The organism is Brevundimonas variabilis (assembly GCF_014199945.1).
In the GTDB taxonomy this organism is placed as follows: Bacteria; Pseudomonadota; Alphaproteobacteria; order Caulobacterales; family Caulobacteraceae; genus Brevundimonas; species Brevundimonas variabilis.
The window spans coordinates 335771-448406 of the sequence record NZ_JACHOR010000004.1; the positions used below are offsets into that span (position 1 = coordinate 335771).

The following is a 112636-nucleotide window of genomic DNA, read 5'->3' on the forward strand; positions in this document are numbered from 1 at the left end:
GGCTGGAAGGCCGTGATCAGGCCAGGAGAGGCCGCATTCATGAAGGCGCGAACCCCTCGACCGTGCCTGTCCATGGCCGAACGGAACCGCCTGACGTCATCATGCAAGGGCTGGAGATTCACCAGCCTGACCTCGCCTACGCAGGCGGCGCGGGTGAACTCCTGCGCACCCATGATCCCCGCCAGCTTCTCGCGAAACTCCGGAAGGGGGGCGAGGTCGAGTGCCGGCTTGCGCGGGCTGTGGCCGCCAAATCCGGAGAGCCGCTCGATGATGTAGGTCGAGTAGCCGACCTTGCCCAGTTCGCCATCGCTGATGATCGAGACCCCGGACTCGATCTGCTTCTGGACAGCCAGATCGACTGCGCCCTGCACAGCCGTGTCGAAGGCCTCCGCATCGTAGGGATCGCCATGATCCCGCGCGAGGAGCAGCGGCGTGAGTTCGGGGCCCCGCGGCAAGCTGCCGACGTGGGTGGTGGCGATGGTCACGGCCATTCTTCGCTCCAGTAGAGGCGCATGGGGTTGTCGATCAGAAGCTTCTGCTGAAGCCCGGGCGTGGGGGCGATACGCGGGATCATGTCGACCAGGGCCCCGTCATCCGGGATGCGCTGTTCCATGTTCGGATGTGGCCAGTCGGTGCCCCACAGGCAGCGGTCGGGATAATCCTCCACGAGGGGGCGCACTGCCTGAACGAAGTCGTCCCAGCCCGGCGAGGCGGACAGGCGGTCAGGGCAGGTCGCCTTGAAGTGGATGTCGGGTCGGCTGTCGAGCAGGGCGCGAAAGGCGCGCATATCGGAACCGTCCGGACCCTGGGTCACGTCGGGACGACCCATGTGATCGATGATGACAGGGACAGGCAGGGCCGCGATGAAGGGTCTGAGGTCTTCGAGGTCGTCCGCCTCGAAATACATGACCACGTGCCAGCCCTCTGGAAGACGACCCGCCACTTCCAGAAAGCGATCCTTTGGCGCGTCGTCGACCAGTCGTTTCAGGAAGTTGAACCGGATGCCCCGCATGCCTCCGAGATGCAGGGCCTCAAGCTCGTCGTTCGAGATCGACGGATCCACGACAGCGACACCCCGGGCACTGCCGTTGGAAGCCGCGATGGCATTCAGGGTCGCGCTGTTGTCCGTGCCGTGACAGCTCGCCTGGACGATCACGCTGCGGTTCAGACCCAGCCGGTCGCGGAGGGCGAAGAGGGCGTCGGGTCCTGCGTCCTGCGGTATGTATTTGGCCTTGGCACTGAAAGGGAACCGCTCTGCGGGCCCAAAGACGTGACAGTGCGCATCCACCGCACCCTCGGGGGGGCGGTAGGTCGGGACGGTGGGATCGAGTGTCCAGCTGCGCACGCGGTTCTGTGCATCTGTGCTCATGCGAATACCCGTCCGTCCATCAGCTTGCGGGCCGTGCGCAGCAGGGCAGACGTCATGACGTTGCCTGCCTCGTCGGTCTCCAGAACGCAGGTCATTTCGCCGGTCGGATGTTCGACCGAGATCGTCTTGCCACGTCCTTCAGGAACATCCGCCACTTCGGCAGCGGGGGACCCTTCAAGGAGACACGCCGTCGCGACGCTGACCGCGCCGAGGACACCCACCGTCGCGTGCGCCCGTTTCGGAATGAAGCTTCTCACCGTCACAGCTCCGCCATGCCTTGGCGGGGCGACAAGCATCATCTTGGGGACAGAGCTGTCAGCAACGTCGCCCAGCATCATCATCGGCCCTGCCTGGAGCCGGATAGCTTCGATCCGTGCCTTCAGCGCGAAATCGGCGTCGAGGGTTTCGCGATCCTCGTATCCGGTCGCGCCCACCGCATCGGCACGGAGAACGACACAGGGCATGCCATTGTCGATCAGGGTGCAGGCGACACCGTCGATGACGTCGACGGCCCGTCCCGTCGGCAGAAGGGCTCCGCACGACGACCCGGCCGTGTCCCGGAATTCCAGTGGAACAGGCGCAGCCGTCCCGGGCACGCCATCGATCCTTGCCGAACCTTCGTAGCTCGCAGCCCCGTTCGGTGTGGCAACGGTTGCAACCGCCGTCTGTCCGGTATTGACCATGAAGATGGAGACCGGGGTCCTGTCCCCCTTCGCCGCAACCAGACCGCGTTCGATCGCGAAAGGCCCGACGCCGGCCAGCATATTCCCGCAGTTCTGTGCGTCCGTGACGATCGCCTCGTCGACGAAGACCTGCAGGAACAGATAGTCGACATCGACCCCGTCCCTTTGTGAAGCGCTGACCACGGCGACCTTGGATGTCAGCGGATCCGCCCCGCCCATGCCGTCGATCTGTCGGGGGTCGGGCGAACCCATCACCTTCAGAAGGAAACCGTCGCGTTCGGACGTGTCCGTCGGCAGGTCGTCAGCCAGAAAGAAGGCTCCCTTGGAGGTGCCGCCACGCATCCACATGCAGCGGACGCCTTCACTCATAGCGCAGACCCAGGGCTTCCAGTTTTCCGCGCATGTCGTAGATGTCGAGCCCCAGTTCGCCAGCCGCGAGACGATCCCGCTTCGAGGTTTCATTCGCCTCGCGGGTCATCCCCTTTTGCAGAACGTCAGCCGCATCGGCGCGTCGAACGACACAGACTCCGTCGTCATCGGCCACGATCACGTCGCCGGCCTCGATCGCTGCGCCCGCGCATACGATGGGCACGTTCACATCCCCCAGCGTTGCCTTGATCGTCCCCTGCGAGAACACCGCCCGCGACCAGACCGGAAAGCCCATCTCGGTCAGGTCGCGCACATCGCGAACGCCAGCGTCGATCACCAGCCCCCGACACCCACGCGCCATGGCCGAGGTGGCCAGCAGGTCGCCGAAATAGCCATCCTCGCAAGGCGATGTGGGAGCCAGAACAAGGATGTCGCCCGGCGACAACTGTTCGATCGCGACATGCAGCATCCAGTTGTCACCCGGAGGCGAGGAAATCGTAACCGCCGATCCTGCAATCCGCGCTCCCGGGTAGATCGGGCGCAGACGCGAGCCAAGAAGGCCCGTTCGCCCCTGTGACTCATGCACTGTGGCCGTGCCAAGCCGGGCCAGGCCGTCAATGACGTCGCTGTCTGCACGCTGAATGCTGCGAACCACTCGACCGGCCATCGGCAACTCCTGAAACCCGAATCCGTGTTGGCTCACCGCCGGGAAAGCTTCAAATCAGCTTTGCCCGGAGGCGATAAGATTTTACGATAGGTCACCATGAACGTGTCCCCCTTCGACCTGAATCTCAGGCATCTGCGCGCCCTGTCCGTCGTGATTGCACGCGGCAACATGAGTCGGGCGGCAGAGACCGTGGGGCTTTCCCAGCCTGCCTTGACGCAGGGCCTCGCAAAGCTCGAGCGCACCCTGGGTACGAAGCTGCTGGTACGTCATCCGGACGGGGTGCGGGCGACCGACGCGGGACAAGCCCTGGCGGAACGGACGGATCGGGCCTTTTCGCATCTTGCCGAGGCGGCGCGACAGGCCGGGCGAAGCGGCTTTGCGCGCCCGGAAAGCATCGTGACGGCGACCCAGTTGCGCGCCTTTCTGGCCCTGACGGATGCGGGCAGCTTTGTTGCGGCAGCGCGTGCCACGGGTTTGTCGCAACCCAGCCTGCACGCCGCCGTGCGCGATCTCGAGAAGATCTGCGCCGTGCCGATCCTGGAGCGGCAGGGCCGGGGCGTCGTCCTGACGAAGGCGGGAAACCGGTTGGCTCGCGGGGTACGGCTGGCCCGATCCGAGATTGCCGCCGGGCTTGTCGAGATCTTGCCGGGTGGGGGTGGCGATGCCAACCGGATCACGATCGGGGCCATGCCCCTGTCACGCGCTGTCCTTCTGCCAAGCGCGGTGTCCGCCATGGTCGCGGCCGAGCCCGGCTTTGTCGTCGACATCGTCGACGGAGCCTGGCGCGAGCTTGTCGATCCGCTCAGGGACGGCATCCTCGACGTCATGGTCGGCGCCCTGCGCGAAGACACGCATCCGGACCTGGTGCAAAAGCCCCTGCTTGAGGATCGCCTGATGGTTGTCGGGCGCCGGGGACATCCGCTTTCATCCGCCGTTGCCTTCGACGCCGCGGCGCTTGCGACCTATCCTTGGGTGATCGGACGCCCCGGTTCTCCATTGCGACTGTTGTGGCAGGCCCTGTTTGCGGACGGACCCATGCCGGCATCCCCCGTCGAGTGCGGATCGGTCACGGCCATCCGGGGCATATTGCGAGGCAGCGACCTTCTGACCCTTCTGTCGTACGATCAGGTGCGACTGGAAATCGAAGCGGGCGTGCTGGCGCCGATCGGGCTTCCGCTGACGGAAACGCGGCGGACGATCGGGATAACGACGCGGCGAGACTGGCGGCCCACGCCATCCCAATCCAGATTCCTGGCCCTGATTGACGAAGCAGCCACGACGTCGATTCGGGAAATTGAATAGGGTCTGGTCGATAATGATTTGCCGGAGGCTGGACCCGACGCGATAGCTTCCCCGTCATGAATACCCCTGTTTCCGTCATCGGTTTCGGCGAAGCGGCATCGGCCATGGTCGAAGGCTGGCCAGAGGCTGGCCGTAGGGTCCTCGCCTATGATCGCAAGACCGACCATGCGGGTACGCGCAAAGCCAAACAGGCTGACTTCGCCCGACTGAGTGTCGTCGGCTGTGACACCATGGCCGAAGCGGTCGCCGGGGCGAACATCATCCTCTGTCTCGTGACAGCGGACCAGGCGACGGCTGCGGCCCGTGAAGGCGCGATGAGCCTGTCCCCCGGCGCGCTCTGGCTGGATCTCAACAGCGTGGCCCCGGAGACCAAGCGCGTTGCTGCCCGCGTCATCGAGGCGGTCGGTGGTCGCTACGTCGATGTCGCCGTGCTGTCCCCGGTGCACCCGAAAAGGCGTGCCGCGCCTCTGCTCGTCAGCGGTCCACATGCCGAAGACGGTGTGCGGCATCTGACGGGGCTCGGCTTTTCCAATGTCTCGGAACTGAAGGGACCGGTCGGCGCGGCTGCTTCCGTGAAGATGATCCGGTCTGTCATGATCAAGGGGATTGAGGCCCTGTCGGCTGAATGCGCGATCGCTGCGCACAAGGCCGATGTCCTCGACGCCGTTGTGTCTTCGCTTGATGCGAGCTGGCCGGGGGCGGACTGGGGCGCGCGGCTCGACTACAACCTTGACCGCATGATGGTCCACGGCCTGCGCCGGGCCGCAGAAATGCAGGAATCGGAAGCCACACTGGAGTCGTTCGACGTGCGCGCCGCGATGACGCGGGCCACCGTCGAACTTCAACAGGCGATCGGGGCCCTGGGCATCAGCACCCCCCCCGAGGGGCTGGTGGCGAAGCTGAATGCCTTGACCGAGCATGCGAGAGGGGCCGCGGCATGAGTCTCGTTATCGACTGTCATGGTCATTACACCACCGCGCCGCCCCAGCATGATGCCTGGCGGGATGCCCAGAAGGCCGCGTTCAAAGCGGGCGAGGCGGCAACGCCCTATCCAGAAATCTCCGACGATGAGATTCGCGAGACGATCGAGCTAAACCAGCTGAGACTGCTTAAGGAACGCGGGGCCGACCTGACGATCTTCAGCCCGCGTGCCTCGACGATGGCGCACCATGTCGGAGATGAAGACGTCTCCGTCGCCTGGACGAGGGTGTCGAACGATCTGGTTGCCCGTGTGTGCCACCTCTATCCGGAAACCTTCGCCGGGGTCTGTATGCTCCCCCAGAGCCCGGAGGCTGACCTGGGCGGTTCGATTGCCGAGCTTCGTCGCTGCGTGAATGAACTCGGGTTCGTCGGCTGCAACCTGAACCCTGACCCGGGCGGGGGTCACTTCACCGCTCCGCCGCTGACCGACCGGTTCTGGTATCCCCTCTATGAGGCGATGGTCGAGCTGGATGTGCCCGCCATGATCCATGTGTCGGGGTCGTGCAATCCGGGCCTGCACGCCACCGGGGCCTACTATATCGCCGCCGATACCATCGCCTTCATGCAACTGATCCAGGGCGATCTGTTCAGGGATTTCCCGACCCTCAGGCTGATCATCCCGCATGGGGGTGGTGCCGTTCCGTACCACTGGGGGCGCTATCGGGGGCTGGCCGACATGCTGAAACAGCCGCCGCTCGAACAGCATCTGATGGACAATGTCTTCTTCGACACCTGCGTCTACCACCAGCCCGGCGTCGATCTTCTGACCCAGGTGATCGAGACACCGAACATCCTGTTCGGGTCCGAGATGGTCGGCGCGGTCCGCGGCATTGATCCCCGGACCGGTCAGTATTTCGACGACACCAAACGCTACATCGACAATGCCCCGATCACGGATGCCCAGCGCCATGCCATCTTCGAAGGCAATGCGCGGCGCGTGTTTCCCCGCCTCGACGCCAAGCTGAAGGAAAGAGGACTATGACTGCGCCTCGCGATATTCATGCCTATCTCGCCGAGATGGATGACATCCCGGGAACCCGTGTGTTCACGGCCGCCCGCGCCCGTCAGGGTTATCACCTGAACCAGTTCGCCATGAGCCTGATGAAGGCGGCGAACCGTGAAGCCTTCAAGGCTGACGAGCGTGCCTATCTCGATGCCTGGCCGATGACCGAGGATCAGAAGCAGGCGGTTCTTGATCGTGACTTCAATCGCTGCCTGTCGCTTGGCGGCAACATCTACTTTCTCGCCAAGCTCTTCTCGACCGACGGCAAGAGCTTTGCCCAGGCGGTGTCGACCATGACCGACATGAGTTTCGAAGACTACACGGCGATGATGATTGCCGGAGGTCGTTCCCCCGTCGGACAGCGCTCGATCAAGGAGAAATACTGATGGCCCGCATCACTGCAGGCGTGGCCTGCAGCCACATTCCGGCGCTCGGGGTTGCCGTCGATTTCGACAAGACCGGAGAGGACTACTGGGCACCCGCCTTTGCGGGTTTCGACTGGACCCGGAAGTGGGAGGAGCAGGAGAAACCCGACGTCGTCATCCTGGTCTACAACGACCATGCGACGGCGTTCGACATGAAATTCATTCCGACCTTTGCCATCGGGTGTGCCGAAAGCTTCACGCCCGCCGACGAAGGCTGGGGACCGCGCCAGGTGCCGGTCGTCGAGGGCCATCCTGATCTCGCCTGGCACATCGCCCAGAGTGCCATCCTCGACGAGTTCGACATGACCATCATCAACGAGATGGAGGTCGATCACGGCCTGACGGTCCCGCTGTCGATGATGTTCGGCAAGGTCGACAAATGGCCGTGCCGGGTCATCCCGTTGGCCGTGAACGTGGTCACCTATCCGCCGCCTTCGGGCAACCGCTGCTGGTCGCTGGGCGAGGCCATCCGGCGTGCCGTCGAGAGCTATCCCGAGGATCTCAATGTCCAGGTCTGGGGGACGGGCGGCATGAGCCATCAGTTGCAGGGCCCGCGCGCCGGTCTGATCAACCGCGAATGGGACAACCGGTTTCTCGACCAGCTTTCGGGTTCGACCGATGCGCTGCGCTACATCCCTCATATCGAGTATCTGCGCGAGACCGGCTCCGAAGGAATCGAGATGGTCATGTGGCTGATCATGCGCGGTGCCATGGGGCAGACGACCGAGCAGTTGCACCGCCACTATCATGTGCCGGCATCGAACACGGCGGTCGGCCACATCGTGCTACGTCCGGTTCCCGACGCCGAAGCCTCAGGCGAAGGTGTGGGAGCCGCAGCATGAAGATCGCTCTCGCCGGCGCAGGGGCTTTCGGTGAAAAGCACCTGGATGGCCTCAAACTGATCGACGGCGTCGAGGTGGTCAGCCTGATCGGCCGGACCCTGGACGCGACCGCGGCCGTTGCTGAAAGATATGGCATCGGTCACGTCACAACCGATCTGGCCGAAAGCCTGGCCATGCCCGAGGTCGATGCTGTCATACTGTGCACGCCGACCCAGATGCATGCGGCCCAGGCCCTCGCGTGCATGGAGGCGGGCAAACATGTCCAGATCGAGATCCCGCTCGCCGACAGTCTTGCCGATGCCGAGGCCGTCTTCGACAAGCAGCGCGAGACCGGGCTGGTCTGCATGGTCGGTCATACCCGGCGCTTCAATCCCAGCCATCAGTACATCCACAACAAGGTCAGGGCCGGAGAGCTGAACATCCAGCAGATGGACGTCCAGACCTATTTCTTTCGCCGAAAGAACATGAACGCCAAGGGCCAGCCCCGCAGCTGGACCGACCACCTGCTGTGGCACCACGCGGCGCATACGGTCGATCTGTTCGCTTATCAGTGCGGTCCGATCGTGAAGGCCAATGCCATCGAGGGGCCGCACCACCCCGAGCTTGGAATCGCGATGGACATGTCGATTCAGCTGAAGGCCGACAGTGGCGCGATCTGCACCCTGTCCCTTTCTTTCAATAACGACGGTCCTCTGGGGACCTACTTCCGCTATATCGGCGACAACGGAACCTGGAACGCTCGCTACGACGATCTGTTCACGGGCAAGGAAGAGCCGGTCGATGTGTCGGGCATCGATGTGTCCATGAACGGCATCGAGCTGCAGGATCGCGAGTTTTTGGCGGCCATCCGCGAGGGGCGCGAGCCCAACAGCTCCGTCGCTCAGGTGCTGGCCTGCTACCGGGTCCTGGATCAGCTCGAGAAACAACTGGCCGCATGAGCCGGCGCCGAACGCAGATTGCGATCGTCGGGGGCGGTCCCGCCGGCCTGCTGCTGGGGCATCTTTTGCGACTAGAGGGTATCGACGTCGTCATCGTCGAACGGGCCAGCGCCGACTATGTGCTTGGACGCATTCGGGCCGGCGTCCTGGAGGCGACCCTTACGGACCTTCTGCACAGGTTGGGCATAGACCAGCGGCTGAAGGCCGAGGGGCTGCCGCACGACGGATTCTACCTCGCTGATGGGGAGAAGCTGATCCACATCCATGTGGGCGAACTGACCGGCAAGACGGTCACTGTCTATGGTCAGACCGAGGTCACCCGCGATCTGATGGACGCAGCAGAGGATCGCGGTCTGGAGATTGTCTACGAGGCCGGTGATGTCGCGCTCCACGACATCGAGACCGAGGCACCGTATCTGACCTATTCAAAAGACGGCGTGGAGCATCGACTGGATGCGCGGTTCATCTGCGGTTGCGACGGGTTTCACGGCCCTTCGAGGAAGGCCATCCCGGAGTCTGCGGGCCGGACGTACGAGAAGGTCTATCCGTTCGGCTGGCTGGGCATTCTCGCGGATGTCCCGCCCTGCCATCACGAACTGATCTATGCGAACCATCCGAACGGTTTCGCGCTGGCGTCGATGCGATCGGCGTCCCGCAGCCGCTACTACATCCAGGTGCCGGTCGATGAAGACATCAACCAGTGGCCCGACGATCGCCTGTGGGACGAGCTGGCACTGCGCCTCGGGCCGGAGGCTGCCCGCCATCTGACGCGGGGCACAGCCATCGAGAAATCCATCGCGCCGCTGCGGTCGTTCGTGTTCGAGCCGATGCGATACGGGTCGCTGTTTCTGGCTGGAGACTCGGCCCATATCGTCCCGCCGACGGGGGCCAAGGGGCTGAATCTGGCGGCCTCTGACGTGACCTATCTGTCCGATGCCCTGATCCGCTATTTCAGGTCAGGGGATGGCACCGGGATCGGCGGCTATTCGGACAGAGCCCTGGCGCGGGTCTGGAAGTCGGAGCGGTTCAGCTGGCAACTGACAACGCTGATGCACCGCTTTCCGGCGACCAGTCCGTTTGACCGGCGCATGCAGCAAGCGGAACTGGACTATATCGCCGGGTCAAGGTCTGCCCAGGCGGCGATCGCCGAGAACTATGTGGGACTGCCGCTGTAGGGATGCTCTTTCCGGTCGGCGGATAATCGATCAATCCTCGATCCAGGCGTAGACCAGGGTTTCGCGAAACGCGAACCGGTTCAGGTGTTCGACCACAACGCCCTGCATGCGTTTGAGGCCCGCGGCATCCGATGCCGAGAGCATCAGGGTCAGGCCGGTTTCGTCAGCCGTGATGGTCAGGGTCCCCCCTGGCAAGGGGACATCGGCGCGGTTTTCGTCGTAGGTCAGCTCCGGGAACCGGTGGCTCCAGTGCTTGGCCACTTGCGTCATGTATTTCCGGCCATGAGCCGTCGCGACGCGGGCAGTGCTGGCAGGCATGGCTTTCTCCGAAGCGGTAGTCAGGCAGCGACGACGCGTTGATCGATCGGGCCGAACAGCGGTGATCCGTCGGGCAGGGTCGCCTCCATCCTCACGGTATCCTGGAACTTCATGTAGCTGGTACGCGGCGCGCCTTCATCCAGCATTTCGATGCCCCGGCGCTCGGCGATGCAGGACGATCCGACCGTGCGGTAGTCATCGTTGGACACGGTTCCCGAGCCGATGATCGTTCCGGCGCACAGGGACCGCGTGGAGGCGGCATGCGCGATCAGGTCATGAAAGCCGAAGCCCATCGCTCCGCCTAGCGGCGCGCCGAACGGTTTTCCATTCCAGTGCACGATCAAGGGCAAGTGCACGCGCCCGTCCTGCCAGAACTCGCCGAGGGCATCGGGTGTTACCGCGAAGGGGGCGATGGAACAGGCGGGCTTGGCCTGAACCCAGCCAAAGCCGGTCTTCATCTCGACAGGGGCAAGGGTGCGGAGCGACCAGTCATTGATCTGCACGACCAGCTTGATGTGGCCCATCGCTTCGTCCGGCGTGACGCCCATGGGCACGAAGTCGGTCACGACGCCAAACTCGCCTTCGAAGTCGATCCCGTCTTCTTCGCGGAGCACGGGCACGTCTGCGGTGCCGGACAGGAACTGGTGTGACAGGCCCTGATACATGAGGGGGCGACCCGCTGGCGGGGGCGCCGTGCCGAACAACCGCTCCATCAATTCGCCATGACTGCGATAGGCAGACCCATCCAGCCACTGCCAGGCCCGAGGCAGGGGGGCCAGGATCGAGCCTGCGGGCAGGGGGGGCCCCTCTCCCATGTCCAGCAGCCTGGCCACACGTCGAAGTTCCGGCTCGGCCTCGGACCATCGATCGAGCGCAGATTGCAGCGTCGGCCAGTCTTGCCCGGCCGGCAAAGCGCGTTCTGCATCCGGGGACACGACAACCAGACGTCCGTCTGTGCTGCCGTCATCCAGAGTGGCCAGCTTCATGCCTCAGTCCTCGAAGATGGCGACAGCGCGGGTCCAGCCAGCAGAGCCACCCCGGACCTTGTGCGGGAAGCAGGAGACGGTGAAACCCGTGGGTGGCAGGGTGTCCAGGTTCGCCAGCTTTTCCATGTGGCAGTAGCCGATATCGCGACCGGCCTTGTGTCCCTCCCAGATCAGGGAGTTGTCGCCGGTCTCTGCCACGCGCCTTGCCGTGTGGGAGAAGGGCGCGTCCCAGGACCAGGCGTCGGTACCCGTGACGCGTACGCCGCGCTCCAGCAGATAGAGCGTCGCCTCGCGTCCCATGCCGATACCGGAACCGAGGAAGGCCGGCGTGCCGAGGGCGGCACCGGCAGCGGTGTTGACGAGGACAATCTCCAGCGGGCTCAGCGTGTGGCCGATGCGGGCCAATTCGGCCTCGACCTCGGCACCCGTGACGACATGGCCGTCGGGCAGGTGGCGGAAGTCCAGCTTGACGCCCGGCTGAAAGCACCACTCAAGCGGCACCTCATCGATGGTGATGGCCCGCTCACCCCCGTTCATCGTCGGGTGATAGTGCCACGGCGCATCCATATGGGTGCCGTTGTGGGTGGTCAGGGTCATGGTTTCGGATGCGGCAAAGCCGAGACCGCCGGCGAACTGTTCGGCCGTCACACCCGGAAAGAAGGTCTGTGCCTCCGCCACCGTTTCGGCATGGGTCTGATAGGTGATCTTGGGCCGCATGAAGGGCGGGTCAACGACCGTCTCGTTGTCGAGATGGATCGAAAGGTCGACGAAGCGACGCGCCATGCTCAGCCGCCTGTCCTGCCGCCGAGCGTGTCGGCGAACCAGTCCGCGATATAGTCGCGGCCGAAGGACATGTTGTCGGCTCCGACATGTTCCACCCCGCCCTCGCGGTCGGTGAATATCTTCAACTCGCGACGCGGACTGTTGGTCAGCTGATCGAAGCTCTGGTGCGCATACTCGAGTCCGATCTGTCGATCGCGCTCGCCGTGCGTGACGAGGAAGGGAACCTTGATGCGCTCCATGCTGCCGTTCAGGTGCATGTCGGCAGTCTTTGTGTGGAAGTCGTCCATGTCGGTGGCACCGAACACCCACATGACGTGGCTCCAGTAATGGGGGACTGGGTTCTCGCCCTCGCGGCGCAGACGTTTCTGCTGAACCTCGGCCCAGTTGTGGTTGGCACCCCAGACGGCACCCGCAGCGAAGCGCGGCTCATAGGCGACCGCGCGGGGGGCGTAGTGGCCACCCAGCGAAATGCCGGTCATCCCGATGCGGGCCGGATCGACGTCGTCCTGCGTCAGGAGCCATTCCAGCGCAGGGGTGGCCCAGCGTTCGGAATAGGGCGTCGCCGGCAGGTTCTTCAGGCGCAGCGCCTCGCCTGTGCCCGGCTGATCGACCAGAAGGGCCGAGATGCCGCGTCGGGCCAGATGCTGATGCAGGCGGCTCCAGTATAGCAGCTCCTTCGAGCTATCGAGGCCGTTGCAGTAGATCACGACCGGCCGCGGTCCCTCGCCGGGCGCGCGGTGGTAGAGGGCGGGAAAGGTGGAGCCTTCGTACGGAATTTCGACCCGCTCGATGCCGGTATTGCCCAGAACCATCGCCCTCTTGAACGCGTCCTGGGCCTTCGCGAATGTTTCGACGCGACCCGGGTTGCCGTGGCCCTGCATCCGTTCGGCCGAAAGCAGGTAGAGCGCCGCGCGCTCCAGCTTGGTGCCGGCGGAGAAGGCCCGGCCCCGCGCTTCATCTTCATCGGCGAGGCTGATCAGGGTATCGGCCTTCTTCACCCACTCCTCGGAGAACCGCAGGGTGCCCGCGTCCTCCCCGTTGGCCGCTGCCTCCAGCAGCGGTTTGCACATGTCGACGATCTCGCCGATCTGGCCGCCGCTCTCGACGGCAATCGCGACCGACAGGTTCCAGACGTAGTTGGGAAAGTATTCAAACAGGGCCATTGCGATCAGATCCCCACGGGCTGGAACAGGGCCGAGTCCGGTTCCGGATGCGGCATCGTCTGGGGTCCGCCCGAGCCGACGCCCCACTGGTCCATGGTCTCGGCGCTCGGGATATGGGTCTGTGCCACCCAGGTGTCGTCGTCGACCTGTTCCAGTTCGGACGTGTATTCGACCGTGAACCCGCCGGGACTCACGAAATAGCTGAAGGTATTGTTGCCGGCAGTGTGTCGGCCGGGACCCCATCGCAGGTCGATGGCGTTTTCCTTCAGACGCCGGATGCCGCGCATCATGTCGTCGATGCTGAGCACGTCATAGGCGACGTGGTTCAGGCAGGGCGGCCCGGGCAGGAAGGCCAGCCGGTGGTGCCACTCGTTGCAGCGCAGGAAGCACATGAAATCGCCAAGCCAGTCGCTGACCTTGAAGCCCAGCACATCGCAGAAGAAGGCGACGGCGTCCTTGTGCTTGGGCGAATGCAGGACGATGTGGCTGATCTTGACCGGGATGCCTTCCCAGCGGGTCAGTTCGCGGGCCTCGCCGACAGCAACATCGCTGGACACCTCGAACGGCAGACCATCGGGACTGAAGAAGCGGAAGCCATAGCCGCCGCCCAGGGTTTCCAGTTCGCGCGGGGCGAAGACAATCCTGCAGCCCGACGCCACTACCTGGTCGTGCAGGCCGTCGACGTCAGCGCGGGTGTCGGCAGCGAACGCGATGATGTCGATCTGTTTCCGCTCGGACGGGCGCAAACGCACGACGTACAGCTCGTCATCACCCTGGGCGGCAAAATGGATCATGCCGTCCTTTTCGCCTACTTCGCGCAGGCCCCAGGTCTCGGCGTAGAATTTGCGTTCGGCGGCCAGGTCGGTCACGCCGTAGCCGACGTAGCGGATGTCAGACACTCTGTGCATGGGTAATCCTCGGGTTCAGATCGGTGCGGCGACGACGCGGAACATGTCCTGGGTGGCCACGGCCTGTTCGACGGGCGGGCCCTTGCCAAGCTGGCTGTGACAAATCGCGAGCGATGACTCGACGATGTATCTGCAGCGTTCGTGGCGTCGGTTGCGGAAGGCGACGAAGGCAGTCTCTATGTCGTCAGCCCGGGCCAGTTCTTCGGCCAGGACGATGGCGTCCTCGATCGCCATCCCGGCACCCTGGCCGAGGTGCGGCGTGGTCGCATGAACCGCGTCGCCCAGCAGCACGACCCGACCCCTGTGCCAGTCACCCTCCAGGAAGATCCATTCCAGCGGCTTGTAGACCACGTCATCGTCGCTTGTGATCTGGTCAACCAGCGTCCGGATCGCCGGCGATGGGGTGTCGGCCAGTTTGGCGCGCAGGGAAGCGGCCAGGGTGTCGCGTTCGTACCTGGGATTTTCCGGCTCGGGCGTGGTGACGTACATGTACATCAGACTGTCGGACAGGGGGACCAGGCCGATGCCGGTTTTGCCCTCGTAGGCCTGAAGGCCCGTAACGTCCGGCGTCCGTGCAAAATTGTATCGCCAGACCGACTGGCCTGTGAAGGCCGGACCGGCCGCCTCCGGGAATATCTGCTGACGGGTCTGGGAATAGAGGCCGTCGGCACCGATCACGATGTCATAGCGGCCGGTCGTCCCGTCGCTGAACCGGGCCGTAACGCCGTCCCCGTCGTCGTCCAGTTCGGCGGTGACGCCAAGCCGGATGTCGGCACCGGCCTGTTTGGCACGGTCTCCGAGGACCTTGTGCAGCGCCGGGCGGCCGATGCCCACATTGGAGGGGTAGCCCTGGACAAGCTTTGGGGTCGGGATATGGGCGAGCTTCTGGCCGGTTGGCAGATAGACCTCGACATGGTCGAACCCGAAGCCGGCCCCGATGTAGTCATCGATCAGTCCCAGCTGGGTCATGGTGCGAATGACATTGCCCTGCTGGATGATGCCGACGCCGTAGACCGACCAGGTGGGATCCCGCTCGATGATGTCCGCGCGAAAGCCCTGCTGCGCCAGGGCGATGGCAGACGTCAGCCCGCCGATTCCTCCGCCGATGATCAGGATCCTGAGATTGGGTGAAAGGCTCATGCCGCGGCCTCGAGTTGGCGTGTGTTTTTGCAGTGCGGGCGAGTCATGCCGGATCGCCGCTGGTCGCATTCAGGGTCGTGGTGGCCCTGTGGGCTCGTATCGCCGCGATCAGGCCGATCGCAGCGCAGACCAGGGCTGCGACGCCACAGGCGACAACGGCCTGGCCGACGCTTCCCAGGGCCTTGGACCCCACGGTCAGCAGGATCGGGCTGAAGAACTGGCCGATGAAGAAGGTGCCCGTCCAGATGCCAATTCCGCGTCCTCGCGCTTCTGGCGGAAGAGACGCCATGACCCAGGCCAGCAGCGTGGGCAGGATGATGCCGCAGCCGAGCTGGTTGATCAGCACGCCCGTCATGGTCAGCTCATAGGTCCCGCTGATGCCCATGATGACCAGGCCGACTCCGGCCAGCAGGAAGGCACCTCCAAGAATGAGCCCTGTTCCCATGCCTGACAGGCGGCGAAAGATCAGCGACCCGAGGGGCACGCCCAGCGATCCGAATGCAGCAGAGCCGCCAATGACCGCCGGATTGGTGATCCCCTGCTGGCCCAGGACGACGCTGAGCTGGATCGGCACGATGTAAAACACCACGCCACCGAAAAAGGTCACGGCACAGATCAAAGCCAGCAGCCGGACAGGGAAGGGCGTGCTTTTGGCCGCCCCCTCTTCTCCGTGCATCGTGCGAGGCGCGGGCTCCCAGGTCAGCAGAACCGTGGCCAGGGCGAGCCCCCAGGCCGACAGATAAACGATGAACGGTGCCCGCCAGTCGATTGACCCCAGCAGTCCGCCCAGCAGGAGCAGTCCGGTTGCGGCAATGGAGCAGATGCCGACCTGCCAGGCCACCCAGGTGTCGCGGCGCTTGCCGTCGAAATAGTCGCCCATCAGGGTGGTTGATGTCGTCATGATGACGGCTTCGGTCAGACCCACACCGATCCGACTGGCCAGAATGGCGTAGATATCATCCAGAAAAAGCGGCGCGGCCCCCAGCGGCGCATACAGGAGCATGGCGGCAATCAGCATCTTGCGACGGCCGACCCGATCCGCAAGCCAGCCTGCAAAAGGCGAGAACAGGGCAATGCAGACCGCCGGGACGGTCAGGATCACAGGGCCGAGGAACGCGATGCCAGGCACGTCTGCATAGGCCGCCATGAGTTGCGGCAGGATCGGTGCTATGACGAGCACGCCCATGACCGACAGCGTCGCTGCCAGGATCAGCACAATGCCCTGTGGTGATCCGGCGCGCCTCGCCGCAGCCTCTGAATTGCCCATGATGCCTCCCCGTCGTCGCCTATGCTGGAGCTCGACCGGACAAGGCTAGGAGTCAGATCGGCTGTCTGACAAATCGATTGATTGGATCGAATGTATCGATCATCACGATGGGTGGCGGCTAGATCATGTCGGCCACGCTGGCGTGCAACATGTCGGCCAGCCAGCGGATACCACCGTCGGATTGACGCGCACGATGATACTGGATGGTCTCCTGCAGGACCGGCATATCGAAGGGCGGGTCGAACAGGCGGATCGGGAGAAGCTTCGCCTGCATTCGGGCCAGGCGCTCATGCGTGATGGCGATACGCTGGGTGCCGACAATCATCCGGGGGACGTGCATGAAGGCAGGAGCGACCAGTTCGATCCTGCGGTCTGGGACATGGGTGTCAAGCCAGGTCTCCGCCATCGAACTCGCCCGGACGCGCCCGAAGCGCACCACGACGTGACCCATGCTGCGGAACCGTTCGGCATCCATCCGCCCATCGGCGAGTAGCGTGTTTTCCGACCAGGCAACGACGACGTGGCCCTCGTTGTACAAGGGCTCGTGCGGATGGCCCCTGGCAAGAAACAGCGTCGGCGTCACGAGCACGTCGATTTCGCCCGCTTCCAGCAAGCCTGTCTGGTCGTCCCCGGGGGCCACAACGTCAAGCACGACCCGCGGAGCGGCCTCTGCCACACGAGGGATCAGGCGGCTGATCAGCACCTCCGTGATATAGTCCGAACAGCCGATGCGGAACACGCGGCGGGACGTCAACTGATCGAAAGCCTGACCAGGACTGACCGTGGCGTCAATCTGCAGCATCAGGTTGCGGAGCGGTTCGACCAACCGTTCGGCGAACGGGGTGGGCATCATCTGGCGTCCGACCGGGATCAGCAGGTCATCGCAGAAATGCTCGCGCAACCGCGCCAGCGCACCGCTGGTCGCGGACTGACTGAGAAACAGGCGTCGCGCCGCACTGGAGACGCTGCGTTCCTCCAGCATCACGTCCAGCGCGACCAGGAGATTCAGATCCAGACCCTTGAACCGCATTGCTGGCCTATCCATCGGCTGGACCGATGGTTTCGATCCATCAAATCCATTTTACAGCTTGATTAAACCGTGTTCGGCTCCGCCACAACCGGTCCAGCAAGGAGCCGGGCTCACACTTAGGGACATGTGCCTTCACGTTCGTGGCGAACCGATCGACCCAGACAGGTCGGGTGCCACAGGTCGTGACGGTCGAGGGAGGGACAACCGAATGCGCTACACCTTGATGACGTCCGTTGCTGCGATGACGCTGGCGCTTGCAACCGCGGTTGCTGCCCAGGAGGCGGCCACGCCGGCCCAACCGACACAGGACGACGCCGTCGGCCTTGAAGACATCATCGTGACCGCCCAGCGTCGCAGCGAAAGCCTGCAGCGCGCAGCTGTCCCGGTCTCCGCCGTCGCGGGTGAGGATCTCGAGAATGCGGGCATTACGGAGACCTCCAATCTCGGCAGGCTCGTTCCGTCACTCGTGGTGCAGCCCACCGGGGGAACCACCAGCTTCTTTCTGCGTGGCGTCGGCACCAACTCCCAGAATTCATTCTCGGAAAACGCGATCGCTTTCTCGTTCAACGGTGTTTACGTCGGCCGCCCTACGGCCCCGGCCGGCGTCTTCTACGACCTGCAGCGTGTCGAGGTCGTGAAAGGACCTCAGGGCACCCTGTACGGCCGTAACGCCACGGGCGGTGCCATCAACGTCCTGCCAAACACGCCGGAGCTGGGGGTCTACAGCGGCCAGGGCCTCTTCGAGCTTGGCAACTACTCTGCGAAAAAGGCGTCGCTTGCGGTCAATCTGCCGATCAGTGACACCGTCGCCCTCCGCCTTGCAGGCCAGGTCGTGGATCGCGACGGTTATATCTCCGATGGATATGATGACGATCGGGGGGAGGCCGTGCGCGCGTCATTGCTGTTCGAGCCGTCAGACCGCTGGTCGATGACGCTGGTCGCAGACTACTACAATCAGCATGGCAAAGGGTCGGGAGCGGTCTTGCTGCCCAATGCGAGGTTCGCGACACCCCCACTGGAAGACCGCGTGTCCATTTCGGACGCACCGGCGAGGGCGGCTATTCGCACTTTCGCTTCCACACTCTTCGCCCCGCCCTTCTGCGGCGGACCCGGCAATTTCATCAACAGCGGCTGTATTTCGGAAGCCCAGGGCGACGGCTTCCTGGACAACAAGTTCTACGGTGTGAGCGGGACCCTGACCGGCGATCTTGGCTTCGGTGTCCTGACGGTCATCCCGTCCTGGCGGAAGTCCGACGTCGATTTCCGGAGCTATCTGCCGGGATTTGCCGCGGACGTGGTCGATCTCGCCGAGCAGACCTCGCTCGAGGTGCGTCTGGCATCCAACGAGGATGGGCGACTTCGCTATGTCGTTGGCGGGTTCTATTTCGGCGAGGAACAGACCGCAGAAAACTTCTTCCGTCAGGGCAATATATCGACGACGCGGTTTACCCCGCAGCTGGAGACCGAAAGCCTCGCCGCATTTGGCCAGCTGACTTTCGATGTGACTGACCGGTTCAGGTTTGTGGCTGGGGGACGCTATACACGCGAAGACAAGGAACAACTGACGTCTATTGCGTCGGGAGGATTACCTGGCCCGATTGAGCCCCCTCTGAGCGCACCGTTCTCCGGCAGCCTCAGCTTTGAAAAATTCACCTGGAAAGGCGGGCTGGAGTTTGATGCTGGCCCGGCATCCCTGGTCTACGCGAACATCTCGACCGGCTTCAAATCGGGGGGCTTCTTCGTCGCAGCGCCACCGAACAACACGTTCGAGCCTGAGACACTGACTGCCTACACGGTTGGCTCGAAGAACCGATTCCTCGACAACAGGTTGCAGCTCAACGTCGAAGCTTTCTACTGGGACTACCAGGATCAGCAGATCACGTTTGTCGGCGGCGTGCGCACCGGCAACGGCCTGTTCGCCCAGGGATCGACCACTGTCAACGCGGGTAAATCGACGATCTATGGCGCAGAGTTCGAGGCGCGTTTCGCACCCACCCCGAACGATCTGTTCAACCTCAATGTCCAGTACCTTGATGGCGAATACGATAGCCTGATCACAGCGAATTTCTCGCCCACGGGCGCTCCCGTGATCACCGGCTGTACGACTGTCGGGAGTCGGGCAGCGAATCCCGGCGTGAACGGAGCACGCTTCTACGACATCGATTGTTCCGGCAAGCCGACCGTCAACTCCCCCAACTGGGCGATCAACGTGGGCTATGAACGCACGTTTGAACTTTCAAACGATCTCGAGGTGGTCGCAGGCGTCCGGGGCAATATCGAAAGCAGTCGGTTCATGAACTCGAACTTCCGTCCGGAGGAGACGCAGGACGGGTTCGCCATGGCCGATGCCTTTGTCACTGTGAACACTCCGAAGGGTTGGAGCGTGACCGGATTCATCAACAACATCACCGACGAAGTGGTGCTCTCGCGCGCCGGCACACGGCCGATCCTCGATTTTTCCGTCGGAACCCTGCGTCCACCCCGCACCTTCGGTGTCAGAGTGGGGTACGAGTTCTGATGAAGTCGGGCCTGCTTTGCGCAACGATGGTCGGGATCCTTCTGGCAAGCCCCGCTGTCGCGCAGAGTCTGCCGCCCGCTGAGGGTGTGTTCATCACTCTGGGAACGATGGGGGGGCCTGTTGCCAGCCCCGATCGTTCCCAACCCTCCAACGCCATAGTTCACGGCGGGCTCGTCTATCTGGTCGATGTCGGGGACGGTTCGGTTCAGCAATTGGCTCGCGCCGGCCTGCAGCTGCGCCAGGTCAAGGCCGTGTTCCTGAGCCATCTTCACGCCGACCATACGGGCGGGCTGGCCGCACTTCTCAGTCTGCGCAACCAGACCAGTCTGACGGAGCGGCTGACGATCTACGGCCCGCCGGGGACGCAGGATCTTGTCAACGGAATCGTCGCGTCGATGCAGCCAGCCGCTCGGGCGGGTTATGGCATCCCCGGGCAATCCTGGCAGACCCCTGCCGAAAGCGTGACGGTGACTGAACTCGAAGATGGTGATCGGGCGGAGGTCGGTGCCATGGTCGTGACCGCCGCCCAGAACACCCACTATGATTTTGCGCCGGGTAGCGAGGAGGATCGCCTCTACAAGTCGCTTTCGCTGCGCTTTGATCTGCCGGGCCGATCCATCGTCTACACGGGTGACACAGGTCCCAGTTCCGCAGTGGAAGCCCTCGCAAGCGGTGCCGATCTGCTTGTCAGCGAGATGATTGACCTGCCGAGCACGATGGCGACGGTCGCACGCAATTCACCGGACATGTTGCCGGACGCGAAAGGTCGGCTCGAGCAACACCTCTCCACCCATCACCTGACTCCGGAAGCGGTCGGTCAACTGGCTGCCGGTGCGGGCGTGAAGGCTGTGGTGGTCACGCATTTCGCCGGCGGAACGCCGAATGCCCAGGCCAACCAGGGCTATGTCGCGCAGATTCACTCTCGCTTCAGCGGCACGGTGACCCTCGCCAACGACCTGGACAGGTTTTGATCCTTTCGGGAGGCAGGGTTCGGAACATTTGCCGTCAACCGCCTCCTCACCTTTCGGAAATGGACCGATGACCCACGAGAGCTTTCGCCGCATCGTGACGGCACACGACGTTCGGGGACGGTCGATCGTTCGCAGCGATGAAGCGCTTCTGCCCGTTCCGATCGACAGCGGTGATGCTGCGTTCCGTCTGGTCTGGGCCACGCCGGCTGTGCCCGCCGACCTGAATGCAGAAACCGACGGCGAACTGGCGGCAGGCAAGACGCTGAAGGGCGGATCGGTGATCCGGATCGTGGACATGCTGCCCGGACGCGCGTCGCCGATGCACCGGAGCTGGTCGATCGACTATGGCATCGTGATGTCTGGCCAGCTGGAACTGGAGCTGGACGGAGGCGAGGTTGTCGGCCTGAACCCCGGCGATATCGTAGTCCAGCGCGCGACCAATCACCTGTGGCGCAATCCGTCAGCAGATACAGTCTGCCGTATCGTGTTCGTCCTGATCGAGGCCCTGCCGATCGAGGTCGAGGGCCGCGTGCTCCCCGAAATTCATCCGTGAACCGGACAGATCCTACGGTTCTCGTGACCGGTGCCGGTGGCTTCATCGGGAGCCATCTGGTGCGGCGCCTTCTGACGGAGCCGAAGCTGAGGGCCGCGCGGTTTGTCCTGTGCGACCTGTCGCTCCACTCGCCACCGGATGACCCGCGTGTGCGGGTGGTCGAGGGAGATTTCGCCGAAGAAGCCATCCTCGGGCGCCTGGTGGAAGACGCGCCTGATCTGGTCTTTCACCTGGGGGGAGTTCTGGGTGGCGCAGCGGAGGCAAACCCGGACCTGGCGCGCCGTATCAACATTGATGCGACCCTCTCCTTGTTTGATGCCCTCCGTGCACCCGAAAAGCCCCCGAGAGTCATATTCGCCAGTTCGATCGCCGTTTTCGGCCCCTCGGACGCAAGGCGGATCGAGGATGCAAGCGAAACCCGCCCGACGCTCGTGTATGGGGCGCAGAAGCGCATGATGGAGATCGCGCTGGATCAGATGAGCGCACGAGGCTGGATCGACGGCATAGCGCTGCGCCTGCCGGGGGTGGTCGCCCGGCCCGGCGCCGACGCGCGGCTGAAGTCCGTCTTTCTGAACTCAGTATTCCACGCCGTCGCGCAGGGTCAGGACTTGATCCTGCCGGTCCCCCGAGACGGGACGACCTGGCTGCTCTCGGTCCAGGCCTGTGTTGATGCTCTGATTCATGCTGCGAATTTGCCCGTCGCGACGTTGCGGGACAGCGATCGCCGCGTTTTCACCCTGCCGGCCCAGCGCATACGCTTTGGCGACCTCGTTGATGGCCTGTGCAGGAGGTTTCCGGACAGCAAGGCGTCCATCGATTTCCGACCGGATGCCGACATCACGGCGCAGTTTGGTCGCCAGCCCGAGCTTTCGACGCAGAGTGCCGATGCTCTGGGGTTTCGTCATGACGGAGACTTGGCAACCCTTATCGAGCGCGCGATGGACCAGGCCTAGACCGTCTGCTGGATCTGTCGGCGATGGTTGATCGGTTCGTGCTGACGGCCAGCCGACAAAAGAAACGGGCGCGGCCGGGGCTTGCGTGCGTGAAACAACACCAGACCGGAACATCTGGATGTCAGAGATAGGCGCCGCGTTGCCACGGCACGAACTCTGCGTCGCCCATGCCGAGGGCTTCGGATGCCGAAGGTTCGCCCGAGGCAAGGGATAGCAGGCGCTGGAAAATGCTGTCGCCGACCGCGCGGAAGTCGCGACCGCCCAGGGAGGCGAGGAGGTCCGAGCCGCCATGGAGGCGCGTCGCCTCGATGTGGACGACGTCGCCCTCGCGCTGGCTTACAGCGGGTGAAACGGTCGGCCGTGAACAGGTTTGGTCCGCGATCGCCGACGGGCAGCGAGGCCAACAGGCGCGCTCGCGAGGACGTTCGGACTAGCGGTCCGCGTCCGGATCATTGGCTTTGCATCAGAGTAAGCAAAGCAGCCCTCATCTGCGACGCTGTCCAAAGTCCGCTTCTTGGAACGAGCTGAATGTCCGCATCTGGCGCGAAGCGGACGTTGGATATTTGGCTCGCATGACGGTCTCTCGGCGCCACCGGCCCTCTCTGTTTGCGCGCTCAATCAGGATTGCCACTGCCCTGCTTCTTTGGGGCGAAAACCCACAAGTTACCCAGCCGGTTACCCCGGCTAAAATCTCCAGCTCGAACAAGGGCGGGAAGGGTTGCGGAAACTTTTGAATTTTATGACGAAACGATGGTGGGCGATGTTGGGTTCGAACCAACGACCCGCTGATTAAGAGAACCCGTTCTTCGGTTTTCCGGACCCCGCCGATTGCACGCTAGAGCACGATCAAGCAATTGAAGTAATGGACATTTTATATCCCCTAGCGCAGATTTGGCGTGTTCTTCGCATTTCGAGAAACAGACTCTTCGAGCCGGAGTTCACCGTCCTAATCACCGTCCTAATGGGGGATTTCGGCACCGTCCTAACGCCGAAAACGTCAGCAAAATGCCCGATCAGCGCCTCGCTCTAACGGACAAAATTCTCATCGGCATGCCCTTCGCCAGAAGCGGGCAGATCGTGGTCCGCGACACCGAACAACCCGGCTTCGCGGCGCGGATCGGCGCCTCGACCAAGACCTTCATCATCCAGGCTGATCTGCGCCGCGACGACGGCACGCGCTCAACCATCAAGATGAAGGTCTGCGAGGTCGGCGAGTTGAACACGCGCGCCGCACGCGCGAAGGCGAGGGGACTCCTGCTGCTCATTGCCGCTGGCGAGGATCCGCGTCCCAAGAAGAAGGTGGAGATTCTGGCCGCGGCCAAGGCCGCCGAGAAGGCCGAGGACGAGGCTGCGCGCGCCGCGCCGTTGGGCGTCCCGACGCTGCGGGAAGCCTGGTCGCGGTTCAGGGTCTCCCACCTCGAACGGAAACAGCGCAGCCCCGCCACGATCCGGGGGTACACCGATCATATGGAGCGTTTGTTCGCGGACTGGCTCGACCGGCCGCTCTCCGAGCTCGGTGACGAGCCTCGCCTCCTGGCGGATCGTCACGACCTGATCAGCGCGAACAACGGGCCCGCCATCGCCAACGGCGCCATGCGCACCTTCCGCGCCGTCTACAATCACGCCCGCAAGACGTGCCGTGCGCTTCCGTCGGAGAACCCGGCGGCCGCCGTCGACTGGAACCCGGAGAAGCGCAGGGACACCGCTATGGGGGTCACAGACCTGCCGGGCTGGTTCGACCAGCTTGCCAGGATCACGAACCCGATCCGCCGCGAGTTCCATTTGATGACCCTGCTGTCGGGGTCCCGGCCGGAGGTGCTCAAGAACGTCCGCGTCACCGATCTGGATCTGAAACACCGGATCATGCACATGTCCAAGCCCAAGGGCGGGGAGATGAAAGCCTTCGACATCCCCCTGTCCCGGGCGATGATGGAGTCGATTTTCCGGCTGCGCCGGATCGGCCCAATCATCTATCCGGACAGCGGCCGGGTGTGGCTGTTCCCCAGCGACGCGCCGTGCGGCCACATGACCGAGCACAAGGAAGATCGGTCGGTGTTGAGCCACTGGGGAAACGATCTGCGGCAGACCTACCGCACGCTCGCCCAGGCCGCCGAGGTCTGCGAGGTCGATATGCATCTGCTGATGAACCACGCCCTCCCGGGCGTGAACTCGGGCTACATCACGCGATCCAAGCTGATGCGGGATCATCTGCGCGCCCAGCAGGAGCGATTGTCAGTCTTCTTCATCGGCGCCGCGGTAAAACGCGGGCGTCCGTCCAGTGACGAACTGAGCCGGTGGCTCAACAGCACCAGTCGCACTTTGCTGGACGATCTGATGGCGGAAGATCCGGATGCAGTTCGGCTGAAGGCCGGACCTCGGGCAGCGATCCGCAAGCTTGAGGTTCAGGCGGCGCGCCTGGCCGTGCATGCCCTGCCGTCGGTTTTGATCGATGCGCCGTCCCGGCGAAGCCGGACCTCAACCACCCGCCCGTAACCGAGGCGCGCTCAAACAAGGCGACGGGCGGTCGACTTAGAGCACCGTCCTCAGTGACGGATCGATGGATTTGCGCCAGTCCGCGCCGACGCCGGCGGCGTCGGCGAACTCCGGCCACCGCTCGACCGCGTCGCGGACCTCCTGGACGATCGCCCGGGCGCGGCGCGCATTGATCGACGCGGTGCGGGCGCTGGAGTCGAAATCGTCGAAGGTGAAGCCGTCGCGCTTTCCGTTCATCGACATCTGATGCCGCGCCGTCCACAGGCCGGTCGGATTGTAGCTCCAGGTGATGTCGTAGGCCGGTGACAGCGACCAGGCGCCGGATCGGTCCATCAGGAAGGCGATGTTCTTGACGTGGTCGTCCTGATTGCGGGCGATGATGTTGAAGGCCATGCGCCGGTACTGTTCCTCGATCGCCGCCATGGGCAGGCCCAGTTGGCGGATGACCAGGAATGCCTGTTCGTAGGCATAGGCGTTCGGGTCGCAGAAATCGTAGTGGGCCACCGCCGCCAGCGACTGCATGTGCAGCTTGCCGCCGCCGGGCAGGCGGTCGAACCGCTTGGTCATGAAGTGACGCCGGCCGCCCTCTTCGAGCAGGCGGCATTCGGCCATCTGAACCCCGGCCGCGGCGGCCATCCGCGCATAGGCGTACTCCACCGCGCCATAGCCTTCCGGATCGGCCAGTTCGCGATCCTTGTTGTTCTTCACCCCGTCGAACTTGAGCAGCCAGTAGTCGAAGCCGTCCCCGGCCTCGACCTGGCCCGACCGCACCTCGTTGGTGGCGGCGTTCCAGGCGATGACCGCCTTGGCGCGGGCGCCGCCGGCCGAGGTGCCGACCCGAAGGATCTCGCGCAAGGCGTCGGCCTTCTTGCTGTCGGCGAACGATGTCTGAAGGTCGTTGCGGTGGCTGAGCACCTCCGAAGCCAGCGCGACCAGGGCGTCGATCTGGATCTTGGCTGCCTTGCGGGGCCGGGGGCCGACCGCCGGCGCGAACTCCAGCGCGCCCATGCCGCGCGGCCCGGTGTAGCAGAGGCGTTCGACGGCGTTGAAACTCTCCGGCGTGCGGCCCTGCGTCGCCAGCCAGGCGTTGATGAGGGTGTTGCCGTACTTGTCGGGGAGGGAATCCGCCAGCATCCCCGGCAGACCATGGAAGCTCTCGCGGTTCAGGCCCGGAAAGCTGAAGACCTGCGGGCCGAGTGGCATCATCAGCGGCGCCACCTGGATGCCGCTTGTGGCGAAGGCCGGGTCGTAGGCAAAGGTCGCGACCTCCGCGCCGTCCTCCAGTGAGACAGCGCCGATCCGGCGGCCCCAAAGGCGGACCTCGGCGAGGGTCGTCACGTTTCGTCTCCCCAAGTCCAAGGCGCGCCGCTGCCGGCGCCGCTATCGGCGTCCGGCCGCGCGCGTTGACGGGTCTTGCCTTGTCGTTCCAGCAGGTCGATCGGATTGGGGGGCGTTTCAGCAACCAGGCGGTCAAGCCCTTCGAGCTTGTCGAGCGCGCGCAGGCAGCGGATGAGATTGGCGACCTGGACAGATCCGCCATCTTCCAGCCGCTCGATCGTCCGTTTGGAGACGCCTGCGGCCAGGGCGAACTGCGCCTGCGTCATCGCCTTCGCCAGCCGGGCTTCGGCCATGCGACGGCCAAACTCCTCGAGAACCGCATCGTCTGTGGTAAGGTTCGTGATCTTCATAATTCGCCACCTTCGGCGAGATATATGGGGTATCAGGATTTAAGTCGTCAATAATGGCGATTTAAAGGGCGATATTCACATATCGCATAAATCGCCACTTATGGCGAGATATCTCGATACTTCTCCCTATGTCGCCAGAAGTGACGACTTGCGGCTAATCATGCGACCGCGAGGTATTTGCGTGCAAGCGCGTCAGTTTGCGACCGCCAGCCTCATCGTCACACGGTGGCCGACGATCAGTCGGGGCGGGGCCGAAACAACGCGCGTCCCTCGTTGACGCGATCCATCACGCCGCCGCCCAGGCGCAGGTCGAGCATCAGCATCAGGTCCGTCACATCGGCATACTGGATCGCGGCGCCGCGCCGCAGATTGGCGGCGGTCTGGCTCGGCTGGCCATGCAGCGCAACCGCCCAGCGTTCGGAGACGGCGGCGCTGGAATTGGCCGAGCGCCAGGTCGGGGTCAGGCGGACGAACCGAAAGCCTTTGAGCCGGGCGACGCGACGGTTCATCGCGTGGCTCAGAACCTGGTCGCGGAGCGCGTGATCGGGGAAGGCGGCGCACCACGCCTGCCGGTACCGGGTGCAGGTCACATCGACCCAAAGCTGCAGGGGCTGATGCAGGATCTCGCTGCCGGCTAGGGCCCAGACCGGAAGGCGCGGGTCGGGCGCCTCCGGCCGACGCGCGCGACCAGCAACGCCCTGCGCTGGCCGCCGACGGCCTGCAGAACGTCGCCGACATAGGTCGTGACCGCCGTCTCGTCGACAGCAGCGATCGGCACATGCAGGCAGGCCGCCAGGCCGTAGCGGTACAGGGCGATCTCGTCGATCATGGGCCCGGGTATACCGGCAAGACCGCTCGATCCCTTATCCCCAGTTGATACGGGGCAGAACATCTGCGGAGAAGGCCCTGATGGCCTCGGCCGAAGGCGATCCCTGCGGAGAGGGCAAGGGCGTGGGCCCGCTATCCAGAGGCGCGAGACGATCGGCCAGAGATGTAAGCGTGCGCATGCGGTCCCGGGCGGCGTCCAGGGTTTCCCCTTGCGACATCCGTCCATAGCGGCCGACAACCTCACGCCATGCGAAGGCCCAGTCTCCCGGCTTCCGCCCGAGGAAATAGTGGTAGGTTTGCCGCGGCGCGATCGCGACGGCCAATCGTCCGTGGTAGGCGGTGATCGAGGGGGCGACCTTCTCCGCTGCGGCCGCCGCCGTCCTGAGCCGTTCGAGATCCGGGATATGCTGGCGGTTGGGGCCGGCGTCGCTGCAGAGCCTCATATCCTCCAGCGTCAGCCCCAGCGCCCTGGGCGCGGCGCCCGCTTCCTGGGACCTGAGCCAACCCAGAAGAGAGGCACAACAATCACAGATGAAGCGACTTTCGTGAGCCACGACAACGGCGTCGGCCTGGCATGAAGTCGGGCACGGTCCATACAGATAGGTGGTGTGAGGCCGGATATCGCCGGACCAACGGCGGCCCGACTTCCTGGACCGTCGCAGAATGTCGGCGCGATCTCTGTCGCACGCGGCGCAGCGCCAATCCGGACCAGCCAACACCCAGTTCGCCGGATACTGTCCGCCGTCATGCGCCGCCACCTCCTGCGGGGTCGGTCGGGGTCCGGCCTTGTCGGTCCTGGGGCGCGAGGCGCCGACGCCGTCCCGGGCGATCGAGCGGTTGACGAGTGCGTCGCGCGCGACACCGATCGCGTCATAGGCGCCGTCTGCCCGCATCAGCGCCTGATGCGCCATGGCATCATAGCTGAAGGGCCAGCCCGGGACGCCACGTGTTCGTTCCCGGGTGATCGCACCCTGATGGATATGCTCCAGCAGGTGATCGGCCAAAGCGATCCGCTGTTGGAAGTCCGACCGTTCCGTCTCCCAGATCTCCTGCGCCTGGTCGGCGTCGACGTCGTGCTTCCTATTGGGATGAGGCTTGATGAAGGAGGCGATCTCGCCGAGGCGGAAACTGAAATAGGCATCGATCCGGGATGATCGCGACTTGGCCTCGGCGTCCGCCGTGTTGCACTCCTCGCAGACCAAAGTGCGCTGAAACCGTTCGATCATCACCGAGCCGGAGTGTTCGAGCTCATAGGTCCCTGGGGGAATTCCGCGAGGCCATTCCTTGCCGTAACGCGCCTGGAGGCGGTGGGCCATGTATTCGTGGATATGGTCATGGTGCTCGTGCAGATGCGCCATCAACACCCCGTTCGTGTTCATCCGCACCAGTTCGACCTTGGCGCGTAGGCAGCAGGGGCAAGCCCACCATTGGGGAACGCCGGCCCAGTTCTGGTCGAGGTCCAGCCCGGTGGCGCCGTGCGCCTTGATCAGCGCGTGGGTTTGACGCGACCAGCGACCGTCGAGTTCGGGAAACAGCGCTTCAAGCTCCTCGTCCGTCGCGGACGCGACATCCGGGATATTCAGATCGAAGGTCTGCCAGTTCATGTCGCGATCCCGGAGCAGGCGAATCGCCGCTCACGCCCAGTTCGATTCAACGCCGACGCTACGACATAAACGGTCGCGTCGAAGACAGCTCCGCCGCCCAGGTCGACAGAGCTAAGGGCTCCGCCCTCGCGCGGGTCAGGGTGAAGCGGCTTCGCCGCCGGACCGACCGGTCTCCCCGACCTTCCGCGCCGGCGATCGTCATCATGATCATCATCAGGGTCAGGCTTGTGCAGGTCGGGCGATCCCCCTCCGGACGGTCCGCCCTGGCCCTTGCTACCCCGGTCTCGCCGACGGGCAGGGTTTCAGGCGCGCAGTTCGCGTGCCTGCAACCCACGCACAAAGGAGGTAGACATGACTGCTCAGTCCACCGAAACCGTCGCGACCGAGGCGACCACCCCCGCGCACGGCGCGGAAATCACCGTGCCGCTCAATCGGCTCAAGGCTTCGCCGAAGAATGCGAGGAAGACGCCCCACAGCCCGGCGACCATCGAGGCCTTCGCGGCCTCGATCAGGGCCAAGGGGGTGTTGCAGCCGCCCGTGGTCGAGGTCGAGCGGGACGGGGAGGGTGTTCCGACCGGGAACTACCTCGTCACCATCGGCGAGGGGCGCCGTCAGGGGCTTCGGCTGCTGGCCAAGCGCAAGGCGATCAAGCGCACCCATCCTGTGCGCGTGATCGTGGACTCCGAGAACGACGCCCATGAGATCAGCCTCGACGAGAACATGACACGCGAGGCCATGCATCCCGCCGATCAGTTCGAGGCCTTCCAGCGGCTGGCCGTCGAGAAGGGCTATGGCCCCGAGGAGATCGGCGTCCGGTTCGGGGTGACCGCCCATGTCGTGCGTCAGCGCCTTCGGCTCGGGTCAGCGGCTCCGGAGCTGATGGCGGCTTACCGGGCCGGGACGCTGACGCTGGACCAGTTGACCGCCTTCTGCGTCAGCGATGATCAGGACCGGCAGCGGCAGGTGCTGGAGCAGGTCGGCCCCCATACCCCGGCCTACGCTATCCGCCGCGCCATGACCGAGGCCAAGGTGAGCGTCGGCGACCGGCGCGTCCGCTTCGTAGGCGTCGAGGCCTATGAGGCCGAAGGCGGGGGAATCCTCCGGGATTTGTTCACCGAGGACGGCGGCGGCTGGCTGGAGGACGTGGTCCTGCTGGACCGGCTGGTCAGCGAGAAGCTGGCCGGGCTGGCCGACGAGGCGCGCGAGCGGGAGGGCTGGAAGTGGGCGGAGCCCGCCCTGGACTATCCGGACGTCTCGGCCTTTGGGCGGGTCTATCCGGTGGCCGTCGAACGGTCGGAGGCGGACACCGCCGAGATCACGGCTCTGTCGGAGGAGTATGACCGGATCGTCTCCGAGGCGGGCGCGGAGGGGCTGTCGCCCGAAGCGGATGCGCGGCTGGAGGAGATCGACAAGGCCTTGCAGGCCTTCGGCCCTGACTTCGACTACGCCGCCGAAGCCAAGGCGCGAGCTGGCGTCATGGTGATGCTCGGCCACGACGGACTGGCCCGTTTCGAGCGCGGACTGGTTCGCGCCGAGGACGCGGTGGTGCCGCCGCCGGAGGTGGAGGCGGTCGAGGACAACGGTGGCGATGCCGACGCCGAGAGAGGTGGCCGCGCGTCGCAGCCGGAAGAGGTCGGGAGCGCCCTGTCCGACCGGCTGGTCATCGACCTCACGGCCCACAAGACCATGGGCCTGCGCGACGCGGTACAGGCCGATGTGGGCGCGGCACTGGCGACCGTGGTTCACGCCTTGACGCTGCAGGTCTTCTATCCGGGATATGGCCTCGGGACGCCGCTTCAGCTTCGACTGTCCGTCAGCGGTCTGGAGCGGCTGGCGCCGGGGGTGGATGACGGCCCTGCCGGTCGGCGGGTTCGCGACCGGTGCGAGGCTTGGGGCGCGCGACTGCCCGAGCGGGCCGAGGACCTGTGGGGTGTGGTGTTCGGGTTGGCGCCATCGGACCAGTTGGACCTAATGGCCTGCTGCGCCGGGGTCGGCCTCTACGCCGTGCGAGACCCCCACGACCGGCGACCCGGCGCCTTGGCGCATGCGGAGACGCTGGCGACGGTGGTCGGCCTCGATATGACCGGGACGTGGTCGGCGACGGCGGCCAGCTACTTCACGCGCGTTCCGAAGACGCGGGTGCTGGAGGCGGTGACGGAGGCCGTCAATGCGGAGGAGGCGGGCCGGATCGCCGGGTTCAGGAAGAGCGACATGGCTGAGGCGGCGGAACGGCTGGTGGAGGGTAAGGGGTGGCTGCCCGTTCCGCTGCGGACGGTGTCGGATGCGGCGGAGCCGGAGGACCAAGTCGCTGACGCGCCCAGCGACGACGCCTATTCGTTCGCGGCTGAATAGCCGCCGCTGAAACCGGGAAAACTTGCCGCGCGCCCTTTTGGGGCGCGCGGCTTTTTGCTGAGCAGTCGCTTCAACTCATCAGCGCCACGCGGCAGAGCAGCCAGAAGCGGGTCACTGTAAGACGGCGGCTAGCGGATCGCTTTGAGCCTTTGATGGGAAACGGGGGTCCACTCGGACCGTCCATTTTCGCCGTCCGTCACTGGCCAAATATAGACTTCGCTCAAGCTCCAACTTGGCTTCTGTACGAAATGGAAGAAGGCGCTGAGATCGGACTGGTGGCCCAGTCCGGTGCGGCCGAACTGGGCATACAGCATGACGGCGCCGGCGCTCAGCGCGGATATCACGTTCTTCAATGTGGCCTGTGAGAAGGCCGCCTCCCGGTCATGCTTGACCGCATTGTACGCCTCGTACCAGGGTAATTCCCGGCTCGGGGAGCCGGTGAGTCCCCATGCCTCGAACGGGCTGACAGGTTCGAGGTCTGGATAGGTCGGAAACCGCACTTCGTAATCGCGCAGCTTCAGAATGTCGGCGAGCACGACATAGTCTGCGGTCGTCAGACGGCTTTTCGTTGCCCCATTGGCGACGAGAATGCCGCGCCATTGAGCCTCGACCTCTGTACAGGCGAGGATCAGAAGATTGCGGATGTCATGGCCGTAGGCGTCAAGGTTGGCGCCTTTCGGCTGAACCGTCTGACAAATGCGCTCCAGTTGGCGAAGTAAGGTTCGGGCCTGGGTTCGAGCATCGGCCGTGAGGGCCGGGTTCAGTTCTCCAGATCGGTTCCACAGTCCCATGTCCGGCCGGGCGCGCATCAGAGGGCGCGCAATGCGAGGGTGGTATTCGCCCGGCGGCAGACAGGTTTCATGGAAGGGATTGGCGCCGTCCGGCTCGAACCAGGGCGTGTTCCTGCGGATCGCCGTCCAGACATCTTCACCCGGATCGGCCTGGAAGTAGCCAAATCCGGACTGTTCTGCGTTTGAGATTGTTCGGTTGATCGCGCGATGGGCGTCGATCTCCCACAGCTCTTCCATGGTGTCCGGCGAGGGTTGGCGAAGGTAGAAGGTCATCGCCTCGGTCTAGCGCTATGGGCCCAAGCCGTCACGGCTCGCGTAAGCTCCGCCCATCGCGCCGCGGACGATTGTTCGCTTGCTGTCCCTTTCAGCTTCGGCGAGAATCCGGACATGAAGAAAAACCTCGATCATCTGCCACCGCGCAAACAGGCCGAACTCCGTCAGGTGGTCGAGACCGTGCGCGCCGCGTTCGAGGAGGCGATCTCGACCCGCCGCGCCGCGCGGCTCAAGGACGGCAAGATCCTCAAGGTCATCCTCTACGGAAGCTATGCGCGCGGCGACTGGGTGCATGACCCGGTCGGGCGCTACTTCTCGGATTTCGACCTTTTGATCGTCGTCGATCATGAGGACCTGACCGACGGCGAATTCTGGTACGAGGCCGAAAACCGGACCATGCCCATCGGGCCTGACATCCGCACGCCCGTCAGCCTCATCGTCCATTCGCTCGACGACGTGAACGAGCAACTGGATCGCGGTCGCTACTTCTTCGCCGACATCGTGCGTGAGGGCGTGCTGCTCCATGACACGCCGGGCGCCAAGCTGCACAAGCCTACGGACTTCAAGGCGGTCGTGGCGCTGGAGGAGGCCGAGCGGCACTATACGAAGTGGATGACGACGGCGGCCGGGGCACAGTCGGGGGCTAAGTTCTACATCGAAGCGGGCAACCAAAACTGGGCCGCGTTTCTACTGCATCAAGCTGCAGAGCACCTGTACCACTGCGTTCTGCTGGTCGCGACGCTCTACAGCAGCAAGGCCCACAACCTCGCTTTCCTTCGCAAGAAGGCCGAGGCCATCGACCCCCGTCTCGCGGAGGCCTGGCCTGGCGAGACCAAGTTCGAACGCCGCTGTTTCGAGCTCCTGCGCGAGGCCTATGTGAAGGCGCGCTACTCCGAACACTACAAGATCAGCGCCGAGGAACTGGCTTGGCTGACCGAACGGGTTGATGTGCTGCGGGGGCTGACCGTGACGGTCTGTCAGGAACGCCTTGGCCAGCTGCGGGACGAAGCTGACGGCGCCGATGATCAGCCATAGCGCTTAGACGAGATGTCCGGTCAGACAGAGCTTCCCCGGTACAGCGGCGCGGCCACGATCATTCGCTACGCTGTTTACGTGCATCGCGGGATCATCCCCGCCGAGGATTGGCGTGAAACCTTCGACGGCGGGTCGGTCCTCGTCACCTCGTCTCCGGAACGCGCGATCGCGGAGGGGCTGCCGCCAGCGGCGCATCGGCCGCCCATCGGATCGATTCTCGGCGGTCCGCCTCCGCCAGCCTGGAGCGCCGACGGCGCGGTTGAACGATTGAGGGCGCGGCGTCGTTCGGGCGGCGCCGTCTGTATCCGTCTTGAGCGTGCCTGCAGCCATGTCGAAATGACGCTGGGCTGGCGCGACGCGGTCGGCCTGGGCTTCCCGATCGGGGCGACCGAGGCCGAAGTGGCCGATCTGGTTTCCGAAGAGACCCGGGTGCTCACCGCACTTTCGCTGAGCATCCCCGCTAACCAATCCCCCGAGTTCGGCCTGTTCGATCGCACCACCCTTGTGCGCATTCCGACGGACGACCGGCCTGTGAGCGTCGTGACAATCACGCCGCCGACGGCCAGCGCCTGGGCCGCGGGACGCGAAGACACGGTCGATCGCGATCGTTTCCGAGGCGTGCTCGCGGCTGAAACGCTGTCCGACCTGGGTCTCCTTCATTCCGCCTTTGATCACACGGTGAGCCCGCTGCCCGGCTTCCTGGCCGCGTGGGCGGCCATCGAACGGGTCATCAACGGCGCCTTCCAGGCCAACCTTGCAAGGATCGAACGCGGAGCGCCGGGCATAATCCATCCTCTGATCGCCAAGGTTCTCGAGCGGCGGACGGCGGAAGACTACCGACCCAGCATCACCGACAACTTTCTGCTGACCTGTTTCGGCTGGGGCTCAGACGATCTGGAGGCCGACGCGCGGACCTTCAAGCAGGTCAATCGCCTCAGACAGGGCATCTACCATCGCGGCGATCTGGCGGACCTCCACCGCGCGCGTGATGAGGCATCGACCCTGCTGCGCCGCCTTCTGACCCTTCAGATGACCACCTCGACCTCGCCTGAGGAATCCTGAAAGGCGTTTCGACTGTCCCGCCGGCGGCTCGTCTGGGTGACCTGATCGAGGATGGCGCCTGCGCCATGCCGACCACGGAGCGGGAGCGGATATCGCCCCCTGCCACGGCCGCCGGATCATGCTTCTGCGGCCCCAGGCGGGCACGGCCTGGCTCGATCTTCAGCGTCCCGAGTCTTATGCAGGGTCGGCTCTGCCCACACAGCGCCTCGACGTCGAGACTTTCTTCCCGATCACGGCCTGAGCCTGAACGACCGAGGGGGTGAGCGACCGGTCGTGTGCCGCCGGCGGTGTTGGAGGCGGCGGCCACCGTCTCGCATCCTTTTCGCGCCAGCCGGCGCGGCCTCTCGATGAGGCGGATCTGACCGAAGCCCGGTCGGCTGGCGCAACCGCTTTCGCGACTTTCATCCCCGGCCTGACGGCCTTCCTCGCGAAACAAGAAAGTCTCTCATCGCGGTCCTTCGCTTCGCTGTGGGGGCTCGCTTCGCTCTCCCTGCGCGCCGCTCGAACTTCGGTCTGCCGATCGCCATCGAGGCCGCGGCAGGCGTGGCCCGAAGCAAAGGAGAGACTGACATGGCCACCATCGGCACCTTCACCACTCAAGGCGACGGCTACACCGGTTCGATCAAGACCCTCACCCTCAACGTCAAGGCGGCGGTCCTGCGGCCCAACGAGAAGAGCGACGACAAGGCCCCCGACTTCCGGATGTTCGCCGGCCAGACGGAGTTCGGCGCCGCCTGGAAGAAGACGAGCCAGCAGAACCGCGACTACCTCTCGGTCAAGCTCGACGATCCCAGCTTCCCGGCGCCGATCTACGCATCCCTGGTGGAGGTTGAGGGCGGACACAGCCTGATCTGGTCCCGCTGACCCAAGAGCCGCGGCGGCGCGGAGATCGCGCCGCCGCTCCTTCTTCCCACAATCCGTTTCGAGGAGGCCGCCATGAAGCGTCCCGCCGCTCCCGCACGCCCGGACATCCACGCCCGGATCACCCAACAGATCGTCAGTCAGCTTGAGGCCGGGGTTCGGCCCTGGACCCAACCCTGGAAGACCAAGACCTCCGTCAGCCGCCCGCTGCGCCATGACGGCACGCCCTACAATGGCATCAATGTCGTCCTGCTCTGGGGCGAGGCGGCCGACCGCGGATACACACGGTCGACCTGGTTGACCTTCCGCCAGGCGCTGGCCCTCGGCGCCCACGTCCGCAAGGGTGAGCGCGGAGCAACGGTCGTCTACGCCAACCAGATCGTCCGCGACGAGACCGACGACACGGGAGCGGATGTCCAGCAGCGCATCCCCTTCCTGAAGGCCTACACGGTTTTCAACGTCGACCAGATCGAAGGCCTGCCCGATCGCTACGACGAGCCCGAGACGGTCGGGATCAATCCGGATGAGCGGATCGCCCGCATCGACGCCTTCTTCGAGCACTGCGGCGCCGAGGTTCGCCACGGCGGAGGCAGCGCCTACTACGCGCCGGGTTCGGACCATGTGCAGATGCCGCCGTTCGAATGCTTCGAGACGGCGGACGCCTACTACAGCACTCTCGGTCACGAGATGACCCACTGGACCCGGCACCCGACCCGTCTTGATCGGGACTTCGGCCGCCAACGCTTCGGGGATGCTGGCTATGCGCGCGAGGAACTCGTCGCCGAACTGGGCGCGGCCTTCCTTTGCGCCGACCTTGGGTTGGCGCTTGAACCTCGGGAGGACCACGCGGCCTATATGGGGTCGTGGCTCAAGGTGCTTCGCGACGACAAGCGGTTCATCGTTTCGGCCGCGGCCCACGCCCAGAGAGCGGTCGCCTGGCTGCAGGCCCTACAGCCTCCGCCCTGAGGGCCTCGGTCAGCATGGCGTCGTTGAGCGGCATGCCTTAGGAGAGCGCCGTCTCGCCCTGGGTGTTTACGTCCGGCGGCGCGGTCAGGGCCTTCGTCAGGGCGTCGATCGCCCCAACGACGCTCTCGAGCATGACGCGGCCCTGGACCGTCGCGGGCGTCGCCGCCTCGATGGAAAGACGCTCCAGCGCCGAACTCACGTCTGAGCCGAGGTGCGCGTCGGCCAGACGAAGGTCGTAGAGGCCGAACAGCGGACCCATAAGCGCTCTAGCCTGCGGTTCGCCGACACGGCCCGCGGCGAGGCCTTCGAGCGCTTTCAGAGCTTTGACATCGCCCAGAACCTGGCCCCGTGAGACGGCGGCATTGCGAACGGCGGTCACGTCCACCCGCTCGATGAACATCCGCGTGAGATCCTTGGCCAGCGCCAGGAGGCCGTCCGGTTCGGCAGCCCGGAACCGATGCGATCGCGTCAGGAGGGTTTCGACCGATGCATGTGGTCGCAGGAGAGGCGGCCCGAAGGCTTCCCGGAACGTATCGTCGAGGGACCGTATGACGGCGGGCAGGGCGTGTTCGGGGGCGATGGTGTCGGCGGGGTCCACCATCATTTGCACTTGGAAGAGTTCCGCCGAGACGGGGCCATCGACGGCGACGCTGTGGGCGGCCCAGATGCGTCGCTCCCAAGTCTGGAGGCGACCGACGTCCTTGGCGAAGACATTGATCAGCCCCTTGGCGTTGATGCCGAAATGCAGCGGGGCCTCGGCAGCGCCGAGCACGCCCGTCTCGGCGCTGGCCCAGCGCAGCCTGCTGCCGCGGTGGCGCAGCAGATGGCTGGCCAGACTCGGCTCGAAATACAGCCAGTCGATACCTCGCTGCAGCCGGTCAGGCGGCACGCGGTCGCCTCGCGGGCCGGACGCGAAAGCGATGGGATTGGGTCAGGATCGCCGCGGACGCGCGGGCTGAAGTCTCCGGGCTCGAACCATTCGGTCCGCCAGAGGGCGCCTGCGATCCGGAACCCCTCGCCGGGCACACCTAGGTTGCGCTGAGTCGCGATCCGGCCTTCGTGCGTGTCGCGGCCCTTCTCCAGAGCGAAGCCTTCTTCAGGCCAGGAGAAGGTCGGGGCCGACGGCGTCACCACGATCCGCTCATGGTAGCTGGAGAGGTAGAGTGTCATGCTACGGGCTGCGAGGTAGTCGGCCAGAAACTCGGCCCGGATTTCAAGGCGAACCGGACGGTCATCCTCTCTGATCAGGCGGATGACCTCGACCCATCCTTCTTCCGGCCGGAACCAGGTGTCTCCGTCTCGGGACAGACGGAGAGCCAGCACCACGTCCGAATGAAGGTGCCAGACCCCGTCGGCCGCGCCCTCCAGGTCCTGGTCGATGACCAAGTTAATCCCGAGCGGCTCCTCGAACCGGTTGTCCAGGTAGATGTCGGCTGGATGATAGCCGTCGGTCCAGACGTGAGCCCTGTGCGGCTGCAGGTTGAGATCGCTCCAATCCAGACGGCCGGCATTCTCGCTTTGACCTGCATAGACAGCCAGCGTGGCCACGCCCGTAAAAACGCTCGCGGAGATCAGATCCGCCGGCGTGTCGAGATCGACGTCGCTGTTCTCACGCAAGGGGATCCAGGTCCGACTCGCGCTGGCCGGGACATCGGCCATCTCGAAATAGGTCTGGTTCAGCATGTCAATTCTCCGCCCCTCGCGCCTGCGTCGTCTCGAACGCCGTGATGGCCTTTGTCTGCTCGGTAATTAGAGCCTGAAAGGCTTCGAACGCAGCGTAGCAATGGCTGCACTCCACATCGAGCAGGTCCGCGACCTTGTTCAGATCGAGGGCAGGCGTGCCGCCGATCCCGTACTCGACCCTGCCGGTTTCGGCGTCGGTGCGCCGCGTGACCGTATTGCTCAGTCCCAGGAGGAGGCGGGGCGAAAAGCGATGATTGTAGGCGTTGCGGAAGTCGTGCGTCTGGACCTTGAACCGGCTGCCTGCGATCGGTTCGACCTTGAGCTTGAACCGCCGGTAGGTCCTCCAGCCTTTGCCGAACGGTTCGACATCGTTGAAATATAGGTTCTTCGTCGGAAACTCGTCTTTCCAGTTCCTCAGGTCCTTGGACATGTTCGCTTGGTGGGACAGGTTGGCGGCCGCAACCGCAAACCTGGATTTGATCGCGTAGGGCGCGGACAACGCCGCGATGCCGAGGATGCCGATGAACTCGTGCGCGACCTCCATCTTGGCGTCGTCGCCCATGGGCTCGACGACCGCGGCCCAGGCGCGCAATCGGCTCACGTGGTGGGTAAGGTCATTGATGATGTTCGCCAGATCCGTGGCGTAGTCATCAAGCATGCTGGAGTAGACCATCCACATGCCGCTGATAGGGTTGGGCAGCGTCCACCAGCGATAGGGCATGAAGCGCTTTTCGACATCTGAAGCGTCCAGCGCGGAACGGTAGTCGGCATAGACCGCAGCGAGACGGGCGGACCTCTCGAGGCTAAAATCGTCGGCCATCAAGACCTCCCGTTCTGGCGCTGTCGTCAATCCACAGTGCCACCATTTAGCCGTGGCCAAGCGGCGGCTGACCAGCGCGCGTCACGAGACTGGAGGCGATCGTTCGATCTTCACAATGCATCGTCAGTCGACGACGCGCCGCCCTGGCTGGGGCGCCCTTCAGGGCGGCGGGCGAGCGGCCGGCTTCGGTCGCCGAGGGGAGGGCGGTCAGCACCGAAGGTCTACGGGGCGAAGGGGGTGACGGTCTAGGGCAGGATAGGCTTTGCGCCGGCATTGTCAGACACATCACCTCGCTCATGGACCGCCTCACCGTACGCCTCCCGACCGATCTGATCCGACGCTTCGACGCCGCAGCGGCCGAGCGGGGCGGTCGGTCGCGTTTCCTGCGTCGACTCATTGAGCGCGCCGCACAGGCCGCCCTTCCAGAGCTCGCCGCCCCGTCCGTGACCCGGCTCGATTCGAAATTGTCTCTCCGTCTGGCCCCCGACGACATGGCGCTGCTGGAGCTCGAGGCGGCTCGCACGGGCCTGTCCCGGACCCAATGGACGGTCGCCTTGATCCGACGGCGGCTTCATGAGCGGCCGCAGCTATCGCCGTCCGAAGCCATCGCCTTCATAGGCATCCAGCGCGAGTTGCGACGCATCGGTGTCAACGTGAACCAGATCGCCAGGGCGCTGAACACCGCCGTTCTCGAGGGCAAGGTGCTCGATCTGGAAGTCGCCCAACTCGGCGATTTCGCAGTCGAGATCCGCGCTCATCTCGGCGGGGTCCACGACGCCTTCAAGGGCAACCTCCACTATTGGTCGGACCGCTGATGGCGGACTTCGTCCAGGTTCGTGGGTTCGAGGAAGCGGTGCGTCCGCCCGTCCAACAAAGGCGCGCGCGCCTGACCGATCCGCCAGGGCAGATCGCACAGTCCCGCCCCGACATGACCCCCCGCGCGCGGCTCGATCGGATCGCCCGACGCGTGCCGGAGGTGATGGTCAAAATCACTGGGCGGACCCGCGACGGCGGTCACCTCCAAAACCATCTCGCCTATATCGGGCGGAACGGAAAACTTCCGCTCGAGGGGCCGGACGGCGAGCGGATTCAGTCCCGAGCCGATGTCGGTAGGCTCGTTGGAGATTGGATGGCGGAGGTCGCGGCGGATCCACGTCGTCGCAAGGACAGCGCGGTCAGCCTGTCCATTGTGCTCAGCATGCCACCTGGCACGGACCCGTTCCGCATGCACGATGCGTCGCGGGCCTTCGCCAGCCAGATGTTCGGCGACAGCCATCCCTATGTCTTCGCCTTCCACACCGATGAGCGGCATCCCCATGTCCATCTGACGGTTCAGACCCTTGGCGACGACGGACGCAAGCTCAACCCGCGCAAGGCCGATCTCGAGCAGTGGCGGCAGAGCTTTGCGGCCGCTCTGCGGGATCGCGGGGTGGAGGCTGAGGCGACGCCGAGGCGGACGCGAGGCATCGTGCGCAAGGCGGAGCTGGGCGTTCTCCGGAGAATTCGGTCTCGCTTCAGCCAGGGCCAAGGCGAACCGCCCAACGTCGACGTGGCGGCCGTGAGGGAGGCGCTCGACAAGGCCAGACAGACCCCGTGGATCGAGGCGGGTCGAGCGCGACAGGCGGATGTCCACCGCTATTTCACAGCCCAAGCACTTGCGTTGTCCCGTTCAGATCGGGAGGAGGATCGTGAGTTGGGCGCGGCGCTCGCGGCGTTCGTGAAGGACATGCCGCCGGTTCGGACTCGCGGGGAGGAGATTTCGGCAAAGATCGACCTTCGTCGGCAACCGCAGGACCACGAAAGACGCACCGGCCAAAAATCGCGCCCACGCTAAACGAAAGTCAGGCGTTTCCGGGCCATGGACGCGCGATAGCGATCATGGCCATTCCGAGCGTCGACAAGCACGCGAAAGCTCCGATTTCAAGTCGTTGTCAGAGCGGCAGGCGGCGCTAGGTTCTGCACAGAGCGGCCCTAGGCGCATCACTTGCGCTGGCAACGAAGTCCATCGCGCGGAATAGTAGACGACAGATCACCCGTGGGCCGATTCGATTCCATGACCGATGACGAGTTCCACGATGCATTTGACCACCTGCGCTCGCGTTTCAGCCATCAGACCAAGCGAGACTTTCTGGACGAGCTCGAAGCTCTCATAGAGAACCGGTCGGCCTTGAGAGCAATCGTCTCGAAGCGAGGCCGACGGGAACGCTATATGGCCGTCTCCTTCGACCGACGATTGAATGATGCGCATTTCTCCTACCAGTACTTTGACATTCTGCTCCGCTCGCTCGGATACCTGTCCGCAGGCGTCTACGGGATCCATAAGCCCGTAAGTCAGCTGCGTGTCCTGCGCTGGAGCGCCTCCGCCGCTGATCTGGCGGCGGTCCTCAAGGCCGCCGGCGTGGCGTTCTCAGCCCTAGACTACCAGAGCATGATGGTGGTCGAGACGCCATGGCTGCCGGCCGGCCACCGCCTGCGCCGCGGCCATTTCTGACCTCGTTTTTTCCGACAGACGACCGATCTGAATCAACGTTAAAACAGTCCAGGCGGCCAGAAAGAGTCAGAACTAGTTCTATCGTGGCTGGCGGCACCTAGCGCCTAGAGCGGATCTTTCGAACCGCCGCATTGAGTCAGAACAGGTCATGCTGGGTCGCGACCACCTATCCCCTCAACGCGTTTTGGGACTGTCCGTTTGAGCGAGATATCTCGGCTCAGAACACACATAAGCTTCGACACAACCTTGGCGGCCTCATCGAATTGGGAGAGGTTGCGACAAGCCGGGAGATTTTGAGTGATCGAGAAGACCTACGAAGCCGTCCTGGTTCAGGACGGGCCGGACTCCAAACCCGTCGTGTTGTTCTCGGCGCCTGCGACAGACGTTGAACAATGGATCGGCGTGCCACAACGTCTCATGCTGGGCGATGACGAGACCGTCGGGTTTCAGCGAACGGTTTCCGACACACGGCGCGAGGCCCTAGCCCAGTTCTTCTCGAATCCGGACAACATAATTCAAAACCCTCTTCTCGGCGCCATTCGGGCCGAGCGCGGGATTGAGGTGGAGTTCACCCCGACGAGCGCAGAGACCCCCAACCTCGGGCACATCTCCATCAAGACGTCGAACGAGGAAGAGAAATCCCTCAAGACGCTTTTCGGTGAAGTCCGCCAAGCGCTGGAAGCCCGGGAGCTCAAACTTCTTGATCGACCGTTCCCCGTCGACCTTTACCAGTCCCTCGAGGGCCTAGCGCGCAGCAGCAAACTCGTTCTCGAAACTCAGTGGCAAACGAATGCGAACGCCGCGTCGCTCGACGAAGACAACTCGTTCGACGGGCAGGATCCGGATGAAGATGCGGACGCGCAGTTCGACGAGGAGGGCGAAGACGAAACTTCGGACTTGGGGGAGGGCTCCATCCTTGGTGGCGATCTCGCGACAGCCGTGGAGGATGCGCTCGAACAGACACACATCACCGAGTTTTGGGATCAGCTGAGGGCACGCGAGAAGCTTGCCGAAAATCTTGGCGCGAACTGCCCGACCGACGCGCTGCTCGGCTTCACTCGCGAAGTCCTGATTTCTTACCTGCGGCCGATAATCCTGGTGGATGGTCAACATCGGCTGGCGGGCGCGGTGGAGGCCGCGCTTCGCCGCATCAACCGCGAAGTTGGATTCAATGACGAGGCCGCGGCGCGGCTGGGCGAGGGCGTCCCGCTCGCGGAGGTGCTGGCGCTTCAGAAGGTCGAGGCGTCGCGACGGCTCCCAATGTCAGTCACGCTCAATCATTCACCTGCAGAGCACGTTTTCCAGTTCGTCGTGGTGAACCAGCGGGCCACGCCGGTGCCGAAGGCGCTTCTTGGCACGATCGTTTCGACCAGCCTCAATGACCAGGAACTCGACAGCATTAGAAGGCGTCTGGAAAAGGCTAGCATTCCGGTTGAGGGCTCGCAGGTCGTCGCCGCGCTTACCCGGAACACCGCCAGCCCGTTCTTCGGGCTCGTCGCACGTGGCTTCGATCCCGACAATGCCAGCAAACTGCCTTGGAGCGTCGTCGGGAGCCTCGCCGAGATGTTCAGGCTGCTCAAGGGTGGGATCTTCTATCACCAGTCTAAACCGGACCATGCGGCCACTTGGGCGAAACTCTTCCTCCCGCAGAGCCAGGTCATCGACGACTGGAGCGGCAACGGGTTCAAGGACGAACTGGCTTACTGGCGCGATCCGGCGGGACCGTGGCAGCCCATGTTCGTCGCGTTCTGGATCGCCGTCAGAGATCGTATCGCTAATGTTGAGGACCCAGACTCCGGGAACTACTGGGGTAATCCCCGGACCTCGAACCTGTTCAACAAGCCCAGTCTGACAATCCTGCAAACGGACTTCTTCGCCTATCTCGTGACTCTGCAGGCTACGCTGGATACCGTGGACGACGTCAATCGACACGTCGCCCAGTGGCTCAAGCTTGTTGATTCGAAATACTTCGCCCGAGATTGGAAGCTGGGAGGGGTCAAGAAGGACGCGGTGGGCACGCGGCGGACCTGGGCGGAACTTTGGTCGACGTACCGTCAGTCGCCCATTCAAGTCCCTCGGGTGGAAGAGTACCGTGCTTTGGGAAAGGGCGTTAGGTGAGCGCGTCTACGACGCTGAAGTTCGTCAGTGACGCGCCGCACAATGATCCAGGGTTTATCTGGGATCGCGATCGAATCGGCGCCTTTGGCGCGGTGGGCGTTCCGAGCGACGTCCTCGGTCTTCATGACGGCCTGCTGCGCGGCGACTCATCTGTGCTTTGGTTGCGCTGGTTCCTCGAGGGCTTAGCTTCGCCCGGTGCCTATGTCTCGGATCTGACCAAGACTTGGACCGATGTCTACGACCACGTTTTGGCGCGCGTGAAGTCCGTCTACAAAGACGACCTAGACACAGATCGGACCAAACTGACACGGGCGATCACGGATCATCTGTTCAGCGAGATCGAACGGCGACGGGCAGCGGGTCGACGCAACGCGTCCCGTTCCGACCGCGTCAGGATGATTCAAAGCCAAAGCCCGCCGCGATGCTATCTATGCGGCTTCGCCTTCAGCCAAGAGGCTATCCAGAAGTTTCTCGGCCAGCCGGCGAGTCCCGTGGTGCTTCCGCCGACCCTCGACGTGCTGCGCCCACGCGGACGCAAGCCGCACGAAGTTAGCATCGAGGTCGAGCATGTCATGCCGGTTACGTCCGGCGGCCAAGCTGGCGACAATCTGCGCTTGGCCTGCGGATGGTGCAATCGCGCCAAGTCCTCCAAGACGTCGATCTATGATGCGGCCTTCACGTCAAGGAACCCGTCCGGCGGTGCTCCACTCGTTCTGGCGGGTGAGCTCCAATACGAGCTTCCTGAGCCCTTCTGGGTAGTAAGGATCATCGCAATCCAGCGCCATTGCCAGGCAGATGGCTGTAACGCCACGATCTCGAACAGCGAGCTTCGGATCACCCTGAAGGACTTCAGCGGATCGCCGAACCCGACAAACCTTCGTGCAGTCTGTCCCCGGCACGATCCAATTGCCACGGAGCGCTTCAGAAACAGCGCGCTCGTAAAAGCGATGTGGACTTAACCGGACGCTAACGCCGCGTCTGACCTACACGATCGGCTCTTGTTCTTGTGCGGCGGTCTCGGCCATTTCCCGGAAGCTGTTCACTTGGTTTGAGATGTCCCTGAGAATCGGCAGGAGCATTGTGGCCTGGGCCTGGAGGGTGTCGGCCTTCAGCTCCTTAAGGGCTTTGGCGAGGTCCGAGAGCGTTTTGACCGGAGTGTTCTGCTCCTTGTGGGCGCCTTGGGCGATGGCGAGACGCCAGATGGGGATTGCCTCAGACGGCGCGCTGATCTGGAGCCGGCGGGCGAAGTTGGTGAAACCGGTCTGTGCGTCATAGCGGGCGATCTTCTGCCAAGCCCGGATGTCCTCCGCCTTTTGGAAGACGTTTGCGCTCTTGTCGTCTTCCTCGTCGCCGCCGGCGCCGTTTCGGGGTTGCGAGAAGGCCCATTGGAACAGCGCTTCCTCGGCGTCGTCCTTCAGGTTGAGATCCCGGCTCTCAAACCCGAATTCCTCACGGGCGTGCTTGTGAGCCAGTATGAGATCAAAGAAGTACTGGTCGCCGTCCTTGAAGCGGTTGCCCGCTTCCTCGACACGCTCGCCATACATCATCTTGAAGTGGCTGAAGGCTGATGCAGCCTGGATCGCGCGGCGGATTTCCTCGGGCTTCATGGGCAGTTGGTGCGCGACGGTGTTTAGAACATCGTCTTCGAGCGCGAGCGTTTCGTCAGGGCCGTGCTTCTTGCCGAACGCGGCGCGATAGAGCGTCAGGATGTACAGATTGGTAGCATAGGGCGTCCAGTTTTTGGCCGGAGAGATGTGGCGGACGCCGAGGAGGCGAGGCAGTTTCTCCTTCAACTCGGCGGCGGTGTCGGCGTGGACGGGATAGACTCGGACGTTGTTGGTCTGGGCGACCAGGGCCTGGATGGCGTCAACAAGATCGCGCTGACGGCGCAGTTCGTTCGGGGCAAAGCCGCCCTTGGTCATACGCTCGAGTTTGGCGAGCTCCTTGGGGAGGCGCAGCCGCACATTGCCGAGCACGGAGATCCGGGTGTTGCCCTCGACTACGACGGCCTTTTTCGAGCCTGGCGGGCACCAGACGATTATCGGATCGACCGGCGTCCAGCCCTGCTCAATGATCATGCTCTCCAGCGCGCCGGCGTTGTATACCTCGTACACCCGTTTCACGAGATCGGGCTGGCGCGCAGGATCCAGCAGCAATGCCGTGTCCTCATAGCCAGGTGCCGGTTCGGGCGAGATGCGGGGGTTATTTGGGTCAAGGAAGATGTCCGTAAGGGCCATCTCGGTGGGCGGATTGAAGTCCGAATGCTGCGATGTCATGCGACGTCCTTTCGGCGATCGGTAAGTACAAGGAGCTGGCGATCACGCCCGGTGTCCGACAAGAGCCGGTCAAGCCGAGAGGCGTGGGCGAAGGGCAGAGGCGGCCAAGGACGGGTGGCCGTAAGACGGGCGTACTCCGCGAGCTGGGCTGTCGGGTCAAGAGAACGTAGCTCATGACGCATGTCGTTTAGCCAGGCCGTCAGGGCGAGAACGGTCGGCGCGTCCAAGGGGACCGCTTCTGACCCGCCGAGGGGCAGATCGCTTTTAAGGACCGCGGCGACGTCGTTGCGGTCTGTCAGATAGGCGTTGGCGACGGTTGTTCGGTTGTGACAGTCCACAAGGAACGCCTCGAGCGCCGGCGGCAGGTCCAGGCGATGATGGAAGGCTGCGTAGGTGAGCCAACTGGATGCGGAAAGACGACCGCCGGGCCTCCCCGCCTGGGCGGGTCCGCGCGTGTCGTAGAGTTCTTCGCGCGCCCAGAAGGCGGCGGTCAGAAGTTCGACGAACTGACGCCAGAGCGATCCGGCCCGCGTATCACGCTCCAGTCCGAGTTCAGGGCCAATGGTGTCCAGATATTCGGTCGGATCCGAGTGTTTGGCGCCGGACAGGCTGAATCGGTTGAACACCTCGCGGAACAGGGCGCTGTTCGCGGGTGTCTCCACGAAGACCCCCCAACGCGCTTCATCGGCGAACCGTCCCGGATCTCCGAAATAAGGGTGGCCGTAGAAGAGAAGACGCGGCGCCTCGCCCGGGGCTAGTCCATTCAGTGCTCGCATGGCGACGGCGGCCTGTGGTGCCGCGACACGGTGAGCCTGGAGCAGGCTCTGGACCTTCGCGCGCAGATCGTCGGGCCCGGCGAAGTCTTCGTCCACCAGGCGGGGCCGGAGATAGTCGTCGATCTCCTGGTAGAGCCAGCGCTGGTCGAACCGGTAAGCCAGGTCCGGGTTGTCCGCCTGGACGACGAAGGCCTGTCGCTTGCCAGGGGCATATCGCACGCAACGGCCGGCGGCCTGCATCAGCTTGATGACGCTGTTCGTCTCGTAGGTGATGACGACGGCGTTGATCGCCGGATCATCGAAGCCCTCGAGCAGAAGCTGGGCGGAAATCAGGAGGGCTCGCGGCTTGCCGGCGAACAGGTCCACGAAATCCTCGTTTGACACGCCATGGGAGTTGCCGCCCCCGTGGATGAAGCCGACGTCGTCCGCGGTCAGGGAGTGGTCCTTCTCGGCCGACAGGCGGCGTTGGAAGGCCTCATGGAACCGCATCAGCTGGTCTACCCGATTGACCAGGACGAGGGTCTTGGTGAACCGGTCCATCGTTTCGTTGATCAGCAGATCCACAAGGTTCGTCAGGTCGGCGTCGGTCCAGTTGAAGGTCTCGACACTGATGGTCTCGAACTGTGGGCGAAGAATCGCGTTGCGCTCCGCCAGCTCGCGATAGGTGATGGTGAAGGCGATTTCGTCGATGCCGATCGGCAGCCGGTCGGTGCGAATGGGCGTGGCGGTGAGTAGCAGAACGGGGAAGGCGGCGATTGCCTCGAAGATCGGTCGATAAGACTTGGCCGCCGCGTGGTGGGCCTCATCAATGACGACCAGAGCCGGACGCGTATCCTCATTGAGAAGATCAGCGATCTCGCCGACCATTACGAAGCGGATACGTGTCGCCAGCTTTAGGACATCCGGAGGCAGGCTCGCCGGATCGGCGGCGAGAAGCTTGTTCAGCTCGCGGAACGCCTGGGTTCGCAGTGTGTGCCGGTGCGTAACCCACACCACGCGCGATGTCGGCGATGGCGCGCGCGCCAAGACTTCAAGGATGATGCGCAACGCTGTGCGGGTCTTGCCGGCGCCGGTCGGCAGAACCAGGCCGACCTTGCCGCTCGGCCGGCGGCGAAAGGCGTCAAGGCACCGGGCGACGGCTGTGTCCTGGTAGCTCCAGTCCGGGCGCAGGTCAGAGGTCGCGGAAGGGGAGGAGACGGGGCGATTGCCCAGGACCCGCGTCGAGGTCTTGTGCGGCGCCGGGACCCGTCGCCCCAACGCGGCGGCCAGAACCGCAACGGGTATGCCGATCGTCCGGGCGATGTCCTCTGGTTCGGCGCCGTCCTGGACGAGCAGCGGCCCCGCCTGCTCGGCTATATTAGCGAATTCGAAGGCGGTGTCGTCGCGATCCTCAGCCCAGCCACGATGAACGAGGATGGCGGCGGCCTTCTTGACCAGCTCCAGCGTCAGGTCGTTCACCCCCCGCGCAACGTCGTCGGACAGCAGGGCCTGGATACGATTGACGTGGATCGGACGGGTGTCGCCCTCGCTGGCCAGAACGTCGTTCAGACGCTTGGCGGTCGCCGTCACGCTCCGGTTCTCCAAATAGAACGGGATCAGGAAGCCTTGGACGAGCGCCTGGACGGCCTCGCTGCGTACACTATGACGAGCCATGAATGATCCATAGTTTCGGACGAGAAACGGATCAAGCCAAAAATGCGTTTGCATTCGTTAACGGCGCATGGCATGACAGTCGCCGAGAGGACCAAATGCCGGTGTAGCCATGATGCGGAAGAGCGAGCAGGACCAGAAAAACGAAACCCCGCGAGGGCCTGAGGGCTGTCGCGGGGCTCTGGGGGTCCGTGACCGTATGCTGTGCAGTGACGATCAGCGGCTCACGGGAGTCATATAAGCCAATGCTCGCGCCTGTTCAACCGACTCTGTACACCAGTCTGACGCCCGTCATTTCCTCGGGACGTCTCAAGGTTTTCCTGCGCCATGCCGGTTTCGACCAAGCTCGCGCGCTCAAGCTCTACAAGTGGAATGCCGACTTGGGCGCCGCCTTTCATCTTCCGATCCAGGCGGTGGAGGTCGGGCTTCGCAACCGCGTCGATCAGGCCCTGCGGACCGTTTATGGCCAGGACTGGTGGAAGGACCCGGTCTTCCGCAAGGACGCGACCGCCAAGGCCCGCGACGACATCAAGACCGTCAAGAACCGGCTCTACCGCGAGAAGAAGACCATCACGACCGACCGGATCGTGGCCGGGCTCAGCTTCGGCTTCTGGGTAGCGATGCTCAGCCCGCGCTACAATCCCGCGATCTGGAGCGGCCAGCTGCGCACCGCCTTTGTCGGACTGCCGGTCGGCCGCGTTCGCGGTGACGTCTACGATGCGGCGGCCGGCACGGCTTGGCTGCGCAATCGCATTGACCACCACGAACCGATCATCGGCCTCAACCTGACGGCCCGTTATTCGGGCATGATGGAGCTTCTCGGCTGGGTCTGCCCGATCAAGCTGGCCTGGATTCAGCCGCAGGCCCAAGTGATGCAGGTTCTGCGTCAGGCGCCCTAGGCCGCCAGGGCGACCAGGTTGGCGATATCGCGGATCTCTCGATCGCTGGCCAAAGTGGCGATGCCGCGGTGCAGGTGCAGCCGGAACTGCTGGGCCAAGGTGTCGTCGTCGACGGGTAAGCCGTCTTTCAGACACCGCGTCTTGAGCAGGGCGAGATAGACGTCGGCGTGGCGACCGCCAAAAACCCGCCAAGACATCTCGACGTTGGAGTCCGCCGGAATCTTCGACGGCGGGGGGACATGAACGTCAGCTAACGACTGGCAAAAGGCCCAGCGACACAGCACGTTCCAGTGCTCGATGCCGGTGTAGCGTTTCAGCCGGATCAGCTGTTCACGGGCCTGCATAGACAGGCGGATATGTTCGATCGCCATCAGGCTGCCTCCGCCGCGAAATAGCCGTCCTCGACCACGGTGCGGGCCTCGTCTTCATCGTAGCGCAAGCGGTATGTCCGACCCACCGAAGGCTTCAGCGCCTCGTAGTGGTCGCGGGTTATCTCTTCGTCTGTCGACAGCAGCATCACCTGGTGGCTGGCGTTCGGGAAATAGTTGGCGACGAGACGGGCGCGATGCTCTGAATCCAGTCGGCCCAAAGGGGTGTCGATGACCATGGGTAGGGGGCGGCCCGAGGCGCGCCCCAGACCCCAGAGCATAGCGATCGCAAGGAGCTGACGCTCACCGGCTGAGAGCCGTTCAGCCGTGATGATCTCGCCGCGCGGCCCTGTCAGCTCCAGCATGAAGGTCTGTGGATCGATCCTCAGCCCCCGGACAAGATCGCGCTTGCGCACGAGCTGTTGGAAACTGTCCAGCACCAATTGCTCGATCCGGGTGACGTGGCGATGGATCACCGCCTCGCGGAACCGACCCAGGGTGTCGCGGACGCGTCCGGAGTGATTGAGAATGCGACCGATGTCCTCCTGCTCGAAGTGGGCCCGTGCGGTGACTTCCAGTAATTTGGCCTCGCGATCGCGCAGGCTCTGGATTTCACGCTCGAGCCGCTGTTTTTCCTCTTCAAGGCGTCCAGCCTCAAAGGCGGCGATCCGATGCTGGTCGCGGGCGGCGTCGCGGGCGCTGATCAGGTCGCCCACCGAAGCCTCAGCCGGGACGGAAGCCAGCAGCCCGCGCAGGTGTTCGACAGTCTCGCGCATTTGGCGCGTCTGGGTGAGCAGATCGGCGGACTGGCGCGTGGCGGCTTCGAGCTCTTCGCCGGTCGTCAAGGCGTCCAAAGCCGCCAGACCCGCCGCGTCAAGGTTTAGAACCCGGGGCATGGCCGCGGCGCGGTCAAGCTGTTCGCGCCTGTCCTGGGCGAAGGCTTCCAAGGCTTTTCGGGCCTCGGACGGCAAGGCCTCCAGAGCGGGGTGGGCAATCAGGGCGGCGTGTTCGTCGGCCATGACCCCGGCCGTCGTTTCGCTGCGGCGGGCGGCTTCTTCATCGCTGGCGCGTAAAGCCACTTCGCCGAGCAGACCAGAAATCAGCTTGAGGGGCGTTGAGCCGGCGGCCGCGTCCCGCAGGGATCTTCGCAGCGCCTCAAGCGCGCGTTCGCTGACAGCCAGTTCGGCTTCCAGCCGGGATCGGTCCTGAAACAGAGCTCCGCCCTCTCGCTCATAGCGAGCGTCCAGGAGCTTGACCTCCTTGACGAGGTTGTCGACCTCGACGGCCTGGCTGGCGCTGGCCTGGTTGACGCGCACCCGGTCTGCGGTGAGGCGGTCTATGTCGGCGCGCAGGCTAGTCAGGGCCTCGGCTTCCGCCGGCGTCTTGAGATCGCCGCGATGGCGTCGTTCCAGCGCGTTTAGATCGGCGGCCAGGCGTTCGACGATGTCGAGCCCGAGCAGGTTCTGGATCGCGGTGCGGATCAGCCCAGGCGCCTCGTTCAAGTCCGCGTAGCCCTCGACCTTCTCACCGTCGAACAGAAACAGGGGCGCGATGCGGGCGGGCAGAAGGTCTTCCACTTGGGCGCCCCAGTGTTCGGAGGCGGCCTTGTCGAGCTTGCCGTCGCGCAGCACCTGGAACTGTTCACGCGTATTGTCGCCGTTGCGCCAGGCGCGCGTCAGTCGCCAGCTCTGGGTCTCGCCGTCGATAGTGTAACGGAAAGCCACCTCCACCGAGGCGTCCGATGCGCCGTGCTGCCGATGCACCGAGCGTCTCAGGTATTCATCGTAGGCGAGGTCCGCGCGGCCGGCGCAATCAGCCCGGGCGCCGTAAAAAGCCAGCTGCAGGGCATCGAGCAAGGTGGTCTTGCCGCCGCCGTTCAGGCCGCCAAAGAGAATGATGGGTTTGTCTCGGGACATCGGCGTCAAGGTGATGGCCTGACGGCCGCCGTAAACGCCGAAATCATGAAGTACCAGTTCGTCGAGGATCATGCCGACTGCTCCGCCGCGGGATCGAGCGGCGGTTCAGGCGCGAAAGACAGAGCGCCGTCGATCCCGTCGTCGTCGCGCAGCCCCTCGATGAGGTCGCGTCTGCGGAGCGCCGTCGCCTGCGCTTCGGCCTTGTTTTCATAGGACCCGCGCCGCAGAGAATGTTCCAGAGCTTTGAACAGCCCCGCCCGACGGGCCATGCTGCTGTGCTGCCGCTCAAGATCCAGAAGTTCTCGCGTCAGTTCGAAATGCAGGACGTCGTCGCCGCAGAGCTCACGCAAGACGTCGACTTCCTCTCGCCCGAATGCGGCTCCGTCATCCAGGCGTCCATCCGGGAAAGGCACGCCAAGCACTTCCTCGTAGATGCCGGGCAGACTGTCTTCGATCTCGTGCTTTTCGACGACCCACAGCCGGCGGATTTCGCGAAGCTCGGGCAGGGTGATCAGTTCGATCGTGTCGGAGTGCTCCGGACCGTTCAGTCGAATATGTCGCTGGGCTTCCAGAACCCGACGCAGCCACGTCTCACGGGCGCTCTGCGCATAGGGACCGTGGACGATGTCGTCGTTGAACACCTGCAGGCTACCGTTCATTTTGCGGAAGTCACGCAGGTGCTTGTCGTTGCGCTTGCCGTTCTCTCCTCTGACATCCAGCTCGTTGCGCAGCTGCAGAAGGGGCAGCATCCACTCCTTCTCGACGTCGTTCTGAATCATGGCGGTCATGGACTTGTCCTGCTCGACCATGGTGCAGACCCAGCAGCCGAAACGGCTGTCGCCACAGCTGGGCGTCGTGGCGTCGATGACGAGCGGGCATTCCCCGTCCGCCGAGGCGCCCTGATACATCGTCAGCAGATCCTTGTTAGGGAAACCCCAAGGGTTCTTGCGCTGCATCAGGAAGGTCCAGACGTCGTCGTTGGTCCAAGCTTCGATGGGCGAATAGACGTAGGAGTTTGGCAGTTTGCCGTTGGGGCTAAGCTTGTCCCGCACGCGCTTGCTCTCGTAGCGCTCCATAGCCTTGGATCGGGCATGGCTTTCGGCCTTGCGCGTCCCGAGGACAACAATGGCTTCGCCGCTAGCCTTGACCACGCGATTGATGAACCGGTTTGATGGATTGATCTTGAGGCGGTCGGTGCACCAGCGAAACTTCGCGCGGGGCGCCGGATAGCCGCGCCCGATCAGGGTGGTCCAGAAGCTCTCGCTGGGATCCGGCGTCAGCCGGTGAGAGGTGAGGGGCAGCCCGGCGGCCGCGGCTGCCTCGCCCATCCGGTCGAGGGAACGTCCCACCCAGGCGGCTACGATCGGGTTCTCGACCAAGGTGTCGGTGCTGATTACATAGACTGGCTTGGTCCGTTCGGTCGGCGGCACCTGGGTCAGGGCCGCCCAGACCAGCTGGAGGGTCGCAGTGGAATCCTTTCCGCCGCTATAGCCCACCACCCAAGGGATGCTGTCGGCGCGGTAGAGTTCGACAATCTCCTCGACTAGTCCGGCGATCGTCGGCCCGAAGCCAAGAGGCTTGAACGCCGTCGGACGCTCGGACGGATAGATTTTCAGCTGGGTCATGCGTTCTCGCGGGCGAGAGCGGTTTCGAACATCTGTTCCTCCGCCGACAGGGGCACGCCAAGGCGCGTCTTGATGGCCGCGGCGGTCAGGAGCACAGCCTGGTGCGACTTGGTCATCCGGTTCGCGACCACGGCGCGCCCGTCCCAGTCAGAGGCCTCACGGCGCCAGTCCAGACCGTTCAGGCCGTTCAGCGCCGCGAAACTCTCGCCGCGACGCAGCAGGGTGTTCCCGACGCGCCCCAAGGCGTGAAGCGCCACGCCATGGGCATGGATATGGGTTTCACGAAGCTGTCCTGACGACAGTTCACCCTCGCGGACCTGCGTCCACTGAGGGAACTGTCCTGCGACATGCTCCCAAAAACCGGCGGCGGTTGTCGCGCGGGCGTCAACGCCATCCAGGTCCACATCCTGCAACAGCGCGGCGGTGGCGGTGTAGAGGGCGCTCAAAGTGACCAGCGCCTTGGAGCGAGGGGACAGGCTGGACTTCTCCATCTCGACCAACCCGTTGAGACCATCAACCTGACCGATCACGAGCTTGGCCACCAAGGCCTGATCATCGCGATGATCGTAGAGGACGCTGAGCGACCGGGATGGGCGAACGCCATACCGGTTCAGGTCGGCGAACATCTGCTGGCAACGTTCAAGACCGCGGTCGTGGAACAGAACCACCGCAATGGTCTCGTCCGCCAGCGCGGGCGATTCAACCAAGGCGGACGCGATTGCGGCGCGCCGGTGCTGACCGTCGTTCAGGATGATCCGTGAGTCGTTGAGGTTGACGCGCAGAACACCGTGATGATCATCCCCCGGGTGGGGAGTGAATGTGGCGTCGCCGTCAATCGAGGCCGTAATGGCCGAAAAAACGTAGGAGGCGGGGTTCTCGACTAGATACCGCACGATTTCAGGCACGCGCCCCTTGTTGAGCTGGCGCTGGGCGCGCAGCTCTGGCTCAAGGGCCTCGTCGGTGAATGTGAAGATCTTCGGGACGTGCCCCAGCGGGCACATTGAAACATAGTATTCTCGACCCGCCTGAATGCCCCTGACGGAGGGAAACTCGAGGATGGTTTTCATCGTCTGTGAACTAGCATATGGACCTGACTCATATATGTATGTTGCCTGCGGCGAGGTCCGTTTGGCAACAGGCAAAGTTTGTGTTCGAAGAAACAAACATACCACTCTATTTCGACAGCGCGGCGACGACGCGTCCCGACCCTCGCGTCATGACGCTTGTCATGAGGCTGATGACAGAGGAATACGGCAACGCTGGAAGTCGTACGCACGTCTTCGGGGCTCAGGCGCTCAAGGCGGTGAACCGGGCTCGCGACCAGGTCGCGAAGGTTGTCGGCGCCACGCCAGACGAAATTGTCTTCACCAGCGGCGCGACCGAGAGCGACAACCTGGCCATTCTGGGCCTGGCGGACCATGGCGCCGCGACGGGCAGGCGACACGTCGTCTCCAGCGCGATCGAGCACAAGGCGGTGCTCGAGCCTCTTGAGCACCTGCGCAAACAAGGTTTCGAGATCACGCTCGTGAAACCAGACAGCTCGGGGCATGTGTCCGCAAGCGACGTGCTCGGCGCTGTGCGCCCCGACACCTTCCTTGTCTCCCTTATGCACGGCAACAACGAGACAGGCGCGCTTCAGCCGATCACCCAGGTGGCTGACGGTCTCACGGACGAGGGGCCTTATTTTCACGTCGACGCCGCTCAGACATTTGGGCGCGAGATCGAAGCCCTACGCCATCCCCGCACCGATCTGATCTCGATCAGCGGACACAAGGTCTATGCGCCCAAGGGCGTCGGCGCCCTGGTGATCCGACGGCGGGGAGGGCGACGCGTTCCGCTCGCGCCGCTCATGTTCGGCGGCGGGCAGGAGCGCGGTCTGCGCCCTGGCACGCAGCCGGTCGCCCTCATCGCCGGACTCGGACTGGCCAGCGAACTGGCGCTTCGCGAAGCTGATACGCGGCGCGCCAGCTGCATCTCCATTCGCGCCCAGGCCATGAACGCGCTCGCTTCGCTCAATCCCGTCGTCCTCGGGGGCGGCGAGGGTGAAGTCCTGCCGCATATTCTCAGCCTGGCCGTACCTGGCGTAGATTCAGAAGCGATCATGGTTGCCGCCAAGGATCTGCTGGCGCTTTCAAACGGGTCGGCGTGCACCTCGTCCAGCTACGAGCCCAGCCACGTCTTGACCGCGATGGGCTTGGGCGAGGATCAGGTCGCGGGCACCGTAAGGCTATCCTGGAGCCATGACACCGCCATCGCCCCGTGGACCGAGCTTGCGCGGCGTCTTCGAGACCTTCGAGAATAACGTCTGTCATTCGCTCCCCGTCAGGGCGCTTCGAACGCTGCCGAGCGCGGCTCGGCGTAAAACCCCGGCCCGCACCGGACCGTGTTGGGGTTTGACGCCCACGCCTCTCCCGCTCGACGGGCGTCGTCTTGCGCCCGCTTGGGGCGCGAAGGAGGCGACGATGCTCATTCCCGACACCCTCATGACGCAGCTGGTGCAGAACGGCCATGCCCACCGGGATAATCCCGGATTGGACCCCAGACCTGTCGTCAAACTGTTCACCCCCGACGGCGGCGCCGCCTGGCTCCTCAGCCAGGTCGATCCGGAGGACAACGACCTAGCCTATGGCCTTTGCGATCTGGGGCAGGGGACGCCGGAGCTGGGCTATGTCAGCCTGACGGAACTGGCGTCGGTCAAAGGTCCGCTGGGTCTGGCCATTGAACGCGACTGGTCGTTCAGGGCGGAGTTATCTATCAGCGAATACGCCCGTCGCGCCGTCGCTTTAGGCACCATCCGCGATTGAGGCATAGGGCCGCCGCCCTCTGGGGCGGCGGTCAGATTTAGTCGAACCAGGTCTTGACCGACGCGCGCGGCGCCTTAACGAACTCGCCGCCCAAGCTGCGCGCTTCGCCGTATAGACGGAGCAGAAGCGCTTGCTCAGCGTCGTGCGCCGATTGAGCGTCGGCGAAGGGCTTGACGGCGAGAAGACTCCACCGGAATCCCATGGCGGGTGGGAAACCTGCGTTCAATTGTCTTAGCCGCCGATGTGGCGCGTTCGAGCGCCCGATCTTCAGCACGTCATCGCCGTCTGGAAGCGCGTCAAAAAGGGGGGCGACGGCACCCTCGAGGACATGGACGTAGACGACGCAATCGCTGTCTTCGATCACGACGGTGCGTTCCCCGAAGACAGGAGCCGGTCCCCGGGAGGGCTTATCCTCGGTGTCCGCCGCGTTGGGCGCAATCGGCCCCTCGCGCGCGTTCAGATCTTGCCGCGCCGCTGTGTCGTAGATGGCCAGGCGTAGCGCCTCCGCCGCCTCAATGACGCGCTCAGGGTCCCCGTCATATCGGATCCAGATCGTTCTCTCGAGTTCAGCGCCACGGACAGTGTCTGGAGCTTCGCCTCGTTCGGAGGCGCTGAGCTTGAAGACTTTCCGGGAGACGCCGTCCACGTTTCGGAACGTCGGTCCGGCGTCGATCCCTCTCAGCCTTCCATAGAGTTGGAGAAACTGCGAAAGCTCGATGATTACATCAAGATCCGGCCTAGCGCTCTTGGGTCGAAGCCTCAGATAGGCTTCGAGAGCGAGTAGCGTTTCATCTTCCGTCCAGTCGGGGTTTCGACGTCTCGGATTGTCGTCTGGCTGCATGTCGAACTCTATGAGCGGCGTTGCGATCGGCCATCCATCAGACGCGTGGTTCCGGTGAAAAATGCACCCTGACGGGCGTGACTACGGGCCTTGAGCTGGATTCGTCTTGTCGCTTGCGTCGTTGTGCTAGCCAAGGGACATGGCCGGCACAAAAGCAAGCTGTGCTCACGTGGATCTGCAGTACGACTGTGAGGTCGGCGCCCGCATCAGGCCTGCGCGTCTGGCGACAAGGATGACCCAGACCCAGTTGGCCAATGCAGCCGATGTCGCCTTCCTGCAGTTTCAGAATACAAGAAGGGCGCCGATCGCGCGGCGGCTTCTCGCCTTCGTCATGGACCAGAGCGCCACTACGCCAGACGCTACCTTGCTCTCAAAGACAGCACCCGTGAGGCGGGCATGACCGGCCAGATGTCGAAGCCGAAGCGTGTTGCGGCGAAGAACCTGGCCGTTCCGTGCATCATGGAAACGGTCGAGTTCACCTTCAGGGCTCCAAGACTAGACTGAGGTCACAGTTCTACAGCGCGCAGGGCCTCGGTCACATCTGTTACACCGGGCTGGGTCCAGACGTCGTCACGCAGGATGAATTTGCTGCTGTTAGTGCGCTTCACATAGGTCGCGCCCGCCCGGATGAGGGCGGCAGGCACCAGGGCGGCGCGGACCACGTCGAAGTGTTCGTCAAAGACGACGCCGGCCAATACGTCGAAATGGTCGCCCTCCAGGTCCCGAATGGCGCTGAGCTGCCGTGACCCCTTTAGCTGCATGGTCCTGCGCCCCTTGATCTGATAGCGCAGGCCATTTGCGCAGGTCGCGTCGACGGCCTTCATGGAGTTGTCAGCCTGCGTCCAGCCGAACGCCTTGCAGAACAGGTGCTCGGCCAGGTCCCCGGTCGGGTTGTTGGCGGTTCGGGTGACGCCGCGATCTCTCAGCATCTGGCTGATGCGGCCGTGCAGGCGCAACAGACTGCGAACATCGAGATGATCGAAGTTGAAATCTGTCGATGATGTTCGAGTCGGCGCATGGGGCGGGGTGCTGATCACAACGCCGCTCCTTTAAGCCCGCATTCTAGCTGCGGAAGTAACAGAAACGAAATCGCTGCGAATTGCTACCGTGCGCCGTCGCCGTTCTGCCGAGCGCCCGTTTCAGCTGGGCGTTAGCGTCTGCCCCTGGCGCTTTTCAGTGATCAGTTGGCAGCAACACGGAGGCGAAGTGTACGTGAGCCCATCTAGGGCGGGGCACCTTCAGGAACGTCGGTCGCGTGAGCTATCGCGATCTCGGGTGCGGGCTGGGTTCATCCGGTTGTGCAGGCGTTGGAGGGCGTGCTCCATCAGCCGCGTCCGAGCCGCCGGGTCTTCGATCAAACGTTTGACCACGACCGAGGCCGCGCGAAGTCGCTCCTCCACGGCTCGCTGGTCGAGGTGTCGGCTTGACGGAGATCGGGCGACGGACGGTTCGTCGGCCGCCTGACGATCACGATCGCGCGGCCGGTAACCCTTGACCTCGAGGCCGAGAGATCGCGCCTGGATCCAGGCCTCGCGACGAAACCCTTCGTCGCCGGACACCCGCACTTCGGTCCAGCCCCGGTGCTGCGCGATCTTCAGCATGTCGGCGACGGCGTCAGGATAGGACTGCGTCGTCGTCAGTTTGCGGCCCTCGTCCCGAAACATCGGTTCCGTGGCGCGGTGGTCCCGGTAGAACCGAGCCGGGCGACCCTGGCGGTCGCGTTCGATCAGATAGCGATCAAGGATGGCCTGAGGCGCGTCGCCCCGGGTACGGGATCGAGCGCCACTCCCCTTGGCCGGTGTCGGCGCCACCGTGTTATCTACGGGCTGTTCTGGCGCTTTGGCGGAGCGTGGGCTCATCGGTCGTTGTCCCGATCAGGAGCGGGCACGATGGCGTCTATGATCTGGTCCAGCCAGTCGGCGACTTCGTTCTCGGTGGCGCCGATCTCGGGCGGCGGGCAGCCCTGTTCGGTGAAGGCCTGAACCAGGGACTCATAGCTCATATCAGTATCCTCTAGCGCAGGGGGCGGTGGGACGGGGGTGGCGGAGGCAAGCTCGGCCGCCACGGGCCGTCTCGGCGCCGGCCGTTGCCGGCGAGTGAAGATCCGCTCGCGGAAGAACCGGATCTTTACGCCGCGCGCCGGCGGCATTCCGCCCTTGAGGACAATCAGGGTCCGGTCAGGAAGCTGCATCAGCTCCTGGGGCATCATCAACGCCCGGCGTTGATCGGATGTCGTTGTGCTTCGCCGGCCGGAACCTAGGCCCATGGGACGGCTCTGGCTGCGGGCGTGATAGGTATAGTAGCCCAGCCGTTCGCTCAGCTCTTGGGCCACCTTCAATTCCTTCGGCGCGAAGACGACTTCGATCCCGCAGTTGGTCAGGATGTCCTCGGTCACATCGGGGCCGTAGAGGGCCCGGAGCTGCGACGGGCTCTGGATCACCGGCAGAAGGCGAATGCCATAGCCGGCGAGGTAGGAGAAGGCGGCGGCTAGAATTGGCGCGCGGCCGAGCCGGGCGAACTCGTCCAGCAGCACCAGAACGGGGCGATCGTCAGGGCCGGGCAGCCGGCGGCTGTTCAGATCGACTAGTTGCTGGAAGAGCAGGCTGTAGAGCGGCGCCACCCGCAGCATGTTGTCGGGCGAGGCGCCCAGATAAAGCGACAGCCCACCCCGGCGCAGGTCGCGCAAATCGAAGTCGCTGACGGCGGTCGCCGCGTCTACGGCGGGGTTCAGCCACAGCCCCATGCGGCTGGTGATTGTCTGGCGGATGGATGCGAAGGTGTTTTCGCTGGAACTGCAGAAGTCTCTCAGGGCCGAGGCGCATCCGTTGGACAGCGGCGCTCCCGCCAGCGCGCGCGCCTTGATCAGGCCGGGGAACCTCTCCCTCGCATCGCCCTGGGTAAGCTGCCGGAAGATCTCGCCGAGCGAGAAGGGGAGATGAGGCGTTTCCGCAATATAGGCCCCGACCCCGATAAAGCCAGTCCGGGCGGCTTCCGACCAAAAGGGGTCGGCATGATCGTGGCCAGGGAAGAGCATGACCGCCATGCGCTGGAGCTCGTCCAGGACGGCGGAGGCCGACGATCGTGTGATGTGGGCCAGCGGGTTGAAGCGCGCGGTTCGGCCGTCCGGGGCGAGGGGGTCGAAGAGGAGAACCGTTTGACCGGCCGCAGCCCGAAACCCCGCTGTTGCGGCGTGGTTCTCGCGCTTGATGTCGAGGACAACGACCGAGCCCGGCCAGGTCAGGAGATTGGGAATGACGATCCCGACTCCCTTGCCGGTCCGTGTCGGGGCGTAGAGCATCACATGCTCCGAGCCGCCGGCGATCAGCCATGATCGCCCGCGCCGACCCAGAAGAATGCCGTCGCGCGCCGCAAGTCCGGCCGCCTTCAGATCGCGCGTAGAGGCCCAGTGCGCCGCGCCATGAAGCGGACGGCGAATGCCCAGCGCAACCGCCGCGACGATGACGACGGCGAGGAGAATGCTGATCAGGCCGCCGATCCAAAGCCAGCGCTGAAGGTTGGGGTCGGCGCGGTAATGCCATAGCCAGGCTGGGACCCGGGCGGGGTCGACGTCCGGGGACAGGCGCCCGACGCCGGCGAGCGCGATCATCGCGGTCGAGGTTCCGGCCAGAAGCAGCAGGACCAGCAGACCGACAACGACGAGTGTCGCCCTAGCGGCCGGGTTGGCGTTTTCGAAGCGGGTCATGCCAGACCTCCGTCACCCGGAACCGGCCATCGGTCTTGCGCATCTGGACGACGATATCGACCAGCAGGTGCAGCAGGGCCCGAATGTCTTCCCGCGGCAGATCGCGGCCCCCCTCAGACTCGCGGACCAGCAGCGTCAGTTGCTCAAAGGCCAGGGACGCGCTGTCGGCGTGGACCGTCGTGATCGAGCCGGGGTGGCCGGAGTTGACGTTGCGAAGATAGAAGAAGGCCGTGCCGTCGCGCAGTTCCTGCAACAGGATGCGGTCGGGTCGCATCCGGAGCGCGCTCTCCAACAGGGATTTGGCGGTGACCTGCGCGAGGCCCTGGCCCTCCTTGGAATAGGTCAGGTGGACGACGTTGCGGTGGGGCACGACGAGCTCGCGCGTGTCCTCGATCGTCAGCAGCCTCTCATGGTGGGGGATGGCCTCGACCAGACCCTTGGCGAAGGTGGTCTTGCCGGAGCCGGTGGCGCCGGAGACGAGGATGTTGCGCCGCGAGACCACGGCCAGTTTGAAGAAGGCCAACCAGTCTCCCGATCTTTTCAGGGCGAGGAGTTCGGCGTCGACCGGATTGGCGGACACGTCATCCGCCGCAACGACCGCATCGAACAATCCGCCGGTCGCAAAGGCGTCGAGGCCGAACTGTCGGCGCGAGGGCTTACGGATAGTGAGGGACACCGTGCCGGTCGGGGCCGCAGGCGGAAGAACGATCTGGCATCGTTCGTCGCCGGGCAGGGTCGTCGAGCAGATCGGCCGGGCGTCACTAACGTCCTGTTTGGTGAAAGCGGCAGCGGCGACGGCGAGCGTCCTGAGCCAGGCTTCGGTGAGCAGCGGTTCTTCATGCCAGCGCCAGCGCCCGCCCTGTTCGATCCCGACCTCGCCGGGGCGGTTGATCACCAGTTCGGTCACGTCGTCTGGCGCGAGCAGGCGTCGCAGCGGCGCGAGGTAGTGTTCCAGGACAGCGCTGTCGTCCATCACCGCGCGCTCAGCCGATAGACGCCGGCGAAGTTCAGGTCCTGGGCCACGAAAATGGAGACCTCGGCACCCTGGGGTTTGCGCAAGGTCGCGGGGATGTCGACCGAGTTCTGCAACGCGACGCCGGCCGCGTCGGACGGAAGCCGCGCGGTCTCGCGCACGGCGCCGTCCCGTCCGACGGCGGCGTAGAGACCGTCGTCCACCAGCGACAGCAGGAGGGCGCCGCCGAACCGGTCCCAGAAATGGGTGTCCACGCGCCCGTCGAAGCCCGCGCGCCCGAGGGCGTCGGCGGCCGGAGACGCCAGGCCGACGGTGACGCCTGTGGGCGTGACGGCGCGGGTCCACAGGACGAAGAGCCGATTGCGGCCCTGCTGCAGACCGCCCTGGTATTCGCCGAGCACCCGGGTGCCGCGCTCCATCAGCACCACGGTTCCGCTCTCCGAATAGACGTCGCGTGGGAGGATGCAACTGACGAACCCCGGGGTCGCGCTATCCATCGCCGTCTGGAGGATGCAGGGGATGGAGGCGCCCGCCGTCAGCAAGAGGTTGCGATCCCCCAACTGGCCGGCGCGCGCCTCACCGATCGGCGATGTCTGGCGCAAGCCGTCGAGCGGCGTGACTCGGGCCTGGATCGGCGCAGAGGTCCCGGGCGCGACGGCCGCAGCGGTCAGGCCGCTGGTCGGCGCGACGCCGGAGCCCTGGCTGCTGTAGGCGAGGACCGGGGACCGCCTCGCCTCGTCGATCAGGGTCTGGCGCCGTTCGGCTACCGAGGGGCCGTTGGATGATGACGAGGGCGAGGTCTCGAGCGCCGGCACCTGTTCGTCCGACGACGTCAGGATCGGTGCGTCGGGATCGAGAGACTGATCCGTCAGCAAGGGCGGCTCGGTGTCACGGCGTGCCGGTTCGAACGGAACGACCTGCCTGGCCGGTTCGTCCGCCGCCTTCTGGTCATCCCCCTCGCCACGATCCCATGTGGCGAAGAGGAAGACCGAGCAGCCGAGGCCCAGGGCGGCCAAAGTGACGACCTTGGATCCGCGGCCGCCGAAACGGCCGGCGATGGGCGATATGCCCCGGTCGGTCGTTGGCGGCAGACCCTGGTCTTCAGAACGGGGTTCCGCTGCGGCGTCATCCTTCGGTTCAGGCGAGGCGGTCATGGTTGGGCTCCTTGCGTCACGCTCCGATCCACGATCGGCGAGGCCGTGCGGGTCCCGGGGGCGACACCGCGCGGGTCGTAGGCTTCGTTGAAGATGCACAGCACCGAAGCGCCGCGGCGCAGCCGCAGTCCCGGGACGACCGCGTGGATGACCACGAACTCGCCGCGTACATCGAAGGGGACCAGGCTTTCCTCGCCGTCGGCGGACACAGCGAAGATCGAAGGAAGGGGCTGGTTCGCCGGGAACCTCAGCACGGTGAAGCGGCCGTTGTCGGTGACCTCGCTGGGCTGCAAGTCCGACGCGCCCTGGACGCTGTAGGTGAGGTTGCGGGGGCCTGAGAGGGCCGCCTGGTCGAGCGCCAGATCGATCACGCGGTCTTCGATCGCTTCGGCGGCGGCTTCGAGCGACGCCACGGTCGCGGCCTGGAGGTCCGCCGGGTAGCGGAACCGGATCTGGTAGGCGATGGAGGATCGATCGCGAGCGTCTCGCGCCGCCAGTTCGAACGCATAGTGACGCGTCGCGCTTCCACGTTCGGTGACCACAAGCAGATTGGTCGCCTGCAGGCGTTCGCGGGGTTTGAGGAAGAGGACGGAACCCTCGGCCGCGACCTCCCAGCTGACGCTGTCACCGATCGCGACATGGCGGATGGCTTCGTCCGGACCGAACACGATCTGGGTGGCGGTGCGGAAGGCCCCGGAGATGCGGTAGACGGCACCCGGGGCGTAGTCGACCTCGACCATCCGGGCGTCGCGGTCTTCGGCCCAGGCCGGCCCCGACGTCATCATTGCAAGGCCGGTGGCCAGGGCGATCAACAGGATTCTCATCGGACCACCTCCGGATCGGCGCGGTACGAGGTCACCTGGAATCCGAGCGGATTGCGCAGGCGATCCGGCTCCGACATCGGCGCGCGCGTATAGGTGAAGGCGATGGTGGCGATCCAATCGCTCTCCACGATCTGCTGAGCCTGACGCACTGTGCGGTGGAAGCGCACATTGGCGACGCCTTCATTGATGAAGCCAATGGCGCGGATCGCGATCACGGCCTCGGCCTCAGGCCCGTAGAGGTTCTGGGGACTGGTTGGGTTGGAGCCGCGATAGAGGTCGGCCCAGCGGCGTTGCTCCGTTGCGCCCGACAGGATCGAAACCAGGGCGAAGCTTTCCTCGGCGGCTGGGTCGAGATAGCCCTCCCGGGCGCGGACGTACTGGCCGAGGAAGTACTTGCTGACGGCCTCGTCATAGGTGGCCGGGCCTTCGGCCGAGGACAGACCCCGCACCACATCGACCGCGCCGGTGGTCTGGTCGACCCTCACGACGAAGGGTTCGGTGGTCTTGAGCGGGGTCAGCACCGCCACCGCCGCGACGGCGACGACGGTCAGGCTGGCGGCCACAGCCGCCACGGTCCAGGCCAACCGGCGCGATCGTATGGCGGCGCTGAGCCGGTCCTGATCCCATCGCCGCGCCTCGGCGAAATAGGCCTGCAGATCGGGGGAGGGGACGCCGGTCATGTGCAGCCTCCCTCGCCAGGATCGATGGACGAAGACGCGTCGGCCGCGGGCGCGGGCGTGTGCGGCGCCGCCGGGGAGAGGATCGAACCGTAGGGATTGGCGGGTCGACGATGGCGGCCGTCGCAGACCGGCGGATCGGCGGGCCGGAAGGTGGCGCAGGCGAACAGGGCCTGGACCGCCAAGGCGATCGATACGACGCGGGACGATGTTCGAAGAAAGGGCATCAGCGGGCTCCTGTGGGACGGATGGATCCGCCGCCGCGCGGCGGTTGACGGCTGGCCTCGAGAGGACCGCGCGCGACGGCGCTGGGGCTGGAGCCCAGGGAGGCGGCGTTGGCGAAGTCGGCGAGCCCGGCGCTGGCGCCGCCGGCGATGCCGGCCGCGATCGCGGGCGTCTGCAGGAAGAAGATCGCGCCGAGCAAACAGAGGGCGATGAAGATCAGGCCGCCTACCATCGGGTCGCCGCCCTCGATCGCGCCCCACTGATCCCGTACCAGCGACAGGACGAGCTGGAAGATGGTGATGATCAGAGCGAACAGGACCAGATAGTTCACCGCCTGAGACAGCCAGCCGAAGAAGAAGCGCCGCGTCGCGTCGAACAAGGCGCAGGCGATGAAGATGGGCCCGAGGGTGACCAGAAGGGCGAGCGCCAGTTTGGCGACGAGAACAACGCCGAAGCCGAGCGCGCAGGCCAGGGCGCCGACGATGAAGACGACCGCGGCGACGATGTAGGGGGACAGGTCGAAGGCCGAGCCCTCGCTGCCGATCTTCTCTCCGAGATAGCCGGCGTAGGCGAGGAACTGGTCGAAGGCTGCGCCGACATTCGGCGTCTCCGCGCCGCTGATGGCCCGCGTCAAAAGGTTCGGCAGGTCGCGGAACAGCGGCTCGGTGACGAAGTCCGAATAGGTCGGGGTGGTGGCCAGCACATAGATGAACAGCAGTTTGATCGCGCGGATCGCGAAATCCATGATGGGTTCGCTGATGGCGCCCCGGAAGATCGCGAAGCCATAGAGGACGATGTAGAGAACCAGGGCGATGCGTAGCGGGCCTTCGACCTCGGCGATCACCGCGCCCAGCCGGTCCCCGAGAAAGGCGTTCAGCCGCTCGTCGAGGAAGATATAGGCCGGCTCGAAAACCCGAAACGACATGGCGACCTCCTAAAAGCCCTGCCGGTAGGCGGCCATGCGGTCAGCGCGGCGAGCTTGGGCGAGCTGGGCATGCGCGGCGCCACAGCCTTGCCGACGGGCGCCGCGTTCGCAGTCCTCGATAGTCGCCTCGAGGGCGGCGCGATCCAGGCGCGGCTCAGCCCTGGGAGCTTCCGGCTCGCCGCAACCCGCGAGCAGGCCCAGCAGGACCAGGGCGGCTTTCACTGAAAGGCCTGACGGTAGGCGTCCATGCGAGCCGATCGGTCCGCGGCGATCCGCTCCCGCGCCAGCTGTTCCTCAAGCCGGGCCTCGGCGGCCTGGGTCAGGGCCAGGCCCTGCAGCCGGACCTGTTCGTTCTGGATCAGGGCCTGCTCCGCCGCGAGCCGGGCGGTCAGGTCCATCACGGCCCGCGCGTTCGGCGCGGTGTCGAGCGCGCGACGGAGCGTCTCCAGGCCTTCAAGACGATCGGTCGCCGCCCGGTCGACGGTCTCGCCGATCGCCAGATCACGGGCGGTCCGCGCGCCGGTCCGCTCCAGGGCGACGGCGGCGGCGGACGGCGCGGCAGGCGTATAGACGCGGGTCTCGCGGCGGATAGCGTCGGCCCGCTCCGCCAGTTCGCCGAGCGCCGACAGATCCCCATCGGCGGCCGCGCGGAGCGTCGCCATGTCCGGCAGCGGATTGCGGATCTCCGGCAGACCCAGCCGCTCGGCGATGGCGTTGACGTTGGACAGGTCGTTGAGGCTGGCGAAGAGTTCTTCGCCCTGCTGGACCTGGGCCTTGAGGCTGTCGAGCTGTTCGATGGCGGTGCGCGCGTCCTTCACCATCTGGGCGAACGACGTCGGGTCGTAGACAATCTGCTGGGCATGGGCGGGGACGGCGGTCATCGCGGCCAGCGCGACGGCGATCGGAAGGATGGAGCGTCTCATGTCAGTCTCCTCTGGGTGTGGAAGGGGCCCCGCCAGTCGGCGTAGTCGTCCCCGGTCTCGGCTCTCAGCCGGTCAAGAAGGGCGACGGTTTCGGATCGTCCGGACAGGACGGCCAGCGCGTCATCCAGTCCCTTGAGATCAAGCTCGACGACCACGCTGTCGTGACCCTGCTTGACCAGGAAGCGATGAGACTCCGGCGTCAGCTCGTCCCGGATCAGTCGGAACTCCTCCTCGCTCAGACCGAAGCCTTCGACATAGTCGCGGGCCTGACCGTGAGCGTTCGGCAGGAAGATCTTGGTCGCGCACTGTTCGAGGATGTTGTGGGCGATCGGCGACCGCAGCGCGTCGGCGGGGGACTGGGTCCCGAACACCATCAGGGCGTTCTGCTTGCGCCAGGTCTTCAGGCCGTCCTGCGCCAAGTCGGTGAAGGCGGCATCGCCCAGCACCTTCCAGAACTCGTCGATGTCGAGGACGAGCCGACGCCCGTCCACCCGCTGGGCGATCCGGTGGAAGAGGTAGAGCATCATCGGCGTGCGGACCTCGGGGTGGTCCAGCACATCGGTCATGTCGAAGCCGGCGAAGCGGGCGTCGAGCGACAGGGCGTCGTCGTCGCCGTCCAGAGCCCAGCCGAGCGGCCCGCCCCGGATCCAGCGTTCCAGCCGCGCCCCGACGCCGCCGACGTCCGATTGACCGAGCAGGCTGCGTAGCGCCGAAAGGGACCGTCGTTCACGGGGGAGGGCCTCAAGCGCGGCGACGGCCTCGTCGATGGCGCGCGCTTCCGGGACCGACAGGCTCTCATTCGGTCGGGCGACCAGGGTCCGCACCAGTCGGCTGAGGAAGGCACGATTGGCGGGTGACGGTTCCAACGCCTTGAAGGGCGCGAACCCCGTGGGCACGCCGTTGCGCAGGGCCAGATAGGTCCCGCCGCAGGCCCGAACGAAGATCTCTGCGCCTCGGTCCTTGTCGATGAACAGCTGCTGGGCGTCAAACCGCTCCAACTGCGCCAGCATGAAGTTCTGGACGACCGTCTTACCGGACCCTGAGGGGCCGCAGATGAAGGTGTGGCCGAGATCGCCGACGTGGAAGTTGAAGTAGAAAGGCGATCCGGCCGTCGTCCGCAGCAGGGCGACCGCAGGCCCCCAATGGTTGCCGGACGGCTTGCCGACCGGGTAGGCGTGGAAGGGGGAGAGGGCGGCGAAGTTTCGCGACGTGATTGCAGCCGGACGCGTCCGCCGGGCGAAACCGCCTGGAAACTGCGACCAGAAGGCGGCCTCGAGCCCGAGATCCTCACGGGCCACGACGAGGCCCGAATCCGCCAGATGGGCCCGAGCCTTGGACAGGTGATCGGCCAGGCCAGCGGGCGTGTCGCCATAGACGAGTACAGACGCCTGGTGTTCTCCGAGCACGAACCGGTTGCTGACGAGGTCGTCTAGCGCATCGGACAGGCCGTCGATCTGGGAGGCCGCGCGGTCGCGGGCGGAGACCATCTGGTTCTGTTTGCGCTCCATGATCGATCGCCCGGTCGCCTTCGAAAGAAATGCGAAGGACTGGGTCATGACGAAGCCGAAGGGCGCGCTGAGCAGGGCGTTCCAGAGGCCGGGACGCGTCGTGGTCGGATATTCCTTGATGGCCAGGACGCCCGCGAAACGCGTGTGGTCGACGTCGCGGATCTCAAGGCTTTCTCGGCCGAAGATAACCCGGACCGTATAGGTCGCCGATCCGAGATGGCCATAGACGATAGGGACCCGGCCCGGACGCCCGGTCAGGATGAGCCGAACGAGCTCCATCGGTTCGGAGCACCAGATCTCCCGATGCGCGTAGAGGCCGAGGCGGCGAGGCGCATAGCGCCCGAGATACTGCTCGAGGTCGCGTGCGGCGTCCTCGAGCCGCTTGATCAGTTCAGGGGCGACCTCCGTCTCCCGTCGCCGCGCCGCCCGGAGACGACGCAACATGGTACCGGCGCGATCGCCAGGATCCCGTCCGGGATGGAGCACCAAGGTGAGGAAGAGGTCGTTGACAAAAAGGCGCCGTCCACCGATGCGGCTCTCGTAAGCCTCTCCCAGTTCGCGGGCGAACTCCGAACGAAAGCCGCTGACGGGGTCAAGCTGGGCCTCGTGGCGAACGATGTGGTGCCAGATCGCCAGCCGGTCATCTGAGAGGTTGCGCCAGGCCTGGTTGAGCTTGGTGTGCCAGTCGTTCAGGTCGCGGGGGTCCGCGGTTTCGAAGGCTGCGCCCTCCAGCTGGAAGGCGATCATCAGGGCACCGCTGTCGAGCACGACGATGTGGTCCGTGGCGTGGCGCGCATAGGGCAGGCCGGCCAGGGCGTCGCCCTCCTTGCGCAGGTGCGATGGTGTCAGGCGAACCTCAGCCACGCGCCAGCTCCCGTGCGCAATAGCGACGGACCAGGGGAAGGGGCGTCGCCGAGCTGCCGCCCCACAGGGCGCTGTTGCGCGACCGGCCCTTGGTGTCGACGAAGACGAGCAGCAGCCGGAAAGCGTTGTGGTCCACGCGACACATTGCGCGGAACACCAGATGGAGGGCCGGGGCGATGAGCAGATAGAGGAGGCTGCCCCCGACCAGAAAGGCGAGGCCGGAGATCATGACGTTCACGCCCATGGCCTCCATCGGCACGCCCATGATCATCGCCGGGCGGGTGCAGGCGAGAAACAGGGGATCCTCGATCAGGCGCTCCTCAGCCAAGGTCCGCTCCGCTGAGAAGGAGGAAGGCTTTGACCAGCGTCAGTCCGATCAGGAGCCCGCCCAGGCCCTGGGCGAACCGTGTGGGCGAGATCAATTTGACGCCGAGCATCAGGCTCAGGGCCAGGGCCAGGGCCCCGGTAATGCCGCTCACGATCAGACAGTCGTCGGCCCGGGTCATCAGGCGCCGCCCGTGATCATGCCGACGATCTCGGCTGCGCCGAAGACCACCACGATGCCGAGGATGACGATGGCGGCCCGCCGCAGATCGAACAGGCCGAACATCCACAGGATGCCGACCACCACCACAGCGAGGATGGCCAGCAGCCGGGCCGTGTTGCCTGTGAGCATGTCGACGACATTCTGCAACAGCCCCTCCACATTGGCGGAGGCGAAGGCCGGTTGAACTGACATCAGGGTCGTCGCAACGGCGATCGCGCCCACGGCGCAGGAACGGCGCAGGATTGGGTTAAGGGTCACGGAAGAACGCTCCAGGTTTGGGTGTGCGGGGTGGGGACGAACAGGATGACGGCGCTCACCCGAGCGCGTGCGAACACGTCCCAGTCCGCGGGCGGGATGCGGGCCGGCGATGCCGAGGCGTCGGGAAGGCTGACTGTCGGGAGGGTACCGGGCGCCGGCGCTGTGATCGGGCGCTCTGCAAACCCGAGCTGGACGGCCGAGGCTTCGACGCGCGCCACATAGCCGTTGCGAAAGCCCCGCTCGGGATGGCCGGTGTTGTAGCGCGACAGGGCCACCCGCAGGGCGTGCTGCGGGTCGCTCGACGCAGATTGCGGATCGAAGCCGGCGCGCAGGACCATCCCTGCCGCCGCCAGGTTTTGGCAGGGGTCGAAAGCGTCCTCGACCGAGAGGCGGAGCCACTCCAGGTTCGCGGAGTTAATCTGTACGAGGCCGAGATCAATGTTGACGCCCGCCGAGATCAGTCGGCGTGCGGTGTTGACGGCTTCGGCGCGCGTCCTCGGCTGGCGGACAGCCGCGCCGCGATTGACGCCGATCGCCAGTGGGTTGAAGCGGCTCTCCGTATGGGCGATGGCTGCCAGGGTCTGGGGAGAGACGCCGGGCGCACACTGCGCGGAAAGGGCAAGGACGAGGGTGAGGTCGAGCACGGCGGGGCTCCATTGAGAGCCTCCAGCAGATCGTATCGAGGCCGCGCGATCGATCCGTCAGGGCCCCACGGAAGACCTACGGGGCGAAAGTGCGCCGTTCGCCAGCGCGGCGGTCGTCGCCGACCAGTCGGGCCACGGCCTGAACACGGGTTCTGACGCCCAATGTCCGACAGGCGAGCAAGATATGATCATCGACCGTCCGGGCGGACAGGCTGAGCCGACGTCCGATCTCGCGCGACGCTAGGCCTTGAGCCGCGAGACGCAGGCACTCTGACTGCCGTTCGGACAGGCTCGCCGCGAGGGGAAACCTTTCCCGATCCGGTTGTGGGTTGGTCGACTGGGTCATGGACTTAAGCCAGACCCGGATCAAAGTTTGCGGCAAGACCGCAAGTCTTACGCAGCGAATCTACGGTGTGAGGCGAGTGGGAGGTCAGTCGTCATCGTCCACCGAGGGCGTGACCAGCCGACCGATCCGTTCCTCGAGCCAGGCCTTGGCCGCGTCATCGCGTCTCACAGCCTGCAGCCCGAGGTCCTTCATGGTGCGGGTGAAGGCGTTGATGATCGAGCGAGTGTCGAGCTCCATGATCGCGTGCCCGACCTCTTCGTCGAATTCCTGGGTGACGACCCGCAGCGCGAGCATCGCCTTGTTGTCCGCGCACCGAACGGCGAACATCGGCGATCCCAGCGCCATACAGTCGATGATGGCGTAGGGATCGCTGTCTGTGGCCTCGGCGAAACGGTGGATTCGTTCGAGATTGATCTTTCCCTTCCCGGCCTCGAAATGCTCGTACGACCTCTTGGCCATGCCCATGGCGTCAGCCACCTCGGCCGGTTTCATCCGTCTGTGGAGTCGGATCAGCCGCAGGGCGGCCGCTAGGATCTCGTTCTGAGAGCGGGGGCGATCTCTTTCCATCAGCTCGGCTGCCTCGAGTTATGGAGGTCAACGCGTTTCTCCACGCTTACTCCCGGTGGTTGAAAAATGCGACAGTTCAGCATCAAATGAAAGACGGGAAGCTCACGGTGTCCCTAGTCTTGCGCAAAGTGCGCAAAGAACCTGCGGTGATCGTATGAAAACTGTTCGTCGGCTCTTGGCTGCTTATCATTCGCGGGCACCGCGCGGGGTATCGGTAACGCGCGATCGGCTCACCGGGCATGCGTCGCGTGTCGGCAGCTTGTGATGCGCGAGCGTGACCCCTTCGCCGTCGCTCGAACCGCCTTGGCGGCTTACGCCGCAGCCGGGCGGTTCGGTTGGGGGCATCCGCTCGTCGCCACCAGCCTGGCCAACGAACTCGGTCTCAGCCCAACGCCCGTGCGCGAAGCCCTCGCTCATCTCGCCGGGGAAGGGATCATCGAGCATCGACCGGGCCGCGGCTATTTTGCGCCGAGCCCGACGGCGGCTGATATCGTTGGTCTATATGAGCTTCACCGTCAGCTTCTGCTCTGGTCCGCCGCCAGCGGTGTTCGGCCCGACGCGCCACCCATGGAAGCGCCGGCCGACGAAGTCTTGCGGATCGAGAGTGTGTTTGATCAGCTCCCCGACCGGGGCGGCAACAGCGCGGTGTTCGAAGCCTACCGCCGGGTTCGTCTCCAGCTCAGGCCGATCCGCCGGATCGAAGTCTTGCTGCAGAACGCTGGTTTGGACAGCGTTCTCCGGATTGAATGCCTGCGGGGCGAATGGCGGTGGGAAGATTTGGAAGAACTGCTCGACGAGTATCATGAGGGTCGGATCGCTCTGTCTGCTGCCCTTGAAAAGGTGATGCGCCAATCGACGTGAAGTATATTTCAAATATAGTTTGAAAATACGATGGCCACGGCTCTTCCTGTCGTGACCGGTCATTCCGGCCGGATGAAGGAGGCAAGCCATGCTGAAGACGACGATGTCGAGCCTGATCGCACTGGGCTCTGCGCGGCGTGAAACCCGCGCCATTTCCGATGGGACCCACATGGAGCTCATCGGCGGCCAGTTCTACACCAAGGCCGGTGTGGGATCCGAGGTCACGCGCCTGGGCTCCGCCCGGGACGAGACTCGGGCGGTCGAGGACGGCAATCGGACCGAGCTCGTGCCCGAACTTCGCTACGCCACGGCGGAAGTCCGCCTCGGCTGAGCGTTTGGTGGAGCCTCCGGTGCCGCCGGGGGCTCCGTTCGCCTCGGGAGACAACCATGAGACTTGTGACGTCGAGACTGATTCTCTGCGGCAACATTCGACAGGCGACCCGCGCCAGTGACTTCGGGGACCGGACCGAACTGGTCCCGCCCTATGGCTACATCCAGCCGACTGCGCAGCGCGGAGCGTCGCACCGATGAGACCCGCAGCACCGCTGACCGTCATATCCGACGGGGCCTCGGAACGAGAGCCGGCGATCGCACACGCCGTCCGAACGCCCCGAGACCCGCCGGCGCGGTTTCTCAAAGCCGGCGTGCACGGCGTAGCGGTCGGGGAAGACCTCGCCTTGATCGACCTCGGCGCCGACGCCTACCTGTGTCTTCCCGGCGGCGCACCGGGGATTGAAGGCGGCGATGGCACCGCTCTTCGTCTGTCCGGACCGAGCGCGGCCGCCGTCGCGGCAGCGGGGTTGGGGGCCGATCAGGCCAGCCCCACGGTTAGAACGCCGCCGGGCTTGCCGCGCCGGACCGTCATCCACGACACGCCCCCCAGTCTCTCGCTCGGCGATGTGCTGCGGGGTTTGGGCGCCGTCTGGGACATTCGTCGCGCACTTCGCGGGGCGGGGCTGCATCCCATCCTCGCGGTCGCCCCGGATCATGACGTCGCAGTGAACCGGCACGCAGTCGCCCACGCGGCCCAGGCGTTCTGGCGGCTCGCGCCATGGCTGCCCATGGAGGGTGAATGCCTGGTCCGCTCGGCAATGCTGATGAGCTACCTGCGCCGCGCCGGGTTATCCGCGGATTGGGTCTTCGGCGTCCGTCTCTGGCCGTTCGCGGCGCACTGCTGGGTTCAGATCGACGACATATGCCTCAACGACGATATCGAACGGCTCGCGGCCTATACGCCGATCTACTGCCGATGAGAGCGTCCACGCCGGATCGCCGCGGTTATGTTGTCATCGACCAGGATGGCATGGATCGGGATCGCCCGGAGTTCGCCGAAGCCGTCCGCCAGCTCCTCGTCGCGGGGTGGCGCAAGGCCCTCGACATCAATGGGGTGAGCATCTTCCTTGGGCCGGACTCGCCGCTCAAAGTGACCCAGGTTCATCGGCAACATTTCCTGGTCGGGGACTGGCGGGGAGGGGACGCCTCTCTCTCGACGTTGATTGCGCAGCACCGTTCTGACACGGCCCTGGCGCATGCGGTGGTGTCTCATGGCTGGGGCCGTTACGTCCTCGTTTGGCGCGACGACGACTGCGATCTCCGCCTCCTGCGCGATCCCAGCGGCGCGCTTGATTGCATCTGCTGGCGTTATGCATCGGCCTCCATTGCGACCAGCCAGCCCCCCGAGGCTTTGAACCCCGTCCTGCCGAATGACCTCGCGATCGACTGGACCGTTCTCGGAGAGATCGTCGGCGCAGTGAATCTAGCTTCGGATCAACTCGCCTTGACGGGGCTGCATGCGGTCACCCCGGGCAGTCTGGCGCAGCTGGGTGTCGTGGTAACCCAGGAGGCCATCTGGACGCCCGCGCGGTTCGCGGCGACCGCTCGCGACTGGGACGACCGACCCGAGGCTTTGGTCGCCGTCGTGGATCGCGCCGTTGCGGAGCTGGTTGATGGTCACAGCCGCATCGTCACCGAAATCTCCGGCGGCCTGGACTCGGCGATCGTGGCCGCCAGCCTGGTGGCGAACGGCGGGGCTTCGAAGTCCCGGTTCGTGAACTATTTCGACGACCAGCCGGAAGGCGATGAGCGAGCCTTCGCTCGAGCGGCGGCCCACACGCTCGGCGTAAATCTCGAGGAGGTTCACAAGCCGATCGCGGCCTTGGGCCGCCGACAGTTCGATCCGCTCGGTCAGGGCGTTCGCCCTGCGCTCCATGGCATCGACATGGTCTATGACGCCGAGATGGCGGGCCGGGCCCGCAAGGTCCGGGCCACGGGCCTGCTCACTGGCCACGGGGGCGACGCCGTCTTCTTCCAGTCGCCCGATCCCCTGGTCGTGGCGGACCGGCTCCGGCGCGAGGGCCTGAGCGGATTAAACCCGGGCTATGTGGCGTCCGTGGCGCGATGGACCCGGCACTCGGTCTGGACCATCGCCAGACACAGCCTGTTCCCAAAGCCGCGCCCGCCCGCATCAACGCGACGCCATCGCTGGGTCGATGGGGCGGAGGCGCTGCCGCCCGCCAAGGCGCGTCAAGTTCTGCAGCTCGCCAACTGCCAGACCTTCTGGAGCGATTGCCTGCGCGCCCGCTCGGCGACACTTCTGCATCCTCTGCTGACGCAGCCGGTCATGGAACATTGCCTCGCCATCCCCGCGGACCGTCTGACTCTGGGCGCACGGGATCGCGGCTTAGCCAGGATCGCCTTTAAAGATAGGTTACCGTCGCTGATCGTTGATCGGCGTGACAAGGGCGATCTCAGTCGGTTCTATGCCTCGGTCGTGCGGCAGAGCGTGGATGTTGTGACAGAGTTGCTCGTCGGGGGACGGTTGGCGGAAAAGGGCCTGATCAGTACCGACGACTTCGACCAGGCCCTTTCAGATGCGCGCCTAATCTGGGATCCCGCGACCAACCGCTTCCTGATCCTCGGTGCGATCGAGGTTTGGGCGAGAAGCTGGGAGGCGCGGCTCGATCGCGTGCGACGGGCCAAGGTAGCGGTTGAGCCACTCGAGAATACGTAGGTGCAGGTCTCTGATATTGGCGGGACTGACGAACTCATGGCTCTCTCCGAAATAGGTGACCAGTTCCGCCTCGCGATTCAGCCGATAGAGGGCCCCGAAGATCGACTCGAAGCGCGACCCATCGAAGTCGCTTTCGATAAGCAGGGTCGGCGTGTGAATTCGGTCGACTGCATAAAGCGGGCTGCGTTCGACATAACGGCGTGGGTTCGTCCCCAAAGGCACGCCAAGGCCGCCCTGTCCGCCCTCAAGCCAGCCGCTCTGGATGGACACGCCCGCCTCTCCGCTCAGACGCGAATGAAGGCGGGGTTCGTAAGCTTCGGTGAGGTCCGCGTAGCCATTGGAGGCGATGATCGCTTTGAAGCGATCGGTCTGCGTCGCGGCGCGAAGGACGCCGTAGCCGCCGAAGCTGTGGCCGATCAAGGCCGCGCGTGCGGCATCGCACCGGTCGGCCGCGCAGGCTGTCCGGACGATCGACGCGAGTTCCGGACCGAGGTCGTCCAGATCCAAAGAGGGCGAAGCCTGCTCTGGCAAGCTGGGCATGAGCACAGCGTAGCCGGCGGCGGAGAGGACCGCCGGGTTGATGTGAAGCTGAAGAGAGCCGGGCAGCAACCGCGCCGGCGGGGCCGAGAAGCTCAGACCTGGATAGGCGATCACCGCCACGGGTGGCGGGCTGGACGTTGCCTCGGCGGGCAGCAGCAACCAGCTGCGCAGCGGCTGCCCCTCCGAACCCCTGTGGTCGATCGGCACGACAGCCCCCCAACTGCGGCGATCAAGATCGTCATTGATGGACGCCAGTTCGACCACTCCGGTCTGGGTTCGCAGGCGAACCTGCGTCGCGCCGCCCGGTGAGCGGCGGCGGGCGACGAAGAATGTCGCGTCAGGGCTTGCCGCGACGACGGTCTCATCTGCGGCGAGGGTGCCGAAGCAGTGAGCCGGACCGCTGGACCGCCGCAGACAGTCCTGCGCGTCCAGCAGGACAGACTGGCCGAGCCGCTCTGGGGCTGGATTCTCCGTGGCCCTCGCGCCGAGGTCGGTCGCCGTGCCGGCATCGACAAGCCGGCCCTGAAGGTCGGCGGGAGAGGGCGCTCCTCCGAGAGGCGTCAGCCCCGTCCGTCGGCTGACGAAGGTTGCGTCTTCGAAGCGAACCAGGGCTTCGCCGTCCTCGACCTGCGCTACGATCCGGCGTCGTCCGTCGCGGTCACTTGTTAGCCAGGCCTTCGAGCCGTCGGCCATGCGAACCTGGAAGACGGGGCGATCGTCGTCCCAGCTGGCACGCGGTATGGGGATCGTCTGGCTATCGCCGTCGATCCACGGCGTGGTTTCGTTCAGGTCGACCGCCCGCGCGGAGCCGCTTCGATCAAGGAGCCAGAACTGCCCGGCCTCGAAGCGGTCCCCGGGCCGTCTCGCAAACACGATCAGTCGGTCCGAGCGCGGCGACCAGGCCATCAGGTGCGACGCGAAATCCTGATCGGGCAGGGGTTCTACGATCGACCCCGTTTCAAGATCGGCCAGGATGATGCGTCGAACCATTTTGGGCGTTCCGGTGAACAACACCGTGTCGAGGCCGTACTGGATGTCCGGACCGTCGAGCAGGGCCGCTGCCGTCCGCGCGTCGGGCGACAGCGAGACGTCTATGATCGCACCTTCGGTGAGGATGGTCTCTCGCCCCGTCGTGAGCTCGACGCGAAGGAGCTGAAGCGGTGTGCCCTTGTCACGGTTGTCGCGTGCCGCGCCGCTCGGTGTGGAAATCGACGACGGCGCATGCCCGGCTTCGGCCCGCCGCCAGAGTTCGGTCTGCATCACGACCGACTGGGCGTAGACCCCGATAATGTAGGGCAGCGCGCCGTTGCGGCGGGCGACGACCAGGAGTTCGTTTTCCGAGCGCCAGACGACGGTTTCGCCAAAGCGCGCGAGCTCCGGGGAAAGGTCGAGCCAGCGCACCGTACCGGTGGCCAAGGTTAAGACCCCCATGCTCCAGCCGCTCTCAGAAAGCCGATAGACGACCATCTGCGCGCCGCTCGGTGAAAACGGCCCCGAGACGAAGCCCGCCGAATGACCGGGGTCCTCAAGGGTGTGACGAAGGACGCCATCTGTCGCGGAGAACACCTGCAGCCGGCTCAACACCGTCTCGGTGTAGAAGTCGTATTTGTAGGTGCTCGCGGTGTTCCACGGTGCCTGTCGCTCCAGGACGATCCAGCGGCTGTCCGTTGAGATGCGAACATTGCCTATGCCTTCATGTCCTACCAGGTCGTCGATCGTGAAGGGGTGGTTTTGGCTGGGTTGGGCCGACGTCTGACATAGGGTCGGGTTCGCTGCGACCAGAAGGGTCGCTGCGGCCGCAAGGCCGAGGATCGGTTGCATCACCAGGCCCGTGTCAGCTGGATGGAGATGAAACGCCCGAGGACATTGGTGTTGGCGGCGTCATAGGCGACGCCCTCAGGGGCGTCATAGAAGGGCGGATCGGTGTCCAGAAGGTTCTGGACGTTCAGCGTCAGCGTCGTTCCTTCGAGCGGTCCGCGCATCGGCGCATATCGAAGCTGGACGTCCGCAGTCGTCCATGAGCCAATCGGACGACCCGTAACGTCCGGATAGCCGTCGACGTAGTTGAGAGCCGCCGAAGCGCCCCAGTCGAGACGGATCCAACTCGCCGATGCACGCGCCCGCAAGGCGACGGGCAGGTTTGGACTATTGATGCCCGACTGAACCGGCGCGGTCGGGGTCGCCTGCGTATCGAACCGGTCCAGATAGGTCAGGTTGGCGTCGAGATCGAACGCGTGGTCGTCGATGTCGAAGGCGTAGTCTAGATTGGCGTCGATCCCTTCGAGCAGTACGCTGGAGGTGTTCACAAACCGAGCGTCGACGATGGCCCCGTAGGCCTCGGCTGGAAACAGATCTGCGAGCGCTGTCGTCGGCAGGTCAAGCAACGCCTGCATGTCGGCGCGGTCCTGCGCATTGTTGATCGGGTCAATGATGCGAACGAAGGCCGACAGGGCGGGATTGGTGAGGGCGGTGGTCAGGGCCGTGAAGGCCGGCTGACCAATCTGGTTGTCGAAATCGATCCGGAACAGATTGAGGCCCATGCGAAGGCCGGGGAGGGCCGCCGGTCGATAGTCTCCGCCAAGCGTCCAGCTCTTGGCCTGTTCGGGCTCAAGGTCGGGATTGCCGCCGTAGAGGATTTCGGCGAGCACCTGCTGCGATCCGCGCGGAAGAAACGTCGGGCTCTGGTCCGCCGTCTCGTTCAGTTCGCGCAGCGCCGGAGCGCGGAACGACTCGCCGTAGTTGGCGCGCAGCACGAGTTCGGAATAGGGCTGCCACAGGATCCCGATCTTGGGGCTGGTCGTTTGACCGGCGTCCGAATAGTCCTCGAACCGCCCTGCGATCGATAACTCAAGCCTCTCGAATCCTGTGCGACGGTTTGCTGCGCTGAAGAGAGGGATCCGGACCTCCGCGAAAGCGGACGCGACCTCGCGGTCGAACGCGACGGGAGCACCGACGGACGGCGACACGCCCGAGGTGAAACTCGTGTCCTGACGCTCAAAGGTCTCGCGGCGGAAGGCGACCCCCGCGGCCAGTTTGGCATCCCCGGCGGGGAGGGTGAACAAAGACCCGTCCGCCAGGGCGTTGATGGATGAAACCGTCGTCTCGCCTACGCCGCGCGCCCATCCCGAGCCGATGAAGGCCAGGGCGGCAGGCGAGCTGTTCGAGCCGTCGGCGAACGGGTTGAAATACCCGTCGCGGCGTGCGCTGTAGGCGGTGGCCGGATTGTCGGCGATAGCGCCGAGCGCCTCGCGCAAGAAGGTGGAGTTGAGCTGGTTGCTACTGCCGTTCTCGCCATGTTCCTGCGCATAGGCGGCGTAGGTGTCCAGCCGCCAGCTACCAGCAAGATCGATCTTTGCGCCGATCGAGGCACCCAGGCTTTCCGCGCGGCCTCCGATCCTCGGATTGCCGAGATCGCGGCCGAAATTATAGGCGATGATGTGTGATGTCGCGCCTGTCGGGGAGACAAAATAGGGGTTCGTCGAGGTCACGGTGAAGGTCGTCGGAAAGCCTTGGGACACCGCCTCGAACTCGCGCAGGCCATAGCGAACATCGGCGTTGACGGAGACGCGGTCGCCGAGGTCCTGATTGAGAACCAGATAGGCGCTATGCCGCGTTTGCTCCGGCAGTACGTTGAGGCCCTCGCGGTAATTGTAGAGATTGCCCTGACCGGCCAGGAAGTCGCTCGGTTGGAGGCCAATACCATTCTGGCCACGCGGTATGGCGTATGTCGGGACGAAGCCGCCGGCGGCGGCGTTAAAGACGACGATGTTGCCGGGATTACTGAAGATGCGTCGTCGATCGGTGCCGCCGAACCGCCGCAAGTCGGCGTCGTTCGCCCGGTCCCTCTTGGATGCCGCCAGGCGGCTGCGGTCGTTGTATTCATAGGTGCCGAGGATCGAACCTGATGACCACCGTTGGCCGACGGTGTGCGCAATCTGGACCTCATCGCTCGCCCCATCCGAGGTCGCGCCGTATCGGACCCGCGTCTCGGCGCCGTCGTAGTCATCCCTCAAAATGATGTTGACCACGCCGCCAACGGCGTCCGCTCCGTAAAGAGCCGACGCGCCGTCGAGCAGGACGTCGATGCGGGAGACCGCGCTGGTCGGAATGGTGGACACATCAGCGAAATCGCCCTTGTTTCCCGTGCCCGCCATGCGTCGGCCGTTGACCAGTACGAGCGTCGCATCGCTGCCCAGACCGCGCAGATTGACACCCGAGGCGTAGAAGCTGTTGGTCCCCGTCCGGTCGCCGCCGTTGCTCATGGCCGCATCGTTTCCGGTGCCGCCAAAATTCTGGGGCAGGGCGGCGAGGGCTTGGGCGACCGTTCCGTGGCCCTGCCGGTCAATATCGTCCCGGGTCACGCTAACGACCGGTGATGGGCCGTCAGCGACGCCGCGGATCAAACTGCCGGTGACGATGATCTCATCGAGCTCGATCGCTTCGTCGGCGGTCTCGGCCCGCGCGGTCGGATCGAAGACGACGAGGGTGTTCGGGCGCGTTCGGCGTGCGCGCAGTCCCGTGCCTTGAAGGAGACCCGCGAGCGCCTGATCGGTCCGCAAGGCTCCGCTAACCCCAGGCGACTGACGGCCGACCACCAGGTCGGTGGAATAGAGGATCTGTTCGCCACTCTGTGCCGCGAATTGGGGCAAGACGGTTTGCAGCGGACCGGCGGGAACGCGGAACTGGATGGCAGGGGTCTGCGCCTGGACGACGACAGGTGTCGCCGCCGCGAGAGCAAGCGCCCCGAGCGCAGATGAACAGAGACCGAAACGCATAAAAATCCCCGAAATGGATATCCGCACAGGCGCGGGTCAGGGAAGAGACGAAGAGGCGCGGCAAAACCCCTCAGCGCACGGCCGGATTTTTTGCTGACGCATCACGAAGAACGATCTGTCCGGCAGGCGTCCGCTCGGCAACGACGGGATAGAGTTCAGTGAGCGCGGAGACAAAAGCCTCGACATCGCCCGTGTTGAACGCCCCGCTGACGGCAATGCGGGAGATGGCGGGCGCTTCGAGAACAACCTTGGTGCGGCTGTAGCGGTTCACCTCGGCGACGGCTGCTTCGACCGTGTCACCGGCGAAAATCAGGCGACCGGATGTCCAACTCGTCTCTGACGCGACATCCACCGAGCGGACGGCGGGACGAGGCGAGGTCGTGACGATCTGCTGGCCCGGCGTGAGGGACCACCCTTGAGTGACCGCCGAAGGGTCGCTCACTTCGACCTTACCCTCGACGAGAGTCACCTGAGCGCCGTCTCCCGCGCGACGTACGTCGAACCGGGTGCCCACCGCGATGACGTCGGTCGCCCCCGCGCTGACGACGAACGGGCGAGCAGGATCGCCCTGAACCTCGAAGAAGGCCTGACCACTGGCCAGTTCAACGGCGCGCCGCCCGCGGGTCAGCTTCACGCTGATCCTGGAGTCGGTGTCCAGCGTGACCCGCGACCCCTCTGCCAGGACCACAACCCGGCGCTCTCCTAAACTCGTCTCATAAGACTGCGGCCGAGCGGACCACACGGCGACGCCGACCACGATGGCGGCGATCGTCGCTAAGGCCCCCATGGGAACGAGACTTTTAGCTAAACGACCCTGGGATCGACGCGACGCGTCCGCGCGCGCGCGCGCGTCTTGCGTCAAGGCGGCGATATCGGCGTCCCCCCTGAGGCTGCCCGCCGTCTCCCACATCGTCTCGATACGCGCAAAAGCCTCGGCATTCTCGGGTCTGCGGCGCCATTGGCTGAAGGCTGTGACGTCCGAAGCCGCCACCCGCTTCTGGTTAAGGGTCGCGAACCATGAAGCGGCCTCGCGGCGTCTTGCGTCTAGGTCTTTATCGGCAGTCATTGTTCGTGCCTTAGACGTCCAGTTGCGACATGCAGTGTTCAACAGCCTTGGCCATACGTCGTTCGACTGTAGCCAAGCTGATCCCGTGAGCCAGAGCAATCTCAGGGTATGTCATACCGTCAAACCTGCTCAAGACGAAGACGTCCCTGTAGAGGGGCGGCATTGTCTGCAAGATCTGCTTGATATGGAGGCGATCGAAAGGCGCGTCAGCGGCCGTGCCCACAATCGGACGCGCACCTTGCAACGCCCGATCATGCCGTACCAGGCGGCGCCGCTCATCGCGGACGAGGTTGAGCGCGACCCGGAGCAGCAGCGCCTTGGGATGTCGGATATCCTGAAGGAGATACGGGGCGAGGCGTAGATAAGTCTCCTGCACGACGTCGTCGGCCTCGTCGGCACCCACTCGCCCGCGAAGCCGCTTTACCAGCCATCCCGAATAGCGTCGGTAGAGCCCATTGAGGCTCGCCGCTGCGCCCGGATCCAACTCCTTCACATCGCCCAACGCGACCTCCAGCCGGCTGTAAGAGAGCGGGAATCCGAGAGCGCGTCCACGCCAGTGCGGACGCACGCAAGGATGCGCCGCGGTCGATCGCGGACGGACGCCGCGCGTCAGGGCGCGGCCGTAAAGGTTGAGCTTCGCACAGGGGATTCCCGGCCCCTATCGACGCGAACGCCGACAGCCGACCATGAATCAAACCGGGTCCGGGCGCAAGGCGGAGGGGTCGGGCGTGGAATCCTCTGCGAAGAGGCCCGCGACTTCAGGGTGAAACGCCGCCTCCGCCAAAGGCAGGCCCCGGCTCAAGTTCCGCCCCTATATAGCGGCACCCGACGCGAAACAGTTTAGGTGCCCGCAGCCGCTAAAGCAATCGACCCGTGAAGCGCGACACGCGAGTTGGGCGAAGGAGATTCGCTAAGGCGTTTCCGCAAGTTTGTTGCGAAAACTCCGCAAGGCGATTGCGTTGTTTAAGCTTCGGCGACGAGTCACCATGCGATGGTCAAGGCAAGTGAAATCATGACCCCAGACCATCAAACGGATGTCGGATCGCAGACCTTCGCACTGAGCCCGAGGGAACTGGAGTGCCTACTCTGGGTCAGCCGCGGCAAGAGCTCGGGCGATATTGGTGCCATCCTCGGCCTGTCGCCGCGCACGGTCGATAGCTACTTAGAGAAGGTTTGTGCGAAGCTTCGGGTCAGGACGAGAATCGAGGCTGTCGCGCTTGCCGTGCGGGCAGGAACAATCGAGCCGGATTGATGCGGCCGTCACTCGCCGCACGGGATTTTGGTCAAGGATCAGATCATGATTTTTTTATCTGAGCAGTGATCAAATCGACGATGCCCGAAAACGTCGTTCAAGCTTTTGCCAGGGAAATCGCATTTCGCGACGTACGACGGCTTGAGCCGTATCTGGGGGAGCATGTCGCTGCACGCTTCGATATCGCGGGCGACCTCATTGGCAGAAAAGCGTTGCTCGGCTTTTGGCGTCGGCTGTTTCAAACGTATTCGCTTTTTGAGTTTCATATCCTCAAATGCGTCGTCGAGGATGAACTGGTAATGGCGGAGGGCGTCTACCTCCTGGCAACCCGCCACGCCGCCGTCCTAGACGTGCGCGCAATCAGTATCTTCGAGGTCGAGCAAGGGATCATCACCCATTGGCGTGACCATGCTGATCTAACGGAGGTGCCGATGTCCGAGAAAGACCGATGGCGCCGGCTGAGTGGCTCCCGGTGGTAATGGGGAGTCCTGCCAAGAGACGGGTGAGGGGAGGGGGCGGGCCGGGAACTTCTGTGTGAAGCTCAACGTCTTCACCCGCGATCGCCGCCGACGCAAAACGTCCCCCAGCTCAAGATCGAAGGCTATCCGGTCGAGGCCCGCCGCAGTTATAGTACCCGGCGCGCGAACCGGCGCAAGGCAACGCTCCCACGGTCGGCAAGTCAGAGGGCTGGGCATAAGTCAAACGACAGCGAGTCGATCGTGATCCGATACCCGAACCGAGCGACCTAGCTGTTTCCTCCCCTAGCTGGAGCAACATGAATCCTAACTCTCCGACTTTGGGGTTTTCATGGTCCTCGATCTGCCGGATCAGCCCGCTGAAGGTCGTGTCCCTGAGCTTGGTCAAGTACCCTTTTGGCGTCTTCAGCCCGGGGATACCGTCGCGACGCGCCAGCATGGCGATGTCGAGCGGGACGCTGAAATCATCCCTGAGCGTCATCGTGTCGAATTCGTCGTCGAGCAACTGATGATAAGTGAGGTGATACCCCAACAACCCCTCCGGTTGCATCGAGCTCAGGAGAGTCACGATCGCCGGGGGTCAGTTCGCCGCCGGATGAAAACGCAGGGCACGTCAGGCCTTGAAAGCACAAAACGGGCGAGCCGCGGCGGCTGCGGCGGATCACAGGGTTGAAGTTTCATCAAGCGTCGGCAGACGTGCAACTAAAGCGACATGCGGGTCCGTGCAGTATGCACGTCGCTCAGCGGATCGGTCTGCTGAGGTCATGGTGCTGGTCGTTCAACTCGGGCGACAGCACCCTCAGCTACCCTCAGGATGACATCTGCAGCCTCCACCAGGGCCGGGCGGTGGGCGACAACAACGCGGGTCAGCGCCATATCGGAGACGCTCTGTACGATCCGATGCTCCGTCGCAGGATCAAGGTTGGCTGTGCCTTCATCGAGGAGCAGGAATTTCGGGTTTCGGTAAAGCGCGCGGGCTAGGAGCACACGCTGGTACTGGCCGGCCGAAAGGGTCGAGCCCATGTCCCCCACCATCGTCTGGTAGGCCATCGGCATGTCCATGATCGCTTCGTGAATGTCGGCGAGACGCCCGACCTCGGCTAGTCGGTCCGGATCGACCTCGGCCGCAAAGAAGCTGATGTTCTCCGCTAACGTACCGGTGAAGAGCTTGTCGTTTTGAAGCACCACCCCAAGGCTTGCACGCCAGTTCCTGAGGGTGCTTCCCTTCAAGGGCCTGCCGTTGACAAAGATCTCGCCCGAGGTGGGTTCGAGGAGACCGAGCATGAGGCGGGCGAGCGTCGATTTGCCGGTACCGGACGGCCCGACGATTGCGACGAAAGAGCCAGGTTCGATTGATAGCGAGACCTTCCGGAGAAGCCAGGGATCGGTATCGCCATATCGGAACGAGACATCGACAAGCTCGATCTTCGGGTATGAGGCGACCTCCGCCGCCTGCTCTGCCGTGGGTGCCGATGCCGGGTCCAGCGGATGGTGGATGATGTCGCCGAGGCGATCCAGATGTAGACGGATAAGACGAAACTGCATCAGTTGCACGATCAACCGCGCTACGCTCTGGGCGAACGACTGGCGATAGGCGAGGACTGCGGCGAACATGCCGACCGTCAAGTCCCCTGATATCACTCCTGTCGCCAGAATGTAGATGACCGCGATGAGCTGAAACGCTCCAATGGCGTCGTTGACCGCGGTCATTGCGATCTGCGATCTGCCGACACCGAGATTGGCGTTGACTAGCCTCAAATAACGATTGCGCCATTTGGAGAGACGCATGCTCTCCTGGCCGAACATCTTGATGACGTTAGCCGCGCGGATAGATTCCATCAGATGGGACTGCTCTTCGGCTGCTGTGGCCAAAGACTGCTCCTGCCCGCTGCGGATAACTGAAGCGAACATCTGGTTGCTGAGAGCAAGAGCCAGCACCGAGCCAGCCGCGACCAGTCCAATACGCACGTCGTAGGCGAAGAGGACCGCCAACGTGACCAAACCCAGGACGCCATCGAGCAGGGACTGGATCGCTCCATCGGTTATTGTGGACTGGATCGTCTTGATCGACAGCATCCGAGAGATGATGTCGCCCACGCTTCGACGCTCGAAGTAGTAGGCCGGTAGCGCCATTAGGCGCTCGAAAGTCCGCCCGACCAAAGAGTAGTTGATGAGGTTGGTGAAGTAGAGTGTGATCCAAGACCGGATGGCCGTAGTTGACAGCGTTACTAGCACCACGAACAGCGATGCGAGCGAGAGCGAGAGAACGATATCGCTGTTGCGGGCGATGCTGGATTCGTCGATGATGATCTGCATCAGCAGCGGCGGAAGTAGCGATAGCAACTGGATCGCGAGGGAAAGCACGAGAAGTTTCGGAAGAGCCCGACGAAAAATGGAGAAGTCGCCCAATGCCTCAACGAGAGTGACAAGTTTGGTTGATCGCGTTCGCAGGAAGTCTTCGCGCGGACCGACCTCCAAGGCGACACCAGTGAAATGCCGGGACAGTTCCTCCTTGCTCACGACACGCGCGCCGTTCGCGGGATCGTGGATTGTGACGGAAGTCTTTCCGACCGACTTGAGCACAACGAAATGGTTCATGTCCCAATGCAGGACCGCGGGCAGCGCCAGTCGGCCCAATGCATCCAAATCCAGACGAACCGGCCTAGCCGACAGATTCATACGGTCTGCAAAATTGATCAGATCCGAAAGCCGCGCACCGGAGAGCGAAACCGAGAACCGCCGCCGAAGAATGGAGAGATCCGTCTCGTTGCCGTGATACCAGGAAATCATTGCCATACAGGCAAGCCCGCACTCGGCAGCGCCGACTTGGTGGATGACCGGGAGACGGCCTCGAGTTGGAAACATGTTCATGTCCTACTCGGCCCTCTGCTGGGGGCGGAACGACCCCAAGGCCAGCCCAAGAAGCGTCCGCTCTCGCACCAATAACAGGCCCCGTACGGTCATTCCCGATCGCAGACTCATCGGTCGGTCGTGCGCCGGGCTCGTGATCATCACCGTCACGCGGTATGCTGGCTCCGTTAGAGCAGTCGGCGTGAGGATGTCGCCGGGGCGTAGGGGTGTCGCCGACAGTCCCACGACGCGTCCCTCAAGCACGCCGAATTCCCTCGAAGGGTAGGCCGCGACCTGCAGTCGGACTAGGTGCCCCTCCGAAAGTCTCGCGATCTCGGTTTGCCGCGCCAAAAGAATGGCGGTGAACCCTTGGCCATCGCCTTGTATGGTGAAGAGCGAGCTGCCCGGAACGACCCGATCGCCCGGCGCGACGTTCAACGTCGCCACCCGGCCGGCAATCGTCGCTCGGACGATGGATTCGGTGTCGGATCGACGCCGGTCCATATCCACTTCGACGTTGGCGATGGACTGTTCGATCGCGCTGCGCTGGGACTGTCTGCGGGCGGTTGCGCTCCGCTGCCTCGCGCGCTGCTCGCTGCGCAAACTCTCAAGATCGGCAATCGCCTGCTCCCCGGACTCCAGAGCCTGCAGCGCTGCGATGACAGCCTCCTCGCGGCGGCTCAGTTCGGCTCTCGAACCGAATCCCCGATCGACAAGGGTGCTAAACTGATCGCGCTGCTCTTCGGTATAGGAGAGCCGCTGGCGCAGGTATTCCACCTGTCGCCTTTGGCTCGTCGTGTTCCTATCGATCCGCGCGGCAGCCGCACGCGCCTCGTCCGCGTCAGCGGCTTCCTGCGTGTTGACGTCATTCAACTGCGCGAGAAGTCGTGAGCGTTGGTCGTCGAGGCCCTTCATAAGCACTGGGCCTAGATCGCCGGTCTCATCGACGCTGCGATCGGTGGCGACCGCTATCACGGCCTGCCCTGCCGAGACGCGTGTCCCTTCGCCTGAGAGGATACGCGCAACCGTGCCGGCGGAGGCGGTTTCGTTTCTGACCTCACCTCCGGCCGGAACCAGCCATCCTTCGAGAGCGAATGTCTCGGTGAAACGTATGAACGCGGCCGCCAGCAACCCACCGACGAACACGACGACAAGCAAGATCAAATACAGTCGCGCCCCGGGTGGGGAAGCCCCGACCGCAGGCCCGAACGCGTCAGCTCTGGCGGCTGCGACTTCGGGTCGGAACAGGGGTCCAGCACCTGCTCGCGTGGCCGAGCTATCCTTGCTCTCGGTCGGCTCGGTCACGACGATGTGCTCGCACAGGCGCTACATTGAGCAAGCATCATCCGGCATCGCGCGCCCCGGGAGGCCTCGGCGCGAGCGAAGATTCGCTTGCGAGAAAGGTGTCGATCAGCCTGATTATCTCCACCGTTTCCGCTGGGTCGAAGCCGACGACCGATTCCGCAACCACGCCGTCATGGACGAACTGCACAGTCGGATAGCGTCGAACGCCAGCACGTCGATGATCGGACCGGCGAGACGCATGCCCCTGGCTCAGGTGAGACACACGGAGAGCCGCCTGTGCGGATGGGGGCAGGTGGTTCGCAAAGATCGATTTGAGGAGATCGCAAGGAGCGCATCTGTCTGTCGTGAAGACAACGACCAGCCGCCCTGACACCGCGTCGGGATAGTCACCGTTAATGCCTTCGATCAAACCGATCCCCCCCCTGCCTAATGATCGGAACCTCCCGACCTGATGTCTGAAGTTTGCCGGATCGAAAGCTACGTTGGCAAGTTCAGCACTAAATCTCAACCGCCGTTACCACTTGACCGCGCACGATGAATGTGTTCGTTGGACATGGTTTTCACCAGGGGTTTAAGATGGCTGTTTCCAAAAATGACTTTCTAAAACTGATTGAATCTTTCAGGTCTGGACGAGACGCTGGCGTCGATGCTGGCCTCCGGATCGACACTCTTTCGCCGGAGCAGGTCGCCCAGGTGTCGGGCGGCAGCGGTGGCCCCAACTTCCCTGATCGGTCGGGCAGTTGCCCCTATCCGGACGGCTATACTTTCTACGAGTGTATTCACCCGTTTAGCGATGCTCCGCAGCAACCAGAAGTCTGATGGTGTCCTAAGTTCTTTGTCGGCTATACCATGGCGCCTGCAACACGCGGTTGCGGGCGCCATGGTCTTCCTCGTAAGCCAAGCTGAGCTGAAAGTTTAGGTCCGTGGAACTTCGCCTTGCCGATAATGCGTCGTTGGAGATCGTCTACAAGATCCAAGAGACCTGCAATATCGATTGCTCCTACTGCTATATGTACAATGTCGGTAACACGCTGTTCAAGAGCGTGCCGCCATCAAGTCCTTTAGATGTGGTCGAGAGCGTCGCGAACTTCATTTGCGATGCGTTCGAGGACTGGAATCCGTCCAGAGTCAGTCTGATTATACACGGCGGAGAGCCGATGCTAATGCCGGCCCACCAGTTCGCCGCGCGGATGGAGTTAATCGGGGCCGTTCTCGACCGTCGCCTCACGCCAGATCAGCGGGACCGTGTCGAATTCTCGATCCAAACTAACGGAACTCTCGTTACCGAGGCGTGGATCGCGTTGCTAGCGCGCTGGAAGATCCTTGTCGGGATCACCGTTGACGGCCGGGAAGCCGTCCATGACCGGCGTCGTGTCGACAAAAAGGGGCGCGGGTCCTACCAAGCCACGATCCGCGGTCTTGAACTACTCCGCACTGCCGCGCGCGAGGGCCGCATTTCTAAGCCAGGTGGTCTGTGCGTGATCGATCCGACGGCGTCTGGGGGTGAGACCTACGATCACCTCGTCAACGATCTTGGCTTCGACAACATAAACTTCCTGTTCCCGTTCATGAACTGGTCCAACTACGCGGAGGAGGACGTCGAAGGTGCCAGTCGCTTCCTTCTGGACGCACTCGATCGTTGGATGAAAGGCCGAGCAGCGGGGCAAACCGTACATGTCCGCGTCTTTACCGACGCACTAAGGGCCATGCATGGGTTCGGGCGCGGGGTCTATCAGCGCACTCCCGGGCAACGAATTGAACTTGGCCATCAGGTGACCATCGTCGAAAGCGATGGGACGATCATGCCAGAGGAAAGCCTACGGCCGACATTTGAACATCGGTTCGCCGACCTCCATGTAGCATCCGATCGTGCCCGTGACATCGTGTCTGATCCGCGATTCGGAGACCTCGTCCGAGCGGATCTCACCCGGTCGACGGAATGCGCGGGGTGCGTTCTGATCGACGTCTGCGAGAGCGGTCATGCGCTGGGGCGCGTTGGCATGCGCTTCGTAATGGACGGCGACTTTTCAAGAAAGAGCGTATATTGCGGGGCTTACGCCGGTTTGTTCGCTGGTCTGGCTCACTTCATGAGCCAGTCAGGTGTGGGTGTTGAAGACATTTTGACGGGAGAGCGGCGACATGTCTTCGCTGCCTAGTAACAGGTTGAAGTTCGGCGCGTTGGCCATCGGACTAGCGATTGTGTCACACTTCGCGTTGCCAGATGAGGCGCGAGCATCTCCAAACGACGCGCAGGTTATTGTGGAGCTTTGCGAGAAAATGGTGCTGGACTCGGGGGGGTTTGTGGCTGAGGCCGATCAGGCTTGGAACGTTGACCTTGTCTTGCCTAACGGCGGCGCTCTTTACTATATGGGGACTACGCACCCGAGCGATGCTTCCTCGCTGGAGTATGACGAGATCATTGCCGCTTACAGACGGTTCGATCCGACGGCCGTGTTCTTTGAGGGCTGCTGCGAAGTCCGGACGAAAAGCGAGGCAGATGCCCGCGCGATTCATGAGACGGCTCTGGTTCAGTTCCTCGCCAAGCTTGACGGCGTCGCGCCGATCTCGCTGGAGCCTTCGGACATCTCTCTGCGCCTGGCTCTGCTCGCGGAGTATTCGGCGCTGGACGTGCAGTTGTTCTACCTTCTCCGAGATATTGCCCAAGAGCGCGAGCGTCGTGACGCCCAAGGGGAGGTCCTGCGCCGCCGAGCCCAATGGTATCTCGATAAACTGCTCGACATGCCTGGCCCTCTTCCGGACTGGCCGCTGAAATCGCTGGAAGACGTCGACAACGCGGTTCAGGTCCGATGGCCAAGTGCCAGTTGGCAAACCATTCCCCTCAACTGGTTCACGCCGTATGTGAACTCGGATTCGGCTGGTCCGCTGCTCTTCCACCAAATCAATCGACTTGAGAACAAGTACAGGAACGCCACCATGTATCGCCACCTGGCATCAGCTGCGTTGCGTGGCGAACGGGTCTTCGCAGCAGTGGGAAGAAGTCACGTCGCGCTGCAGGCCGACGCCTTACAGTGTGCTTTGGGCAACCAAGTCGGTTGATTGCCGCAGAGGGATGCGCGCCCGGCATACCGCTTCATCTGCCCGCCGCCGCCTTAGGCGGCGTTTTCCGCTCCCTTGCAGTACGCACCTCTGGCGGTTTGGGATATCGGGACGGTGCGTTCATCGCCGACTTCGCGAATGCGGAACCATGGTCGTCGGACGCGTACCTCGCGCGGTGTGAGGGCAACGGACCGTTCGCGGCGCTGTTTCCAGTCGATCGCAAGGCCATCGGGGTATTGTGTGAACAGGCCGACCTACTGGCGCAAGGGCATACGGAACGCGTAGATCCGAACGTCTGCAGCAACGCTCTGTTGAATGCGCTGCCGGCGCATATCGCTTCCGCCGACTGCGAGCACGTCGGCTTTGCGCGAAATCCACCAGGATTGCCGACCGTCAGCCGTGCAGGTCGTCACAGTGGAGAATTTCTGGGACTGCATCTCGACGACTGGTCCGGTGCCGAGGCCGGGGCGAGGAATTTAGCTCGCGGTCGCGTCTCCGTGAACCTAGGATCCGAGCCCCGTCGCTTTCTGATCTGTCCTATACCCTTCACCCACATCTACGCCTGGCACATAGCGGCTGGCGGCGCGCCGGATCTGAGGCCCTATTCACGGATCGGTATCGACTATCTTACTGCCCATCCCTGGACTGAGATTCTGCTAATGACGGTGCCGCCCGGCTGGGCCTATCTCGCGCCGACTGAAAACGTTCTTCACGATGCGAGCACCGCCGGGATGCTTTGCGAAGACATCACTTACGTCATCCAGGCTCGGTTTTCGCTCCACGCCGAGGCGGAACGGAGACCGACAGACATGCGGAGAGCAGGCGCGTGAACTGACCGGTCAGGTCCGTCTCGACAAGCAGATTGACGCGATGAGGGGTGAGGCAGAGGCCGAACCTGTCGTGGTTCGGGTGCCGGAACACTCCCACCGAAGGTATTTGCTGCAAATCCGCTAAATGAAGGAAAGACGAGTCGACTCCCGCGAAAAACGTCGCCCCGGCAACAATCTCGCAGGATGCGCCGAAGTCGAACGGCGCATGGGCAATCTGAGAGCCCGCACCGCCCAGCGGGCCCCTCAAAGCCGGATCGCGACCAACCACGACCGGATGGAGGTCCGGGCGATGCTCCGACAAGGCGGATACCAGCGCCGTCCAGACATCATCGTCGAGCCTCTTTGCCTCTGCAGTGTCCACATGCAGAACATAGTATCCCAGACCTTTTAAACGCCCATCTCTAGGGAGTTCCACGAGCGGATGGCAGTGATCCGCGAACGCAAGTTCCATATCGATGTTGCGGGCGATCTCGAAATATCGCTGCGTGTAATGCCCAGTCTTCGAGACGCTTCGGGAAACTTCCGCGATAAGCCCCGTGGTGAATCCTCGATCGTTGACAGTTGAAATCCATTCAGCCAGAGCGCCTGACGTCCATGACGTGAAGACCGCGAGTCGCTCCGGACACCCGGCGCGTTGATCGAGATCCCTCCAGTCGAACTCTAGGCCCGATCTGGGAGCAATCCTGATCCGTCGGTCAAAGCCTGTGAAGATGTAATCGTAGGCCGGATGATGCGGCAGTATCAGTGTAGCTTCCGGCATTGCGCGCAGCGTGGCGCGCATGCCGGGCAAAGCCATCAAAGCATCGCCGAAACCATTGGCAAAAAAGATTGCGTCGTTGCTCATGGATACAACCTACACGTACAATCAGACATCGCCGTTCTTCTTAAACAAGTGGGGTATGATCGCTTAGGTTCGGAGTTGCTCTCATTCACATCGCTCCGATAGCGGACCTACAAAAACTTCGCATTGAGGAACTTGTGTTCGGTGCAGGAGTATCCCCAGTCTCCGTCGGATGGGGTTCAGGGTCATCGGATATTCGCGCCGTCTCTCTCGGGTCGCCGCTTCTGGCAGCTAATGTTTCCACAGAGAGAGCGTGTTCCCCTATCCATCCTTTGGCTGTCCAGGATCTGCTACTATAGCTGCCTCGGTATGTGCTGGCCTGGTACGGGTCGACCGCCCAAGGCCCGTCGTCGCGTATATTAAGCCTCGTCGGATGTAGAGACGATGGCATCAACCCGATCATGGACGCCAGTGGTCCGACCGGCAGTCCGGGGGCGTCGCGAAGCGGCTAGTTTCCGCCCTCCCGCCCTCCCGGCCTCCCTAAGCGCGCAGGAGATCGCCGAGGCTCGTCCATTCGGGCTTCCGGGTTACTGAAGCACCGAATGGGATAACTCGATCGGCCGCGCCTCAAATCGCGGCATGTCGTTCGTCCCGTGGCTTGGCGGCGCGGATCTGACCCTTGGGCCCGCCAGTCGAGTTTTGCAGACCGAGATCGGCCCAAGCTTCCAGATCGTGCACTGCATAGATCACCCGACCTCCGATCTTTCGGTAGGTCGGTCCAGTTCCGTAGGTGCGGTGTTTTTCTAAGGTTCGCCCTGACAGGCCCAAAAAGTGGCCTGCTTCGGGCGTCCTCAGAAAGCGAGAGCGTGAAGGGGAGTCAGTTGAGTTTTCCATGTGCGCAGCCACCAGAGGTCTCCGTTCCGGAACCGAGGGGCGTAAGCTTGAGCGGCGGTGTCATCTGCGACCACTCGCGAACGTACGGTCGTAAGTGTGCGGGGATCGCGATGGCCAGATCGTCCAACGATTTCCCGTTAGTCCACCGTCCTAAATACCGTCCTAATCGCCGTCCTAAAAAAGGCCCGACGCTTGCATTCGCTCAGTATGGCTAAATATGCTGTGATATCAATGAAACGATGGTGGGCGATGTTGGGTTCGAACCAACGACCCGCTGATTAAGAGTCAGCTGCTCTACCAACTGAGCTAATCGCCCGACCGATCGTTTCAAGCACAGGGCATGAGTAATGCGGCCTGCGAGGGGACGGGTCCTAATGGTTATGGCGCGAGAGTGCAAGCATGTGCTTTCGGAATGCGACGGGATGGCGCTAAGGTCCGGCCGGAATCAGGCCTCCGGACGGGGGCGCGAGGGGAACATCGGCATGGCATTCTGGAACCGTCGGCGATCGATCGAGGCGATCACCAGCTTCGAGGGCGGCTCCCGGCTGAAGGCGACCATGAGCTGGCCGCATCTGATCGCCCTGGGGGTCGGTGCCATCGTCGGGACCGGGATCTATACCTTGATCGGCGTGGGAGCGGCCAAGGCCGGACCGGCGGTCATGCTGGCGTTCCTGGTGGCCGGGCTGGTGTGCGTGTTCGCGGCACTGGCCTATGCCGAGCTGGCGACCATGATCCCGGCCTCGGGCTCGGCCTATACCTACAGCTATGCCGCCCTGGGCGAGATGCTGGCCTGGGTGATCGGCTGGAGCCTGATCCTGGAGTATTCGCTGGTCGTGTCGGCCGTGGCCGTGGGCTGGGCCGGTTACTTCAACGGCTTCATGGAGAGTATCGGCTGGGCCCTTCCGGCGGCCCTGACCAGCGGGCCGTTCGGGACGGACACCCCCGGGATCGTCAACCTGCCCGCTGTCGGGATCGTCGGCGTGGTCGCAGGCATGCTGATGCTGGGCACACGCGAGAGCGCCACGGTCAATGCCGTTCTGGTGGTGATCAAGGTCCTGGCGCTGATCGCCTTTGTCGCGATTGCGGCTCCCCATTTCGACCCCGCGAACCTGCAGCCCTTCATGCCGTTCGGCTTTGGCAAGACCGTCGATTCCAACGGGGTCGAGGTCGGGGTCATGGCTGCAGCGGCCATCATCTTCTTTGCCTTCTATGGCTTCGATGCCGTGTCGACAGCGGCCGAGGAGACGCGTAATCCCAAGCGCGACCTGACCATCGGCATCGTGGGCTCGATGGTCGTGTGCATCATCATCTACATGGTCGTCGCTGCCGCAGCCGTCGGCTCCATGCCGTTCGGGCAGTTCGCTGGTTCGCCCGAGCCCCTGGCCTTCATCGCCCGCACCCTGGGGTCCGAGACCGCAGCGACCATCATCGCGGGTGCAGCCATCATCGCCCTGCCGACGGTGCTGCTGGCCTTCATGTACGGCCAGAGCCGGATCTTCTTCGTGATGGCGCGGGACGGCATGCTGCCGCGTGCTCTGGCCAAGGTCAGCGCAAAACGCGGATCGCCGGTGCTGATGACCGGCGTGACGGCCGTGCTGATGGCGGTGGTGGCGGGTCTGTTCAGTCTGGGTGAACTGGCGGCCCTGGCCAATGCCGGGACGCTGGCGGCCTTCATCGCCGTCGGCGCATCGCTGATCGTGCTGCGCATCCAGCAGCCGAACCGCGAACGGATGTTCAAGGCACCGGCCTGGCCGCTGGTCGGGGCCGGGGCGATCCTGGGGTGCATCTATCTGTTCATCAGCTTGCCGGTCTCGACCCAGGTCAATTTCTTCATCTGGAACGGTGCGGGGCTGGTGATCTATCTGCTGTTCGCGCGCCGCAACACCCGTATCGCCAAGGGCGAGGAGACGGCCGCCTGATGGCCCGGTCCGGCCTGTCGGGGGCGGTCGACTTCAGCGTGCTGGACCGGATGACCGGCGGCGACGACGACGTGTCGGAAGAGGTGCTGGGCCTGTTCGTCGAACAGGCGGCGATGTGGTCGACCATGCTGGATGCCAGGTTCGAAGGCTGGCGCGACGCCGTCCACACCATCCGCGGCGCGGCCCTGGGCATCGGCGCCCACGCCCTGTCAGAAGTCTGCGAGGACGCCGAGGTCGCGGATCAGGGGGTGGCGTCGGTCGTGCTGGACCGGGTCCGGTTCTCGCTGGATGAAGCGCTCGCCGATGTTGCGGCCTGGCGGCATGAGCTGATGCTGCGGAGCCTCCGCCGCTAGCTGCGCGTGCGGTCGTAGACGCCGAACTCGTGAGCGATGCAGCGGTCGATCAGGGTCCGCCAGACCGGTTCCGCGATATCGGGTGACAGGTGGTGGGCCTTGGCTGCCGCCAGAACCTTCGTCACCACATCCTCGATCCGGGCATCGTCATGGACGGCGTCGCGGTCCGGCTTGATGCGGGCTGCGGCGTCCATGTAGCGCTGGCGCTCGGCGATCAGGGCGACGAGGGCACGGTCCAGGGCATCGACGCCCTGACGGACCTCAACCATCGACTGGCAGTCCGAAGGATCGACACGGGCGTCGACGGCGACGATAGCGGGCTTGTGCATGGCGCAGGGGTTAGCGTCTGGCATCGCCGACGCCAACCCCTGCCGGTGTCACGGCCACCCTCAGTCGCGGGCGTAGCGGCTGGCGACGGGTTCATAGCGGTCCCAGACCGCGCGGTCGGCCAGCGAGCGCAGCAGCTTGATGTATTCCGCGTGGGTCCAGGCCAGCGGGGTTGCCGAGTCCGTGCCCTGGCCGAGGGTATAGGCGCGCGGAGTGGCATTGCCGACGCCGTCCCAGACCTGTTCGGGCAGCAGAAGCCCGTCATTGGCAAACCGCTCCATCCCCCGGACATAGGTCTGCCGGATGGCGGCAAAAGCGGCGTCGTCGGCATTGGCCCGGGCGGCGCGGGCGATCTCGTAATGACCACGTTCGCCTGTGAAGAAGGGCCAGACCCGGCCGCGCTGGCCCGGAGTCATGCCGCCGACACCATAGTTCCCGCCGGTCTCCATGTTCTCGCCATAGCCATCATTGCCATAGCGACGCCAGCCGGGCGTGGTGTCGCCCGCCGGGCCAAACTCATAGCGGACGCGGTACCGGTCCTCACGGCCCTGATCGTCGTATTCCGGCAAGGTCGCCAGGATGTGCTCATCGTCGGCGGCGCGCACACCGTAGCGGACCAACTCCAGGAAGCCGCCGTCGATGATCCGGTCCTTGGGTTGGCCCGGCTGGCCGTTGTTGTCGCCCAGAGGCATCTTGTCGTTGGGGTTTTCGCTCGGGGACAGGCGCATGAAATAGCGGCCGTCGCCGAACTCCCCGGACGTGGTGAACATCCGGGCCTCGATCTTCGACGCATAGTCATCGGCAGTGGCCTGATAGCGGGCGGCTCCGGCCGTGTCGCCCGCCGCACGCGCCATGTCGGCAGCCACCGTCAGGCCGGCGATCACGGCGGCGGTGGTGGAGGGCGAGTGGCCGGGCTGTTCTTCCCAGCGCTCCTGCTGGGTGAAGGGCGGGGTGACGGTGACGTCGTTCCACAACAGGCCGATCTTGCCGCCTGTGACAAGGAAGTCGGCAGCGGGCTTGATCATGGTTGGATACAGGGCGTTGAGCTCGGCCCGGGGCAGCCAGCCCATTTCGGCCAGTCGCCAGCCCAGCATCAGCGGCATCGCTGTCTGGTCCAGCTGAACCCCGACCCATTCCAGCGTGCCATCGACCTCGGTCTTCTGCAGGAACCAGCCGGTGGCACCTGTGTTGCCCGGCGTCTCGGCATCGACCTGGACCTGGGGCAGGTAACGGAAGGCCGCCAGCGGCGTCTCCCGGTCGCCCAGCGCCGCCATGGCCATGGCCACCTGGTAGAAGTCGCGCGGCCAGACGGCCTTGTAGCCTGTCGACGGATTGGTCGCATCGACCGTGTCGCCCCACGGATTGGACAGGGAGGCGATCAGGGCCCCGGCATAGGTCCGGTCTTCCTGGACCTTGAGCATCAAGGCCGAGGCATAGGCCAGCTTGCCGCCATCGGTGGACTGGGTCGCGATCCGGGGCAGTTCGGTCAGGGACGCGACATAGTCCTCCCAGCCGACGGCGCTGCCTTCACCGTTGAAGCGGGCGAGGACGGTGTCCAGTCCGGTCGCCAGGGTGGCGTCGGCGGTGGCCTCGGCCGCAGCTTCGCTGTCGGCAAATCCGATGACGAAGTCGCGGCTCAGGCTCTGGCCCGCGCGCACGGTCGGCAGGCTGCCCGCCAGCATCAGATTGCCCGTGTCCGTCCCGGTCGAGGCATAAAGGTTGTCGAGGCGGCCGTCGGCCTTGAGTTCGGTCAGGGCGTCGGAGGCGCCGACGAAGCCGACGCTGGCGGCCTCGAACGCCTGGTCCGGCTTCAGCACCAGATGGGTCGTGCCTTCGTGGGCGTACAGGCGCTGTGCCGAGGCTTGGCCGAGATCCTTGACCCCTGTATTGGCGATATGCGGCTCCAGCAGCAGGTGCGGGGTCACGTCACCGCTGAGGGCACGGATGGTGACCCGCACGACCATGGCGTTGCGGTCGGGGTCGGTGAACAGCCGCTTCTCGATCTCGAACCGGCCCTGACGGTCGGTGGTCGTGACCTTGTAGGCCGGAGACAGGGGACGGCCTTGGGCATCGGTATGCAGATATTCCGTCCGGGCGGTGGTGTCGTCGCCCTCGACGGCCAGACCCGAAGACGTCGCAACGGCGAAGCGCAACTGCTTGATCTGGGCTTCATGGATCAGCCCGTACATGGTCTCGGTCAGGACGCCGTCGGCGATCGAGAACCAGACTTTTGATACGTCGCCGGTCCGGCCGCCCGGGCGGTACTGGCCTTCGACATAGGCCTCATAGGATGCCCCGGCACCGGTCTTGACCGCGCTGACCCATGTCGGCTGGTCGCCGGGCGCACCCGGCGCCGTGGCCTGGATCAGAGGGACGGGTGTCGCGACATCGGCCGTGCTGGCGCAGGCGGCCATGGTCAGGGCCGAGGCGGCGGTCAGAAGGCGGGCGGTCAGCTTGATCATGAGGCTACTCGGGTCGGGGACAGGAGGAAGGTCAGGGGCACGTCGAGGCGGCTGTTCCAGCTCTTCTCGTTGTGTTCGGCACCGGGGAAAACCAGCGACTGGAACCGCTCAGGGCCCCAGCCGGCACCGCGCACCGTCTCGTCGATACGGGTCTGGAAGAAGGCATAGAACTGATCGAGGGTTTCATCCCCGCGATCGAAATACAGGCGATGGGTCGCGGGGTCCGGCAGGCCGTCGGCGATGACGCGGCTCCAGGTCTGGACGACCGTCTCGCGCCATTGGGCCAGGGCATCGCCGTCCAGCCGCTCGAGCCGCAGGGGCCAGTGGGTGGAAAGACAGGCCGCGGCCCCGAACACCTGCGGATGCTTCATCATGGCATAGAGCGAGATCAGCCCGCCCATGCTTGAGCCCGAGATCATCGTGTCGCTCCGGCCGGGCAGGGTGCGGTAGTCCCGGTCGATGACGGGCTTGAGCTCATCGACCAGGAACCGCAGATAGCCATCGGACAGGGGCGCGCCGCCATACATGCCCAGCAGGGTCTGGCGGATGTCGTCGGGCAGGGCGGTGATCAGGTCGGCGGGCACATACTCCCTCAGGCGAAGCGGGGTGTTCCAGACGCCGACCACGATCGGGGCCCGGGCCTGACCATTGGCGATCAGCCGGGTCAGGTGTTCATCCACGCCCCATTCGCCGAAATTGGCCTTTGCCGGATCGAACAGGTTCTGGCCGTCGTGCATGTAGAGGACGGGGTAACGGTCGGTGCCGGCCTCGTAGCCGGGCGGCAGCCAGATGGTGACATTGCGCGCCCCGACATGGGCCGAAGCGACGTCCGTCAGCTCGATCAGGCGCCCGGACGCAGGGACGGGCCCGGGCGGCGTCTGGGCCAGGACCGATCCGGCCAGCGGGGTTGCCGCAAGGGTGGCAAGCAGGGTGCGACGGTTCACGGCCTGACCTCCTTGACCCGCAGCGAAAAGGCCGCGGCGATGAAGAAGCTGATGCCCCCGACGACCAGGGCCCAGATGGCCTGACCCTCGAACAGGGCGTTCAGCATCAGGCCCAGCAGGGTCGCCGCCACCAGCTGGGGCACGACGATGAAGATGTTGAAGACGCCCATATAGACGCCCATCTTGCGCCCCGGCACGGCCCCCGAAAGGATGGCGTAGGGCATGGAGACGATCGAGGCCCAGGCGATGCCGACGCCGATCATGGGCAGCCACAGCAGCTGTGGATCGCGGATAGCGAAGATGCCCAGCAGGCCCAGGCCCCCGAAGACGAGGGCGATCGCATGGGCCCCCTTCCGGCCCGTCCGACGCGCAAGGACGGGCAGGGTGAAGGCGGCGAGGGCGGCGACGCCGTTGTAGACGCCGAACAGGACGCCGACCCAGTCTGCACCCGCATTATAGGCCACCGAGGTCGTGTCGCTGGATCCGAAATGCACCGCGGTCACGGCAGCGGTGGTGTAGATCCACATGGCGAACAGGGCGAACCAGCTGAAGAACTGGACCACGGCGAGGCCGCGCATGGTCTCGGGCATGCCGAACATGTCGTCGAGGATTTCGGTCAGGCCGTTCGACGCCCTGGCCCGGCGCAGGGCACCGACCGCCAACTGCAGCAGGCCGAAGCCGGCGACGAAACCGGCGAGGACATAGAGCTCCTTGCCGATGGCCTTGCGCCAGTCGGTCGCGTCGGCTGCGAGGCCCGCAGCCTGATCGCGCAGCAGCCAGATGCCGAGGAAGGCGATGGCACCAACCGCGAGCCAGATCAGTCCGCCGGACATATAGGCGCTGGCAGGCCGCAGGGCCTCAGGCGACGGGTCTGCGGCCGCGCGATGGGTCTCGAAAGCCTCCATCTCGGCGGGGCTGTATTCCTTCGTCGAGAACACCGTCCAGAGCACGGCGACCAGCATGGCGGCGGCCCCGACATAGAAGCTGATCCGGACGCTGTCGGGCACGATGCCTTCCGGTGCTGTCGAGGAAACATTCAGGACATTGGACAGGAGCCAGGGCAGGCAGGAGGCGAAGACCGCGCCCGTGCCGATGAAGAAGCTCTGCATCGCATAGCCCGTGGCGCGCTGTTCCTCGGGCAGGTTGTCCCCGACGAAGGCGCGGAAGGGCTCCATGGTGACATTGATGGCGGCGTCCATGATCCACAGGGTCGCCGCCGCCATCCAGAGAACCGGGGCATTGGGCATGAAGACCAGGGCCAGCGAGGTCAGGATGGCCCCGACCAGGAAGTAGGGCCGGCGTCGGCCCAGCGGGGTCCAGGTCTTGTCGCTGAAATAGCCGATCGCCGGCTGGACCAGCAGGCCGGTCAAGGGCGCGGCGATCCACAGGATGGCCAGAGAGTCGACCTCGGCCCCCAGCGTCTGGAAGATCCGGCTGGTGTTGGCGTTCTGCAGGCCAAAGCCGATCTGGATGCCGAAGAAGCCGACACACATGTTCCAGATGGCAAGCCGGGTCAGCCGGGGGCGGGTCGTCATCATCGGGCGCGTCCCGCCGGCACGAAGCGGATCGCCTGACCGCCACCCGGTGCGAGACGCAGGGTCAGGGTGTCAGCCGCCGTGACGGTCTGTTTCTCGATCACGATGTCGGTGCGGTCACCCTTCCAGTCGGCATTCGGGCCATCGCGATAGATTTCTGCCGTGTAGCGGACGCCTGGCTCAAGGAAGGTCAGCGGGGCTGACAGCACGCGCGGGTTCTCGTCGGTGATCGAACCGAGGAACCATTCCCGGGTGCCGCGTTCCTTGCGGACGATGGTGACGAAGTCTCCCACCTCGCCGTTCAGGACCCGGGTGTCATCCCAGTCGACGGCGACGTCCTTGATGAACTGGAAAGGTCCCGGATTGGCCTCGTAATTGACCAGCAGGTCGGCAGCCATCTGGATCGGGCTGTAGATGGTCACATACAGCGCCAGCTGCTTGGCCCAGGTGGTGGCGATGCCGTCCGGGCTGCGCGTCTCCATGCCGAAGATGCCGGGGGTGTAGTCCATGGGTCCGGCCAGCAGGCGAGTGAAGATCAGGTTGACCTCATGCTCGGGCGGATTGCCGGGCTGGCCCCAGGCGCTGAATTCCATGCCGCGCGCGCCTTCGCGCGAGATCATGTTCGGATAGGTGCGGCGCAGGCCGGTATCCTTGAACGGCTCGTGTGCATTGACGGCGATGCGGTGGCGCGCTGCCGTGGTGACGACCGCCAGTTCATGGCGGCTGATGGCCTGGCTTTCATGCCATGCCAGGGTCGGCTGACCATCCGGGGCCGTGACGCGGGCACCGCCCGCATCCGCCACATAGCCCGTCTTGATCGCGCCGATGCCGAGGCTTTCGTAAAGGGCGAAGGCACTTTCGATCTGCTGTTCGTAGTGGAAGGCGTTTCCGCCCGTCTCGTTGTGACCGATGATCATGACGCCCTTCTCGCGGGCATAGTCGGTGATCCGTTTCAGGTCGTAGTCCGGATAGGCTGTCGAGAAGTCATAGTCCCAGCCATTGCCGAACCACTGGCCGTCCCAGCCTAGATTCCAGCCCTCGACCAGCACGCCGCCGAATCCGTTCTCCGCCGCAAAATCGATGTGCTTGAGCGCATTTTCGGTAGTGGCCCCGTGCTTGGGACCGCTGTTCCAGGTCTTCAGGTCGAGGTGCATTTCCCACCAGATTCCGACGTATTTCATCGGCCTGAACCAGCTGATGTCGCCCAGCTTGTTGGGCTCGTTCAGGTTCAGGATCAGGCTGGATTCGACCAGTTCGCCCGCCGTGTCGGTGATCTGCAGCGTCCGCCAGGGGGTGTTGAACGGAGCCTCGCGCTCGACCGCCGCATTGGTGAACCCGGGGGTCAGGGCTGCTGCAAACCGTTGGCCCTCCGCCCGACGCAGGTTCATCCCGGAATAGTCGACGAGCGCCGCCTCGTGGATCGAGACGTGCAGGCCGTTCTCGGTGCGCATCGTCATGGGGGTCTGGGCGGACCCCACGGCGTCAATCGCCGTGCGGTGGTAGAGGTACTCCTCGCGGTTCCACTCCCAGGCCGGAATCCACCAGGCCTCGCCCGGATCGACGATGTTGAACTCGGTCAGTTCCGAACCGATCCGGACCGTGCGCAGCGTCTCTTGCTCGGGGAACTCGTAGCGGAAGCCCAGACCGTCGTCATACAGGCGAAAGACGACGTCGAAACGCCGCGAAGGCTCGGTTCGTTCGGTGAACGTGACCCGCAGTTCATTGTAGCGATTGCGGATCTCGCGACGCTCGCCCCAGGGCTGCTCCCAGGTCTCGTCGAAGGACGTCGGCGCCGTTGCGGTGGGAACCAGACCCCGCTCAAGCTTGGCTGCGTCCGTCAGGATAAAGCCGAGGCGTGACGGGGCGACGACCGGGCGACCCAGTCGCGACACCGCATAGGTGGGCCGTCCGTCATTGTCGGTGGTCACATCGACGCTCAGCACACCCTCGGGCGAGGACACGCGGAAACTGGCCGGGGCCTGGGCGAAGGCCGGCGTGCAGAGGGCCACGAGGGCCAGCACCAGCAACGAAATACGCATCGAGGAACGCTCCTTACAGGTTCGAGGCAAAGCCTCTTGCCAAGCTTGCGCGACAGTGCGCATCTGGCGGAATGACGTGTTTTGCAGCAAAATTTGCAGGGGTGGCGGGTTGACCAAGCGTGCGACCCGCCTCGAGGATCTGGCGCGGATGGCCGGGGTTTCGATCTCGACGGCGTCCCGGGCGCTGAACGACAGTCCCGCGGTCAATGACCGGACCAAGCAGGCGATCTGGAAGCTGGCGCGCGAGCATGACTATCCGTTCCGCCGCTACATGCCGGCAGGCCCGATCGGGGCCCAGGGCACGATCGCCATCGTCACCCCGCGACCGCAGGGGCGGGAAGGGCGGTTGAGCGATCCCTTCTTCCTCGAGCTTCTGGCCGGGGTCGGCGAAGCGGCACGGGAACGCGGCTGCGACCTGGTGCTGAGCCACGTCGCCCCGAACTCGTTCGAGGAGCTGTCGGCGGCCATGACCACCAGCCGCGCCGATGGCGTGATCTTCCTGGGCCAGAGCACGTTGCACGCCGCCTTCAACCGGATGGTCGAGACCGACGGCCGGTTCGTGGTCTGGGGTGCCGAGATGGCGGACCAGAACTACTGTTCGGTCGGGTCCGACAACATCACCGGCGGTCGTCGCGCGACCCTGCATCTGGCGCGTCTGGGTCGGCAGCGGATCGTGTTCCTGGGCGATCTGGACCCACCGGAATCGATGCAGCGCCAGCGCGGCTATGCGGATGCTCTCGTCAGCGCCGGACTGGGCGTCGATCCCGACCTGATTGTTCCGGCCCATTTCGAGGTCGAGTCGGCCGAAGCCTCCGTTGACAGCCTGATCCGGCGCGGACTGGATTTCGATGGCATCGTCGCCGCTTCCGACCTGATCGCGCTCGGCGCCGTCAGGGCCCTGCTGCACGCTGGCAAGTCGGTGCCCGGAGATGTCAGTGTGATCGGCTTCGATAATGTGCCGTTCAGCCGCTACAGCCGTCCGGCGCTGTCGACCATCGCCCAGGACACGGCCAAGGCAGGGCGACTGATGGTTTCCAAGCTGCTCGACGGCACCGGCGATCGCTCGGGCCGGTCGGAACGGATTCCGACAGACCTGATCGTGCGCGAGACCTGCGGCGGCTGAGGCCATCAGGGGACCTGGGCCAGCAATAGCCCTGCCAGCGGAGACAGACTTCCGGACGCGGGCTCCGGCGCATTGACCGCCTCGACCACGGCCCAGCCCGCAGGCATCGGCCAGGCGATCGGTTCGTGACCGAGGTTGAAGACGCAGAGCAGCGTGCCGGGACCTTCGCCGCGCCGGAAGACGAGCAGGCCGTCCCTCGCCGTGTCCATGGTCATCAATCCGCTTCGCAGGACGGGATGGGAGCGCCTGAGGGCGATCAGGCGACGGGCCAGGTGAAGGCAGGACGCCGGGTCCGCTTCCTGGGCATCGACGGCCAGGTCGACATGTCGCGGATCCACCGGCAGCCACGGCTCGACGGTCGAGAACCCGGCCTGCGCTGCATCATGATGCCAGGGCATGGGCGTCCGGGCTCCGTCGCGGCCCAGGGTCTCGGGCCAGTTGGCGATGGCCTCGGGATCGACCAGCCGCTCGAAAGGAACGTGAGCCTGGGGCAGGCCCAGTTCCTCGCCCTGATAGACGAAGACATTGCCACGCAGCGTCATCAGCAGCAGCATGGCCATCTCGGCAAAGGCCTTCTCGTCGCGACCCTCGGCCCAGCGGCTGATCGCTCGCGGGGCATCGTGGTTCGAGAAGGTCCACGAGGGCCAGCCTTCGCCCTCGATCCCGGGCCACATGGCCGGCCCGCGATCCACCAATTCCGGGGTCAGGGCGTCGGCATACAGGTACAGGAAGCCATAGGCTGAGTGCAGGCGATCGGCCCCGGCCGTGTACTGCTTCATCTCCTCGTTGGCCCGGTCACCCCCGACCTCGGCGACCAGGAACCGGTCGCGGCCGGTCGTGCGGCCATAGTCGTCGGCCAGATGGCGCAGACGGGTCAGGAAGGCAGGGATCTCGGGTTGGGACTGATTGTGCACCTTGTCCTGGAAGTCGAAGGGCCGGGTCCGGCGACCGTTGTCCGACAGCGGCGGATTGTCCGTCAGCTTCGGGTCGTGCATCGCGAAATTCAGGGCATCGAGCCGGAAGCCATCGACACCGCGGTCCAGCCAGAACCGCATGGCGTCCAGCAGGGCCTCCTGCACCTCCGGGTTCCTGACGTTGAGCTGCGGCTGCTCCTTCAGGAAATTGTGCATATAGTACTGATGGCGGCGGGCATCCCAGGTCCAGGCCGGACCGCCGAACACCGACTGCCAGTTGGAGGGCGGTGAACCATCGGACTTGGCATCCGCCCAGACGTACCAGTCAGCCCGGACATTGGACCGGCTGGACCGGCTGTCCCTGAACCACTGGTGCTCGTCCGAGGTATGGGAATAGACCTGGTCGATGATGACCTTGAGGCCGAGGTCGTGGGCCCGGGCGATCAGGGCGTCGAAGTCCGCCAGGGTGCCGAAGATCGGATCGACGTCCAGATAATCAGACACGTCGTAGCCGAAATCCTTCATCGGCGAGGTGAAGAAGGGCGACAGCCAAACCCCGTCCACGCCCAGCGAGGCGATGTAGTCCAGATGGGCCGTGACCCCGGGCAGGTCGCCAATGCCGTCGTTGTTCGAATCGGCAAAGCTCCGGGGATAGACCTGGTACAGGACCGCACCGCGCCACCATGCGGTCGAAGCATCAGCCTCAGCGACAGGTTCGATCAGGGTCTGGATATTCAACGCGCACCTTCAGAACGGCAGATCATGTAGTCTAGGGGAGGAACGGTCACTCGCAGACTGGCGGGTGCCGAGGATTCGGCCATGCAGTCTCCGTGAATCGCAGTCCAGCGCGAGGATGCCGCGTCGACCTCGATCTGGGCGGTGATAGGCGTGGTCGCCGTATTGAAGACGATCAGGGTCTCGCCGACGGCCTCGTCCGAGAAGCGGGACACAGCGAAAAGGCCCGGACCTTCGCCTGAATGGCGGACGAGCTGTCGACCGCGACGCAGGGTCGGATGATCCGCGCGCAATGCCGCCATCTCCGAAATCGCCTTGTAGAGCGGCGCTTCGGTATCAAAGGGCTCGCGCCGTCCGCCGATGATGCGGTCGTCAGCATACTGGGGCACCCGGGTGGCGAACATGTCCTGGCGCGATCCGCCATAGCCGCCGTCGCCGGCAAAGCCCTGTTCATCCCCGTAATAGAGCGTGGGCACACCCCGCGTGAACATCATGATCGCATGCGCCAGCCGGCTGCGGGCCAGCAGTTCGTCGTCGGAAATGTCCGGCTTTGCGACCTGGATGAAATTCCCGATCCGCCCCATGTCGTGATTGCCGAGGAAGGTCGGCAGCTGGATCGTGGCTGCGGCGCCGCCTTCGTAGTTGGCATCGGCATCGTAGAGGCGGGCCAGCATCTCGGTTGGCTTGTCGCGCGCGACCACGTCCGTGACCACGCTCTGGAAGGCGAAATCCAGCACGGCGGGGAAGCCGTCGACGCGGGTGAAGCGCGACAGGACAGCAGGGTCGCTGTCGAACACCTCGCCGAAGATGTGAAAATTGGGAATGCCACGGGCGGCGGCACGTTCGCGCATGGCCGGGATGAAGGCCTGCCAGAACGCCGGGTTCACATGGCGTGCCGTATCGATGCGAAAGCCGTCGATGCCGTACCGGTCGATCCAGTCGCCGAAGATCTCGATCATTCCGGACACCACGCGCGGGTGCTCGGTCATCAGGCCGTCCAGTCCGGCGAAATCGCCATCCAGCGAACTCTCGCCGCGGAAGGTCGAGTCGCCCCGGTTATGATAGTAGATCGGATCGTTCAGCCAGGCGGGCACCTTGACCGTTTCCTCGCCCGCAGGGACGTACGGCGTCCAGGCATAATCGGGCCGCGTCAGGCGATCGAAATTCGTTCCGTCGAAGCCGTCATTGATCGGTTCGCCGTCAACGCCGCCGCGTCGCGTGAAGGGATAGTCGGCGCGGCTGCGATAGCCGCAGTCGTTCTTCTGGCACTCGCGATACCGGATCACGTCCGCCGTGTGGTTGGTGACGATGTCCAGATAGACCTTCATGCCCCGCGCATGGGCTGCATCGACCAGGGCCCTCATCGTGGCCTCGTCGCCGAAATGCGGATCGACGGCGGTGAAGTCGGTGATCCAATAGCCGTGCGCGCCCGAAAACTCGCGGCCCGGCTCGCCCTGCACGGGCTTGTTCCGGAAGATGGGCGCGAGCCAGATCGCGGTCGCCCCAAGGCCCTGGATATAGTCCAGCCGCTGAATCACGCCAGCCAGATCACCGCCGTGGTAGAAGCCCTCGTGGGCTGGATCGAAGCCGTGATCCAGCCTGCCGCCGGTGATTCCGCCCCTGTCGTTGGACGGGTCGCCATTGGCGAACCGGTCGGCCAGCATGAAATAGATGACCTCGTCCTGGGGCGGCCGCGCCCGGAGGTCGCTCAGCACATCCGTGGCCGCCGGCACCTGCGCGACCGCAGAGCCTGAAGCCAGCAGACAGGCTGCCGCGCAGACGCTGAGAAGCGGTCGCAGTTGTCGGGTGGATGGCCGAAACAGTCCCACGGTGATTCCTCGGTTGCGGCTCTCTTGTCGGAGCCCGCCTTCATGAACGCCATGTCCTGAAAGTCTCTTTGCAAGATTTTGCAAAATGGCCGGGACGTGTCAACCGGGCAACGCTCTCACCTCATTCTTTTGCCAGAAACCCTGTGCTGCAGCGCAATAGGGCCCATTCAGCCTCGCTTTTGAGCGAACGGAAAAACGGCAAACATGCGACGGTCTCATTACGGGCTTGCAAGATGGGGCAATGTTTGCATATTTTTGCGCAGGCTCTGCATCGCTTCGACAGAAACGCGAACAGCCAAGGGAGGAAGACCATGAGAAACAGCTTCACTACGCGTGCGCGTTTGATGAGCGGCGGTGCAATGACCGTCGTGGCCCTTCTGGCGTTCGGAACGCTGGCCCACGCCCAGACAGCCCCGTCGCCTCAGGACGACGATGCCACCACGGTTGACGAGATCGTCGTGACCGGCATCCGGGCTTCGATCGCCAACTCGATCGCCGCCAAGGCCCGCAACACCTCCATCGTCGAGGTGATTTCCGCCGAAGACATCGGCAAGCTTCCGGACGTCTCGATCGCTGAATCGCTGGCCCGTCTGCCCGGCCTGACCGCCCAGCGCCTGGACGGGCGCTCGCAGGCGATCTCGATCCGCGGCCTCGGGCCGGACTTCACCACCGCTCTGCTGAACGGTCGCGAACAGGTCACCACCGGCGACAACCGCGGCGTCGAATTCGACCAGTATCCTTCGGAACTCCTGAGCGGCGTGACGGTCTACAAGACCCCCGACGCCCAGCTGATCGGTCAGGGCCTTGGTGGCACCGTCGATCTGCAGACCGTCCGGCCGCTGGCCTATGGCCGTTCGGCGCTGGCGATGAACTATCGCTATGAGCAGAACGACATCGGTGCCCTGAACTCGGGCACGACCGACACGGGCAACCGCTATTCGATCTCCTTCATCGACCAGTTCGCCGATGACACGATCGGCGTGGCCTTCGGCTATGCGCACATCACAAGCCCCTATCAATCCGAACGCTACAACTCGTGGGGGTATCCGACCGGCCCGGCGAACGCGCTCGTGCTTGGCGGCGTCAAGCCCTACGTCATGTCCTCGGAGCTGGAGCGCGATGGCTTCATGGGTGTGGTGGAATGGAAGCCAAACGACCGGTTCCATTCGACGATCGACGCCTTCTATTCGAAGTTCGACAACACCCAGGTCCTGCGCGGCATTGAGTTTCCCCTGTGGTGGGGCGGTTCCTCCGGCAACTGCGGCACGCCCCAGGTCCAGACGGCAACCTGCCGCCCCGGCCCGGTTCTGCGCCCCGGTGCAACGGTCGAAAACGGTCTGATCACGGCAGGCACTTTCGACAATGTGAAAGGGGTCATCCGCAACGACGTCAACACGCGCGACAGCGAGATTACCTCGCTGGGCTGGAACACAACGTTCGCGGCGAACGATGACTGGACCTTCGAACTCGACCTGAACTATTCGAAGGTCGAGCGTACGGACATCGTTCTCGAAACCTACTCCGGTACGGGGCGTGACATCGCCGGCGCGCTGGACACCCTTGATTTCCGGCTTGACGGCAATGGGGTGCCCCGGTTCACGAGCCGCCTGAACTACGCCGACCCCAACCTGATCCGCATCACCAGCCCGCAGGGCTGGGGTGGCGACATCGTTCCGGGTGGCCAGGACGGCTATCTGAACAGCCCAACCGTCAGCGACGAGATCAAGGCCGTCCGCTTCAGCGGTCGTCGGGAACTGCATCAGAGCCCGTTCACCGCGATCGAATACGGTGCCAACATCTCGGAGCGTGAAAAGTCCTTCGTCAGCGACGAGTTCTTCCTCGCCGCTCCGGGTGACACGACGGTGATCCCGACGCAGTTCCTGCTCAACCCCACCGCGCTGGATTATCTCGGTATTCCTGCGGTGATCAGCTACGACGCCCTGGGCCTGGTAAACAGCGGCTTCTTCGCCAGAACGCGCAACCCGAACTCGGACGTCATCTCCAAGAACTGGGCCGTCACCGAGAAGGTCAACACCTTCTGGGTCAAGGCCGACATCGACCACAACCTGTTCGGCCTGCCACTGACCGGCAATGTCGGCCTGCAACTGATCGACACCGACCAGACCTCGACCGGCTTTGCGGCCACCGGGTCCGGCACCGGCACCCTCACGGTCCCGCTGGAGGGTGGCGACGAATACATCGAGATCCTGCCGAGCGCGAACTTCATCCTGGAAGTCGGTGAGGACCAGTTCCTGCGCTTCGCTGTTGCCCGGACCCTCGCACGTCCGCGTCTGGACGACATGCGCGCCTCGCAGACGTTCAACTTCAACGTCCAGAACAACAACGCTCTGGCGCGACCGGACGTTAACTCGCCATGGAGCGGCGGTGGCGGTAATCCTGAACTGCGGCCCTATATCGCCAATGTGATCGACCTCTCGTTCGAGAAATACTTCGCGAACCGCCAGGGCTATTTCGCACTCGCAGGCTTCCACAAGGAACTGGAAACCTACGTCTATAACCGGGGCCAGGTGTTTGACTTCACCGGCTTCCCTAGCGGCGGCGTACGCCCTGTCATCAACCAGGGTCTGGTGTTCGCACCGGACAACGGCGACGGCGGCTACATCCAGGGCATCGAATTCTCGATGTCCGTTCCGTTCGAGATTGTCCATCCGTGGCTGGACGGCTTCGGCATGCAGTTCAGCGCTTCGTCGACCACCAGCGAAGTGACCCCGAACCGGAACGAGCCGCCGACTGCCCTGCCGGGCCTGTCGGAGACCGTTGCCAACCTGACCGTCTACTATGAGAAGGACGGCTTCCAGGCGCGGATCTCGGACCGCTACCGGTCGGACTTCCTGGGTGAGGTTGCAGGCTTCGGCAACGGCCGCACGCTGCGCAACGTCGCCGAGGAAAACGTGGTCGACGCGCAGATCGGCTACGAGTTCCAGTCCGGTCCGCTGGAAGGTGCCTCGATCCTGTTCCAGGTCAACAACCTGACGGACGAGCCGTTCAGCACCTACAACGCGGGCGACGAGCGTCAGGTCATCGACTACCAGCAGTACGGCCGGACCTTCCTCGCTGGCATCAACTACCGCTTCTGATGGATTTCGGGGTCGCGCACGCGTCGTCTGCGGCCCCGCATCCTCCTTCTTCCTGAGCCTGTAGGCCGCGCCGGTTCACCGTCGCGGCCTCTTTTTTGGAAACTTTCGGTTACGGGGTCGCCTTTTCGGCTGGACCTGCCCCGTATTCCCGTGAAACCCAGTCCGAAGGGACGCTGTGCAGATCAAGACGCAGCGCGAGGAACACACCATGAGTCATTCTGAGACACCGACCGGCAAGGGCACCAACCTCGCCTTTGCCTATGTCACGACCCTGTTCTTTGCCTGGGGGTTCGTGACCTCGCTGATCGGGCCCCTGATCGCGGCCGTGCGGCGCGTGTTCGAGCTCAGCTATGCCGAGGCGACCCTGACGACCTTTGCGTGGTTCATCGCCTATGGCGTGGCGTCCATACCTGCGGCCGCCATCCTGGGGCGGCTCGGCTACAGCCGGTCCATCATCGCCGCCCTGGTGACCATGGTCGCCGGCTGCCTGATCGTGCCGATTGCGACGATCGTGGACTGGTATCCGGGCGTGCTGATCGCCCTGTTCGTCATCGCGTCGGGCGTGACTCTGCTTCAGGTCGGGGCCAACCCGCTTGTAGCCGCCCTGGGGTCTCAGAAGACTTCCCATCTGCGGCTCAATTTCTCGCAGGGCTTCAACTCTCTGGGCACCACGCTTGGGCCGTTGCTGGCCGCGCCGATCCTTCTGACCGGCGGCGTCTTCGCAGCGGATGCGGTCATCACCGATCCGGCCACGCGTGCCGAAAGCCTGCGCAGCATCGACTTCGCCTTCCTCGCCGTGGCAGTGTTCTTCGCCGTGGTTGCGGCCTTCATCTTTACCGCCCGCAAGACCATCAATGCCTCGGCTCCGGTGCCAACTGCCGAGGACCGGATGTCGCCACTGGTGGCGCTCAAGTCGCCCTGGGCCGTGTTCGGCGCACTGGCGATCTTCTTCTACGTCGGATCGGAAGTGACGATCGGCGACCTGCTGACCAACTTCCTGCACAGCCCCGAGATTCTCGACATCCCGCTGGCGGCAGCGGGCAGTATGGTGGCCTGGTACTGGGGTGGGGCCATGGTCGGGCGTTTCGTCGGGGTGGGTCTGATGACCATCGTGCCCGCGCGCATCCTGCTGATCGCCTGCACGGCCATTGCAGCCCTGTTGTGCCTTTTCGTCAGCCAGAGCAGCGGCGCGACCGCAGCCTATGCGGCGCTTTCGATCGGCTTCTTCAACTCGATCATGTTCCCGACCATCTTCACCCTGACGCTGGAGCGTTCGACGGCACCGGTTGCGGCGACGTCCGGGCTGCTGATTTTCGGCATCATCGGTGGAGCCATCCTGCCGTTCATTGCCGGAACGATCGCCGATAACTCGGCGACCCTGAACCCGGTCTTCTATGTGCCGATGATCGGCTATGCGATCCTGGTCGCCTTTGCCGTCGCCGCGTCGCGGGCGAAGATCAACACGCGGATCGAAGCGGGCGCACCCGGCGGGCACTGAGTGCTCAGACCTCCCTCTGCCGCCGGCAGAGGGAGGTCTGTCGTCCTAACCTGATCTAGCCGCCGTAGCTCCGGCCGCCGCCGCCGAAGCCGCCGCGCGAGACCGTGGCCGTGCGGCTCTGGACCCGTTGGGGGGCCTGCCGGGCGACATCGACGTCATTGCGATTGGCGACGCTGCGGCCGGTCCGGTAGTCGCGGGAAATATAGCCGCCGCCATAGCCGTTCGAGAACTGGCCGTCGCGATCGCGGTACAGCGCTCCGCCACCGCGATAGCCGCCGCCGTTCATCAGCTGGCCGATGATGAAGCCGGTTGCGAGCGGCCCGAAGAACGAGCCGCCGCCACTGTTGTTCAGCGGGCGACATTGCTCCGGCCCCCACTGGCCCTCGCATTCCTCGCGGGTCGCATAGCGCGGGGCGTTTTCTTTCGCCTGCTGGTCCGCCGCCGCATAGGCCGCATCGCACTCCGTGTCCGAGACATCATTGGCAGCCTTGCACTCCGCCAGGGACGTATAGGCGGGTGCCGGCTCAGGCTCGGGCAGGGCGCGCTGGGGCGATCCACAGGCGGCCATGGTGAAGCCGACTGTCGCCATCAGGCTGGTGACGTGAAGCGACTTCGATCGCTTCAGCCGCTTCATCCCGGTTTCCTGGGGCAGGGGGTCGGATGTCTTTCGATCAAGGTCGGACATGGGTTTCCTCACGCAGTCATGCAGGCGGCGTTGAGCAGGCCGACGCCGATGGAAATGGAGGCCATATAGAGGGCCGCGGCCATTTCTCCGGCTTCGATCCGGGCAGCCAGCGCCTTGTAGACAAGACGGCTGACGATGATGAACGAGACGATCTGGATCACGCCGGCCAGCGTCGCCCAGGCCGCAAACTCGGGCAGGCTGACGGTGTGCGACAGGGCCGAGGCCAGCGGCAGGACATAGCCGATCAGGGCTCCGCCGAGGGCGACGGCCGCGGCCGTGTTGCCCTGCCGGATCAGGCTGCTCTCGTGGTAAGGCGTGACCAGCTGGTAGAGGTATTTGAAGGCCACGAAGAAGGCCGAGGCCGCCGCGAAGGCGATGATGAAGGCCGTGGCCCCCGTCTGGAATGCGAACCAGTCCATGTGTCTTTAGCTCCCCTTGATCGCCGAAATTCGGCGAGCGTCAAAAATGGCTTTCGTCATCCTCCGGTCCGCGGCTTCGCGGAGCCGGAGGATCCAGTGGCGCCGAAAGGCGATCTGGTCCTGCAGAACGTTCAAGCCCCTCGCGTTTGCGACAGGTTCGTTCTCGCCGCTGCTTCCCCAGGTTGACGCCGAAGGCGCGGATTGCCGCAGGATGACGAAGGGATTGGTCATAGCCATCATGCCCGGAACTCGCCGACTTCCAGCGGAATGCCGATCATGATCTCGTGGGTGACCTCGCCGCGCTTGCCGCTGCTGTCTTCGGGCTGCATCTCCAGCGCCATCATCAGCTCGCGGCCG

Annotated in this window: 106 protein-coding genes, 1 tRNA gene and 1 pseudogene (2 of these 108 cut by a window edge); 44 read left to right on the top strand and 64 right to left on the bottom strand. The window is 64.4% G+C overall.

Annotation, left to right across the window (positions count from 1 at the left end; translation table 11 throughout):
* The 4 genes in view from GGR13_RS12980 to GGR13_RS12995 are tightly spaced (each overlapping or abutting the next) and all read right to left on the bottom strand, a layout consistent with a single transcriptional unit that may run on beyond the window.
* Nucleotides 1–491: the 5' portion of a cobalamin-independent methionine synthase II family protein gene (locus GGR13_RS12980; protein WP_221230663.1), read on the bottom strand. The gene continues 643 nt to the left of window position 1, outside the view; the window shows 491 of its 1134 coding nt (coding positions 1–491); its start codon is at nt 489–491; the stop codon falls past the left edge of the window.
* Nucleotides 482–1369 carry an amidohydrolase family protein gene (locus tag GGR13_RS12985; RefSeq protein WP_183213964.1) on the bottom strand — a complete coding sequence of 296 codons (888 nt, stop codon included), beginning with the start codon at nt 1367–1369 and terminating at the stop codon, nt 482–484. Before GGR13_RS12985 ends, GGR13_RS12980 begins: the two co-directional genes overlap by 10 nt.
* Nucleotides 1366–2421 carry a 4-oxalomesaconate tautomerase gene (locus GGR13_RS12990; protein WP_183213965.1) on the bottom strand — a complete coding sequence of 352 codons (1056 nt, stop codon included), beginning with the start codon at nt 2419–2421 and terminating at the stop codon, nt 1366–1368. The genes GGR13_RS12985 and GGR13_RS12990 overlap by 4 nt, the downstream gene beginning before the upstream one ends.
* Nucleotides 2414–3088, bottom strand: coding sequence for a 4-carboxy-4-hydroxy-2-oxoadipate aldolase/oxaloacetate decarboxylase (locus GGR13_RS12995; RefSeq protein WP_183213966.1), 675 nt, complete (start codon nt 3086–3088; stop codon nt 2414–2416). The genes GGR13_RS12990 and GGR13_RS12995 overlap by 8 nt, the downstream gene beginning before the upstream one ends.
* A 96-nt stretch (nt 3089–3184) precedes the next feature.
* Between GGR13_RS12995 and GGR13_RS13000 the strand changes: the two genes are divergently transcribed.
* From GGR13_RS13000 to pobA, 7 genes are read left to right on the top strand one after another with little or no spacing between them, the layout of a single operon-like run.
* On the top strand, nt 3185–4390 hold the full coding sequence (locus GGR13_RS13000; protein WP_183213967.1) for a LysR family transcriptional regulator: 1206 nt from the start codon (nt 3185–3187) through the stop codon (nt 4388–4390).
* A 56-nt stretch (nt 4391–4446) separates the two neighbouring features.
* Nucleotides 4447–5331, top strand: a complete 885-nt coding sequence (locus GGR13_RS13005) for an NAD(P)-dependent oxidoreductase (protein ID WP_183213968.1) — start codon at nt 4447–4449, stop codon at nt 5329–5331.
* Nucleotides 5328–6353, top strand: coding sequence for an amidohydrolase family protein (locus GGR13_RS13010; RefSeq protein WP_183213969.1), 1026 nt, complete (start codon nt 5328–5330; stop codon nt 6351–6353). The genes GGR13_RS13005 and GGR13_RS13010 overlap by 4 nt, the downstream gene beginning before the upstream one ends.
* Nucleotides 6350–6760 carry a protocatechuate 4,5-dioxygenase subunit alpha gene (ligA, locus tag GGR13_RS13015; protein ID WP_183213970.1) on the top strand — a complete coding sequence of 137 codons (411 nt, stop codon included), beginning with the start codon at nt 6350–6352 and terminating at the stop codon, nt 6758–6760. The genes GGR13_RS13010 and ligA overlap by 4 nt, the downstream gene beginning before the upstream one ends.
* On the top strand, nt 6760–7641 hold the full coding sequence (locus tag GGR13_RS13020) for a class III extradiol dioxygenase subunit beta (RefSeq protein ID WP_183213971.1): 882 nt from the start codon (nt 6760–6762) through the stop codon (nt 7639–7641). Before ligA ends, GGR13_RS13020 begins: the two co-directional genes overlap by 1 nt.
* Complete coding sequence (locus GGR13_RS13025) at nt 7638–8579, top strand: Gfo/Idh/MocA family oxidoreductase (protein WP_183213972.1); 942 nt, start codon at nt 7638–7640, stop codon at nt 8577–8579. Before GGR13_RS13020 ends, GGR13_RS13025 begins: the two co-directional genes overlap by 4 nt.
* Nucleotides 8576–9754, top strand: coding sequence for a 4-hydroxybenzoate 3-monooxygenase (gene pobA / locus GGR13_RS13030; protein ID WP_183213973.1), 1179 nt, complete (start codon nt 8576–8578; stop codon nt 9752–9754). The genes GGR13_RS13025 and pobA overlap by 4 nt, the downstream gene beginning before the upstream one ends.
* Nucleotides 9755–9784: 30 nt before the next feature.
* Here pobA and GGR13_RS13035 read toward each other — a convergent pair whose 3' ends face one another.
* The 8 genes from GGR13_RS13035 to GGR13_RS13070 all read right to left on the bottom strand — a co-directional run bounded on the left by GGR13_RS13035 (nt 9785) and on the right by GGR13_RS13070 (nt 17364).
* The gene (locus GGR13_RS13035) at nt 9785–10072 is read right to left on the bottom strand and encodes a DUF2218 domain-containing protein (protein WP_183213974.1); all 288 of its coding nucleotides are present in this window, start codon (nt 10070–10072) and stop codon (nt 9785–9787) included.
* 20 nt (nt 10073–10092) lie between these two features.
* Complete coding sequence (locus tag GGR13_RS13040; protein ID WP_183213975.1) at nt 10093–11058, bottom strand: fumarylacetoacetate hydrolase family protein; 966 nt, start codon at nt 11056–11058, stop codon at nt 10093–10095.
* Between the two features lie 3 nt (nt 11059–11061).
* A complete protein-coding gene (locus tag GGR13_RS13045) occupies nt 11062–11841 on the bottom strand; it encodes a cyclase family protein (RefSeq protein WP_183213976.1) in 780 nt (259 codons plus the stop codon).
* A 2-nt stretch (nt 11842–11843) separates the two neighbouring features.
* Complete coding sequence (locus tag GGR13_RS13050; protein ID WP_183213977.1) at nt 11844–13004, bottom strand: alpha/beta hydrolase family protein; 1161 nt, start codon at nt 13002–13004, stop codon at nt 11844–11846.
* A 5-nt stretch (nt 13005–13009) separates the two neighbouring features.
* Entirely contained in the window at nt 13010–13912 is a 903-nt protein-coding gene (locus GGR13_RS13055; RefSeq protein WP_183213978.1) for a VOC family protein, read from the bottom strand.
* 15 nt (nt 13913–13927) lie between these two features.
* A complete protein-coding gene (locus tag GGR13_RS13060) occupies nt 13928–15052 on the bottom strand; it encodes an FAD-dependent oxidoreductase (RefSeq protein WP_183213979.1) in 1125 nt (374 codons plus the stop codon).
* A gap of 43 nt (nt 15053–15095) precedes the next feature.
* Nucleotides 15096–16319, bottom strand: coding sequence for an MFS transporter (locus GGR13_RS13065; RefSeq protein ID WP_183213980.1), 1224 nt, complete (start codon nt 16317–16319; stop codon nt 15096–15098).
* A 118-nt stretch (nt 16320–16437) separates the two neighbouring features.
* A complete protein-coding gene (locus GGR13_RS13070) occupies nt 16438–17364 on the bottom strand; it encodes a LysR family transcriptional regulator (protein WP_183213981.1) in 927 nt (308 codons plus the stop codon).
* Between GGR13_RS13070 and GGR13_RS13075 the strand changes: the two genes are divergently transcribed.
* The 5 genes from GGR13_RS13075 to GGR13_RS13095 all read left to right on the top strand — a co-directional run bounded on the left by GGR13_RS13075 (nt 17339) and on the right by GGR13_RS13095 (nt 24837).
* Nucleotides 17339–19867 (top strand): TonB-dependent receptor, encoded by a 2529-nt coding sequence (locus GGR13_RS13075; protein ID WP_221230665.1) that lies wholly within the window; start codon nt 17339–17341, stop codon nt 19865–19867. The two genes, GGR13_RS13070 and GGR13_RS13075, sit on opposite strands and share 26 nt — an antisense overlap.
* On the top strand, nt 19867–20838 hold the full coding sequence (locus GGR13_RS13080) for an MBL fold metallo-hydrolase (RefSeq protein ID WP_183213982.1): 972 nt from the start codon (nt 19867–19869) through the stop codon (nt 20836–20838). Before GGR13_RS13075 ends, GGR13_RS13080 begins: the two co-directional genes overlap by 1 nt.
* Before the next feature lie 67 nt (nt 20839–20905).
* Complete coding sequence (locus GGR13_RS13085) at nt 20906–21391, top strand: cupin domain-containing protein (protein ID WP_183213983.1); 486 nt, start codon at nt 20906–20908, stop codon at nt 21389–21391.
* 23 nt (nt 21392–21414) lie between these two features.
* A complete protein-coding gene (locus GGR13_RS13090; RefSeq protein WP_343060414.1) occupies nt 21415–22344 on the top strand; it encodes an NAD-dependent epimerase/dehydratase family protein in 930 nt (309 codons plus the stop codon).
* Between the two features lie 1005 nt (nt 22345–23349).
* A complete protein-coding gene (locus GGR13_RS13095; RefSeq protein WP_183213985.1) occupies nt 23350–24837 on the top strand; it encodes an integrase arm-type DNA-binding domain-containing protein in 1488 nt (495 codons plus the stop codon).
* A gap of 36 nt (nt 24838–24873) precedes the next feature.
* On the opposite strand, the gene GGR13_RS13100 is transcribed toward GGR13_RS13095, so the two are convergent.
* The 3 genes from GGR13_RS13100 to GGR13_RS13110 all read right to left on the bottom strand — a co-directional run bounded on the left by GGR13_RS13100 (nt 24874) and on the right by GGR13_RS13110 (nt 27034).
* A complete protein-coding gene (locus GGR13_RS13100; protein ID WP_183213986.1) occupies nt 24874–26175 on the bottom strand; it encodes a HipA domain-containing protein in 1302 nt (433 codons plus the stop codon).
* Complete coding sequence (locus tag GGR13_RS13105; protein WP_183213987.1) at nt 26172–26525, bottom strand: helix-turn-helix domain-containing protein; 354 nt, start codon at nt 26523–26525, stop codon at nt 26172–26174. Before GGR13_RS13105 ends, GGR13_RS13100 begins: the two co-directional genes overlap by 4 nt.
* A 236-nt stretch (nt 26526–26761) precedes the next feature.
* Nucleotides 26762–27034 (bottom strand): hypothetical protein, encoded by a 273-nt coding sequence (locus tag GGR13_RS13110; RefSeq protein WP_183213988.1) that lies wholly within the window; start codon nt 27032–27034, stop codon nt 26762–26764.
* Between the two features lie 3 nt (nt 27035–27037).
* Between GGR13_RS13110 and GGR13_RS16775 the strand changes: the two genes are divergently transcribed.
* Nucleotides 27038–27163, top strand: a complete 126-nt coding sequence (locus GGR13_RS16775) for a hypothetical protein (RefSeq protein WP_281380593.1) — start codon at nt 27038–27040, stop codon at nt 27161–27163.
* Here the strand turns inward: GGR13_RS16775 and GGR13_RS13115 are convergent.
* Both GGR13_RS13115 and GGR13_RS13120 read right to left on the bottom strand, forming a co-directional pair.
* Entirely contained in the window at nt 27160–27354 is a 195-nt protein-coding gene (locus GGR13_RS13115) for a hypothetical protein (protein WP_183213989.1), read from the bottom strand. The genes GGR13_RS16775 and GGR13_RS13115 overlap by 4 nt on opposite strands.
* A 34-nt stretch (nt 27355–27388) precedes the next feature.
* Entirely contained in the window at nt 27389–28957 is a 1569-nt protein-coding gene (locus tag GGR13_RS13120) for a hypothetical protein (RefSeq protein WP_183213990.1), read from the bottom strand.
* 351 nt (nt 28958–29308) lie between these two features.
* Here GGR13_RS13120 and GGR13_RS13125 point away from each other — a divergent pair, with 351 nt between their 5' ends.
* On the top strand, nt 29309–31309 hold the full coding sequence (locus GGR13_RS13125) for a ParB/RepB/Spo0J family partition protein (RefSeq protein WP_183213991.1): 2001 nt from the start codon (nt 29309–29311) through the stop codon (nt 31307–31309).
* A 128-nt stretch (nt 31310–31437) separates the two neighbouring features.
* Here GGR13_RS13125 and GGR13_RS13130 read toward each other — a convergent pair whose 3' ends face one another.
* A complete protein-coding gene (locus tag GGR13_RS13130) occupies nt 31438–32373 on the bottom strand; it encodes a hypothetical protein (protein WP_183213992.1) in 936 nt (311 codons plus the stop codon).
* A 114-nt stretch (nt 32374–32487) separates the two neighbouring features.
* On the opposite strand from GGR13_RS13130, the gene GGR13_RS13135 reads away from it, so the two are divergent.
* From GGR13_RS13135 to GGR13_RS13150, 5 genes are all read left to right on the top strand, one after another.
* Nucleotides 32488–33408, top strand: a complete 921-nt coding sequence (locus GGR13_RS13135) for a HEPN domain-containing protein (RefSeq protein WP_183213993.1) — start codon at nt 32488–32490, stop codon at nt 33406–33408.
* Nucleotides 33409–33420: 12 nt separating this feature from the next.
* Complete coding sequence (locus tag GGR13_RS13140) at nt 33421–34470, top strand: hypothetical protein (RefSeq protein WP_183213994.1); 1050 nt, start codon at nt 33421–33423, stop codon at nt 34468–34470.
* Nucleotides 34471–34588: 118 nt separating this feature from the next.
* A complete protein-coding gene (locus tag GGR13_RS16780; RefSeq protein ID WP_281380594.1) occupies nt 34589–34711 on the top strand; it encodes a hypothetical protein in 123 nt (40 codons plus the stop codon).
* 329 nt (nt 34712–35040) lie between these two features.
* Complete coding sequence (locus tag GGR13_RS13145) at nt 35041–35334, top strand: DUF736 domain-containing protein (RefSeq protein ID WP_183213995.1); 294 nt, start codon at nt 35041–35043, stop codon at nt 35332–35334.
* A 72-nt stretch (nt 35335–35406) separates the two neighbouring features.
* Entirely contained in the window at nt 35407–36297 is an 891-nt protein-coding gene (locus GGR13_RS13150; protein ID WP_183213996.1) for an ArdC family protein, read from the top strand.
* A gap of 37 nt (nt 36298–36334) precedes the next feature.
* On the opposite strand, the gene GGR13_RS16665 is transcribed toward GGR13_RS13150, so the two are convergent.
* From GGR13_RS16665 to GGR13_RS13160, 3 genes are read right to left on the bottom strand one after another with little or no spacing between them, the layout of a single operon-like run.
* Nucleotides 36335–37069: a hypothetical protein gene (locus GGR13_RS16665; protein ID WP_246347840.1), complete on the bottom strand. Its 735-nt coding sequence runs from the start codon at nt 37067–37069 to the stop codon at nt 36335–36337.
* Nucleotides 37015–37980, bottom strand: coding sequence for a hypothetical protein (locus GGR13_RS16670; RefSeq protein ID WP_246347841.1), 966 nt, complete (start codon nt 37978–37980; stop codon nt 37015–37017). The genes GGR13_RS16665 and GGR13_RS16670 overlap by 55 nt, the downstream gene beginning before the upstream one ends.
* A 1-nt stretch (nt 37981) precedes the next feature.
* A complete protein-coding gene (locus GGR13_RS13160; RefSeq protein WP_183213997.1) occupies nt 37982–38803 on the bottom strand; it encodes an integrase in 822 nt (273 codons plus the stop codon).
* Nucleotides 38804–39096: 293 nt separating this feature from the next.
* On the opposite strand from GGR13_RS13160, the gene mobC reads away from it, so the two are divergent.
* The 5 genes from mobC to GGR13_RS16870 all read left to right on the top strand — a co-directional run bounded on the left by mobC (nt 39097) and on the right by GGR13_RS16870 (nt 44368).
* On the top strand, nt 39097–39615 hold the full coding sequence (gene mobC, locus GGR13_RS13165) for a plasmid mobilization relaxosome protein MobC (protein WP_183213998.1): 519 nt from the start codon (nt 39097–39099) through the stop codon (nt 39613–39615).
* A complete protein-coding gene (locus GGR13_RS13170; protein WP_183213999.1) occupies nt 39615–40634 on the top strand; it encodes a relaxase/mobilization nuclease domain-containing protein in 1020 nt (339 codons plus the stop codon). The genes mobC and GGR13_RS13170 overlap by 1 nt, the downstream gene beginning before the upstream one ends.
* Nucleotides 40635–40853: 219 nt before the next feature.
* Nucleotides 40854–41291 (top strand): hypothetical protein, encoded by a 438-nt coding sequence (locus GGR13_RS13175; RefSeq protein WP_183214000.1) that lies wholly within the window; start codon nt 40854–40856, stop codon nt 41289–41291.
* 297 nt (nt 41292–41588) lie between these two features.
* The gene (locus GGR13_RS13180; RefSeq protein ID WP_183214001.1) at nt 41589–43409 is read left to right on the top strand and encodes a ParB N-terminal domain-containing protein; all 1821 of its coding nucleotides are present in this window, start codon (nt 41589–41591) and stop codon (nt 43407–43409) included.
* On the top strand, nt 43406–44368 hold the full coding sequence (locus tag GGR13_RS16870; RefSeq protein WP_183214002.1) for an HNH endonuclease: 963 nt from the start codon (nt 43406–43408) through the stop codon (nt 44366–44368). The genes GGR13_RS13180 and GGR13_RS16870 overlap by 4 nt, the downstream gene beginning before the upstream one ends.
* 24 nt (nt 44369–44392) lie before the next feature.
* Here the strand turns inward: GGR13_RS16870 and GGR13_RS13190 are convergent, their stop codons facing one another.
* Nucleotides 44393–45685: a hypothetical protein gene (locus GGR13_RS13190; RefSeq protein WP_183214003.1), complete on the bottom strand. Its 1293-nt coding sequence runs from the start codon at nt 45683–45685 to the stop codon at nt 44393–44395.
* Nucleotides 45682–48114: a DEAD/DEAH box helicase gene (locus GGR13_RS13195; RefSeq protein WP_183214004.1), complete on the bottom strand. Its 2433-nt coding sequence runs from the start codon at nt 48112–48114 to the stop codon at nt 45682–45684. Before GGR13_RS13195 ends, GGR13_RS13190 begins: the two co-directional genes overlap by 4 nt.
* A 242-nt stretch (nt 48115–48356) precedes the next feature.
* On the opposite strand from GGR13_RS13195, the gene GGR13_RS13200 reads away from it, so the two are divergent.
* Nucleotides 48357–49010, top strand: coding sequence for a hypothetical protein (locus GGR13_RS13200; RefSeq protein WP_183214005.1), 654 nt, complete (start codon nt 48357–48359; stop codon nt 49008–49010).
* Here the strand turns inward: GGR13_RS13200 and dndE are convergent.
* Genes dndE through dndB form a run of 4 tightly spaced genes read right to left on the bottom strand, consistent with a single transcriptional unit; the run spans nt 49007 to nt 53986 of the window.
* Nucleotides 49007–49381 carry a DNA sulfur modification protein DndE gene (gene dndE, locus GGR13_RS13205; protein ID WP_183214006.1) on the bottom strand — a complete coding sequence of 125 codons (375 nt, stop codon included), beginning with the start codon at nt 49379–49381 and terminating at the stop codon, nt 49007–49009. The two genes, GGR13_RS13200 and dndE, sit on opposite strands and share 4 nt — an antisense overlap.
* Entirely contained in the window at nt 49381–51366 is a 1986-nt protein-coding gene (gene dndD / locus GGR13_RS13210) for a DNA sulfur modification protein DndD (RefSeq protein WP_183214007.1), read from the bottom strand. The genes dndE and dndD overlap by 1 nt, the downstream gene beginning before the upstream one ends.
* Nucleotides 51363–52919: a DNA phosphorothioation system sulfurtransferase DndC gene (dndC, locus tag GGR13_RS13215; RefSeq protein ID WP_183214008.1), complete on the bottom strand. Its 1557-nt coding sequence runs from the start codon at nt 52917–52919 to the stop codon at nt 51363–51365. The genes dndD and dndC overlap by 4 nt, the downstream gene beginning before the upstream one ends.
* The gene (gene dndB / locus GGR13_RS13220; protein WP_183214009.1) at nt 52916–53986 is read right to left on the bottom strand and encodes a DNA sulfur modification protein DndB; all 1071 of its coding nucleotides are present in this window, start codon (nt 53984–53986) and stop codon (nt 52916–52918) included. The genes dndC and dndB overlap by 4 nt, the downstream gene beginning before the upstream one ends.
* 38 nt (nt 53987–54024) lie before the next feature.
* Between dndB and GGR13_RS13225 the strand changes: the two genes are divergently transcribed.
* A complete protein-coding gene (locus GGR13_RS13225) occupies nt 54025–55221 on the top strand; it encodes an aminotransferase class V-fold PLP-dependent enzyme (RefSeq protein WP_183214133.1) in 1197 nt (398 codons plus the stop codon).
* Nucleotides 55222–55381: 160 nt separating this feature from the next.
* Nucleotides 55382–55723, top strand: a complete 342-nt coding sequence (locus GGR13_RS13230; protein WP_183214010.1) for a DUF2958 domain-containing protein — start codon at nt 55382–55384, stop codon at nt 55721–55723.
* A gap of 37 nt (nt 55724–55760) precedes the next feature.
* Here the strand turns inward: GGR13_RS13230 and GGR13_RS13235 are convergent, their stop codons facing one another.
* From GGR13_RS13235 to GGR13_RS13280, 10 genes are all read right to left on the bottom strand, one after another.
* On the bottom strand, nt 55761–56564 hold the full coding sequence (locus GGR13_RS13235) for a GIY-YIG nuclease family protein (protein WP_183214011.1): 804 nt from the start codon (nt 56562–56564) through the stop codon (nt 55761–55763).
* Nucleotides 56565–57070: 506 nt separating this feature from the next.
* A complete protein-coding gene (locus GGR13_RS13240; RefSeq protein WP_221230671.1) occupies nt 57071–57601 on the bottom strand; it encodes a hypothetical protein in 531 nt (176 codons plus the stop codon).
* Between the two features lie 201 nt (nt 57602–57802).
* A complete protein-coding gene (locus GGR13_RS13245) occupies nt 57803–58423 on the bottom strand; it encodes an LPD7 domain-containing protein (protein WP_183214012.1) in 621 nt (206 codons plus the stop codon).
* Nucleotides 58420–60267: a type IV secretory system conjugative DNA transfer family protein gene (locus tag GGR13_RS13250; protein WP_183214013.1), complete on the bottom strand. Its 1848-nt coding sequence runs from the start codon at nt 60265–60267 to the stop codon at nt 58420–58422. The genes GGR13_RS13245 and GGR13_RS13250 overlap by 4 nt, the downstream gene beginning before the upstream one ends.
* Nucleotides 60233–61240: a P-type DNA transfer ATPase VirB11 gene (gene virB11, locus GGR13_RS13255; RefSeq protein ID WP_183214014.1), complete on the bottom strand. Its 1008-nt coding sequence runs from the start codon at nt 61238–61240 to the stop codon at nt 60233–60235. The genes GGR13_RS13250 and virB11 overlap by 35 nt, the downstream gene beginning before the upstream one ends.
* The gene (gene virB10 / locus GGR13_RS13260; RefSeq protein WP_183214015.1) at nt 61240–62394 is read right to left on the bottom strand and encodes a type IV secretion system protein VirB10; all 1155 of its coding nucleotides are present in this window, start codon (nt 62392–62394) and stop codon (nt 61240–61242) included. Before virB10 ends, virB11 begins: the two co-directional genes overlap by 1 nt.
* A complete protein-coding gene (locus GGR13_RS13265) occupies nt 62391–63218 on the bottom strand; it encodes a TrbG/VirB9 family P-type conjugative transfer protein (RefSeq protein ID WP_183214016.1) in 828 nt (275 codons plus the stop codon). The genes virB10 and GGR13_RS13265 overlap by 4 nt, the downstream gene beginning before the upstream one ends.
* The gene (locus tag GGR13_RS13270) at nt 63215–63898 is read right to left on the bottom strand and encodes a VirB8 family type IV secretion system protein (protein ID WP_183214017.1); all 684 of its coding nucleotides are present in this window, start codon (nt 63896–63898) and stop codon (nt 63215–63217) included. Before GGR13_RS13270 ends, GGR13_RS13265 begins: the two co-directional genes overlap by 4 nt.
* Entirely contained in the window at nt 63895–64122 is a 228-nt protein-coding gene (locus GGR13_RS13275; protein WP_183214018.1) for a hypothetical protein, read from the bottom strand. The genes GGR13_RS13270 and GGR13_RS13275 overlap by 4 nt, the downstream gene beginning before the upstream one ends.
* Nucleotides 64122–65045 carry a TrbL/VirB6 family protein gene (locus GGR13_RS13280; protein WP_183214019.1) on the bottom strand — a complete coding sequence of 308 codons (924 nt, stop codon included), beginning with the start codon at nt 65043–65045 and terminating at the stop codon, nt 64122–64124. Before GGR13_RS13280 ends, GGR13_RS13275 begins: the two co-directional genes overlap by 1 nt.
* Before the next feature lie 69 nt (nt 65046–65114).
* Between GGR13_RS13280 and GGR13_RS13285 the strand changes: the two genes are divergently transcribed.
* Nucleotides 65115–65270, top strand: coding sequence for a hypothetical protein (locus tag GGR13_RS13285; RefSeq protein WP_183214020.1), 156 nt, complete (start codon nt 65115–65117; stop codon nt 65268–65270).
* Here GGR13_RS13285 and GGR13_RS13290 read toward each other — a convergent pair.
* The 8 genes from GGR13_RS13290 to GGR13_RS13325 all read right to left on the bottom strand — a co-directional run bounded on the left by GGR13_RS13290 (nt 65264) and on the right by GGR13_RS13325 (nt 70702).
* Nucleotides 65264–65968, bottom strand: coding sequence for a TrbJ/VirB5 family protein (locus tag GGR13_RS13290; RefSeq protein ID WP_183214021.1), 705 nt, complete (start codon nt 65966–65968; stop codon nt 65264–65266). The two genes, GGR13_RS13285 and GGR13_RS13290, sit on opposite strands and share 7 nt — an antisense overlap.
* The gene (locus GGR13_RS13295) at nt 65965–68340 is read right to left on the bottom strand and encodes a VirB4 family type IV secretion/conjugal transfer ATPase (protein WP_183214022.1); all 2376 of its coding nucleotides are present in this window, start codon (nt 68338–68340) and stop codon (nt 65965–65967) included. Before GGR13_RS13295 ends, GGR13_RS13290 begins: the two co-directional genes overlap by 4 nt.
* Nucleotides 68333–68668, bottom strand: coding sequence for a VirB3 family type IV secretion system protein (locus GGR13_RS13300; RefSeq protein ID WP_183214023.1), 336 nt, complete (start codon nt 68666–68668; stop codon nt 68333–68335). Before GGR13_RS13300 ends, GGR13_RS13295 begins: the two co-directional genes overlap by 8 nt.
* Nucleotides 68661–68846, bottom strand: coding sequence for a hypothetical protein (locus GGR13_RS13305; protein WP_183214024.1), 186 nt, complete (start codon nt 68844–68846; stop codon nt 68661–68663). The genes GGR13_RS13300 and GGR13_RS13305 overlap by 8 nt, the downstream gene beginning before the upstream one ends.
* Nucleotides 68846–69145 carry a TrbC/VirB2 family protein gene (locus tag GGR13_RS13310; protein WP_343060404.1) on the bottom strand — a complete coding sequence of 100 codons (300 nt, stop codon included), beginning with the start codon at nt 69143–69145 and terminating at the stop codon, nt 68846–68848. Before GGR13_RS13310 ends, GGR13_RS13305 begins: the two co-directional genes overlap by 1 nt.
* Nucleotides 69142–69789, bottom strand: a complete 648-nt coding sequence (locus GGR13_RS13315) for a transglycosylase SLT domain-containing protein (RefSeq protein ID WP_183214025.1) — start codon at nt 69787–69789, stop codon at nt 69142–69144. The genes GGR13_RS13310 and GGR13_RS13315 overlap by 4 nt, the downstream gene beginning before the upstream one ends.
* A gap of 76 nt (nt 69790–69865) precedes the next feature.
* Nucleotides 69866–70135, bottom strand: a complete 270-nt coding sequence (locus tag GGR13_RS13320; protein ID WP_183214026.1) for a helix-turn-helix domain-containing protein — start codon at nt 70133–70135, stop codon at nt 69866–69868.
* Between the two features lie 84 nt (nt 70136–70219).
* Entirely contained in the window at nt 70220–70702 is a 483-nt protein-coding gene (locus GGR13_RS13325; protein ID WP_183214027.1) for a helix-turn-helix domain-containing protein, read from the bottom strand.
* A 264-nt stretch (nt 70703–70966) separates the two neighbouring features.
* Here GGR13_RS13325 and GGR13_RS13330 point away from each other — a divergent pair, with 264 nt between their 5' ends.
* From GGR13_RS13330 to GGR13_RS16680, 5 genes are all read left to right on the top strand, one after another.
* Nucleotides 70967–71563, top strand: a complete 597-nt coding sequence (locus GGR13_RS13330; protein WP_183214028.1) for a GntR family transcriptional regulator — start codon at nt 70967–70969, stop codon at nt 71561–71563.
* A gap of 88 nt (nt 71564–71651) precedes the next feature.
* A complete protein-coding gene (locus tag GGR13_RS13335) occupies nt 71652–71894 on the top strand; it encodes a hypothetical protein (protein ID WP_183214029.1) in 243 nt (80 codons plus the stop codon).
* A gap of 56 nt (nt 71895–71950) precedes the next feature.
* Nucleotides 71951–72094: a hypothetical protein gene (locus GGR13_RS13340; RefSeq protein ID WP_183214030.1), complete on the top strand. Its 144-nt coding sequence runs from the start codon at nt 71951–71953 to the stop codon at nt 72092–72094.
* 146 nt (nt 72095–72240) lie between these two features.
* The gene (locus GGR13_RS13345; RefSeq protein ID WP_183214031.1) at nt 72241–72816 is read left to right on the top strand and encodes a lasso peptide biosynthesis B2 protein; all 576 of its coding nucleotides are present in this window, start codon (nt 72241–72243) and stop codon (nt 72814–72816) included.
* A complete protein-coding gene (locus tag GGR13_RS16680) occupies nt 72813–74573 on the top strand; it encodes an asparagine synthase-related protein (protein ID WP_246347843.1) in 1761 nt (586 codons plus the stop codon). The genes GGR13_RS13345 and GGR13_RS16680 overlap by 4 nt, the downstream gene beginning before the upstream one ends.
* Before the next feature lie 24 nt (nt 74574–74597).
* On the opposite strand, the pseudogene GGR13_RS16875 reads toward GGR13_RS16680, so the two are convergent.
* The 4 genes and pseudogenes from GGR13_RS16875 to GGR13_RS13365 form a co-directional block, all read right to left on the bottom strand.
* Nucleotides 74598–76934 (bottom strand): annotated as a pseudogene (locus GGR13_RS16875) (alpha/beta hydrolase family protein); the annotation flags it as partial.
* On the bottom strand, nt 76934–79888 hold the full coding sequence (locus GGR13_RS13355; protein ID WP_183214033.1) for a TonB-dependent receptor: 2955 nt from the start codon (nt 79886–79888) through the stop codon (nt 76934–76936). The gene GGR13_RS13355 and the pseudogene GGR13_RS16875, both read right to left, overlap by 1 nt.
* 70 nt (nt 79889–79958) lie before the next feature.
* Complete coding sequence (locus GGR13_RS13360; protein ID WP_183214034.1) at nt 79959–80954, bottom strand: FecR family protein; 996 nt, start codon at nt 80952–80954, stop codon at nt 79959–79961.
* 10 nt (nt 80955–80964) lie between these two features.
* Complete coding sequence (locus tag GGR13_RS13365; protein WP_343060415.1) at nt 80965–81447, bottom strand: RNA polymerase sigma factor; 483 nt, start codon at nt 81445–81447, stop codon at nt 80965–80967.
* A gap of 498 nt (nt 81448–81945) precedes the next feature.
* On the opposite strand from GGR13_RS13365, the gene GGR13_RS13370 reads away from it, so the two are divergent.
* Together GGR13_RS13370 and GGR13_RS13375 are read left to right on the top strand one after the other, a co-directional pair.
* The gene (locus GGR13_RS13370; RefSeq protein WP_246347844.1) at nt 81946–82206 is read left to right on the top strand and encodes a helix-turn-helix domain-containing protein; all 261 of its coding nucleotides are present in this window, start codon (nt 81946–81948) and stop codon (nt 82204–82206) included.
* Nucleotides 82207–82286: 80 nt separating this feature from the next.
* The gene (locus GGR13_RS13375) at nt 82287–82685 is read left to right on the top strand and encodes a nuclear transport factor 2 family protein (protein ID WP_183214036.1); all 399 of its coding nucleotides are present in this window, start codon (nt 82287–82289) and stop codon (nt 82683–82685) included.
* A 109-nt stretch (nt 82686–82794) separates the two neighbouring features.
* Here GGR13_RS13375 and GGR13_RS13380 read toward each other — a convergent pair whose 3' ends face one another.
* From GGR13_RS13380 to GGR13_RS13390, 3 genes are all read right to left on the bottom strand, one after another.
* Nucleotides 82795–83250: a hypothetical protein gene (locus tag GGR13_RS13380; RefSeq protein WP_183214037.1), complete on the bottom strand. Its 456-nt coding sequence runs from the start codon at nt 83248–83250 to the stop codon at nt 82795–82797.
* 194 nt (nt 83251–83444) lie between these two features.
* Nucleotides 83445–85553: a cysteine peptidase family C39 domain-containing protein gene (locus GGR13_RS13385; protein WP_183214038.1), complete on the bottom strand. Its 2109-nt coding sequence runs from the start codon at nt 85551–85553 to the stop codon at nt 83445–83447.
* 3 nt (nt 85554–85556) lie between these two features.
* Nucleotides 85557–86690, bottom strand: a complete 1134-nt coding sequence (locus tag GGR13_RS13390) for an HlyD family secretion protein (RefSeq protein WP_183214039.1) — start codon at nt 86688–86690, stop codon at nt 85557–85559.
* Nucleotides 86691–87413: 723 nt separating this feature from the next.
* Between GGR13_RS13390 and GGR13_RS13395 the strand changes: the two genes are divergently transcribed.
* From GGR13_RS13395 to GGR13_RS13410, 4 genes are all read left to right on the top strand, one after another.
* Nucleotides 87414–87656, top strand: coding sequence for a hypothetical protein (locus GGR13_RS13395; RefSeq protein ID WP_183214040.1), 243 nt, complete (start codon nt 87414–87416; stop codon nt 87654–87656).
* Nucleotides 87657–87760: 104 nt separating this feature from the next.
* Nucleotides 87761–88993, top strand: coding sequence for a radical SAM protein (locus tag GGR13_RS13400; protein ID WP_183214047.1), 1233 nt, complete (start codon nt 87761–87763; stop codon nt 88991–88993).
* On the top strand, nt 88977–89894 hold the full coding sequence (locus tag GGR13_RS13405; protein WP_183214048.1) for a hypothetical protein: 918 nt from the start codon (nt 88977–88979) through the stop codon (nt 89892–89894). The genes GGR13_RS13400 and GGR13_RS13405 overlap by 17 nt, the downstream gene beginning before the upstream one ends.
* Entirely contained in the window at nt 89891–90724 is an 834-nt protein-coding gene (locus tag GGR13_RS13410) for a hypothetical protein (protein ID WP_183214050.1), read from the top strand. The genes GGR13_RS13405 and GGR13_RS13410 overlap by 4 nt, the downstream gene beginning before the upstream one ends.
* Here GGR13_RS13410 and GGR13_RS13415 read toward each other — a convergent pair.
* Both GGR13_RS13415 and GGR13_RS13420 read right to left on the bottom strand, forming a co-directional pair.
* A complete protein-coding gene (locus tag GGR13_RS13415; protein WP_183214052.1) occupies nt 90651–91568 on the bottom strand; it encodes a glycosyltransferase family 9 protein in 918 nt (305 codons plus the stop codon). The two genes, GGR13_RS13410 and GGR13_RS13415, sit on opposite strands and share 74 nt — an antisense overlap.
* Before the next feature lie 1071 nt (nt 91569–92639).
* A tRNA-Lys gene (locus tag GGR13_RS13420) sits at nt 92640–92715 on the bottom strand.
* Between the two features lie 166 nt (nt 92716–92881).
* On the opposite strand from GGR13_RS13420, the gene GGR13_RS13425 reads away from it, so the two are divergent.
* On the top strand, nt 92882–94318 hold the full coding sequence (locus GGR13_RS13425; protein WP_183214053.1) for an amino acid permease: 1437 nt from the start codon (nt 92882–92884) through the stop codon (nt 94316–94318).
* Nucleotides 94318–94671 carry an Hpt domain-containing protein gene (locus GGR13_RS13430; protein ID WP_183214055.1) on the top strand — a complete coding sequence of 118 codons (354 nt, stop codon included), beginning with the start codon at nt 94318–94320 and terminating at the stop codon, nt 94669–94671. Before GGR13_RS13425 ends, GGR13_RS13430 begins: the two co-directional genes overlap by 1 nt.
* Here GGR13_RS13430 and GGR13_RS13435 read toward each other — a convergent pair.
* The 5 genes from GGR13_RS13435 to GGR13_RS13455 are packed head-to-tail and all read right to left on the bottom strand — an operon-like array spanning nt 94668 to nt 101978.
* On the bottom strand, nt 94668–95000 hold the full coding sequence (locus GGR13_RS13435) for a chorismate mutase (protein ID WP_183214057.1): 333 nt from the start codon (nt 94998–95000) through the stop codon (nt 94668–94670). The genes GGR13_RS13430 and GGR13_RS13435 overlap by 4 nt on opposite strands.
* A gap of 60 nt (nt 95001–95060) precedes the next feature.
* Complete coding sequence (locus GGR13_RS13440; protein WP_246347846.1) at nt 95061–97460, bottom strand: glucan 1,4-alpha-glucosidase; 2400 nt, start codon at nt 97458–97460, stop codon at nt 95061–95063.
* Nucleotides 97457–98404, bottom strand: a complete 948-nt coding sequence (locus tag GGR13_RS13445) for an alpha/beta hydrolase-fold protein (protein ID WP_183214058.1) — start codon at nt 98402–98404, stop codon at nt 97457–97459. The genes GGR13_RS13440 and GGR13_RS13445 overlap by 4 nt, the downstream gene beginning before the upstream one ends.
* Nucleotides 98401–99942 (bottom strand): MFS transporter, encoded by a 1542-nt coding sequence (locus tag GGR13_RS13450; protein WP_246347847.1) that lies wholly within the window; start codon nt 99940–99942, stop codon nt 98401–98403. Before GGR13_RS13450 ends, GGR13_RS13445 begins: the two co-directional genes overlap by 4 nt.
* Nucleotides 99939–101978 (bottom strand): glycoside hydrolase family 97 protein, encoded by a 2040-nt coding sequence (locus tag GGR13_RS13455; protein ID WP_183214060.1) that lies wholly within the window; start codon nt 101976–101978, stop codon nt 99939–99941. Before GGR13_RS13455 ends, GGR13_RS13450 begins: the two co-directional genes overlap by 4 nt.
* 55 nt (nt 101979–102033) lie before the next feature.
* Between GGR13_RS13455 and GGR13_RS13460 the strand changes: the two genes are divergently transcribed.
* Nucleotides 102034–103101 carry a LacI family DNA-binding transcriptional regulator gene (locus GGR13_RS13460; RefSeq protein ID WP_343060408.1) on the top strand — a complete coding sequence of 356 codons (1068 nt, stop codon included), beginning with the start codon at nt 102034–102036 and terminating at the stop codon, nt 103099–103101.
* 5 nt (nt 103102–103106) lie between these two features.
* Here the strand turns inward: GGR13_RS13460 and GGR13_RS13465 are convergent, their stop codons facing one another.
* Entirely contained in the window at nt 103107–104753 is a 1647-nt protein-coding gene (locus tag GGR13_RS13465) for an alpha-amylase family glycosyl hydrolase (RefSeq protein ID WP_183214063.1), read from the bottom strand.
* The gene (locus GGR13_RS13470) at nt 104750–106579 is read right to left on the bottom strand and encodes an alpha-amylase family glycosyl hydrolase (RefSeq protein ID WP_343060409.1); all 1830 of its coding nucleotides are present in this window, start codon (nt 106577–106579) and stop codon (nt 104750–104752) included. The genes GGR13_RS13465 and GGR13_RS13470 overlap by 4 nt, the downstream gene beginning before the upstream one ends.
* 311 nt (nt 106580–106890) lie before the next feature.
* On the opposite strand from GGR13_RS13470, the gene GGR13_RS13475 reads away from it, so the two are divergent.
* Both GGR13_RS13475 and GGR13_RS13480 read left to right on the top strand, forming a co-directional pair.
* Nucleotides 106891–109677: a TonB-dependent receptor gene (locus tag GGR13_RS13475; RefSeq protein ID WP_183214065.1), complete on the top strand. Its 2787-nt coding sequence runs from the start codon at nt 106891–106893 to the stop codon at nt 109675–109677.
* Between the two features lie 208 nt (nt 109678–109885).
* Nucleotides 109886–111175 (top strand): MFS transporter, encoded by a 1290-nt coding sequence (locus GGR13_RS13480; protein ID WP_183214066.1) that lies wholly within the window; start codon nt 109886–109888, stop codon nt 111173–111175.
* A 55-nt stretch (nt 111176–111230) separates the two neighbouring features.
* Here the strand turns inward: GGR13_RS13480 and GGR13_RS13485 are convergent, their stop codons facing one another.
* The 3 genes from GGR13_RS13485 to GGR13_RS13495 all read right to left on the bottom strand — a co-directional run.
* Nucleotides 111231–111860, bottom strand: a complete 630-nt coding sequence (locus GGR13_RS13485; protein WP_246347848.1) for a DUF1190 domain-containing protein — start codon at nt 111858–111860, stop codon at nt 111231–111233.
* A gap of 8 nt (nt 111861–111868) precedes the next feature.
* Nucleotides 111869–112279, bottom strand: coding sequence for a DUF350 domain-containing protein (locus GGR13_RS13490; RefSeq protein ID WP_183214068.1), 411 nt, complete (start codon nt 112277–112279; stop codon nt 111869–111871).
* Nucleotides 112280–112515: 236 nt separating this feature from the next.
* Nucleotides 112516–112636: the 3' portion of a YjfK family protein gene (locus tag GGR13_RS13495; protein WP_183214070.1), read on the bottom strand. The gene runs 539 nt beyond the window's last position; 121 of the gene's 660 nt are visible here — the last part of the coding sequence; the start codon falls outside the window, past its right edge — the gene reads right to left on this strand; it ends in the stop codon at nt 112516–112518.

Bases quoted from the DNA above. Each gene is read 5' to 3' on its own strand.
- GGR13_RS12985 (WP_183213964.1), bottom strand. From the start codon at position 1,369: ATGAGCACAGATGCACAGAACCGCGTGCGCAGCTGGACACTCGATCCC.
- GGR13_RS12990 (WP_183213965.1), bottom strand. From the start codon at position 2,421: ATGAGTGAAGGCGTCCGCTGCATGTGGATGCGTGGCGGCACCTCCAAG.
- GGR13_RS12995 (WP_183213966.1), bottom strand. From the start codon at position 3,088: ATGGCCGGTCGAGTGGTTCGCAGCATTCAGCGTGCAGACAGCGACGTC.
- GGR13_RS13000 (WP_183213967.1), top strand. From the start codon at position 3,185: ATGAACGTGTCCCCCTTCGACCTGAATCTCAGGCATCTGCGCGCCCTG.
- GGR13_RS13005 (WP_183213968.1), top strand. From the start codon at position 4,447: ATGAATACCCCTGTTTCCGTCATCGGTTTCGGCGAAGCGGCATCGGCC.
- GGR13_RS13010 (WP_183213969.1), top strand. From the start codon at position 5,328: ATGAGTCTCGTTATCGACTGTCATGGTCATTACACCACCGCGCCGCCC.
- ligA (WP_183213970.1), top strand. From the start codon at position 6,350: ATGACTGCGCCTCGCGATATTCATGCCTATCTCGCCGAGATGGATGAC.
- GGR13_RS13020 (WP_183213971.1), top strand. From the start codon at position 6,760: ATGGCCCGCATCACTGCAGGCGTGGCCTGCAGCCACATTCCGGCGCTC.
- GGR13_RS13025 (WP_183213972.1), top strand. From the start codon at position 7,638: ATGAAGATCGCTCTCGCCGGCGCAGGGGCTTTCGGTGAAAAGCACCTG.
- pobA (WP_183213973.1), top strand. From the start codon at position 8,576: ATGAGCCGGCGCCGAACGCAGATTGCGATCGTCGGGGGCGGTCCCGCC.
- GGR13_RS13035 (WP_183213974.1), bottom strand. From the start codon at position 10,072: ATGCCTGCCAGCACTGCCCGCGTCGCGACGGCTCATGGCCGGAAATAC.
- GGR13_RS13040 (WP_183213975.1), bottom strand. From the start codon at position 11,058: ATGAAGCTGGCCACTCTGGATGACGGCAGCACAGACGGACGTCTGGTT.
- GGR13_RS13045 (WP_183213976.1), bottom strand. From the start codon at position 11,841: ATGGCGCGTCGCTTCGTCGACCTTTCGATCCATCTCGACAACGAGACG.
- GGR13_RS13050 (WP_183213977.1), bottom strand. From the start codon at position 13,004: ATGGCCCTGTTTGAATACTTTCCCAACTACGTCTGGAACCTGTCGGTC.
- GGR13_RS13055 (WP_183213978.1), bottom strand. From the start codon at position 13,912: ATGCACAGAGTGTCTGACATCCGCTACGTCGGCTACGGCGTGACCGAC.
- GGR13_RS13060 (WP_183213979.1), bottom strand. From the start codon at position 15,052: ATGAGCCTTTCACCCAATCTCAGGATCCTGATCATCGGCGGAGGAATC.
- GGR13_RS13065 (WP_183213980.1), bottom strand. From the start codon at position 16,319: ATGGGCAATTCAGAGGCTGCGGCGAGGCGCGCCGGATCACCACAGGGC.
- GGR13_RS13070 (WP_183213981.1), bottom strand. From the start codon at position 17,364: ATGGATAGGCCAGCAATGCGGTTCAAGGGTCTGGATCTGAATCTCCTG.
- GGR13_RS13080 (WP_183213982.1), top strand. From the start codon at position 19,867: ATGAAGTCGGGCCTGCTTTGCGCAACGATGGTCGGGATCCTTCTGGCA.
- GGR13_RS13085 (WP_183213983.1), top strand. From the start codon at position 20,906: ATGACCCACGAGAGCTTTCGCCGCATCGTGACGGCACACGACGTTCGG.
- GGR13_RS13095 (WP_183213985.1), top strand. From the start codon at position 23,350: ATGCCCGATCAGCGCCTCGCTCTAACGGACAAAATTCTCATCGGCATG.
- GGR13_RS13105 (WP_183213987.1), bottom strand. From the start codon at position 26,525: ATGAAGATCACGAACCTTACCACAGACGATGCGGTTCTCGAGGAGTTT.
- GGR13_RS13110 (WP_183213988.1), bottom strand. From the start codon at position 27,034: ATGAACCGTCGCGTCGCCCGGCTCAAAGGCTTTCGGTTCGTCCGCCTG.
- GGR13_RS13115 (WP_183213989.1), bottom strand. From the start codon at position 27,354: ATGATCGACGAGATCGCCCTGTACCGCTACGGCCTGGCGGCCTGCCTG.
- GGR13_RS13120 (WP_183213990.1), bottom strand. From the start codon at position 28,957: ATGAACTGGCAGACCTTCGATCTGAATATCCCGGATGTCGCGTCCGCG.
- GGR13_RS13125 (WP_183213991.1), top strand. From the start codon at position 29,309: ATGACTGCTCAGTCCACCGAAACCGTCGCGACCGAGGCGACCACCCCC.
- GGR13_RS13130 (WP_183213992.1), bottom strand. From the start codon at position 32,373: ATGACCTTCTACCTTCGCCAACCCTCGCCGGACACCATGGAAGAGCTG.
- GGR13_RS13135 (WP_183213993.1), top strand. From the start codon at position 32,488: ATGAAGAAAAACCTCGATCATCTGCCACCGCGCAAACAGGCCGAACTC.
- GGR13_RS13140 (WP_183213994.1), top strand. From the start codon at position 33,421: ATGTCCGGTCAGACAGAGCTTCCCCGGTACAGCGGCGCGGCCACGATC.
- GGR13_RS16780 (WP_281380594.1), top strand. From the start codon at position 34,589: ATGCTTCTGCGGCCCCAGGCGGGCACGGCCTGGCTCGATCTTCAGCGT.
- GGR13_RS13145 (WP_183213995.1), top strand. From the start codon at position 35,041: ATGGCCACCATCGGCACCTTCACCACTCAAGGCGACGGCTACACCGGT.
- GGR13_RS13150 (WP_183213996.1), top strand. From the start codon at position 35,407: ATGAAGCGTCCCGCCGCTCCCGCACGCCCGGACATCCACGCCCGGATC.
- GGR13_RS16670 (WP_246347841.1), bottom strand. From the start codon at position 37,980: ATGCTGAACCAGACCTATTTCGAGATGGCCGATGTCCCGGCCAGCGCG.
- mobC (WP_183213998.1), top strand. From the start codon at position 39,097: ATGGACCGCCTCACCGTACGCCTCCCGACCGATCTGATCCGACGCTTC.
- GGR13_RS13170 (WP_183213999.1), top strand. From the start codon at position 39,615: ATGGCGGACTTCGTCCAGGTTCGTGGGTTCGAGGAAGCGGTGCGTCCG.
- GGR13_RS13175 (WP_183214000.1), top strand. From the start codon at position 40,854: ATGACCGATGACGAGTTCCACGATGCATTTGACCACCTGCGCTCGCGT.
- GGR13_RS13190 (WP_183214003.1), bottom strand. From the start codon at position 45,685: ATGACATCGCAGCATTCGGACTTCAATCCGCCCACCGAGATGGCCCTT.
- GGR13_RS13195 (WP_183214004.1), bottom strand. From the start codon at position 48,114: ATGGCTCGTCATAGTGTACGCAGCGAGGCCGTCCAGGCGCTCGTCCAA.
- GGR13_RS13200 (WP_183214005.1), top strand. From the start codon at position 48,357: ATGCTCGCGCCTGTTCAACCGACTCTGTACACCAGTCTGACGCCCGTC.
- dndE (WP_183214006.1), bottom strand. From the start codon at position 49,381: ATGGCGATCGAACATATCCGCCTGTCTATGCAGGCCCGTGAACAGCTG.
- dndD (WP_183214007.1), bottom strand. From the start codon at position 51,366: ATGATCCTCGACGAACTGGTACTTCATGATTTCGGCGTTTACGGCGGC.
- dndC (WP_183214008.1), bottom strand. From the start codon at position 52,919: ATGACCCAGCTGAAAATCTATCCGTCCGAGCGTCCGACGGCGTTCAAG.
- dndB (WP_183214009.1), bottom strand. From the start codon at position 53,986: ATGAAAACCATCCTCGAGTTTCCCTCCGTCAGGGGCATTCAGGCGGGT.
- GGR13_RS13225 (WP_183214133.1), top strand. From the start codon at position 54,025: ATGTTGCCTGCGGCGAGGTCCGTTTGGCAACAGGCAAAGTTTGTGTTC.
- GGR13_RS13230 (WP_183214010.1), top strand. From the start codon at position 55,382: ATGCTCATTCCCGACACCCTCATGACGCAGCTGGTGCAGAACGGCCAT.
- GGR13_RS13235 (WP_183214011.1), bottom strand. From the start codon at position 56,564: ATGCAGCCAGACGACAATCCGAGACGTCGAAACCCCGACTGGACGGAA.
- GGR13_RS13245 (WP_183214012.1), bottom strand. From the start codon at position 58,423: ATGAGCCCACGCTCCGCCAAAGCGCCAGAACAGCCCGTAGATAACACG.
- GGR13_RS13250 (WP_183214013.1), bottom strand. From the start codon at position 60,267: ATGACCCGCTTCGAAAACGCCAACCCGGCCGCTAGGGCGACACTCGTC.
- virB11 (WP_183214014.1), bottom strand. From the start codon at position 61,240: ATGGACGACAGCGCTGTCCTGGAACACTACCTCGCGCCGCTGCGACGC.
- virB10 (WP_183214015.1), bottom strand. From the start codon at position 62,394: ATGACCGCCTCGCCTGAACCGAAGGATGACGCCGCAGCGGAACCCCGT.
- GGR13_RS13265 (WP_183214016.1), bottom strand. From the start codon at position 63,218: ATGAGAATCCTGTTGATCGCCCTGGCCACCGGCCTTGCAATGATGACG.
- GGR13_RS13270 (WP_183214017.1), bottom strand. From the start codon at position 63,898: ATGACCGGCGTCCCCTCCCCCGATCTGCAGGCCTATTTCGCCGAGGCG.
- GGR13_RS13275 (WP_183214018.1), bottom strand. From the start codon at position 64,122: ATGCCCTTTCTTCGAACATCGTCCCGCGTCGTATCGATCGCCTTGGCG.
- GGR13_RS13280 (WP_183214019.1), bottom strand. From the start codon at position 65,045: ATGTCGTTTCGGGTTTTCGAGCCGGCCTATATCTTCCTCGACGAGCGG.
- GGR13_RS13285 (WP_183214020.1), top strand. From the start codon at position 65,115: ATGCGCGGCGCCACAGCCTTGCCGACGGGCGCCGCGTTCGCAGTCCTC.
- GGR13_RS13290 (WP_183214021.1), bottom strand. From the start codon at position 65,968: ATGAGACGCTCCATCCTTCCGATCGCCGTCGCGCTGGCCGCGATGACC.
- GGR13_RS13305 (WP_183214024.1), bottom strand. From the start codon at position 68,846: ATGACCCGGGCCGACGACTGTCTGATCGTGAGCGGCATTACCGGGGCC.
- GGR13_RS13320 (WP_183214026.1), bottom strand. From the start codon at position 70,135: ATGACCCAGTCGACCAACCCACAACCGGATCGGGAAAGGTTTCCCCTC.
- GGR13_RS13325 (WP_183214027.1), bottom strand. From the start codon at position 70,702: ATGGAAAGAGATCGCCCCCGCTCTCAGAACGAGATCCTAGCGGCCGCC.
- GGR13_RS13330 (WP_183214028.1), top strand. From the start codon at position 70,967: ATGCGCGAGCGTGACCCCTTCGCCGTCGCTCGAACCGCCTTGGCGGCT.
- GGR13_RS13335 (WP_183214029.1), top strand. From the start codon at position 71,652: ATGCTGAAGACGACGATGTCGAGCCTGATCGCACTGGGCTCTGCGCGG.
- GGR13_RS13340 (WP_183214030.1), top strand. From the start codon at position 71,951: ATGAGACTTGTGACGTCGAGACTGATTCTCTGCGGCAACATTCGACAG.
- GGR13_RS16680 (WP_246347843.1), top strand. From the start codon at position 72,813: ATGAGAGCGTCCACGCCGGATCGCCGCGGTTATGTTGTCATCGACCAG.
- GGR13_RS13355 (WP_183214033.1), bottom strand. From the start codon at position 79,888: ATGCGTTTCGGTCTCTGTTCATCTGCGCTCGGGGCGCTTGCTCTCGCG.
- GGR13_RS13360 (WP_183214034.1), bottom strand. From the start codon at position 80,954: ATGACTGCCGATAAAGACCTAGACGCAAGACGCCGCGAGGCCGCTTCA.
- GGR13_RS13370 (WP_246347844.1), top strand. From the start codon at position 81,946: ATGGTCAAGGCAAGTGAAATCATGACCCCAGACCATCAAACGGATGTC.
- GGR13_RS13375 (WP_183214036.1), top strand. From the start codon at position 82,287: ATGCCCGAAAACGTCGTTCAAGCTTTTGCCAGGGAAATCGCATTTCGC.
- GGR13_RS13385 (WP_183214038.1), bottom strand. From the start codon at position 85,553: ATGAACATGTTTCCAACTCGAGGCCGTCTCCCGGTCATCCACCAAGTC.
- GGR13_RS13395 (WP_183214040.1), top strand. From the start codon at position 87,414: ATGGCTGTTTCCAAAAATGACTTTCTAAAACTGATTGAATCTTTCAGG.
- GGR13_RS13405 (WP_183214048.1), top strand. From the start codon at position 88,977: ATGTCTTCGCTGCCTAGTAACAGGTTGAAGTTCGGCGCGTTGGCCATC.
- GGR13_RS13415 (WP_183214052.1), bottom strand. From the start codon at position 91,568: ATGAGCAACGACGCAATCTTTTTTGCCAATGGTTTCGGCGATGCTTTG.
- GGR13_RS13425 (WP_183214053.1), top strand. From the start codon at position 92,882: ATGGCATTCTGGAACCGTCGGCGATCGATCGAGGCGATCACCAGCTTC.
- GGR13_RS13430 (WP_183214055.1), top strand. From the start codon at position 94,318: ATGGCCCGGTCCGGCCTGTCGGGGGCGGTCGACTTCAGCGTGCTGGAC.
- GGR13_RS13435 (WP_183214057.1), bottom strand. From the start codon at position 95,000: ATGCACAAGCCCGCTATCGTCGCCGTCGACGCCCGTGTCGATCCTTCG.
- GGR13_RS13440 (WP_246347846.1), bottom strand. From the start codon at position 97,460: ATGATCAAGCTGACCGCCCGCCTTCTGACCGCCGCCTCGGCCCTGACC.
- GGR13_RS13450 (WP_246347847.1), bottom strand. From the start codon at position 99,942: ATGATGACGACCCGCCCCCGGCTGACCCGGCTTGCCATCTGGAACATG.
- GGR13_RS13455 (WP_183214060.1), bottom strand. From the start codon at position 101,978: ATGCGTATTTCGTTGCTGGTGCTGGCCCTCGTGGCCCTCTGCACGCCG.
- GGR13_RS13475 (WP_183214065.1), top strand. From the start codon at position 106,891: ATGAGAAACAGCTTCACTACGCGTGCGCGTTTGATGAGCGGCGGTGCA.
- GGR13_RS13480 (WP_183214066.1), top strand. From the start codon at position 109,886: ATGAGTCATTCTGAGACACCGACCGGCAAGGGCACCAACCTCGCCTTT.
- GGR13_RS13485 (WP_246347848.1), bottom strand. From the start codon at position 111,860: ATGTCCGACCTTGATCGAAAGACATCCGACCCCCTGCCCCAGGAAACC.
- GGR13_RS13490 (WP_183214068.1), bottom strand. From the start codon at position 112,279: ATGGACTGGTTCGCATTCCAGACGGGGGCCACGGCCTTCATCATCGCC.